73 protein-coding genes and 1 tRNA gene (1 of these 74 running past the window's edge) are annotated in these 115,343 nt (G+C 50.0%); 32 read left to right on the forward strand and 42 right to left on the reverse strand.

The features are described 5' to 3' along the window. The 8 genes from BMW31_RS01455 to BMW31_RS01495 form a co-directional block, all read left to right on the forward strand. Nucleotides 1-220 (forward strand): ATP-binding protein (locus tag BMW31_RS01455; protein ID WP_177166247.1); only part of this gene is annotated, 220 nt, incomplete at its 5' end. 592 nt (nucleotides 221-812) lie between these two features. Beyond that, nucleotides 813-2,291 (forward strand): tyrosine-type recombinase/integrase, encoded by a 1,479-nt coding sequence (locus BMW31_RS01465; RefSeq protein ID WP_091820214.1) that lies wholly within the window; start codon nucleotides 813-815, stop codon nucleotides 2,289-2,291. Nucleotides 2,292-2,414: 123 nt separating this feature from the next. After that, nucleotides 2,415-3,668, forward strand: coding sequence for an ATP-binding protein (locus BMW31_RS01470; RefSeq protein WP_091820218.1), 1,254 nt, complete (start codon nucleotides 2,415-2,417; stop codon nucleotides 3,666-3,668). Between the two features lie 7 nt (nucleotides 3,669-3,675). After that, a complete protein-coding gene (locus tag BMW31_RS01475; protein ID WP_091820698.1) occupies nucleotides 3,676-4,506 on the forward strand; it encodes a DUF6043 family protein in 831 nt (276 codons plus the stop codon). 193 nt (nucleotides 4,507-4,699) lie between these two features. Continuing rightward, entirely contained in the window at nucleotides 4,700-4,996 is a 297-nt protein-coding gene (locus BMW31_RS01480) for a helix-turn-helix domain-containing protein (RefSeq protein WP_091820222.1), read from the forward strand. Nucleotide 4,997: 1 nt separating this feature from the next. Then, nucleotides 4,998-5,978, forward strand: a complete 981-nt coding sequence (locus tag BMW31_RS01485) for an AAA family ATPase (RefSeq protein WP_091820225.1) — start codon at nucleotides 4,998-5,000, stop codon at nucleotides 5,976-5,978. Between the two features lie 27 nt (nucleotides 5,979-6,005). Then, nucleotides 6,006-6,725: a DUF6371 domain-containing protein gene (locus BMW31_RS01490; RefSeq protein ID WP_091820227.1), complete on the forward strand. Its 720-nt coding sequence runs from the start codon at nucleotides 6,006-6,008 to the stop codon at nucleotides 6,723-6,725. Nucleotides 6,726-6,980: 255 nt separating this feature from the next. After that, complete coding sequence (locus BMW31_RS01495; RefSeq protein WP_091820230.1) at nucleotides 6,981-8,402, forward strand: recombinase; 1,422 nt, start codon at nucleotides 6,981-6,983, stop codon at nucleotides 8,400-8,402. A gap of 58 nt (nucleotides 8,403-8,460) precedes the next feature. Here the strand turns inward: BMW31_RS01495 and tatC are convergent, their stop codons facing one another. From tatC to BMW31_RS01560, 13 genes are all read right to left on the reverse strand, one after another. After that, nucleotides 8,461-9,270: a twin-arginine translocase subunit TatC gene (gene tatC, locus BMW31_RS01500; RefSeq protein WP_091820233.1), complete on the reverse strand. Its 810-nt coding sequence runs from the start codon at nucleotides 9,268-9,270 to the stop codon at nucleotides 8,461-8,463. Continuing rightward, nucleotides 9,251-9,463, reverse strand: coding sequence for a Sec-independent protein translocase subunit TatA/TatB (locus tag BMW31_RS01505; RefSeq protein ID WP_091820236.1), 213 nt, complete (start codon nucleotides 9,461-9,463; stop codon nucleotides 9,251-9,253). Before BMW31_RS01505 ends, tatC begins: the two co-directional genes overlap by 20 nt. Nucleotides 9,464-9,514: 51 nt before the next feature. After that, a complete protein-coding gene (locus BMW31_RS01510; protein WP_091820238.1) occupies nucleotides 9,515-10,975 on the reverse strand; it encodes an amidohydrolase in 1,461 nt (486 codons plus the stop codon). A gap of 42 nt (nucleotides 10,976-11,017) precedes the next feature. After that, nucleotides 11,018-12,247 (reverse strand): Gfo/Idh/MocA family protein, encoded by a 1,230-nt coding sequence (locus BMW31_RS01515; protein ID WP_091820240.1) that lies wholly within the window; start codon nucleotides 12,245-12,247, stop codon nucleotides 11,018-11,020. Between the two features lie 66 nt (nucleotides 12,248-12,313). After that, nucleotides 12,314-14,521: an alpha-galactosidase gene (locus tag BMW31_RS01520; RefSeq protein ID WP_091820242.1), complete on the reverse strand. Its 2,208-nt coding sequence runs from the start codon at nucleotides 14,519-14,521 to the stop codon at nucleotides 12,314-12,316. A gap of 10 nt (nucleotides 14,522-14,531) precedes the next feature. Next, a complete protein-coding gene (locus BMW31_RS01525; RefSeq protein ID WP_091820244.1) occupies nucleotides 14,532-16,775 on the reverse strand; it encodes a S9 family peptidase in 2,244 nt (747 codons plus the stop codon). Nucleotides 16,776-16,953: 178 nt separating this feature from the next. Next, a complete protein-coding gene (locus tag BMW31_RS01530) occupies nucleotides 16,954-18,291 on the reverse strand; it encodes a Gfo/Idh/MocA family oxidoreductase (RefSeq protein WP_091820246.1) in 1,338 nt (445 codons plus the stop codon). A 31-nt stretch (nucleotides 18,292-18,322) separates the two neighbouring features. Further along, on the reverse strand, nucleotides 18,323-19,552 hold the full coding sequence (locus BMW31_RS01535; RefSeq protein ID WP_091820247.1) for a T9SS type A sorting domain-containing protein: 1,230 nt from the start codon (nucleotides 19,550-19,552) through the stop codon (nucleotides 18,323-18,325). A 106-nt stretch (nucleotides 19,553-19,658) separates the two neighbouring features. Then, entirely contained in the window at nucleotides 19,659-20,531 is an 873-nt protein-coding gene (locus BMW31_RS01540; protein ID WP_091820248.1) for a hypothetical protein, read from the reverse strand. Between the two features lie 42 nt (nucleotides 20,532-20,573). Then, the gene (locus BMW31_RS01545; RefSeq protein ID WP_091820251.1) at nucleotides 20,574-22,325 is read right to left on the reverse strand and encodes a RagB/SusD family nutrient uptake outer membrane protein; all 1,752 of its coding nucleotides are present in this window, start codon (nucleotides 22,323-22,325) and stop codon (nucleotides 20,574-20,576) included. A 31-nt stretch (nucleotides 22,326-22,356) separates the two neighbouring features. Then, nucleotides 22,357-25,821, reverse strand: coding sequence for a SusC/RagA family TonB-linked outer membrane protein (locus BMW31_RS01550; RefSeq protein ID WP_091820253.1), 3,465 nt, complete (start codon nucleotides 25,819-25,821; stop codon nucleotides 22,357-22,359). Between the two features lie 28 nt (nucleotides 25,822-25,849). Beyond that, on the reverse strand, nucleotides 25,850-26,842 hold the full coding sequence (locus BMW31_RS01555) for a FecR family protein (RefSeq protein ID WP_091820256.1): 993 nt from the start codon (nucleotides 26,840-26,842) through the stop codon (nucleotides 25,850-25,852). 56 nt (nucleotides 26,843-26,898) lie between these two features. After that, complete coding sequence (locus tag BMW31_RS01560; protein WP_091820259.1) at nucleotides 26,899-27,594, reverse strand: RNA polymerase sigma-70 factor; 696 nt, start codon at nucleotides 27,592-27,594, stop codon at nucleotides 26,899-26,901. 620 nt (nucleotides 27,595-28,214) lie between these two features. Between BMW31_RS01560 and BMW31_RS01565 the strand changes: the two genes are divergently transcribed. From BMW31_RS01565 to BMW31_RS01605, 9 genes are all read left to right on the forward strand, one after another. Then, the gene (locus BMW31_RS01565; protein ID WP_091820262.1) at nucleotides 28,215-29,735 is read left to right on the forward strand and encodes a tyrosine-type recombinase/integrase; all 1,521 of its coding nucleotides are present in this window, start codon (nucleotides 28,215-28,217) and stop codon (nucleotides 29,733-29,735) included. A 257-nt stretch (nucleotides 29,736-29,992) separates the two neighbouring features. Next, nucleotides 29,993-31,204 (forward strand): ATP-binding protein, encoded by a 1,212-nt coding sequence (locus tag BMW31_RS01570; protein WP_091820265.1) that lies wholly within the window; start codon nucleotides 29,993-29,995, stop codon nucleotides 31,202-31,204. A gap of 121 nt (nucleotides 31,205-31,325) precedes the next feature. After that, a complete protein-coding gene (locus tag BMW31_RS01575) occupies nucleotides 31,326-32,714 on the forward strand; it encodes a DUF6043 family protein (RefSeq protein WP_091820268.1) in 1,389 nt (462 codons plus the stop codon). A 175-nt stretch (nucleotides 32,715-32,889) separates the two neighbouring features. Beyond that, nucleotides 32,890-33,204, forward strand: a complete 315-nt coding sequence (locus BMW31_RS01580) for a helix-turn-helix domain-containing protein (RefSeq protein ID WP_091820700.1) — start codon at nucleotides 32,890-32,892, stop codon at nucleotides 33,202-33,204. After that, nucleotides 33,197-34,642 carry a DUF3987 domain-containing protein gene (locus tag BMW31_RS01585; protein WP_091820270.1) on the forward strand — a complete coding sequence of 482 codons (1,446 nt, stop codon included), beginning with the start codon at nucleotides 33,197-33,199 and terminating at the stop codon, nucleotides 34,640-34,642. The genes BMW31_RS01580 and BMW31_RS01585 overlap by 8 nt, the downstream gene beginning before the upstream one ends. A 199-nt stretch (nucleotides 34,643-34,841) precedes the next feature. Then, complete coding sequence (locus BMW31_RS01590; protein WP_091820273.1) at nucleotides 34,842-35,726, forward strand: PriCT-2 domain-containing protein; 885 nt, start codon at nucleotides 34,842-34,844, stop codon at nucleotides 35,724-35,726. Further along, nucleotides 35,723-36,652 (forward strand): DUF6371 domain-containing protein, encoded by a 930-nt coding sequence (locus BMW31_RS01595; RefSeq protein WP_091820276.1) that lies wholly within the window; start codon nucleotides 35,723-35,725, stop codon nucleotides 36,650-36,652. Before BMW31_RS01590 ends, BMW31_RS01595 begins: the two co-directional genes overlap by 4 nt. Before the next feature lie 253 nt (nucleotides 36,653-36,905). Further along, a complete protein-coding gene (mobV, locus tag BMW31_RS01600; RefSeq protein ID WP_091820279.1) occupies nucleotides 36,906-37,856 on the forward strand; it encodes a MobV family relaxase in 951 nt (316 codons plus the stop codon). Then, nucleotides 37,808-39,022 (forward strand): hypothetical protein, encoded by a 1,215-nt coding sequence (locus BMW31_RS01605; protein ID WP_143049126.1) that lies wholly within the window; start codon nucleotides 37,808-37,810, stop codon nucleotides 39,020-39,022. The genes mobV and BMW31_RS01605 overlap by 49 nt, the downstream gene beginning before the upstream one ends. Before the next feature lie 265 nt (nucleotides 39,023-39,287). Here the strand turns inward: BMW31_RS01605 and BMW31_RS01610 are convergent, their stop codons facing one another. The 10 genes from BMW31_RS01610 to BMW31_RS01655 form a co-directional block, all read right to left on the reverse strand. Further along, nucleotides 39,288-40,436 (reverse strand): Fic family protein, encoded by a 1,149-nt coding sequence (locus BMW31_RS01610; protein ID WP_091820286.1) that lies wholly within the window; start codon nucleotides 40,434-40,436, stop codon nucleotides 39,288-39,290. A 16-nt stretch (nucleotides 40,437-40,452) separates the two neighbouring features. Beyond that, nucleotides 40,453-41,022 (reverse strand): very short patch repair endonuclease, encoded by a 570-nt coding sequence (locus BMW31_RS01615; protein WP_091820289.1) that lies wholly within the window; start codon nucleotides 41,020-41,022, stop codon nucleotides 40,453-40,455. A 1-nt stretch (nucleotide 41,023) separates the two neighbouring features. Continuing rightward, nucleotides 41,024-42,148, reverse strand: coding sequence for a DNA cytosine methyltransferase (locus BMW31_RS01620; protein WP_091820292.1), 1,125 nt, complete (start codon nucleotides 42,146-42,148; stop codon nucleotides 41,024-41,026). Then, nucleotides 42,138-43,217, reverse strand: a complete 1,080-nt coding sequence (locus BMW31_RS01625; RefSeq protein WP_091820295.1) for a PD-(D/E)XK nuclease family protein — start codon at nucleotides 43,215-43,217, stop codon at nucleotides 42,138-42,140. The genes BMW31_RS01620 and BMW31_RS01625 overlap by 11 nt, the downstream gene beginning before the upstream one ends. A gap of 2 nt (nucleotides 43,218-43,219) precedes the next feature. Further along, on the reverse strand, nucleotides 43,220-49,447 hold the full coding sequence (locus BMW31_RS01630; protein ID WP_091820298.1) for a DEAD/DEAH box helicase: 6,228 nt from the start codon (nucleotides 49,445-49,447) through the stop codon (nucleotides 43,220-43,222). Nucleotides 49,448-49,459: 12 nt separating this feature from the next. After that, the gene (locus BMW31_RS01635) at nucleotides 49,460-52,414 is read right to left on the reverse strand and encodes a hypothetical protein (RefSeq protein ID WP_255404782.1); all 2,955 of its coding nucleotides are present in this window, start codon (nucleotides 52,412-52,414) and stop codon (nucleotides 49,460-49,462) included. 122 nt (nucleotides 52,415-52,536) lie between these two features. Continuing rightward, complete coding sequence (locus BMW31_RS01640) at nucleotides 52,537-53,382, reverse strand: HNH endonuclease (RefSeq protein WP_255404783.1); 846 nt, start codon at nucleotides 53,380-53,382, stop codon at nucleotides 52,537-52,539. A 3-nt stretch (nucleotides 53,383-53,385) separates the two neighbouring features. After that, entirely contained in the window at nucleotides 53,386-53,634 is a 249-nt protein-coding gene (locus BMW31_RS01645; RefSeq protein ID WP_091820301.1) for a helix-turn-helix transcriptional regulator, read from the reverse strand. A 401-nt stretch (nucleotides 53,635-54,035) separates the two neighbouring features. Further along, nucleotides 54,036-54,109 (reverse strand) — tRNA-Ile (locus tag BMW31_RS01650). Between the two features lie 105 nt (nucleotides 54,110-54,214). Beyond that, nucleotides 54,215-55,300, reverse strand: a complete 1,086-nt coding sequence (locus tag BMW31_RS01655) for a glycoside hydrolase family protein (RefSeq protein ID WP_091820304.1) — start codon at nucleotides 55,298-55,300, stop codon at nucleotides 54,215-54,217. Nucleotides 55,301-55,439: 139 nt separating this feature from the next. Here BMW31_RS01655 and BMW31_RS01660 point away from each other — a divergent pair, with 139 nt between their 5' ends. The 5 genes from BMW31_RS01660 to BMW31_RS01680 all read left to right on the forward strand — a co-directional run bounded on the left by BMW31_RS01660 (nucleotide 55,440) and on the right by BMW31_RS01680 (nucleotide 61,294). Further along, nucleotides 55,440-58,073: a cation-translocating P-type ATPase gene (locus BMW31_RS01660; RefSeq protein WP_091820307.1), complete on the forward strand. Its 2,634-nt coding sequence runs from the start codon at nucleotides 55,440-55,442 to the stop codon at nucleotides 58,071-58,073. Nucleotides 58,074-58,206: 133 nt separating this feature from the next. Continuing rightward, nucleotides 58,207-58,671 carry a hypothetical protein gene (locus BMW31_RS01665; protein WP_317039765.1) on the forward strand — a complete coding sequence of 155 codons (465 nt, stop codon included), beginning with the start codon at nucleotides 58,207-58,209 and terminating at the stop codon, nucleotides 58,669-58,671. Between the two features lie 439 nt (nucleotides 58,672-59,110). Next, nucleotides 59,111-60,055, forward strand: coding sequence for a bifunctional riboflavin kinase/FAD synthetase (locus BMW31_RS01670; protein ID WP_091820313.1), 945 nt, complete (start codon nucleotides 59,111-59,113; stop codon nucleotides 60,053-60,055). Next, complete coding sequence (locus tag BMW31_RS01675) at nucleotides 60,052-60,912, forward strand: CPBP family intramembrane glutamic endopeptidase (RefSeq protein WP_091820316.1); 861 nt, start codon at nucleotides 60,052-60,054, stop codon at nucleotides 60,910-60,912. Before BMW31_RS01670 ends, BMW31_RS01675 begins: the two co-directional genes overlap by 4 nt. Before the next feature lie 64 nt (nucleotides 60,913-60,976). Continuing rightward, nucleotides 60,977-61,294, forward strand: a complete 318-nt coding sequence (locus BMW31_RS01680) for a hypothetical protein (protein WP_091820319.1) — start codon at nucleotides 60,977-60,979, stop codon at nucleotides 61,292-61,294. 756 nt (nucleotides 61,295-62,050) lie between these two features. Here BMW31_RS01680 and BMW31_RS13385 read toward each other — a convergent pair. After that, complete coding sequence (locus BMW31_RS13385; protein WP_177166249.1) at nucleotides 62,051-63,742, reverse strand: DUF6377 domain-containing protein; 1,692 nt, start codon at nucleotides 63,740-63,742, stop codon at nucleotides 62,051-62,053. Between the two features lie 285 nt (nucleotides 63,743-64,027). On the opposite strand from BMW31_RS13385, the gene BMW31_RS01690 reads away from it, so the two are divergent. The 5 genes from BMW31_RS01690 to BMW31_RS01710 all read left to right on the forward strand — a co-directional run bounded on the left by BMW31_RS01690 (nucleotide 64,028) and on the right by BMW31_RS01710 (nucleotide 73,927). Continuing rightward, complete coding sequence (locus BMW31_RS01690) at nucleotides 64,028-67,015, forward strand: SusC/RagA family TonB-linked outer membrane protein (RefSeq protein ID WP_091820322.1); 2,988 nt, start codon at nucleotides 64,028-64,030, stop codon at nucleotides 67,013-67,015. Between the two features lie 29 nt (nucleotides 67,016-67,044). Beyond that, complete coding sequence (locus tag BMW31_RS01695) at nucleotides 67,045-68,565, forward strand: RagB/SusD family nutrient uptake outer membrane protein (protein ID WP_091820708.1); 1,521 nt, start codon at nucleotides 67,045-67,047, stop codon at nucleotides 68,563-68,565. Nucleotides 68,566-68,590: 25 nt separating this feature from the next. After that, on the forward strand, nucleotides 68,591-70,120 hold the full coding sequence (locus BMW31_RS01700) for a glycoside hydrolase family 30 protein (protein ID WP_091820324.1): 1,530 nt from the start codon (nucleotides 68,591-68,593) through the stop codon (nucleotides 70,118-70,120). A 27-nt stretch (nucleotides 70,121-70,147) separates the two neighbouring features. Then, nucleotides 70,148-71,497, forward strand: a complete 1,350-nt coding sequence (locus BMW31_RS01705) for a DUF5016 domain-containing protein (RefSeq protein WP_091820326.1) — start codon at nucleotides 70,148-70,150, stop codon at nucleotides 71,495-71,497. Nucleotides 71,498-71,674: 177 nt separating this feature from the next. Beyond that, entirely contained in the window at nucleotides 71,675-73,927 is a 2,253-nt protein-coding gene (locus tag BMW31_RS01710) for a glycoside hydrolase family 3 C-terminal domain-containing protein (RefSeq protein WP_091820328.1), read from the forward strand. 566 nt (nucleotides 73,928-74,493) lie between these two features. On the opposite strand, the gene BMW31_RS01715 is transcribed toward BMW31_RS01710, so the two are convergent. The 8 genes from BMW31_RS01715 to BMW31_RS01750 all read right to left on the reverse strand — a co-directional run bounded on the left by BMW31_RS01715 (nucleotide 74,494) and on the right by BMW31_RS01750 (nucleotide 89,447). Then, nucleotides 74,494-77,367, reverse strand: coding sequence for a M16 family metallopeptidase (locus BMW31_RS01715; RefSeq protein ID WP_091820330.1), 2,874 nt, complete (start codon nucleotides 77,365-77,367; stop codon nucleotides 74,494-74,496). 34 nt (nucleotides 77,368-77,401) lie between these two features. Beyond that, on the reverse strand, nucleotides 77,402-79,024 hold the full coding sequence (locus BMW31_RS01720) for a DUF6850 family outer membrane beta-barrel protein (protein ID WP_091820332.1): 1,623 nt from the start codon (nucleotides 79,022-79,024) through the stop codon (nucleotides 77,402-77,404). Between the two features lie 17 nt (nucleotides 79,025-79,041). After that, complete coding sequence (locus BMW31_RS01725) at nucleotides 79,042-80,160, reverse strand: DUF4876 domain-containing protein (RefSeq protein ID WP_091820334.1); 1,119 nt, start codon at nucleotides 80,158-80,160, stop codon at nucleotides 79,042-79,044. Nucleotides 80,161-80,527: 367 nt separating this feature from the next. Continuing rightward, a complete protein-coding gene (locus tag BMW31_RS01730; protein WP_143049127.1) occupies nucleotides 80,528-81,040 on the reverse strand; it encodes a T9SS type A sorting domain-containing protein in 513 nt (170 codons plus the stop codon). A 54-nt stretch (nucleotides 81,041-81,094) separates the two neighbouring features. Then, nucleotides 81,095-81,484: a hypothetical protein gene (locus BMW31_RS01735; RefSeq protein ID WP_091820339.1), complete on the reverse strand. Its 390-nt coding sequence runs from the start codon at nucleotides 81,482-81,484 to the stop codon at nucleotides 81,095-81,097. 72 nt (nucleotides 81,485-81,556) lie between these two features. After that, on the reverse strand, nucleotides 81,557-84,529 hold the full coding sequence (locus tag BMW31_RS01740; protein ID WP_091820341.1) for a TonB-dependent receptor: 2,973 nt from the start codon (nucleotides 84,527-84,529) through the stop codon (nucleotides 81,557-81,559). Between the two features lie 850 nt (nucleotides 84,530-85,379). Next, the gene (locus tag BMW31_RS01745) at nucleotides 85,380-85,832 is read right to left on the reverse strand and encodes a DIP1984 family protein (RefSeq protein ID WP_091820343.1); all 453 of its coding nucleotides are present in this window, start codon (nucleotides 85,830-85,832) and stop codon (nucleotides 85,380-85,382) included. 42 nt (nucleotides 85,833-85,874) lie between these two features. Beyond that, nucleotides 85,875-89,447, reverse strand: a complete 3,573-nt coding sequence (locus BMW31_RS01750; RefSeq protein WP_091820344.1) for a glycosyl hydrolase 2 galactose-binding domain-containing protein — start codon at nucleotides 89,445-89,447, stop codon at nucleotides 85,875-85,877. A 149-nt stretch (nucleotides 89,448-89,596) separates the two neighbouring features. On the opposite strand from BMW31_RS01750, the gene BMW31_RS01755 reads away from it, so the two are divergent. Further along, on the forward strand, nucleotides 89,597-90,394 hold the full coding sequence (locus tag BMW31_RS01755) for an alpha/beta hydrolase (protein ID WP_091820346.1): 798 nt from the start codon (nucleotides 89,597-89,599) through the stop codon (nucleotides 90,392-90,394). A 498-nt stretch (nucleotides 90,395-90,892) separates the two neighbouring features. Here BMW31_RS01755 and BMW31_RS01760 read toward each other — a convergent pair whose 3' ends face one another. The 7 genes from BMW31_RS01760 to BMW31_RS01790 form a co-directional block, all read right to left on the reverse strand. After that, nucleotides 90,893-93,079: a glycoside hydrolase family 97 protein gene (locus tag BMW31_RS01760; protein ID WP_091820348.1), complete on the reverse strand. Its 2,187-nt coding sequence runs from the start codon at nucleotides 93,077-93,079 to the stop codon at nucleotides 90,893-90,895. 1 nt (nucleotide 93,080) lies between these two features. Beyond that, on the reverse strand, nucleotides 93,081-94,838 hold the full coding sequence (locus BMW31_RS01765; RefSeq protein WP_091820710.1) for an endo-dextranase: 1,758 nt from the start codon (nucleotides 94,836-94,838) through the stop codon (nucleotides 93,081-93,083). 18 nt (nucleotides 94,839-94,856) lie between these two features. Then, complete coding sequence (locus BMW31_RS01770) at nucleotides 94,857-96,353, reverse strand: SusE domain-containing protein (protein ID WP_091820351.1); 1,497 nt, start codon at nucleotides 96,351-96,353, stop codon at nucleotides 94,857-94,859. Nucleotides 96,354-96,412: 59 nt separating this feature from the next. After that, nucleotides 96,413-97,909 carry a RagB/SusD family nutrient uptake outer membrane protein gene (locus tag BMW31_RS01775; protein ID WP_091820354.1) on the reverse strand — a complete coding sequence of 499 codons (1,497 nt, stop codon included), beginning with the start codon at nucleotides 97,907-97,909 and terminating at the stop codon, nucleotides 96,413-96,415. An 11-nt stretch (nucleotides 97,910-97,920) separates the two neighbouring features. Next, nucleotides 97,921-100,920, reverse strand: a complete 3,000-nt coding sequence (locus tag BMW31_RS01780) for a SusC/RagA family TonB-linked outer membrane protein (RefSeq protein ID WP_091820357.1) — start codon at nucleotides 100,918-100,920, stop codon at nucleotides 97,921-97,923. A 913-nt stretch (nucleotides 100,921-101,833) separates the two neighbouring features. Beyond that, on the reverse strand, nucleotides 101,834-103,561 hold the full coding sequence (locus BMW31_RS01785) for a RagB/SusD family nutrient uptake outer membrane protein (RefSeq protein ID WP_091820359.1): 1,728 nt from the start codon (nucleotides 103,559-103,561) through the stop codon (nucleotides 101,834-101,836). A 25-nt stretch (nucleotides 103,562-103,586) separates the two neighbouring features. Continuing rightward, nucleotides 103,587-106,574, reverse strand: coding sequence for a SusC/RagA family TonB-linked outer membrane protein (locus BMW31_RS01790; RefSeq protein ID WP_091820362.1), 2,988 nt, complete (start codon nucleotides 106,572-106,574; stop codon nucleotides 103,587-103,589). A 231-nt stretch (nucleotides 106,575-106,805) separates the two neighbouring features. Between BMW31_RS01790 and BMW31_RS01795 the strand changes: the two genes are divergently transcribed. From BMW31_RS01795 to BMW31_RS01810, 4 genes are all read left to right on the forward strand, one after another. After that, nucleotides 106,806-108,437 carry a DUF6377 domain-containing protein gene (locus tag BMW31_RS01795; protein ID WP_091820365.1) on the forward strand — a complete coding sequence of 544 codons (1,632 nt, stop codon included), beginning with the start codon at nucleotides 106,806-106,808 and terminating at the stop codon, nucleotides 108,435-108,437. Nucleotides 108,438-108,812: 375 nt separating this feature from the next. Further along, nucleotides 108,813-110,963 carry a glycoside hydrolase family 3 C-terminal domain-containing protein gene (locus BMW31_RS01800; RefSeq protein ID WP_091820367.1) on the forward strand — a complete coding sequence of 717 codons (2,151 nt, stop codon included), beginning with the start codon at nucleotides 108,813-108,815 and terminating at the stop codon, nucleotides 110,961-110,963. A 6-nt stretch (nucleotides 110,964-110,969) separates the two neighbouring features. Beyond that, nucleotides 110,970-112,439 (forward strand): D-xylose transporter XylE, encoded by a 1,470-nt coding sequence (gene xylE / locus BMW31_RS01805; protein ID WP_091820371.1) that lies wholly within the window; start codon nucleotides 110,970-110,972, stop codon nucleotides 112,437-112,439. 118 nt (nucleotides 112,440-112,557) lie between these two features. Then, entirely contained in the window at nucleotides 112,558-113,106 is a 549-nt protein-coding gene (locus BMW31_RS01810) for a hypothetical protein (protein WP_091820375.1), read from the forward strand. 468 nt (nucleotides 113,107-113,574) lie between these two features. On the opposite strand, the gene BMW31_RS01815 is transcribed toward BMW31_RS01810, so the two are convergent. From BMW31_RS01815 to BMW31_RS01825, 3 genes are all read right to left on the reverse strand, one after another. Further along, nucleotides 113,575-114,114 (reverse strand): LOG family protein, encoded by a 540-nt coding sequence (locus tag BMW31_RS01815; protein WP_091820377.1) that lies wholly within the window; start codon nucleotides 114,112-114,114, stop codon nucleotides 113,575-113,577. 145 nt (nucleotides 114,115-114,259) lie between these two features. Further along, nucleotides 114,260-115,156, reverse strand: coding sequence for a Ppx/GppA phosphatase family protein (locus tag BMW31_RS01820; RefSeq protein ID WP_091820380.1), 897 nt, complete (start codon nucleotides 115,154-115,156; stop codon nucleotides 114,260-114,262). A gap of 152 nt (nucleotides 115,157-115,308) precedes the next feature. Then, nucleotides 115,309-115,343, reverse strand: partial view of an RNA degradosome polyphosphate kinase gene (locus BMW31_RS01825; RefSeq protein WP_091820382.1) — the end only. The gene runs 2,026 nt beyond the window's last position; only the last 35 of its 2,061 coding nucleotides appear in the window; its start codon lies off the right edge, out of view; the stop codon is at nucleotides 115,309-115,311.

Genomic DNA, 115,343 nt, shown 5'->3' on the forward strand with positions numbered 1-115,343 from the left:
ACCGCTGGACGCCAAGGAGCGCCCCATCCTTTTGGAAATCATCGAAGACCGCCATGACAGGAAGTCAATCGTCATGGCCTCTCAACTCCCTGTGGAAAACTGGTATGATGCCATCGGTGACCAGGCTGTCGCCGATGCCGTGCTTGACAGGATCGTACACTCATCACACCGCATCGAACTCTTCGGCGAAAGCATCCGCAAGATGAAGGCTAAGAAGTAAACAGGGCAAAATAAAAATGACCCCGCCAGTCAGGACTTTAGAGGGGGCAAAATAAAAAAGTTTTCAGGGGGCAACGTCGCTTTGCCCTCGGGGGTCAAACGCGCTCGGCTTTTCCACAGGTCACTGGGTTGTTACAAAAGGATAATTGAGAGTTTCATCAGAAAGCTTACTCGTATTACTGATATTACTGAATAATATGCCGAAAAATGGTTTGCGAACAAAAATAATGAGATTTGCGAACAAAATGTGTGAACCAATTATTGCAGAAAGATTATATTGGGGTTCGCGAAATGCAATTTTGTTCGCAAATTGTTCGCAAAACAAAGAAAAAGGAGTTGCATTTTTGATGTAACTCCTTGATTTCCAGTGTGGACCAGCCAGGGCTTGAACCTGGGACCTCCAGATTATGAGGCTATTTGGTATATATTCCATAAAATTACAAATAATTACAAATGCTTGAAAATAAATGAGTTATATTATTTGTATATTCCAAGAAATATCGTAAATTTGCAGCAGTTTTCAGATTTGAATTTCACGTGAATTTCACGCTTTTCTTTCTGAAATACTAGTAAATAAAGGATTTATTGCATTTATGAAGACAGTGAATTTCACGCAAAAGACGAAAAATGAAAGTAGAGGTTACACGAGTAGAGGTGACACGAGCCTCGATAAGTTTAATTCCTCTAATGGGCAAGTCTATGGTACACTGACTTTGGACACAAGGCGTTCTATAGATGGTGATATGTTCCCTGTTGCCGTTCGTGTTGCCTATGGCGGGAAAAGTATTTATCTGCGTATAGGCAAGAAATTCACAAAAGAAGATTGGATGAATCTTTGTGAATGTGAGAAGCAAGCCCGTAACAAAAGGGCAATAGAGCGTAAAGAGTTGAAGGCGCAGATGGATAAAGTTGCTTTAATCGTGAACCATCTAATTGAAGAAAACACATTCAGTTTACAAAAGGTAAAACAGATACACCAAGGGAGGAGGGAAGATGATAGTTCCATTTACTCAATCTGGGAATCTTTTATTGCGTCAAAGCGTGATGAGGGCAAGGCAGGAACAGCTCGGTGCAGTGAGGATATATTAAAGAGGTTTGTACGAGATATGGGAAAAGATGTGGCTTTAAGTGATATAAGTCATAACTTTATTCTGGATTGGGTAAAAGTAATGAAGAAGAATAGTCTTAGCACAACATCCATTGGAATATCATTGCGTACATTCCGCACCATTGTAAATATCTGCATTGACCGTGGCTTGATTAAAGGAAGTACCAAAGAAATGTTCAAAGACACGGGCTACAATAAGGTGTGTAGTCGCAAGCATGAGTTCATTGATGTTCCTACCATGAAAATGCTTTATGACTTTTGGGAAAGAGACGAAGCCAAAGACGAAACAGGCAAGGAGTTATTCTTTCCAAAAGAGAAACACGCTGTCTTTCGTGATTTAGGGCTGTTCCTATTTATGTATCTTGGTGATGGGCAAAATTTGGCAGACACCTTGCGACTTACTTATGACAGTTGGTATTTTGCCACTCGTGGTAAGCAACTCCGCTTCCTGCGTCATAAGACGAGAGACAGAAACGAGAGTGCCAGTGAGGTAATCTTCCCTATTACCCCAGAACTGCAAAAGATAATAGACAAGTATGGCAACGAGCCTAAACTTGATAAGCGAGTGTTCCCGATTATGAGCGAATGGATAACCCCAGACCAAGAAGTGTGGGTTATCCAACGATATAACCGCTATATTCGTGAGCACATGGCAAAGGTTGCAGAACTTCTTGGCATGGAACAGCGACCATCATCTACTTGGGCTCGACATAGTTTCGCCACCAATCTGAATAATTCTGGTCTAGTACCATACAAATATATTAGTGATAGTATGGGACACAGTGGCAATGGAGATATAACATCCAACTATATTGGTGCCTATCCTTTGGATAAGATGTTGGAATATAATTGGTACCTTTTGAACGAAGAAAGACAAAACAAAGCTACTGATAAGCAAATGGTCTTGGAACTATTGAAGAATATGAGCGAAAAGGATAGAAAAGAATTGCTTGCATCTTTGTAACGAACGAGTTGATTTGAAAAATATGCCACAGGTGGCACTTTTTTCAAATCGTATGTCTTGTTTTAAAATAAATAATGTATCTTTGCCATTAAAAAAGTGCCCCATGGGGCAGAAAATTAAAATATGAGAACAACAATTCCCAGAGATGTCTATTTGAAACAGTTGATTGACGGACGAGAAAATGGTTTTATTAAAGTAATCACAGGTATGCGAAGGTGTGGCAAGTCCACACTTTTACAAGTTCTTTTTCGTGATTATTTGATGAAACAGAACATACCTGCTGATCACATTATCTCTATTGCTTTGGATGACCGCATCAATCAAAAGCTAAGAAACCCTGACGTTTTGTTGGCATATATTCGCCAGCAAGTCAAGGATAACCAGTTGTATTTTATACTTATGGATGAAATACAGATGGTAGATGAGTTTATGGATGTTCTAAACAGCTTGTTGCATATTGAGAATGTGGATGTCTATGTAACAGGCAGCAATTCTCATTTCCTCTCTAATGACATAGTTACAGAGTTTCGGGATAGAAGCGATGAAATACACATGTATCCATTCTCTTTCCATGAGTATTATGCAGCCGTAGGCGGGGATAAGCAAGGGGCATGGAAAGACTATTATACCTACGGTGGATTACCTCACGTATTGACCTTAGTAGGTGATAAGAAGAAAAGCGACTACCTATATAATGTTTATCGCAAAACATACTTGACGGATATAAAAGAACGGCATGAAATTAAGGAACATGAGTTTCAGGAATTGGCAAAGATGCTGTCTTCTTTTATAGGTTCATCCTGCAATCCGAACAAATTGACCAATACCTTTAAAAGTAAAGAGAATGTTGATTTGTCCTATCCCACAGTAGTAAAGTACATTTCCTACCTAAAAGACTCCTTTCTGATAGAAGAAGCAGAACGTTATGATATCAAGGGACGTAAATACATTGGCTCCTTGTCCAAATATTATTTTTGTGATTTGGGGGTAAGAAATTCCATTTTGAATTTCCGTCAACAAGAAGAAAATCATATTATGGAGAATGTTCTCTATAATGAGTTGCGAACGAGAGGTTATAATGTAGATGTCGGCATGGTAGATGTTAAGCGAAAAATTGACGGGAAGAGCATCCGCAAGCAATACGAGGTTGATTTCGTGGTGAATGAGGGAAGCAACAGGTACTATATTCAGTCTGCTTTTGCCATGCCCAACATTGAAAAGGAGCGTCAGGAAAAGACTTCTTTTTCATTTATCAATGACTCCTTCAAGAAAATTATCGTCGTGAAAGATGATATTAAGCCTAAACGGGACGAACAAGGAATCGTAACCATAGGCTTGCTCGATTTTCTGTTGAATAAGGATAGCTTAAAACTATAACTTGATTATGGGAGCAGAACATAAAGGAGATTTGCTGATATGGTACCAAGCCAACAAGGTACCTGCAGACCGCATCATCAATGACCTGAAGAAGCAGTCGCTTGAGGCGGTGATGCACCTCTATGCCTATACTGCCAAATCATTGGAACTGGAACATATTGTGAGCCAGAGGAACTTCCCCTTTCTGTTTTCCAACAATTACACGAGAGTTGGTGATACTATTGTAACAGCGATAGTATTTCTGCTCAGTGAGGGGAACATGAATTTTCTTCGTCCAAACAGGATAAGGAATACATTAAAGTACTGGCTATTTTATGGCAATCTGTACGAAACGACTGTCTCAAAAATCATCGTCAAGACTGATGAAGCCCGTGAACGATTGGAGAAGAACTCCTATTCCGATTTACAGCAGCAATTGGTTGAGACCAGCGTCCAAAATGGAATTAAGACACAGCATGATTGGGACAAATTCTTTGGCATTGAAATTTCGGAAGATGACGAAGATGGCGCAGTAACAGAAAGAAAAGTTAAACAAATCCCAGCCGAACTTCAAACGGAAGCTGCCAGACAGATTCTTGACAAGGCAATTTCGTTGGGGTTATGTGATAATGAATATCACTGGCAAAAGACAAACTCCCTGTTGGCCTATTTCGCTGATTGTGCCTGTGAACATTTGAAGCTATCCAAAGCGGAGCAGGACGGCAAGAAGAAAACATATTGGAAGCCTTTTGAAACCTTGTTCGGTGTTTCCGGGCTGGCCAATTACAAGAACACCTATACCAACAAGACGGGTAAGCTGCCCATTGACCATGAAATTGTGGAATCTATATTCCGCTAAAAGAAGAAACCCATAGCCCGTGTAAGCCAATCTTGCATGGGCTTTTTTATCCATTTTCCTTACTATACAAGCATACCAATCCCATTTGGGAAGGATACACATATACCCATATAGGCATCATGTGATACCTATATGGGCATAATGCCATGTAATTCCATGATACTTTTGCAGCAAACTTTTAAAACCAAGAAACATGCAAGGAAATTTCATCATGCTGCAAAAGGAAGACCTCAAGGAGGCCATTGCAGAAGTATTGGAGACAATGGTGGGCAAGAATCTGCTGAAAGAGCCAACCCCGGTAGAATCCACCGAGTATTACACCCGTGACGAGCTGTGCGCCCGTCTGCACATTACCTATACCACATTGTGGCGCATGGAGAAACGTGGCGTCATCCATGTCCATAAGATTGGAAGGCGCAACCTGTATTCCAAGCAGGAAGTGGACGCACTGATAGCAAATGGACTTTCTTCTGATTCTGTAAGCAGGTAGTATGACCATGGCAGAACTTAGCAAGAACATCTCCAAACCGCCAGAGGTGGATTATATCCTTTCCTCTTTTCAGCAGTTGCAGGAACAGGGAGCTGTTGATGCCGGTGGCTTTCATGTGGCGGCCATGAACGACTGCCTGAAAGCGGCCAAATTGTTGCCGCCTCTTGTAGTCCTCTATCCCAACATTGTCCTCGAAGGTGATCTCTGCATCATCTTCGGACAGTCGGGTATCGGCAAGACCATCTTCGCCATGCAGGTGGCAAGGGATATTGCCGCACAGGGGAAGCGCGTGCTCTATGCCGACTTTGAAATGACGCTGCGTCAGCTGGCCCTGCGGTACGAGGTTCCGAACTTTCCTCCCACCTTCTTCCGTGCGGAGATGGACAGGGACAATCTCGTTGATGATGTATTGAAGGGAATAGAAAAAGCAGCCGTGGCGAATCTTGCGGAAGTGGTGTTCATCGACAACATTACCGCCCTCAGCCAGTCGCTCGACAAAAGCTCTGACGCGGGCTCGCTCATGGCCTCGCTGAACGCCTTGAAACGGAAGTATAACTGGACGCTGGTCGTCCTCAACCATGTGCCCAAGATGTTCTCCGGTTCGGTCCCTCTTTCCCTGTCGGCCATACAGGGCTCCGCAAAACTCAATCAGCTGATAGACGATGCCGTGGGGCTGGGACGGTCAAGCCGTGACAAGTCGCTGGTCTATGTGAAGCAGTGCAAGTGGCGCAACGGCGAAGTTGTGCTCGATGCCGACAATGTGGCTCTGTATGAGCGGGCCAAGAACAAGGACGGCAATCTTTGCTTTACCTTTCGTGGCTATGACACGGAGGCCGCCCATCTGGAAACGACATCTACCAGCGGGCGTGAGGAGCTGAAATCAAGGGTCAGGGATTTGTCCTCGCAGGGCATGAAGCAGCAGGACATAGCCAAGGAATGCGGTATCACCCAGAGCAAGGTGTCAAGGCTTCTGAAAGGCTGATTATTCACTTTATGCAGTTTATGCAATATGCATAAGTGCATAAACTGCATAAAACGCATGGCAGACATGGAAAATCAGGACTTGAAGGGAATGTCGGCGAGCAAGGCCGCGCCCAATGATCGGATGTTGATAGAGATACCCAGACAGGATATAGGATGCCATTATTCCTCCCTTACGGATTATCTGGATAAGATGGCTGGTTATGATTCCAGGCTGTTGTCGGCCATTGATCGCTTTGTGATGGGATTTCATCTTGGTGCCGTCACCAAACTTGTGAACGGACACTATGGCACGGTGCTGCCTCGGATTAACCGAAATAACAAGATTGTAGGAGGAAGTGTGCAGTACATTGATACGGTGAGTGGGGCGGTTCTAAAAAGAGAGCCCTTAGTAAAGCATCTTTATAGCTGGTACTGCTTCGACTATTACACGGATGATGAGGTATTCTTTGGCGAGCATCTGCTTTCAAACAAGCCTGTCGCCATTGTTACAGAAGAAAAGACGGCCTTGCTGGGTACGCTGGCGGAACCGTCCGTTGACTGGCTGGCGGTTGGCGAGGGCTGCAATCTCACCAAAGGAATGATGAGTAAACTGGCTGGCAAGCGAGTGGTTCTTTTCCCTGACGACATGAGTAGTGATTATTGGTCGGAGAAGTTTGGCAAACAATTCAAGGTGGACTGTGGCTTTGTCCATCGGGACATTAACCGATACCTTATCGATACAATAAGAGGTCGTGGCAGTCCTTGAACTCGGGGGGAAGAACAGGGCTCTGCCCTTGTTATAGCCCACTATAACTACCCGCTGCGCTTTCGTAGTTGTGGGCCCAAGGCCAGCCTTGGAGAACCGGCGGGGATGACTCTCCCCCTGCACCCTCCACTCATGGGCATCTGCCCCCAAGGCCCCTGACCAGAGCGTGACCCTCTCTCTGGACTCTCCGCTTAGGGAGTTTCCCTAAGAACCCTATGAAAAGAAAAACCAACAATCATTTAATTCTCTTTTATTATGACACAAATGACATCGGTACACATCAAACCCTGCAATATTGGGCAAAGTGAGGCGCACAATCAACGGACAAAGGCATATCTTGACCACATCAATGCAGAGAAACTTTATATCAGGAAAGACCTGATACCAGAGAATCAATCGTGGACATCGGAACTGCAAGGCGGTATGACCTTACGGCAGTATTATGATGCCATTAGCAGAATGGTAAAGGAAAAGACAGGCAGGGCTATGCAGACCAAGGAACGGGAGCGAATCAACAAGAAGACAGGCAAGGTAACCAAGATTGCCGGCTGTACTCCCTTGCGTGAGGGCGTCGTGGTGTGCAAGGCAGACACCACCATGGAACAGCTGCGTCATTTCGCCGACCTTTGCCGGCAGCGTTTCGGTATCACCGCCATACAGATACATCTCCATCGCGACGAGGGGCATTGTCTTGATCCGAATGACACATCCACATGGAAGTCTAACTATCACGCCCATGTCATCTGGGACTGGATGAACCACGAGACAGGCAAATCCTACAAACTGGACGCTGATGACATCAGTGTACTTCAGGATTTGGCAGCAGAAGCATTGGGCATGGAGCGAGGCGTGTCCAAGTCCGAAACCAACAAGCAGCATCTTGAACGGAATGATTATATCGTGGCCAAACAGAAACGTGAGTTGGAGGAAAGCAAGAAACAAGCGGAGAAGCTGGCAAAGGAACACGAGCAGAAAGCTCTCGCCTGTGAAAAGTTGGATAAGGAAATTCATGAGAAGCAGGCGAAAGCCAATCGGGAGAACGGCAGCGCCATCCTGTCGGGTTTGGCCAATCTTGCAGGCAAAGGCAAGTACGCCCAGTTGGAAGCGGAGAACATGGCCATGAAACAGCAGGTGGCATTGCTGTCCGAGAAGATAGCGCAAGGAGTGGCAGAGCGGACGGCTGAACTTGAAAAGGCCTGTGAAAGGGAAAGGCAGATTGCGGAGTTGCGTTTGGATGAATACAACAAACTCATCCAAAGTTACAACAGGTTGCTGAAGAAGTCGCAAAGCGATAAGAAATCGTATGAGACGGCTCTCTCGCAGAAGAATTGCATCATAGCCAATCTTATATCCGCTTTTCAGAAGGCTATAGAGTTATTGGACTCTGTATGTCGCAAGGCTCTGAAAGCCGTCATCGACTTTGCCAAAAAGCCGATTGCCAGACGGTTCACATACGAGCAAGCCTGTGCCGTCAACGAGTTTCTTGATACGGGTTCTGACAGGCGGGAGGCAGCCGATACGCTGATAACGCTTTCCCGGCCATTCCTCACCGAAAACGAATACACCAAGGGGAGGCAGGAGGTGCAGAATGTTGAAAATGACTTTCCCGCATACCAAAGAATGTTGCAAAGGCAAGAGGAGAGAATAGCAAGTCCACGCCACGGGAGAAGGTTGTAAAATAAATAAAATTATCCCGAACTCGCGCAGTATATCTAAGTTACGATGTTTGCCGGCGCTAACGCACATGTAAGACTGGTTGTTCATAGTTCTCGGGAGCTCTGATAACAAGAATACTCACTTCATATAAAACAAACATAGGAAGTGCAACCAGCAATAATGTAAAAACATCAGAGGTTGGTGTAATAGTGGCAGATATAACCAAAATTACCACGGCTGCCTTTTTCCTGTATTTCTTTAAAATACCAGATGAAACAACTCCTAAACGAGCTAAGAGCAAAGAAAGAATTGGCATTTCAAAAACAAAACCCATTGCAAAGCTTAACAACAAGAGCGTGTCTATATAAGACTTAATAGAAATAAAGCTCTCAACTTTGTTGCTTACTTGGTAGGTTCCTAAAAAACGGAATGTCAGCGGAAATATTAAGAAATAACTAATCAATATCCCGACCATGAACATAATATAACTACAGGATATCATTTTCAACGCATATCGCCGTTCATTTCCATATAAAGCTGGAGAAACAAAAAGGAATATCTGGTAAAGTATATAAGGTAAAGCACATACGATCCCAAACCACACTGCTATCTGAATATGCACCATAAACTGTTCCGTCAAGTTCGTATTAACCAACTTAACCAAGAAGGGAGCTGGGTCCGCTCCTGACACAAATCGGCTTACATGATTAAGTAACTGATAGGTAATAAATCCGTCATCTTTGGGCGCAAGAACAATCACAAATATCTGATCTTTAAGTAAGAAGGCCACGAATCCACATATTGCTGTTGCAACCAAAATCCGAATCAAGACGGATCTCAGGTCGTCAAGATGCTCCCAAAAGGTCAGCTCAATGGGTTTCTGTTCCATCGGCTTCAGTTGTATCAGAATCCTCTAAACCCTTTTCCATATCGTTCAGCCCATCCTTGAAAGAACGAATGCCCTTACCCATGCCTTTCATAAGTTCAGGGATTTTCTTGCCACCGAACAAAAGTAGTACTACGAAAGTTATCAATAGTATTTCCTGTAGTCCAATACCACCAATTAAAAGCAAACTATTCATTGCGTCTATATTTTAAATGTTTTATAAAAATCCTTCAAATCCTTGAAAATGCTATTTCCTGGCAACGCGATAATCCAAAGCTGGAGCTCTGTCGCCTAAGAGAGGAGTATATTTGAAATTCTTGCCGCGTTTCTTTTCAAACTCGTTTCGAATATTCTGTATTAGCTTTGGGTTGGAATAAAGGTCTATTGCCGTGAGCGAAAACACTTTAGCCGCATTGAGAAGTGCCTTTGTACCAATCGTTGTACCGCAGACCGCTACATTTTGCCAACTATGTAACGAGGTTCCAGGAACAAAGACCGATGTGCGGAAAGTAGTCGTGGGGACATTCCAACTCACATCTCCGACATCTGTAGAACCACTCCATGTAGAGAGAGTTTCTTCAACGAGCGGCAACACCTCTTTTACTTGACAGATATTAGTTGGATCTTGTCCAGAAACCTTCGCAATTTCTTCGGCAAAATGTTGTTCACGAGCATCATAGATTACCCCGCCGACAATTTCAAGATTTTTCTGTACTATTTTCGAAAGAGCTCTGTTATCAAGTTTCTCATAAAAGCCACAGATAATTTCCTTTTTCACTTGGGTTTGTGTTCCTTTTGCAGCACCTTCAGCAGCCTGGTCTACCCATTCTGCTATACTTCTTAGGACATCTCGTCTAGGGCTTCGGATATAATAAGAAACCTTGGCAGAGGTAGGAACCACATTAGGTGCTTCCCCACCATCTTGTATCACATAATGAATGCGTGTAGATGGCAGAACATGTTCACGCATCATGTTTACCATAAAGTCCATCGCTTCCACGGCATCCAGAGCAGAACGCCCCTTTTCTGGATTATTGGCTGCATGGGCAGCAATCCCCTTAAAAGTATAATCAACCATTAATACTGCGGTGCCGCTACCTACATTAACAAAATTATTGGTACCAGGATGCCAATCAAGCATTACATCTACATTATTAAATACTCCTTCACGAGCCATATAAACCTTGCCGCCCCCTCCTTCTTCCGCCGGAGTGCCAAAAAGTTTGATTGTTCCTTGACATCTGGTTTGGGCAAGCCAATGCTTGATTGCTATTGCTCCTGCCATAGAGCCGATGCCGAACACATTATGTCCACAACCGTGTCCACCACCACCCTCCACCAATGGTTTACGAAAACTCACCGTATCTTGAGACAAGCCTGGCAAGGCATCGAATTCTGCCAAAATGCCAATAACAGGACCACCAGAACCGTATGTTGCGACAAAGGCAGTAGGAATACCCGCCACCCCAGACTCAATTTTGAAGCCATTCTCTTTCAAATGTTGCTGTAGGAGTTCGGAACTCTTTACTTCCAAGAAACCTAATTCTGCATTTCTCCATATTGTTTTCTGTAACCGATCATATAGCTCGAATGAAAGATCTAAATGTTGTATGGCAACATTTTTTAAGATGGAAGTTCTATTTTGCGAATAAGTTTGCAAAGGGAAGCTGCATAGACATAAGAGGAATAATATATATCGACTTTTCATTTGAATGATATTAAATTTGTTTTGTTTAATTAGCTAATATTTTTAGGGGGCGAACATGAGCCGAGGCAGTACATTCCATGCACCACGAGTAAAGTCGGGGATTTCCACAGGAATATTTCCTCGTTGTATAGAAAGGCTCGTCAATTCCACCAAAGACGACCATTCTACCGCATCATAAACATCCATATCTAAAGGCAGACCCTGTTGTAAGCAATGAATCAGACGATAGTCCATCATAAAATCCATTCCCTCATGAGCTCCAATCCGTTGCGCCAATTCGCCATTAGACCTGTAAAAAGGGTGTTCATACTTAGCAAAAAACTCGTCCTGCACATTTATTTCCCCCCAACAGTCAACAAAATATTCCATCCTCCCCTGTTCACCTTTCTCTACAAAACCTTTCGTTCCGCTCAACAGATATCGCCTGTTATAAGGGCGAGGACTGGAAATATCATGCTGGACGACAATTGTTTTTCCCTTTAGGGTTCTGATGATTGTTGTATTCATGTTGCCTAATTGGCATTCATCGATTATGTTTCGACCCTCAACTTCTGGATAATTAAACTGCTCGTTGGAAACGGAAACCAGCCAAGACAGCCGATCTCCACGGTGGATATTCATGGCTTGACACAGGGGACCTAAGCCGTGAGTGGGGTAAGGATTACCTGTTGTCAACCAGTGGTCTACATAATCAGGGCGCTTCGCAAAATTAATTTTCCGTAAATCATGGATATAACTACCTTCTGCGTGAGTTACTTCACCGATAATTCCTTTTGAACAAAGGTTTAAGGCTGCCATCTCAAATCTTTCATAACAACAATTCTCAAGCATAATACAATGTCGCCTACACTTTTCTGCTGTGTCCACGACCCGCCAACACTCTTCTATTGTGTTTGCAATAGGCACCTCACAAGCAACATGTTTACCATGCTCCATTGCATAAATAGCTATCTCGGCATGCATCTTGATGTTCGTGCAAATATATACCAAATCAATATCGTTACGCAAACATATCTCTTTCCAGTCATCCGCACAACCATATTCATCAGGTATCGCCTTATGGTGAGCCTCTAAGGTCTGCTTTGCTTCGTCTCTATTTTCCTGATGTAAATCGCATATTACTCTAATATCGACCCCGTTAAGATGCATATAATTCTCCAAAGACTGCTTGCCGCGATGCCCAAGTCCTATGAATGCAATTCTGACTATGGGAATCGGAGCACACTGGAGCAACAGGGCATGAGGGGTTCTATGAGAAACCTGATTATCCATTGTAATTTATATAGTTATTTGAGTTATAATTCTTCTCTGCGAAAAGCTCTTTTACAAAATCTTTTGTCAGTTCACAGACTCTAAATATAAAACCATGCTCTGATAAACATTCTGTAGATTTGGATTTAGGCCAGCTTTTACAAGGAACTCACCTGAAATAGTTTCCCCCTCTGCCCAGAACATTGGAGAGGAATTATTCAGTTCTTTAACCGTATAAGACTTTCTTTCATCCAAACCTCTCAATTTCAAATTATTATAAAACATGGGGCCATTGTACTTTAGTGAGAACATATAGAAAACTGCCCGTTTTTTATCCTTGGATACATACATCAATGAATAGATGCCTGATTCGCTATATGGTGAGGATATTCTATACAAGTCGCCAAACTGGATGATATCTCTAATTTGTTTATACTCTCGAATTGACTTTTTCAACATCTCCGTTTCTTCATTAGTAAGATCAGAAAGCTTCATTTCAAACCCCAGGCGTCCTGTCATTGCCATGTCCATACGAAATTTTGCAGGAATAATTCTTTTGGTATGGCGATTAGGAACATGAGAGAAATGCGCTCCTGTAGCTATAGCTGGGTAGATAAAATTTGTGCCATATTGGATAAATGCCCTGCTAAATGCATCGGTATTGTCGCTTGTCCAGAAATCCTGATGATACCTTAAAGCACCATATTCAACCCTGCCGCCACCAGAGGCACATAACTGAATCATCACTTCTGGATATTTCTTACGAATACGATCATAAACACGATAGAGCCCCTTTATATAGTCTATGAAAAAATGAGACTGGCTGTTTGCATCCATATACGAGGAGCCTATAGACTCAAGATGCCTGTTAGCATCCCATTTCACATATGAGATATTTTTTGATTGACTGAGTACAGTATCAAATGTATGAAAGATGAAGTCTTGAACTGCCGGATTCGACACATCAAGAACCCACTGGTTCCTACGAGTAGGAATACTGCGTCCTTGCGCCTTTACAATCCAATCAGGGTGCAGCTTAGCCAACTCACTTTCTGGGTTGACCATCTCCGGCTCTATCCAGATTCCGAATTTCATTCCCTTGGTTGCAGCATATTCTGCCAAATTATCAAGACCATTAGGAAGTTTTTCTTTGTTAACCTGCCAGTCCCCCAACCCCATCTTTGCATTATTGCGGGGATACTTATTACCAAACCATCCATCGTCAAGGACAAAGATTTCTATGCCCAAATTCGAGGCCCCATCAATCATCTCTTTCAATTTAGCTTCCGTAAAGTCAAAATAAACCCCTTCCCAGCTATTCAGGACGATGGGGCGGATTTGGTCTGGCATATACAGGCCATCTCGCCTTGCCCAGTCATGTATATGCCTACTAATATTGCCTGCCCCATTATTACTATAAGTAAATATCATCATTGGCGTTTGAAATCGTTGCCCTTTCTTCAGATGATACTCTGACGCATACGGATTAATTCCTGCAGAGATATTTAGTACATTAAACTCATCCAACTCAAAGTTTAATTTAAAATTTCCACTCCAGGCCAAGGCTCCTCCTATCACTTCTCCATAATCTTCCGATATTGAATGATCTAATGAAATCAGGAATGACGGATTCTCGCCATGTGTCGTCCGGATACCTTTCTTTGTTTCTATGCTTTTTATCCCATGACTCAGCCTTATCTGATTCATAGACATTTCTGCAGTAGGCGTTCCATAAAAATGAGTAAGAAAATATTTATTAGCTTCAACAGGGAGATAAAACGAATAAAAACTATGTAAGACAATGTTGCCTTTTTCATTATTAATTATCTCGGACGACATCGCATAAACATTTTCCTTTTGATAAGCTTGATAAACAAGTCTCACCTCGAGAAGATGTTTTCTATCTCTCATTAAGATAGTCATCTCCTCTATTCCCTGTTCTTTTTTAATAACTCTCTTTGATTTTTCGTAATACAATTCTGTATTTAGATCGCCATCATAATGAGTAACTCTCAACGCAGGCTCTCTAAAGTTCTTGCCTCCCATAGTGGAATAAGCCTCATTTGGAGTTCCATAATCGGGTACTCTATATATTTCTTTTGATAAAAAAAATGAAGATGTAGATATTCGTTGTCCAAAATAACGATGCAGAAGAGTCCCTTCTTTATTAACTTCAAATATTAAAGATAAATCATTCGTATTTAAAATAAGCAAACTATCATCAGATGTTTGGGCGGGAGCAACTACTCCAAAGATGGAACATAGTAGCATTATTAAAAAAATCTTTGATTTCATAGTTTTTTTCTTATTTACTTTGCTTCTGATTCCTTGGATATATTCTTTCAAATGATGTTGTTGTGTCTTCCTTTAACCATTTATTAAACCACTCCAGATTTTTTGTAAGAATCCGCCTATAAAGCACAGGATCAGTAATACTATGTCCCATCCTCGGATATATTTCCAAAACCGTTGGTATCCCGTATGATTTCAAGGCTTTATAGAATAAAACTGCACCGCTGACTGGACAACGAGGATCTTTATCCCCATGCTGGATTAAAGTTGGAGTTGTTACTTTATTTGTATGATATAAAGGTGAATATTGCAAATGCATCGCCCCATTATCCCACGGATAATCTTCAAATGCCTTATGGAGGATTCTTTCTACTGTCCATAAATTGCCATACATGGCTTCTATACTTGGCAGTCCTGCACCAAATTGAGCAGCTTTGAATCTATTTGTCTTTGTGATGATAGATGGTGTCAAGAAGCCACCATAGCTCCAACCGCAAATTCCCATTTTGGTTTCATCTATATAATTTTGACTAATGAGATAATCTACTCCTCTCATAACATCCCTATAATCTTGTCCCCCCAAATCATAATGTGTCGTTTTGATAAAATCTGGGCCATAATTGGCACTACCACGGAAATTTGGGAACAAAAGAACATATCCTGCTGCGGAAAAAGCCTTCAAGGGGTATTGTTCCCAATCTGGTTGCCAGTCATTTAATTTATGCCAGTTGGGACCTCCGTGTACCACAACAATGAGTGGATATTTTTTCTTGGGGTTAAAACCTGGCGGTTTAATCAACAGGGCTTCTATATTCCACCCTTCACAGGAATATGATATAATCTCTCCATGTTCATTTGCATACTGCTCTACCCCTGGATTGATGTCTGTTATCTTACGAGGGTTCCACCGACAAAGTTCCGAAACATAAACATCAGGTTTTAAATTAACATTTTGCCGGATAAAAGAAACTTTTGTGATTTTTTTATCAAAGCTGGCAATATTATTGCAGTCTTTTCCACAGGTAACATGAGAGACCTTCCCATTTCCCACATCTACCCTAAATAAATTATATCCAACACCCTCTCCATTGACAAACCAAATTTGCTTATCATCTTTTGACCATGTAATATTCTCACCTCCCCGAAAAAAGTCCATTCCATCCGCTATGGTTTTTGACTTGCCATCAACGACAGAAATAATATACATATATAATTGCATATACCGATTATACTCTTTCGACACAGCCGTTTCTGGGGAACGGGCAATAAAGACAAGCTGCTTTCCATTATTTGCCCAAATAAGACTGGCAAGTTGCGGAAAAGCTTGTTCTGTGAGTTTTTTGTTTTTTTCTCCTGGAGAATAGAGCCAAATATTTGCCGGTAAGAAAGGAGTACTCTCATGATAATTTACATAAGCAGCTTGCTCTATACCAGAACAAATATAGGCTATCGTATTATTATTCGGAGCCCATGCAAAGAATCTTACACTATCCCCAAGATTGCTAATGATATGCGCACGCGCTTTTTGCTCTATACCCTTTTTATAGAGATGGGGTATTCCATCACTTCCTTCACTGATATAAGCTATTTCCCTACTATCGTGTGACCATTGAGGAGTTCCCATTAGTACTATACTATCTGTCAACTGGCTAACTAAGCCAGTCGACAGATTCTTTACCCAGACAATCTTTTTACGCGTCCATGTTCTTTCTTCTGGGGACAGTACCTCTCCCCATTCTCTCTTATAGTAATACTCTTCCTTAGAAATAGACAAATCTGTTACATATAGAATCTTGGATCCATCAGGAGCCCACGAATAAACAGTTATATTATTGTCAGAATTAGTTATCCTCTTTGGCTTTCCACCCTGTGGTGCTATTAGCCAAAGCTGACATTTCTTTTCCGAATTGGATAGCGGAGCTAAATAAGCTATATATTTAGAATCTGGCGACCATTGGATGAAACGAGCATTAGGATTTGGCGAACTAACAGCAGAGTGCATTTCTAACTCTATCGACTTTCTTTTCTCTATATTAATCGCATAAAAATGCGACGGCTTTACAGGATAATACCCGTCAGCAGTATAGCCAGTCTGATAAAACACATAATTGCCATCGGGAGATATCGTTGCGGAAACTATCCGCTCTGTATGTAAGATATCATCTATCGTCCATTTTTTTTGTGCAGCAGATGGAGAATTGAAAGACAATACTCCCCCAATAAGCATAAACATGCGATATTGATAATATAGTTTCATAAAATGTTAATACAGATAAAAAGATAGATTTATCGTACTACAAAAGTAGTAGACATCCACAAAACTGGACAAAGGAGATTACCAAAGTTGATGCTGCTATTGCTATCTCAACAAGCAGCTGACAACTACTGGTAATCTTTCCCTTCTATCCAATATGTGATTTTTTAAACTTTTTTTATTACAATCCAAACATGGGTTTACGCGTTTTCCATCTTTCTTTTGTAAAATCAGGGAAGAACTCTGGAGTACTTCCTTTGGCTAATGATGCCTCAGAGAGAGGAATTATCGAACTCCATGTAACTGCATCGTAAATATCAATTGGTGGATACGCACTCTCCCTTACGCTTCTAATATATTCTTTAATCGTGAAGTAGTCAATTCCGCCATGACCTGCATTCTGAGCCTTTGCATAAAAATCTTTCCACAAAGGGTGGTCATACTTTTCCATATAGGCATCATACTCCTTCTCTTTTTCCCACTTGTCTTTCGGTGATTTACCTTCGAAATAGATACCTCGCCCTAAATACAGACCACTCCATATGCCATTTGTTCCTTGAAGAGAATAATCTCTTGAGTAGGGGCGTGGAAGATAATTGTCATAGTTGACAACAATAGTTTCATCCTTGATTGTCTTGATCACTGTCGTTACGACATCCCCTTGCTTGAATTTGTAATTAGCATTAGGATTATTATGTTGTCTGGCAAACTCATTGATTGCTTGTGGCTTCGTAGCCGTCGAGGTCAAATATAAGAATCTGTTGCCCCTGTTAATATTGAACCAGTTGGCAACAGGGCCTATTCCATGCGTTGGGTATTGGTCTGCGTTGCGCAGTGCTGAATACTTCACGAAATGTTCGATTTTGGTTGTTGTATTAACCGGTTTTAACCATTTCTCACTTCCCCATGCGGAATGTCGATAACCACAAGTGGCATGCATAGGAATACCAAACATGCCGTCTCTCAACATCTGCAGGATTGCCATGCATTCTCTATCATAACAGCAGTTTTCCAAGAACATCACATTGGTATGGGTCTCTTCATAAACCTCTACCAACTTCCAACAATCCTCCATTGTCATCGCTGCCGGAACCTCTAATCCAACATATTTCTTTGCACGCATTGCGTCTATAGTCATTGGGACATGCCAATCCCAATTCGCAGCGATGATGACTCCGTCTATGTCTTTCCTGTTTAACAGATCTCTATAAGCATAATCGCTCCCCGTATAAGCCACAGCTTTTTTATGTCCTCCTTTCTCTAAGATTCCTTGTGCCAGATCTATTGCCGACTGACTTACATCGCATATAGCTGTTATAACGACATTCTCTTCTCGAGAGGCTAGATTCATCAGATGGCGGCCTCTCATTCCGACACCAATTACACCGATAGACAATCTTTCCTTGCGCGTAGGAGTTGCTATGTTTCTACTGAAAGCAAACTGCGGATTAAATGCCAATGCGGTTCCAGCAAAGGCTGCAGTCTTTAAAAAATCTCTACGATTTAATTTTTTGTTCATAATATAGTGATTTGTACTTGATGTCTGAAAATTATTTTATAATGACCTTCTTGGAGATATTACCGACTTTCACCAAATAGATACCTTTGGGGAGTTGCACCGATAGCTTATTACTATTAGCTCGTGCTTGATATATAATAGTACCTGCTGGCGAATAAACATAGACTGCGTTTCTTACCAAAGAATGTTTAGATACTACCAGATTTCCATTCTCCTGACCAACAAACAGTTCTTCTGCATTCTGGTCAACAATATTTGTGGCCGGTCCTTCATAATCCCTGACACAGCGAAGAGCATAGGCATTGCTTTTGATGTGAGTGTTGCTGATGAGTACACGGGTATCATTAAATGTTATCGTATGAGCCTTGTTTGCATCACTAGCTTCTCCCACCCAATAAAAGGCTTGTGAGTCCATAACAACGAGACGATCGCCAGTTCTCCGGAGACCTGTAGTCGGGAAATACCGAACGACGGCATCACCCCAATCTCCTATCGTCCAAGCCTTTATTTGATCAATAGTTGCACCATTTGATGGTTTTGCACGGATCTCAAAGGTGTTTATCTCTAAGCCTTCGGCATTATGAAAACTATAATAATAGGCCGTTTCATAAGGGGTTCCCTTAAATCGTAGAGCTACAACTGTAAGCTGATCAACAGACCGGTAATCAGACTTGTAGTTTTGTTTCTGCCCATTACCAAGGATGTCAACATCCGTTTCCGTAAAGTCTGATTCATTCACTTCTCCATATGTAATTTTAAAGGCTATCAGGGATTTTGCTTCTGCAAGTGATGGTAAGTGCCACCCTTTTGGTGCTGGCGATCCGCCATTATTACCCACATAACCATCAACCGTGTAATCATACCCCTCGAAAGTTCCAGCAGGAGGGGCACCATTAGCAACGGTTCTTGCTACCACATCTTCCCATTTCTCGGCTGCCAACCCTCCAGTACACCAATTACCTGCACCATTGAAGTTGTTAAGCAAATGAATATGCCACACTCTGTAGTTTTGTGGTGAACCATCCTCATAAGGACCACCTTGATTAGCCCAATAAAGGACCTCACCTTCGCTAGCTAAGGCTACATTACGACCAAACTGATAGTAATTTCCTCGAGTTATATCTTCATCTCCCGTAGTAAAAGTATTCAATTCACCAACATTATATTGAGCCCAACGCTCCAAAGGATTCACATATTGCTGAGCTTGTCCAGGCATTGCAACAAGCAGAACCATAGATAGAAGTAGAGTATTATTTTCCATAATTATAGTTTTTAGATAGATAGTATAAATTGAATTATAGGATTTTTCTCGTGTTAATTTTCTAAATGGCGGGGGGCCGTATCTGGAACCGCACCCCTCTCCATTATCAGTCACCATACACCTTATTCATCTGAATGAAATACTTGTATGTGAACTTATCAAAATCTATAGTTTTCTTATTGAAAGTCAGCCATGAAATTCCCTTTCCCGGATAGGCAGACCCACCTTCTGCACTCGCATAGACGACAAGATCTCCTTTGATACCAATTACGATAGCGATGTGCCCAGGAAAACCAATTAAATCTCCCACCCTGATTAAGTCTACATTTCCTTTGAGAGCTAGTTCCTTCGTGCTCGGGAAAGTCCTATAGTCATTTGCATAAGTCTTTTCTAATAACGCCACATCTGTTACGGCATTGCCATTAAACAAGCACCAGCCTATATAGGACGAGCAATGCAAGCCATTCTCGTATTCATCTCCAAGATTCTTAATATTTTGGCGTGGGTATCTTGGATGTGTCGGAATCATCTCCCCCCATGGCTTATGCGTTGATCCGTTTTCCACGAACTCATTCAAGAAGAGCCCTTTCTTAGTGTATCGACCTACATAGTCATAGTCATGTGTATCTGTTACTTTCCATTCGTGCCCATAAGGAACCCTACATTTCAAAGACACCAGAAAAGTTGCGGCCGTAACCACCTTGCTTCTTTTTCCATTCACCTTTCCCATTTCCTGAGTGAATGCCGTCTGCAGACTATCTTTCTGCTGTTGAGAGAAAGAATTACTTTGCATCAACGGGCGTGAATCTTTGCTATTGACATAGTCAAATGAGAAATTAATATCAATATCGCCACTTATCGGCGTTGTGGGTGCAGATGGAGTTGGGATCACCATGGGGTCATCTCCGTCACCTCCACACGAGGCAAGCACTAAGGTGCATAATGTGATAACACATATAAAATTTTTCTTTGTTTTCATATTTTTTTAATTTAAGTGACACTATTGCGATTTCAAAGTTTTTTAATCATAGCCTGGGTTTTGCACTAAGGCCAGTGTTCCGTCAGGCCTGATGCTTCGGTCTATTTCCACTTGCGGAATGGGGTATAGCTCATTCTTCCCGCGAACAAAATCACCCTGCAAGTAGAGGTTGTTCGGACTGTTTGTTAATCGGGCACCTTCACGCTTCATGAATGTATCCATATACGATTCCAAATCGAAATCATTACCATCATATCTCAACAGGTCGAAATAGCGATGGTGCTCCATTGCCAACTCTAGTCTTCTTTCAAATCTAACCGCCTTGCGGGCATATGATTTGCCATTCGCTGCAAACTGTCCTGTGTAAAGTCCAATCTTATAGTTGGCGGCATAACTGCTTAAGAAAGTTCCATTAGAATATTTTCTTACGAACCCATCTGGATTTGAAGCCCTCTGGCGGATCAAATTCACATATTCCTCTGCCTTCTCCAGACTGCCCACTTCAACCTCACACTCTGCAGCCCATAACAGAACATCGGCAAAACGAATAGCATCATAAGGTACATTCGTATAATTCGTGCCCTGGCGATCAGACGATACTGTAGCCTTTTCCGCAGCATGCTTGATACTGCTATAAGGGCCTCCATTATTTTGATTCCTTATCCAAGACTTCCCGGGGTGATTGCCCCAATCCAGATAGGGGAGACCTCGTCTACCCACACACCAATCCAAGCGCGGATCCAAGGTTCCTGTATATGGTGTGAATCTTGTCGTCGAGGCTATGCCATAATCATTCTTAATTGGAGTCTCATAATAGTTATCCAACAATGGAAGGCCCGTTGTCTCGTCTGTTTGAAATGCGTCTACCAGATCAAAAGTAGGCTGATACCATCCATATCCTTTGTTGGCGAGTCCGTCATAGGTTCCATTCTGGAAACTCATCGGATTTCCATTTACGCCGTTACTCGTGCCGTCGTTTACAGCCATTTGAACTTCAAACACTGCCTCTGAACCATTTTTGGTTGCCGTACGAAAATTATCCCGGTACTTGGGAAGCAGCTGATATTTCAATCCCTTAGAAGTTTTGCCATTAGCGATTACATCGTCCAGAATTGTCTTTGCCTCACTGAACTTCTTTTGAAACATATAAGTCTTAGCCAACATACACTTAGCAGCCCATTTGTTGATACGCCCCACCTCACTCCATGTCTCCGGCAGGTAGTCCGCGGCATAGATTAAATCCTCTTCTATCTTGCCATAGATGTCTGTTGCCATATTTGAAACGAAGTAATTCTTCTCACCATAGCTGATCGTTTCATCAATCCAGGGTACATTTTTCCATATCACGGCCAACCAGAAATATGTATATGCCCGAATAAACCGCGCTTGTGCAGCGGCGACAGCCTTTTCCGTATCACTCATATCTGTCGCCTTTGGTAAAACTTCAAGTACAGAGTTGCAACGATTAATGAATCCATACAGTGTTTTCCACCGTGTAGCAATCTCACCATAGGTCGGATCTATCAAGAATGCGTCAAAAGCACTTACGCCAGCATTCGATCCCATGCGAGCATCGTCAGAAGCCCAGAAGTTATTCCATACATAATTATCCTCCGAGGCTTTCCCGTCAAGGGTTGCATAGCAACCAATTAACAGTTGATCTATACCCTGTCTGTTTGCCAACACATTTCCATCCACAACTCCATAAGGAGCTATGTCCAGCATATCCTCATTGCATGAAGAAACCAGCAGAGCCATGATCATGAGTCCTAACAGCTTTATTATTCTCTTCATTGTTGTTTATTATTAGGTTGTGATTGGTTGTTTAATAAGTAATGGTAAGTCCAAAGTTTATTTTAGGCTCATTGGTAGGATAAGTTGCTACATCCACACCAAAATTGGCCGGAGACCCGCCACTAATGTCAGGGTCTGCCCCCGAATAGTTAGTGATGGTAAACAAATTACTTGCCTGAAAGTAGATACGCAGATTGGAAATCTGCAACCGACGCATCAGCGAGCTTCCAGGATTGAATGTATAACCCAAGGTCAAGGTCTTCAAGCGGAGATAAGAACCGTCTTCCAAAGCGTATGAGTTAAAAACATTGGTGGTACTGAATGTCTGCACATTTTCTATCTTCGGAACCGTCGTTTTCGTATTCTCCGGTGTCCATGCATTTAACAGTTTTCGGCTCTTATTACCTGTTACATTACTTGCGAAAAATTCTGTTGACATTCTTACTTGATTATAAATAGTGTTTCCTTGTACACCATAGAACTGAGCCGACAAATCAAATCCCTTGTATTGTGTCCCCAAGATAAACCCATAGGTAAAATCTGGGTGTGGGCTACCTAAATACTGGCGGTCTTCCGAGTTGATTTTGTCGTCATCGTTCGTATTTACATACCTAAACCGACCTGGAGCAGCTCCGTCTTGAGTCGGTGCATTATCAACCTCTTCCTGACTGTCGAAAATCTTCATAATTTTATAACCATAAAACATTCCGGTAGGATGTCCCTCCTCATTTCTTGCAGATCCCGAGTTAAAATATCCAGGATCGGGAAGATCTACAATCTTATTCTTGTAATGGGAAATATTGAAAGCTACGGAGTTGTTAAACTCGCCTACACGGAAACGATATCTGGCGGAAAGGTCAAAACCTACATTCTGGATATCACCGATATTAACCGTAGGTGAGGTTACCAAAGCACCGATTACAGACGGCAACGGTTCGGTGAGCAGCAAACCATTGATTCTTTTCTTGTAAATGTCCAGTTGAAGGTCAAACGAATTATTGAATGCTACAACATCCAAGCCTATATTCTGCACTATATCTTCTTCCCAACCTGTTGCAGAGTTACCGATGCGCTGCCGATACATGCCCATTACGACGGAATTACTGGTACCCGAAATATCATAGGCAGAAAGATACAGGCTGCTGGCATAAGTAGAATACTGATTTTGAGCCGCAACATTATTCTGGGAGCCGAGTACGCCATAGCTGGCTCTCAATTTCAAATCGTTAAGCCAAGAGATGCCCTGCATGAATTTCTCCTGTGAGATTCGCCACCCAATGGAGAAAGAGGGGAAAGTTCCAAATCGGTTCTCGGAACCGAAGTATGAAGAGCCATCCCTCCGAATGGTTATACCTACTAGATATTTATCATCATAGCTATAATCCGCACGACCAAAATAAGATAATAGAGCCGTATGACCTATACTACTGGAACCCGGCAACCGCTCTGCACCATTCTGCAAAAAGAGGAAATGTTTATTGTCAGAAAAGAAATCATTAGACTGCCCATTAAGGGTCTTTGAATAGGTCTTAATAGTTTCCATACCGACTAACAAGTCCAATTTGTGCTTTTCAAAACTCTTCTTATAGTTTAATGTGTTGCTAAAAGTAAGAGTAGAACCTTGCAAGGCGTTCACCGAGAGAGAATTGGTCTTCGTACTGCGTTCCGCGTTTTCTGCCTGCGCTCCCTCAAAAGTCTGATAAGTTGTATTATAGTTATTAATACCGAAACTTGTCCTAAATTTCAAGTCTTCAAATAAAGTCGCCTCCGCAAAGATATTACCTATCATATTATATGAGTCGTAGTCAGAATTGGCTGCAGTACGCTTCAAAACAGCTACAGGATTTGAAACTGCTCCTAATTGTGGACCTATCCATGTCCCGCCCCAGTTTCCCATAATGTCATGTACTGGAATAATTGGTAGCAATGTGTACAAGTCTGGTATACGACCATAAGCAGAGCCAGTGGTCATCGGCAGATAGCTTTTATAGAAGAAGTTGAAATTTTCACCCACCTTAATATACTTGCCTATATTGAATTCCGTATTTACACGCATGTTATAGCGTTTCAAGTAGGTCTCAGTAAGAGTTCCGTTTTGGTCAAGATAGCCCAGCGAGAAAAAATAGCGAGCCTTATCGCTGCCTCCAGACACCGAAAGATTATGCTCGTGAAAAAATGCTTGTTTAAAAGCCTCATGGAACCAATCCGTACCCTTCTTATTTACCGCCTGAATCAGATAGTTCGAACCTTTATTAGGATCTTCCCTAAAATAGTTACTTGCAGCCACTTGGGCATCCCCTTCAAACCCCACACCACTGCCAAGAGGTGAATTGTAAAGATAGTCAGGCATACCATTGGCAAATAGTTCATTACCAGGCTGCCCGACATTCAGAATCTGCATATATTCCTCAGAATTGGCCAGATTGAAGACATTGCCATGTAAAGGGAAGGTTATGCCAGCCATACCGTTATAAGTAATCTTCACGGCACCAGAGCTTCCCTTCTTTGTTGTAACCAATATAACACCATTCGAACCGCGTACACCATAGATGGCAGCAACCCGGGCATCCTTTAGCACCTGGATGGATTCTATATCTTGCGCACTGATATTGTTCAGATTGCTTTCTATTCCATCAACGATAATGAGCGGAGTCACGCTTCCAAATGAAGTTACACCACGAATAGCCAAGGTGGACGAACTTCCGGGTAATCCGCTGTTTCTTACATTTACACCCGCAACCTGGCCTTGTAAAGCTTCTCCAGCATTGCTTGCCACCGAGCGTTTCATGTCTTCCATGTTTACTGTTGAAACAGAACCTGTTATATCCACTTTACGCTGGGTTCCATAACCAATCACGACGACATCATTGAGCAAATTTTGTCCTTCGCTCAGTACCACATGAATATTTTTACGACCGCTGACCTTCACTTCCTTTGTCTCATGCCCGACATATGACACCAGCAGTACGGCATTGGTCGGGGCAGATAGTGAGAAATTCCCGTCAAGGTCGGTAACAGCCGCAACCGAAGCATTGTTCTTCATGGTGACTGTGGCCCCAATCAATGGTTCGCCCTGTGCATCCCTCACAGTTCCGCTAATTAAAGAGCCTTGGAGGATGCCTTGCTTCTGCGAAATGGATGTGTTTACGCCTTTCTTAGATATGGTGATATTTCTGTCTTTGACAGTATAAGTGAGCGGCAGGTCTTTAAATACTGCATCGAGCACTTTAGAGATTGTCTTTCCCGACGGCGGTGTAACCATGATACCGTCTATATCAGCATCAACATAGAAGAATAGAAAATTACTCTGCTTCTCTATTGTTCTAAACAAATCGCGAAGGGACATCTTTGTATGCTCTATTTTCAATTTCTGAGTCAGTATTGTCTGTTGAGCATTACCGTTGACTGTCCCAGACAAAACAAGCATACATAAAAATACCATGAATTTCCATGATGCCAACCGCATAAAAGTTAGTGTTTGTTGTTTGTTAATCATTTCTGTTTAGGTTTAGGGGGGTCAATTATTAATAGATTATGATTTTTCCCTTCGCTTTTTTCCATTGGAATCCCACACTACTCTGAATCACATTCAGGGTCTGATGCAAACTTTGGTTATTGGAAAGTGCTCCTGATACGCGCATATCTTTATACTTATCGGCAAGCACAATCTCCACATTATAATGTTCTTCTATGCGAAGAATAAGTTCAGATAGTGGGATAGAAGTATAGCGAGACACATGGTCTTTCCATTCTACGCTCAAACAGGCATCCACTTTCGCATTTTTAATGAATCCTTGTTTAGGATAATAGGTCAATTGCTGGTCTGGCTGCATTAACCGTTCTTGGCCACCACCTTTGAAAAGCACTATTCCCTCTATGAGGGTTGTCGTAATACTTTCAGTTGCATTACAGGCATTGACATTGAATTTTGTCCCCCAGACTTCAACCTCAGAGTTACCTACTTCGACAACAAACCTCTTCTTATTATGTTTCCGTATGTCAAAATAAGCTTCGCCTTCCAGCTTCACCTTGCGGTTATTCGCCACAAAGCGGTCGGAATAAGTCAGTCGGCTGTTCTTGTTCAATACCACTACCGAGCTATCTGGCAACACATAGCGAGCGATATTGTCCTGTGTCAACAACACAAAGTTTTGTGAAGGGTTTAACCCGTTTATCAATGTATAAATTCCTAACGAAAGAATTATCAATACCGACGCCGCTATCGAAAGGAAGACAAGTCTCTTGCGACTCCCGTAGCCGGTTTTATCCTTGTGATTGTCGTCATTCTTTCTCCCGAAGATCATATCCTTGTTCCGATCGAATGATATCTCTGTCGACAGAGCCTCCGCATCTGATGCCACATCCCAAAACTCAGAAAGAACTTCTATATCTCGTTTATGATTAGGACTTTCGTTGACCCACTTTCCAAAGATAATTATCTCATCTAGTGTAGCCTCATGCGACAATACCTTTGCTATTATAGCGTTAATATTTTTGTAGTCCATGGTTTCCTTCATGCTTTTATTTATTAGTCGTCGTTTTCCCGTTTTACCCTTAGTGTATCCCTGGAAAATTATTCCGCTTCAATAGCTTCCCTCATTTTCTTTATTGCCAATGCCATGTGTGCCTCAACTGTCTTGATTGATATATTCAGCATAGCAGCCACCTCTTTATACTTCAGGTTCTCTTCTCTTACCAACTTGAAAACCAACCGACATCGCTCAGGAAGCTGATTAATGGCCGCATATAATCTGTCCATCAGTTCCATCGAGAGGTAGAGAGATTCTGGCGTATCGGTCGTTTTCAGAGTACCAGAGCTCATACTCTCTATATCAGACCCTTCATGGCGAGGCTGCCTCCGTAGTGCGCTGACCGAGATATTCCTTACCATCCCATAAACATATGAATCGAAGTTATGTACTTCCTGCAATCCCTTCCTCCGTTCCCACAGACTCATGAATGAATTCTGAACGATTTCTTCAGCCAGTTGCCGCGACCTCACATAGTAATATGCCAAATCAAAGAGTTTGGAATAATAGGCTATATAAATCTCTTTCAATGCATCCTCGGAGGCATTGAAAGACATCTCGTGGATCAGCAGTTTAAGTTTCTCAGCACTGATTAACATTAGATTCAATAGTCTTTCTTTATTATTAATGTCGCAAAAAAGCAAAAACACCCTTAGCTTCCTGTAGGAAAAAATCCGTTCAGTAATAATTGTACTAGCAGTTAAAGAGTCAACCTGCAAGTGCAATACTACGAACAACATTTATAACTTGCTTGTTTTCAAGTATAAAGATATAAATAAATAACGAGATTAGCAACTTTTACAAATACTTTCTGATTCCTAACTCGCGTATCCCAATATAAAAAATATTTTGAGATAGTGCGGATAGAAGGTATAGAATTTAAGAAAGAATCGAATTTTCCAATAAATAGACGATAGTCGTTGAATGGAATGGAACAGGGATAATATCATGCATGACAAAACTGCTTTACTAAATTCTATCATAGTCCTATCTAATGTAATATTATAAAATTTCACGAAACCATTTACCTAATGTTTCTCGTTTTGAATTTCACCTGAATTTCACAGAAGAACAAATAAAAAGGAGTTGCATTGCTGTAACTCCTTGATTTTCAGTAGTGGACCAGCCAGGGCTTGAACCTGGGACCTCCAGATTATGAGTCTTTTCCATGGTTATTTTATGGAATTTCAAAAAATCCTAAATGTCGATAAATAAATGAGTTATAAATTTTGTGGTTTGCAGAAAATGTAGTAAATTTGCAGCAGTTTTCGGGAGAAAGGTCACCTGAAGGTCACCCAAAATACCCCCAGACTATAATCTGAAGGCCCTATAAAATAAGGATATTATAGACATTTGAATTATGAAATCAAAAAAGGAAAAGGTTACAGAAGGTCACCTTTCGGCTTCTAACGACAAGCAAAAAAGCAGCCGAGGCGAGAAATGTTTGGCCAAATTCACATCTTCCAATGGAAGTGTTTTTGGTTCATTGACGCTTGACATCCGTAAGGCTGGCGATTATAGTCAGCCCTTACCAGTTGTTGTAAGAATCGCGCATGAAGGGAAGAAGGCTTTTCTCAGACTTGGCGAGAAATACACGATGGAAGAGTGGATTCAACTCTGCGATTATGAGAAAACAGGTAGAAGAATCCAACTGGCAGAACGGAATGATCTGAAAGCCTTAATGGAGAAAATCAAGGATATGACCAACCAACTTGTAGATGAAGGGCGTTTCTCCATTAAACGACTTCAAGACCTCTATCAGGGAAGGGAGGACGGAGATTCCAGCATCTATAAAATTTGGGAGGAATATCGCCAAAACAAAAAGGATGAAGATAGTGTCGGGTCTGCCCGAGTTGGCCGAGATGTGATGAATCGGTTTATCAAGGATAATGGTGACAAAGTGGCATTCTCTGATATAGACCATGACTTTGTAATGAAATGGAGAAAGAAACTGGAAGACGAAGAGAAGAGTTCTTCTTACATAGGACTGTTGATGCGAACATTCCGAACTATTGTCAACATTGCTATTGACCGTGGACTGATAAAAGGTAACACAAAAGAAATGTTCAAAAATACCGGCTACAATCTAATGGAAAGTCGGAAAGGTTATTTTGTAGGGCCAGCTGTCTGGAAACAGCTATACGAGTTTTGGGAAAAAGGGGAGGCGAAAGACGAAAACGGAAAGGAATTATTCATTCCGAAAGAAAAGGATGCAATATTCCGTGACCTTGGTCTACTTCTGTTCATGTACCTTGGCAATGGTCAGAACCTGGCAGATACTCTCCGTCTGGAATATGACGATTGGTATTTTGCCACTGAAGGCAAGCAAATGAGATTTCATCGTCACAAGACAAAGGGACGCAATAAGAATGGCAGCGAGGTCATTTTCCCCGTTACGCATGAGATTCAAGAAATCCTCGATAGACATGCCAACAAGCCCAAGCTTGGCCAGCGTGTATTCCCCATTATGAGCAAGTTTATTACAGCCGAACAAGAAATGTGGGTAGTACAACGCTACAACAAGTATATCCGTAACCACATGAAAAAAGTCACAAAGCTGTTGGATATAAAAGCTCCGCTGACTCCTACTTGGGCTCGTCATAGCTTCGCCACCAATTTGACCAGCACTGGTAATGTGCCAGATAGATACATACAAGGCGGCATGGGGCATAGTGATAGTGGAGACATAACCTCAAAATACATTGGCCCATACCCTTTAAAGAAAATGTTGGAATATAATTCGTATTTGCTCAAAGTGATAGATGACGAAGAAGAAAACAAAGAAGAGAACGCTGCCGAACAAAAGGACAAACTACTCGAAATGCTGAAGAACATGAGTGAGGAAGAACGTGCAGCACTGATGGAAGAGGCTTCTAAATAGGTTACAACTTGGCGCAATCTGGCAAAAAAGTCGAGATTGCGCCAACTTATGAAGATTATGAATCTTGGAAAAATGTAAATACTTGGCTTATTCCGTCCTGGAAAAGTGTAAGAAGAGGCATGAAAACACTTTGGATTAGCATGGGTTTTAGGGTATATGACACATTTTATACAACACAAAAGTTAAAAATCTGCAGATTTTATCTTTTATAAAAGATAAAATTATTATCTTTGCAGCAAATTTCATCTATAAAAGATATGAAAGCAATCGTTAGACAAAGTTATCTTGACAAGATAGCTAAGCATCTTGGTAAGGACACCATCATTATCATCGTCGGTCAACGTCGTGTTGGAAAGAGCTACACCCTACGCCTCTTTAGGGATCAAGTTGCAGAAGATATTCATGCAAACATTATCTTCATTGACAAAGAGAAACATGAGTTTGCCGACATTCAGACCGACCGGGACTTGAATGCCTATATTGATGAACGGCGAGACAAGACAAAGACCAACTACATCTTGATAGATGAAGTTCAGGATATAGAAGGTTTTGAAAACAGTATTCGCAGTTATTATGAGGAGCCTGATATTGAAATCATCGTTACAGGCTCAAACTCCAACATGCTCAGTGGTGATTTGGCCAACAAAATAGGTGGTCGCTACAAAGAAGTCTATGTCCAGGCACTAAGCTACGAGGAATTCATGGAGTTCCATGAGTTGCCCGATAGCGATGATACGTTGGCAAAGTATATTCAGTTTGGTGGACTGCCTGGCTTGAAAAAGATAGGACTCGACGAACAGGATGCACGGGAATACCAGATGGATGTATATAGCACCGTACTGCTGAAAGATGTGATCAAGCGGAATAATATCCGCAATGTTCCTTTTCTGGAAAACCTTGTGCATTTCCTTGCTGACAACGCGGGGAAAATCATCTCAGCCAACAGCATCGCAAAGTACATGCGGTCGCAAGGAGAGAACATTACCTCCACTGTTATTATCAATTATGCTAAGTATCTGTGCGAATCATACATGATCCACAAGGTGAACAGGTATGACATCCACGGACGGAAGATATTTGAGAGCAACGATAAATTCTATTTTGAAGACAATGGTATTCGTAATGCCCTTGTAGGTGGTTCGCGTGAGAGAGATATTGAAAAGGTGATAGAAAATATCATCTATAATCACCTTGTTCGTCTGGGCTATGAAGTAATGGTCGGACAACTTCAGGCTGGTGAGATTGACTTTGTATGTACCAAGCCAAAAGGCGAAAGAATCTATGTTCAGGCTTCTTATATCATAGCCGACGATAAGACATATGAGCGTGAGTTTGGCAACCTTCGTGCCATCAAGGACAACTATCCCAAATATGTCATCTCTATGACACCATTGGTTACCAAATCTGATGACAATGGCATAACCCATCTTCATCTCAGGAGGTTCTTAACAAATGGGTTGGAGAAGTGACATATATGCAATTTCACTCACAAATCACCGCTTATTCCGCTATGGAGTTCGCCAAATGGGTAGTTTTAGCGGAATAAGCGCGTTTTTATTCCGTATTTAACAATTCAATGTATTCGTCTAAATGAGTGAGGAAGTACTATTAGATTGGAAAGAATCCCACGCAGATGTCTATTTCAAGTTCAAGCAAGACTTGGAAGAGCAACTGCTGAAGCCGTACCATCAGAACATCTTAGACCTTGGTGACGGCAATGCAGAACCGCTGCAATCAGTCATTGTCAATCTTGCTGCCGTGTCGTCGAAGGAAGGCTTTGATATAGACAAGTTGTACGCAAAGGCTGTCGAGTCTGGTGATGCTTCTGTATACTGCTTGTGCTGTTATCTCCTATTTGACAATGGTGAAGGCCGATTGGCTGATGCCATAGCGGATAAAGTCGAGAAGCCAGACGCACAGGAAATCTTCGAAGCCATCCAAGATTACAAGCGGTTCTACAAGCAGAACCGTAAACAGGAGGTAGCCGAGATAACGACAGATGAGCTGAACATCCTTACTCTTCGACGTTGGCACTATGGCCATCCAGAAGAATATAAGGAGTTTACGAATACGTTCCAGAAAGCCTACGATGGCGACATGACTTTCATCCAGACCAACTTCTTCTTCCTGATGGAAATGTTTTCGACCAAAGGTGTGAAAGGTATGATGAAAATCGTGGTATCCTTGTTCCCTGGTAATAAGCACTACCAGCAAAGCCTGATGGAAAGAGATGAAAATCCTTTGAAAGGTCGTTTGTCTGAAATGCTTGATTCTTCTCTCAACAATGAAGCTATCCGTGAGCGACTGCTTCACAAGAACCCTTACCTGTTCAGTCTTTATTATTGGATCATCTTCGACAATGGATTCCTTCATGCAGCCGACCTTATATCCCAGACTTTTCTGAAACCTGAAAGCCCTTATTGGGAGAAGCTTATCGGAAGGCGATGTGTGGAAGCCCTCATCGGTGCAAGTATCGACAAGGCCCGCTATTCAAAGAGCCAATGGAAGGAAGTAACCCAGAAGTTGAAGAAAGGTGGAACCAAGCAGGTCATAGATGCAGCCCTGATAGAAGTACAAGGTCGCAGAGGAAGGAAAAGTACATATGTTCTATTGGAGGAAATGCTGCCTCTAGAGGATGCCACTACTCTTATTGGTGAGATCCAGAAGGTACTTTCTGAGTGGAAACAAGTCGATGATGCAGACATCATCTTACCTTATATCTTCGCGGCATTGGTAAAAGGTGGCCTCACAAACGGTGATTATAATTATCGCACCTTCCATGCAGCTATGAGAGAGAAATTCCCCGACTACCACATTAGTAAAGGCTTTAACTGGGCCGAGGCTGTTTATAACGCCATCGTGTCAGAAGATAACAGTGGTAATCTTGATGTTTCCGATGCTCAGATAAGACGAGGACGAAAGTATGCGACAGGCATAAAACTTCGTCTGCTATCTGCAATCAATCCCAATATCAACTAAACTTACAAGGATGCTCACTTTGGGCATCCTTTTTTCGTTCCTTCAGAGTTGAACTGTTAAATAAAGACCCTTATTTGTTAATTTTGACTTGGTAGAAATCGTGCTGATTTTTACCAAGGCAACACCCTATGGCATTCCTGTACCTTTGCGGCATGAAATTATAAAATGCGAAAACATGACAGGAAATTTTGTAATGTTACAGATGGATGACCTCAGGCAGGTTGTCACTGAGATTGTAGAAGAGGTCTGCGCTAAGCGCGGTCTGAACGAGAAGTCTTCCGAAGAAGAAGGCGAGTGGTTAACCCGTGAAGAGGTGTGCGACATGCTGCGCATCACCTACACGACGCTATGGCGAAAGGAGAACGAGGGTCTCAGCAAGAAACACAAGATGGGCCGACGCAACCTCTATTCCAAGAAAGAGGTGATGGACATTTTCTCTTCTGCTATAGAAGGTGGTGATAACAAATGTAAGGAGGAATGCCATGGATGAACCCATCATGTCTTTTGACGGAAATGGACAGCCGGACGTCCTTTCCCTCATCAACTCCGAGGCTGAGAAGGTGGAGCCTACAAATAAGGTTCCACCTACTCCCCCTGTAGTGCGAGCACCATCTCTTGAACTTCCAGAGTCTTTGCCGACTCCACCTGACCAACCCAAGGAAACATCGCACCTAAAGGCATCGACTTTTACTGAGCCGTTGTTGCCTATTGATTGGATGTCCGAATCGGTTCAGGAGTATATCCGTACTGTTGCTGAGTCCTACGGATGTCCGCTGGAGTATGTGGTGGTCAACAGTCTCTTCACTGCTGGCCTCGCGGCAGGGAAAAAGGCACAGCTCGTCACCAACCCTTATACAAACTATCCCTGCGACTTTTTCTGTATGGTGGGAAAGCCCAGCCGCAACAAGACAGGGCCTCTGAAAGAAGTCACACGTCCATTGCGCGAGCAGGACAAAGCCAACTTTGCCAAGTACCAGGATGAAAAAGCCGCTTATGACCAACGCAAGCGTGAAGATAAGAACTACAGCGGAGAACAGCCTGTATTCCATCAACGGATAGTCGGCGACAGTTCACCAGAATCTCGTAATGCCCTGCTTGCACAAGGTGATATGATTGGGGTTGTAGCCGACGAACTGAAGTCGTTCATTGATTCCTTGGGCCGTTATTCCAAAGGCGGTAATGGGCTTGGCGCTGAGTTATCACAATTGCTTTCCATCTGGTCTAATGTCAGCTTTGCCATTAATAGAAAGTCCGAAGAGACCAAACTGATTGATGATCCTGCCATGTGCATCAACGGCGGTATACAGCCAGAACTGCTCGGCAAAACCTTCGGAACTGATGCTTTGATGGATTCCGGCTTCACGCAGCGATTCCTCTTTGTCTATCCCGACAAAGGCACGTTTATAAAGCGATGTGACCGTAAGTTCATGACACTAGAGATGCGTGAGAGCTGGACTGGCATCATCGGCAGACTGTTCAACATGCAGCCGTTAACCCTCCAGTTGTCTCATGAGGCAAACCGCCTTTACTCCAACTATGCCGATGACAATGACATGAGGGCAGAGGAGGATTGCTATATCAGCGGTATGATACAGAAGATGAACATCCATACACTGCGCCTGGCTATCATGGCGCACCTGCTGTCCGACCATTGGAACGAGCCAGTTATCACGGCTGAAGGAATGGAACATGCCATCCGCATGGCTGACTACTTTACTCGCATCCATATCGAGCGCATATATCCTTTGTTACGAGGCTCGGCAGCCACACAGCGTCCGATGACCAACGGTGACCTGCTACGTGCCGTCAATCGTCAGTTCACAATCAAGTCGCAGAATGCCCTTGCCGAAGCTCTCGGCGTTTCTCAGCAGTATGTCAATAAAATACTAAAGGTTCCGCCTGCGCCTGAGCGACGCGAAGAACAATGATGGTTGTAGTTGTAGGTGTTAGTAATAGCCTGTGGATAAAGGGCATAAGCATACAACCACCCTACAACCAAGGTACACACCTCTCCATCATGGACTCACATCCTCATGGTTGTACCCAAGTTGTAATGTCAATGCCTTATAAGTCAAGGTTTTCGGTTCAATTACAACTACAACCACTAACTTTAAAAATTGAAGAACTATGACAAGTATATTTGATACAAAGATTAGCTTTTACCGAAACGTAGAAGACAATGTCGGCACGGAAATATCCCTGCGCGACTTCCTCTTCTGTGATAGGTACAAGGAACAGATAGAGTATATCCGTTCCATACTGGATGAAGATATGCAAAAGAGCCTGAAGTTGCAACTGCCTGTGGCAACCATCTCAGGTACATTTGCTCCTACATGTAAGGCGGAAAACCTCGTGGCCCACTCGAACCTTCTCTGTATCGACATCGACAAGAAAGATAACTTGGATGTTGACTGGTTTGATGACATGAAGCATGAGTGGCATAACATCCCCCAGATACTCTATGCGGGCCGTAGCATCCGTGGCAAAGGCTGGTTTGCTATCTTCCGCATTGCCTATCCTGATAAGCATGAGGCTCAGTTCGAAGCGCTGAAACGTGACTTCGCAAACAGCAGACTAATCATTGACAAAGCATGCAAGAATGTGAACAGGATGCGCTTCATCTCCTACGACCCAGAGCCGTATGTGAATGAGGAGGCTACATTATATACTAAGGTGTGGTTGGAACCCAAACCGGCATACCACAGTTCCGGTACATATAGTGGTGGTGACATGGAACAGGTTGAGAAGTGTTGTAAACTCATTGCTGACCAAGGCATCGACATCACGGCTACCTACGATGACTGGTTCCATGTAGGTGCAGCTTTGGCCTCACTTGGTGAACGTGGACGTAGCTTGTTCCATCAGGTCAGCTCGCAAAATCCGAAGTACAAGGCATCTGAAACAGACAAGAAGTTCGACAACCTCCTGCGCAATGTCAGCGGTATCAACATCGGAACGTTCTTCCATATCTGTTCGCTGCATGGAATCAACTGGAAGGAGGGTTGCCTATGAAAGCGGAGATAACGAGCTTCAACAGTTCATTCTTTGAATACCTCTGTGGCTTCGTCTGGTTTGACCAAGAACGACTGGAGGCCCTAATGAAGCGATATCCTATCGGGGCAACCGAGCAAGGCGAACCGATATTCTGGCATATCAATTCGGAGCATAAGATTACCAATGGTCGCATCATCACAATGGACAGCGAAACAGGCAAGGTCTATGATGACAGTTGGTATTATCAAGACGGGCGACCGACTTGCTTGTTTGGTGAGCACTTGCTCGATAGCTTCCCCACCCAGACGGTTGCATTGGTGATGGATGAAATGACTGCTGCCGTTATGAGTTGCTTCCCGACACCATACGTTTGGATTGCAACTGGGAAAGGAAAGGCCACTCCCACCGATTTGCTTCCACTTGCAGGAAAACCTGTGGTTGTGTTTCCAGATAAGGGTGACTACAGCAAATGGCAAGAAACGCTGCAAGCGGTTCCCAATCTCCAGTTTTATGTCTCAGACGTGATGGAGAAAGCGCAAGGCGATTGCCACACCATTGCTCAGATGGTTCTCAGCCAGCAACCCTTACGACCGACCGAAGCCGAAGCTGCTCTGATGCGGATGGAGGAGGTCAATCCTAACGTCGCATTGCTCGTCAAGGCACTCGGATTGGAGGTGGTGGGCATTTTACCCACCAGCGACATTTCCCAGGATGAAACGCCAAAAACGGAGCCTGTTTCGAAAGAGCCGAAAGAGGATGCTGTCATGCAATCAATCCTATTGGCTCAGGAAGAACGATGGCATGGAAGGACCCCGGAATGCCACAAGTGTCCCCTCTCGCACAAGGGTATCAACGGCACCTATTGTGGCAAGCTCCATCGATATGTGGAGCATGGGAAGGGCGACTGCGGCTTAGAAGCCGAAGTTCCTCCTGCTCCTGAGTAAATGCTACGCCGAGAGGGATTACCGAATAATCCCATAATATAATATGGACTTTTAGATTCGCGCGCTCCCTTAAAAAGTCCCATTATGCTCTCCGAGGGTTAGACCGCCGCTATACAGCAGTGTTGCCGCATGTGGCACAAGCCAGAAGCAAAATGCATCTGTGAGGGAGTGACTCTCTCCCTCAACCCTCCACTCAGGTTCCACCCGAGACCCGATAAACAATTATACATAAACTTCAAAACTATAGAACAAAATGAGTAAATCCAGAAACAATGTACCCCGTGCCGCCATCCATGTCGGCGCACCGGCAAAGTCCTTTTCTGCAGCGGAAGGCTATGAGCCTGAGCGTCGCGGATGGGACGAGAACACCTATCGCCAGAAGAACCAGGACACAAACAACCATTACGATTTCACGCGCAAGCATCTCAACTTTGAGATTAACAGCCAAGGCGAAATCGTTCCTCTTGGTTCCAATCCCGTGCCACTTCATGAGCGTTTGCAGAAACGCTTAGATGAACTTGGCTTCAAGCCATACATGGACAATAATAATTCCCTGGGAATCTCCGACAATAGTCCGAACTGCACTGTCGGCATCATCATCAGTGGTGACCATGATGTACTGACCCGACTTGCCTTCGGTGACCAAGATGTGGACTTCACCCTTCAAAAGAGCAATGCCCATGTCTTGCTGAAACAAGGTATCAAAGACTGGGCAATGGACACCTACCGTTGGGCATGTGACCGCTGGGGAGCGGAGAACATCATCGGCTTCGACGTTCATCTTGACGAAACCACACCACACATTCAGATTCAGACTATCCCCGTGGCAAAGACGAAATCCAGAGGAAGGGCATCTGCCAAGTATGTACATAAGGATGACAAGTCGAAGGTACTCTCCCATAAGGAATGGAAGAAACTTCCTGAAGAAATCCGCTCGAACTTCGTAAGAACAGAAGCCGAACGGAGGGAAAAGGAAAGTGTATCTTATGCCAGTGTATGGGGCAAGGACAAATATGCCGTGGGAGAAACCTACAAACAGATGCACACAGACTACTATAACGAGGTTGGGCACAAGTACGGTCTTGAGCGTGGCGATGACATCGCCATGCTGCCAGGTGAGGAACGTCGTGAACGTGTTCACAAGAGTAAGCCGTTTTGGAGGCTGAGCGCCAGGCCAAGGATGCTATCGCTCAAAACCAGATAGAGAATGAACGTCTGGAAGGCCAGAAGGAGAAGATGGCGGGTGAGGTACAGGAGATGAAGACGCAAAAGGAACACCTGGAAGAACAGAAGGACAAGTTAGAGGGTGAGATACAAAACAAAGAGCAGCATAAGGAAAGGCTGGAAGGCAACATCTCTCAGCTGGAAGACTATGCTGCGGCATTGGACATCAAGGAAGAAGACCTGATTGTACCAACCTTGAAGACCGACCCACTTGTAAAGAATGCTTGGGATTCCATAAAAACCGAACTTGAAAAGCCAATCCCTGCTTTCGGGCAGAAGGAATGGAGAGAGGAACGGCGGAAAGCGATAAAGGTTATCCTTACAGAAATGCAGACTGCACTCATGCAAGCCAAGGAACTCCAGAAGCAGGATATACTGAAACTGGGGAAGGCACTCTACAATAAAGCCATGCAGAATGTAAGAGCCATCATAGAGCAGAACAAGCAGCTACAAAAGGAGAACAGCCGATTGACTGAAGAGAACGATGTCCTCAGAAAGCGGATAGCCTCGATGGACGAGAATGCCATCACCCGGCTTCGGGACAAGAAGGATGCAGAAATCAAGGAATTACAGGAACGACTTGGCAAAGCCGAGTCCGAGGCTGTCCGTTCAGGCAACAAGGCATATAGTGAGCATCAACGGGCCGAGAATGCAGAGAACAAAGTCCGAGAATTGTTGGGTATACCAGAAATCAAGGAAATCTGGGAGAGCATACTGCAGAACAAGGAAGCCTTCAGGAAACAGATTGACAAATGGATTAAAGATGGTGTTGCTGCCATCAGGGATTATGCAGATAGCAAAGACAACGACTTCCAGCCAAAGCAGGATAACACTGTTGCATGGGGCATCATTGCTGAAGCATTCAAGTATGGCCTTGACCCAACTGACGAAAAACAGCGCAGGATGGCTACTGCCTACCTGTTAGAAAAGGTGTCGTGGACAGGTATGTCCGAGTACAAAGCTGGTCTTACAGCATCTCGCACTCGGCAACTCTGTGATGCCATGACGGTCACCAAAGATTTGATGGCGAATCTACTTCTGGCCGCAGGCGGTAGGAGCGGTATTAGCACAGGTGGTGGCGGTTCCAATGGTGAACTTACCAACTGGGATGGAACGAAGAAGAAAACAGGCTGGGGAATTGGCTAGCTTTTATTCCGATTTGAACCACCGAGAATTCCTCGCCAGTTGCCATACCATCGAGAGGGGGTGTTATTCTGACACTCCCTTTCCGAGATTACCATTTGTACAAATTGTACGTTTGCAAAAACAAGTTGACATTCTTTTAACGATACCCAGACATTGGTGCCAGCCTAAACGAAACACTTTCCGAGTCACATTGGTGAATCGCCAATGTGATTCGATTTTCCTTCAAATGGCATTGTGTCTTTGCCATGCAACTCAATGTCTAACTTTATTTGCTCGCATCCTTTGTCAGTTCGTTATAGAGGGCGGAGCCCTTGACGGTTAGCAGATACTTTTGCCTTGGATGCCGAGGTCTGTCTGGATAGAGCAGGCAGACAAAGCCTTCAGCCATTGCTGGGGTAAGAGAATACTCCATAAAATTCATTCGGTCTTTCAGACCAACGGCAGCAAGCATCTCCTTTACGGAGAGCTGACGATGGCCAATAGCTTTGACCAACCGCAAAATATTCTCATTGTCGGTCGCGAATGGAGCACCAGTACTTGATGGGGTACTTGCGGGGGTACTTGATGGGGCTGCAAGTTCTTCTGGTGGATTAACGAGCATATAACGGTTGTGCAACTCGTTCTTTTCGCCCATCAGCAAGTTTCGGAAGAATAGTTCCAAGAATCGCGTGTCGCGTTGAATCCCCCTCGCTATATTTTGGTAATTGGCCCGTACCAGCGCATTTCGGAAATACCACGAATGCATGGAAAACAGGTGATTAGTAACGTCGAACCCGATGGAACGCAGATACTTAATGGTGAAAACAGCCGTCGTTCGCGTGTTTCCTTCTCGGAAAGGATGTATCTGCCAGATACTAGACACAAACTTTGCGAGATGCTCCACCACCTGGCCCATGTTTAATCCGCTATAATCGAACTGTCGTTCTTGCTCCATGTCATACTCCAGAGCCATTCGCAGATCTTGACTCCGTCCATAGAGTACCGTATCGCCACGCAGCACCCACTCCTTTTTCGTAATGTCGTAATTGCGCAGCTGTCCGGCGTGCTTGAACACTCCCTCGAAAATGTGACGATGGATGGAAATGAGTGTTGGCACGCTAAAGGAGAACGACTGCTCGGCTATGATTTTCGCGATGTTGCCTGAAACCTTATCGGCTTCCTGCTTCTCTTCGTCGTCTGGCTCACGGCTTGTTTTTGTCTGATAATAGGTCTTGATAAGTTCACGAGCTTCATCAATAGTGATTTCACCCTCAATATTCCTTACGGCTGTATCTTTGAGATATTGCGACACAGTCAGCCCATCTACCGCCTGAAGACCGATAGCTGTGCTCCATGCGTAAGCCCTTTCCGCTTTCTGAGGTTCCCCTACTTGTGAGTATTCCTCAAAATTTATATAACCTTCTTTCTGTGACATATCTTATAACGTATTATCAAGTTGCTTTATTTCCATATATTGTTGAAACGTCCTCTGCCGCCATCATGGGTTCTTCCTCTGGTATCTCATAGTGCCTGATGCTATGGTCTTGCAGGTATATTTTGTTGAGTGTGAATGCCAGCGACTCCAACGTCTTCTCCCGTACCTTCGGTTTCAGTTCACATTCCCAAATGGTAATGGAGTGCCAGCCCATCGCAGCCAGCTCATGCTGCACCTTCAAGTCCCGCTCCTGGTTCCTCCGTATCTTGGCTACCCAAAACTCCCTGTTCGTCTTCGGAATCTTGCAGCACTCGGAATTATCAAATTCTTTGCTCCCCTCGCCTTTTGGAGAGGGGTTGGGGGTGAGGCTCACATTGTGTCCGTGCCAGAAGCATCCATTCACAAAGATACAAGTTCTATACTTCCGCATTACAATGTCAGGTTTTCCGGGCAGTCTTGGATGATTCAGTCGATAGCGGAATCCATGTCCCCACAGCCAACGACGCACCACCATCTCCGGCTTCGTGTCCTTGCCGTGGATGGCAGCCATATTAGCGTGGCGTTGTTGTGAGTTGAGCCTGTCCATATTACTTATTAGTTATCAAATTGTACAATTCCTTTGCTACAGCTTCTGCTAGAAGTACAGGAACACCATTACCAATGATTTTGAACTTTGCAGATTGTCGTCCAGGTCCCCATACATACTTGTCATCTACGCTTTGAATTCTCAATGCTTCTCTCACAGTAAGGCGCCTGTTTTTGTAGGGATGAAGAAAAACTTCATTATTACCAAAACAGGTGGTTGGACTATAACGGAAACGATGCAATCTTTTAAAAGAACGTCTTTTGGTATCTCCTTCGTTTATAAGCAATCTTTTATCTGCGTCTTTTACAAAAGCGAAATATTCATTACCATTTGGCAAATCTTCAGCATACTCTAAGCATCTTTGTACACATAACTCAAATGGAATGTCTTCAGGTTTTTCCACGTTTGCAGTTCCAAAAGGGATATCTTCTGGCCATTTAATTGTAGTATGAGCATCTGGATACTTGGGAGTAGGCCACGGAAAATGCATACTTCTAACGTCTTGCATTGTAGGTTCAATGGTATCGGATACATTAAATGCATCCTTTCTTAGCCCTACTATAAATACGCGTTTACGATATTGGGGAACGCCAAAATCTAGGGCATTCAGAGTAGTACGATCAATATAATAATCTTCGCTTAACAGTTTTAATAACAATGTATCTAGAATACGCTTCGGATCTTTTCTCATAAGAAGACCTACAACATTCTCCATCACAAAAAATGTAGGCTCCATTTTCTTAATACGCTCAAAGAATACATGAGTCATTTTGCCACGTGTACCCTTAAACCCATCCCCTTTTCCATTCATAGTAAAATCTTGGCATGGAGGGCCTCCAATAATTCCCCACATACTTGGAACTCCTTTAGGGAAAGCTTTCTTTAAAATAGCATCGGGGGATAAATCAGACAGGGACTCTGTACTTGTAATTGGACAATACTTCTTTTTATGTCCTCTTCCCCATGAAGAGATACCCTCGTCATGTAGTTCTGCAAAAACTTTTTCGTATTCATTTGCATACACGACTTGGAAACCGGCATTCATGAATCCCATATCCATGAATCCGCCACCAGAAAAAAATGAAACGACTGGTATTTTATCTTTTTTTTTCTTATTATAATTCATATATAATTGTATTATTCGAAATCTTATAACTGCTAGATGGTTTAGCCATGTTCGAGTTGAGAATGTTTATAAGCGATAGTTTTTTATCGACATATTGTTCAGGCATGTCTAAATGAAACTCCTCCAATCCCGATAAAGTAATTGTATCACCCGTGGTTGTTGCTAACTCAAACAAATTAGGACTGATGACTTTATTTACTACACCTATAATATCAGTGAAAATGGTGTTTTGGCTCATATCTCTTTGTTCACATATATGGCGAACTGAGCATAACGAACACGATTCACATGGTTTTAATCCATTGTTAAATTCTCGTTTTTCAATTATTTGATTCAACTTTTTTATTGTTTGTTGTACTTGGATAAGATATGATGCATTCAAGCCCTTGTCATACTTAACGAAATGTCTGTTGCCATCAATATCTACAAGAGAAAGTGACTTTATTGATCCTAGTTTAAGATGTTCACACATTATTGCATAAAGGTGCAACTGAGTAACATATTCCTTTTTTATGTTATCTGTTTCATCAATAACAACACCTGACTTGTAATCAATTATGTCAACACCATCAGGATTCAAGCGTAGCTTATCAATAACTCCACGCAAGCCAATATCAGTACAATCAATCCAATATTCTGAATAAGTCTTCGTTTTTTCTGAATTCCCTCCTTTATGCGAACTACTATTGATAATAGAAAGTGCATAACGGAAGCATTTGTTTCTTTTGTCATAGTCATTAATATCTACATTTTGTAATGTTGGATAATATTGGCTCAATTTATCTTCCTGCGCTTTTACTAGCTCTTCCCATTTGGACGATAAATCTTTTATAGAGCAGATCTCCTTTTTAGAAGACAACTCGTAAATCTTATGGATGATGGTTCCTATAAGTGTGCTTTTGGAAGTCGGTAAAAGATAACGTCTGTCATTAAATGAATCTAAAGCCTTTTGAAGTAGCAATTGGTATGAGCAGCCCGTATCTATCCATGAGAAAGAACTTGGAGACAATGTTTTTATCACAACATTGTCCCAAGTGTTCTTAATATCAGGAATTTTAACGAATTTCATATTCACTGATTCTGTAAGTTCTGAATATACTCATAACAATTACTTGTACGCCTTAAAAGATTAAAGGTGTCTATTGTAATTATGTCACTATTATTCCAATTTTCATTGTGAAGAAGAGAAGCTTCAAGGACAGAATCTGCAATAATTCTTGTTGACATCCCTTCCCATAAAGGATGTGATGCGAACACTGGCTTACGTCTTCCACTTGGATCATATAGATATGGTATTCCATCACTAGTCTGTTCTAACTCGAAAACCATTGTCCCAGAAGAAGTACGGAAAAATCCTTCGTTTAACGCTATAAGAAGAGTTTTAGCGAATTCTTTCCATCCCTTTAGCTCCGGATAATCAAAATTTCCATCAGCTCCAGCCCTATAAGAGGAATCTATCATAATTCTAAACAGAGCGATTCCCAATCTCCAGTCCAGAAGTCCATGATATGGCATATTCCTATAAGTTTTTAGACACTTGTAGCACGAGGAGTCACAATCATCAATGTGCTCATCACCGAGCATCTGTCTAAAATATGAGTCTTCACTATTACTGCCTAATATCCTATTAATATAGTCATCAAAGCAGTTATAGAAATCTGCGACAAATCCGGAGCCGTTAATCTTCTCATCTGCAAGACATACCTCTCCTAAATATCCGGGCTTTGATAGGACTTCAACTACGTCAATCTCTGTAGGATCAACATCAAGTTTAGATGCTATGGCTCTTTGTATTAAGAAAGAGAGTGAATAATATGCAGCTCTAACCCCTTGTGTTCTGAAATCTAATTTCCCATTATCATTACAATGGAAGGGTTCTAAGGTTAAACCGTGGATTCTATTTTTAGGAGAAAGCGTTATTACATTCGTGATTTTTTGGGCTGCTAGATGTATTCTCTCCATCTGACCATTGGGAGAAATGAAAGTTCTAACATCTTTATTATCATCTGATCTTAACTCTATACCGGTTTGAAGCGTTTGTGGTTGATCTGTCCCATTATATACTGGGGTGGCAATCCATTGTAGGGCTGATGAAGAAAATCTTGTTCCTCCTAAGATATAATGAACACTGCACACACAACCTTCTATTTCCTTATCACTAATACGCCATGTTTTACCCTCTTTAAGTAAAGAGAGGTCAAAATTCATGTTAGTAGGACATGGTAAAGTTATAGGATTTGCAGAGCTCTCCATTCTAATGCCATTGCGCTTAACCAATATTTCAGCGTCATCTTTCTGATCGAAGCCCTTAGATAAACTGGTTATAAAAGCTGCTGGGGTACATATGGTTGATGGAGTCATGGGCGCACCACATGATTCACAGCTCATTTCATTGTTAGAATCAAGACTATTAGTGACCATTTTGTTGCAACTAGGATTACTGCAAGTCCATAGAGTCAGTCTTAATGGGAAAACTGGTGAAATTGGTGTTCCCTTAGTCTTAATACATTTCCGTCCTTGCATACCTTCTCCATAAATAATTGACGGTTGAGTAAAACCGATGGAAGTTAAAATATGCTTGTCCTTAGTTATTGAAGAACCTGGTGCAAAGGCCGTAATTGCTTGGTCTATTGGACGAGACACGGAAGATATTTCTTCTTTTATCTCATTCCCCCGTGCATATTGCAAACTATGATATAAAACTCTATCTCTTGTTGGCATACCATACATTGGAAGTACGCCAGCTTCTGCAAGACACTCTGCCAGAGTATCCGCAACAACAGACTCATCATCTACAGCATAGCCTATCTTTTTGAAAAGGTTACTATCCTGTTCTGTATCGTGTGCAAACAAGGATAATTTATCAATTAATGTTGTGTCACTAGTCAACAATGATGCTATTTTTCGGAGAAGTGACATATTCGAATTACTCGAAAGCCAAGTATTGATTTCATCCACAATGTTGTTCACATTGTCTTTCCAATCTTGACGAGTTCCAAATTCACCATGTGTATTGCCCTCTAATCTAATATCATGGTTATTGGCAAAGGACTTAAAAGCATAATACAATATCTCTTTTGCGTACAAGCGCTGAAGAATTTCGAACTGATCCATAGATAAAAATGGAGTTGGTGGTTGGTCTCCAGTAATTTGATACGGATTTAAGAAATAATGCTCGTCATGACTGCGACCGCGACAAAGTGTTAATACAATAGAATAAGCTTGTCCTCTACGTCCACCACGTCCAACTCTCTGCTGATAATTGAATCTTTGTGGTGGCATATTTGTCAGCATCACTCCTTGTAATGGACCAATATCAACACCTACCTCCATCGTAGTTGTAACACTGAGAACATCTATTGATTTAGCTTTCTCCAAATACTCTGAGTTCTTATCCTGAGAGTTAACTTTAATGATATCCCTGAATTCCAGTTGACGTTCTCCTTGGTTATCTGTTTGACCAGAAAGCTCTTCACAATGCAATCGACATGCAGGTCGGTGCTTTACAGAGTTAATCATTAGGTCGGTTCTTCTTCTTAGTTCGTCAACAGTTATTGTGTTTTGTTCATCTAAACGGCTAAAGCAGTTAGTACAGATACCTGCAGATTTGTTTAAATGAACCCGACCGCACTTTGGGCAAATGTATCCCTTTTCTTGGCCTGACACACATCGTATTTTTAATGTATGAGGCATTAGGAACATCTGTTTGTTGCCCGTGTCTCGCAGGTAATCAAGAACTGCCTGTCCTAAAGTATTGGGTGTCTTAGTTTTCCTACCATCTTGCTGACTATATGGGATTCCATATTTTTTGCAGCACTCGTATATATACAGCCTAATAGGTGCTTTCGCCTTCAGGTTTTGAAAGTCTGCATCAGAAGCCTTGGGGAACACATCGTCTTCGTATGGATTGTGATAATATCTGTAGGAATTACCAATTAATCTTATCACAGAAGTAACTATCTCCATGAATATATCATGAGAAATAAATGTATTTAGCCCTCTGTTGTTTTCTGTAAGTGCCTTTTCTATTTTTTCTTCATAACGAGAGACGGTTACCCAACCAATGCCTGAACTTTCAGCATTGTAATGTAAGCGCCCAAAAAGAACTCCCATTACATGTTGGATGATAGCCTTTCCTGCTTTCTTTTCTACATTTTCTATTAATTGCTGAGAGGCATTTTCATCCACTTCATACCACATAACAGGGTCTGCATCTCTGGTTTCTTCATAGTGCTGATTTGTAGAATCACAGCCTGCAGGGTTAGAATATAGTTCTCGGAAAGCTTTATATATAGGCGAATCTATACAGTGATCTGTTTTTATCAGGTCTTCAACAGATTTTGTCTTCTCAAGAATACTCTTTACTACTGCTATTTCACCATCAATGCCGGAAAGTATACGCAATGCATTCCTTTTTTCACGTTCAGAAGAATGAGGATTATCACGGGTCGTTAATGCATTCTTTTTATCTTCTATCAGCTCATTTAATTCCAATTCCTTTGCGTCATAGTCAATTGTCGGATCAAGCGTGCACTGTTCTACAATAATATCTCGCATTAAATCTGTATACTGGTTGCGCTCTATGTCGTTAGCAACGACAGCAGCATCTTGTCGACTGTCTGCAAATGTAACTAGTTTGCGGTTATGGAGAGTAGGCAACTGATAGAACAGTTCTCGTGCATATAATTGAGTAACCTTATTGAAACCAGTTCGGAAACCTCTTAAAGGAGATCGGAAGCCTTTGCCATGTTTATCTGTAGCGCAATAAGGACAATGACAAGGAAGTGCAGGCGCAGCACAAGCTGCCTCAATATTTTGCTCACCATCTAGGCCATGGACTGTATAAAGGAATCCTTTGATACCAGATTGTTCGTCACCTTCATCTGCAAGTGTTACAAAACCTGTTTTCTCGTCAAGATATGCAAATTGCCACTCACAATCAAATTCTGTATCGGATTTCCCGAATTCACCCTTATGCAGCATCTTTACGTCTTGCTCATGCATTCTCTTCTCGACCGTGTCAGCCCTTTCTGAAGGAGGTATGGGATAGAATATCGCAAAGTCATGGTAATTACGTTTCTCTACCATTACCTGGCTTTGCCGTTCAGGTAATTCTTCAAGATTTGAACTGGTAGGTAAGATATTGGTTAGCCATTTGTAGCTATTCGGTTCTCTATACGCATGTCTTTTGCCACCATAGAAAAGTGTACCACATTGTTCACAATATAATAGTTCAAGAACGCGTTTGTCTCCATCTATATCGCGAGAGTGAGCATGAAGTCTTCCAACAGGTCTGTTATTGTCTTCGTTGTAATCATCCAATGTAGCCCAAAGTCCATCTATATTCCTATAAAACAAATGAAAGCGGAAACGTTGTAATGTCGAAGCGGAGACGTTAAATATATCATATAATCCTCTTAAAATAACAAAACCTTCAGCAGCCTTTGCTGATTCATTTTCGTCAATGTCTTCACCAAAGAGAAACGAAGTAAAATATCTGCCTAATTGATTATTTGACTCGTCTTCATTTTTTCCTTTGCAGAATGGCAAGGCTCTGTTATGCCCCATTTCCCCCAAATCGAAAGTGTCAAATAATCGTTGTGTAACTGCCAGTTCATCAGTAATGAACACATTCAGCAATTGTTGTAGTCCATCAGATTCTATCAAACCTACATTTGCATATGACGCAAGGACTGAAGCCGCATTATGGCAAACTGAATCAATATGAGATTTAATCAAAGCATCATCCTTATATTGTTCAAAGCATAATGGATTCTCATAGAAAAGATTGTATATGTCAATAAATGGATTAATAGGTAGTTTCGTGTCATAGTGTTGAGTCGTCTGCACATAATGACCTTCAACAATGTTTTCTACTGTAAAATCGCAACCAAAGAAGTCTTTAAGGAATTTCAAACTTTCTTCCTGTTTATCACCATTAACTTCCAATGATGCAGACGAAGATAGTATCCTCAGTTGAGGGCTATCAGGAGTTAATCCCAGACGGTTTAACAATAAGCGAATAAGGTAGGCAGTCTCTGTTCCAGCTGTTCCACGATTCAGATGTAATTCATCGATTATCAAATGGAAAATATGTCGCCTATCTTTTGCTAACCACTGACGTGTTTTCTCTATGATGGGATTGTCCACCTCACGCATCAGCATCATTGCCAACATCGAATAGTTAGTAATGAGTATGTCCGGCGGAGTTTGCTGCATGTCAAAACGACTACGCATTTCCGAAGATGCGATACCATCACGACCCTTAGTCATTGGTGAGATTGTACGCCTCACCTCGTATTTGTGAATATTTTTTAGCTTTTCTCTTTCCTCATCAGTCAGATTTTGTTTATCTTCTTTTTCTTTTTCACGTAATCTGATTTCTTCTTCTCTGTCAATACCTTCAATTAGTGCAAGTGTGTCACTTGTCTGCTCATCAAGTTCTCTCATTGCAGAGAGAAGACGCTTATAGATATTACTATTAGCAGCATTTTCACCACTCTTAGGATAACCTGATGTTGGAGTCGCCCCATTATATCTTCCATAGAAAATCCTATTCCCATGAAGTCTGTCAACCATCCATTGTTGAACTTCGTCATTGTCAAGTGCATCGCGAAGGCGAGTCATTTGGTCTTCTACTAAGGCATTCATAGGATAAATGATGAGCGCTCTTACAGCAGCGTCCCTTTTTTCATTGGCACGTTGGAGTGCATGTGCTGTCATTCGACCAGGTGTTCCTCGAACTGCCCCTTGAGGAAAAACAAATACCTCATTTTTGCTAAGTGGTTCTCCGTTATTAGCCTTCCACCACTCATGTGTGGTATAATTCTCAGAAGTTGACCACTCACTCTCTGCTTCCTTCATGATATCAGCCAACATCGGAAGCAAAAAAGATTCAGTTTTACCTGAACCTGTACCAGAAGTAATAATACAGTTTTTACCTAAAAGTGCCTTCTGAAGCATCTCTGCCTGATGCTGATAAATAGGATAATTACCACTAATGAGACCCTTTAATATGAATTCCTTAAAAAGTGATCTCGCTTCTATGTTCATACCGGGAAGATCAGACTCTTCCAATGATGAAATACGCAGTTTTTCACCATTCCTTTCAATATTATTATAGGAAGGCAACGGTTCTATCCAAGGTTCTCGTGAGGCTATTGAATCAGTATTCAACAACTCTTCTCGCTCTTTCTCGATACTATCATATCTGGTACCAAAAGCTGTTTTTACATAAAGGATAAAATTTTCTTTTATCTCCTTATATGAATATATAGGATTAATCAGGTACTTCGCCATAATTACAAATATTTAATTTTGTCCGAGTTTTCTTAAAATAGTTTCTGGTTTACAGGCCTTTATTAAAGGATTTTGTCCAACCACGTTATAGGCTCTACTTCCAAAGGTGGCACTTGGAGTTTTACCGGTAATAAGTGTCAAGGCTCTAGCATATAATAAAGGCAAGCGTATTTGCTGAGGCAGAATGATTAGTTCCTTGTCTTCATCATATTGCAACACCTGAGCATTTTGCAGACGCATTCCTATAAAATGGCCCCAATATTTATCGATTTCTATCATCCTACCGTTATCTATCAGAACACAAGTTTCATCTCTTGTTCCAGGGAAGAACACTACAACATCATTATTCTTGTCATATTCTTCTTTGTCTATTTCTGCATTGGTTAGGCATCTGCCCTTAGCAACTCTATCAGGATAAAGATCTGACATTTTCTTGTAATCAATACTTCTGAAGTGTTTAACAAGAAATAAATCTTGCTCATAGCCATTAACTTTCTTCATTTCTTTATAGTCATCTACAGAGGGGAGATCTTCAAGCAGAGCATTAGAGTATAAATTATCCTGATAGAGCAAATGGCATCTTTCTGCAAGTTGTTTGAATGAACTTCTTGATTGTGCATAAATATATACCGTCTGCGGCATCAAAATATCTGTACTCTCTACGAATTCTACTGATATTCCTAATGCTTTTTGCTGCTTTTCAATGTCTCTAATCAATGCAATAGTTCGTCCGCCAGTGAGTAAACACTTAAACTGATTATCTGTACACTTAAAGGAATACATTTTTTTGCCGTTTAGTCCAGGCGACACTATTTTTTCGTAATCAGGAGTCAATAGTACCAAAGTTGGTCTATTCGCAACAAGACGGAGCCCCCGTTCCGTATATGCGTAGTTGATATATCCCATTCTGAAATAATCCGCCAATGCATTTTGTAGAGCATACTTATCAGATTTGGGCGCAGATTCACCATCATCAACATCTTGCATCAATCTGTCCCTAATAGACTTTAGCCATTCGGTAGTGATTATCCATTTGTCTGTTTCATACGAAGCAGATGTGATAGCATACAGCAGGAAATCTCTTTCTTGATATATTTTGGGAGAAATAGCCTTTGCTGGTGCATGTTTCATCTGTAATGAAAGAAACGCCCAATTAATAAGGTTATTATTTATGATGTTATTCGGTAATTGAAGACCCACGGAAAACTTTTCCTCACTCATCATCCCCAATTTGTCTAAAGATAGTTCTTTAAATGTATTGGGCAGTATAAAGTCAGAGAATCTATATGTTTTCCCATACGGAATAGGACTCTCATTACAATAAAGTTGGAAATCTTTACCCAATTGAAATAGATTGGTAAAGACTTTTAATACCCATAAGTTTTTCTCATGATCGTATGCAAGTTCGGAAGAATTGCGGTGCAAGGTATTTACTGAAACTGCATATATTTTATCCTGTGATATGTCTATGCCGGTTATTTCAAACTGGGCAGGTAACAACTTAGATAGCAAAACAACTTCGCTGTCTGCTTCTGATTTTATCTCCAGGTTATTAACAGATCGACATTTTATTTCTTTTTTAAACCGTAGGCTATTGCCTTGTTCAGATTCCTCTATGGCATGCTGAATACGAAAAGCACTATAAAAGCCACCGAGAATATTGTTGGAAATAAGTTTAGCATTATTGCTTAATATCCAGGATTGGAACTTGTCGAGTGCTTCATTCCTAATTACAGCAAAATAGAATTCACCTTTAACAAACTCATTAGTTGAGATGTATTTGTTTTTGTATTGTTTGAGCAAATAATAATCAGTCACCACAAAACGACCTTTCATCGTTCTTTCGTTTACTTCATATATTCCATATGTTCCTTCTCTGTTCTTAAAGATAGAAGAGATTTCGTCATCCTTAATGGGAAATGGACGACTTGCATAACCGTCGTTCTTAATATATACAGGAGGCAATGGTGTATTAGTCGATTCCGTCTTGAAATTTAAATCTTCAATATCTTCAATGTCGGAACAATAAAGATGCAATGCAAAATTCATCTCGTCTGTTAAAACATCATACTCCATACTTAATAGTAAGGGATAGCATGTGTTACCGGACTCAATTCTTGTTCTACCGGTTTTACGGTCTCGTTCCTTAATCTTTGTAGTTCCATCCCACCTTTGATATTCTGAGTGTAGAACAGAAGTAAGGTATTCTTTGTTGTCTGTTCCTGTTAGAGTTTTGTATTTTGATAAAGGGATCCCAATCTGAGCATAGTAGTTGGAAAAAGCTGATAACAGTCTGGTATCACCAATGTTTGCTCTTGGCACTAAACCTGCTTTATCAAAAAGAATACCAAACCTTTGAATTTTGGACGGAGACAACAAACTCTCTTTCATTAGTGATAACGCATACTGTGTTGCACCGTTATCAGAAATAACGAGATTAGATTTATAATTAAGGTTGTTGTCTTTTGCCCAATTATCAATACATAACCATATCTTGTCTAGATGTATTGTTCCAAGAAAACTGCGGCTCCATTTGTCGGTGTCTCCTTGCTTTCCTTTCACGAATCCGTTACTAATCAGGAATTTGTACAAATGTCCATAATAATCTCTGCCATGTAGTTCCAATTCATCATTTTCGCATATGGGCATGATTAAAAGAGCAACGATAGACAAGAGAACTACATAATCTTCCTCATTGATGGCAAGATTTGCTATGTGATTAATCTTTTTTTGTAAGTCTTTCAAATCTTTATTACCATCTGTATTATACCAAAACTTCCTAACGAAATCATTGCGAATAAAAATATCATCAAATGATGTCGCTCCTCTTCCATTTGCTATTTCCACATCAAGGTCTTTAGCAAAATCAATAAGATCCTGCATGGAAATGTGAAGAATAACTCTATCACCGAGTTCTCTTTCAAAGTAATATTTGTAAATCAGGTTACTCCAACTCTGTATGTTCATAATACAAATTCTATCGTTTAAGTTTCAGTTAATCCGATTAATATTTTACTTTCATCTTAGAGCCATCCCCGAGGGTATAAGCTTGATTTAAGCTACTCCTACGCTTGACCTTCCTACATCAACTACCTTCCTACAAACACGTGGTCACGATGATAAGCCAGGAAGTCGCGTTTGGGTGCATAGTCCTTGGGAACCTGTATCTTCTGGCCGGCAATACTGCCGAAATGCTTGTCGTAGTACTCCGCGGTTTTGTGCTCCTGTAGGGCAGATGAGAGTATGACGCTATAGTCATCAGGCGAAAAGGTTATCAATCCCTGATCAAAGGCTTTATCGTATAGTGCCGACAGGCAGATACCATTGCAGGGGTTAAGGCGGTCTTGCTTGTGTGCTTTCTCCGCCCAAGGGATTATATGGCTAGCTAGCAACAGCTGCGGAATATCCATACCCGTCAAGGCGCAACGACCACCGTAGTTTGTCAGTATCATTCTGCGGAAGTAGTCTTGTCCTTTCCTGCGTTTCGATTCAGATACGACATCTTCGCCTTCTTTTGTCAGATTGAAATGGTCAATCAGCCTTGTGGAAATGCTTCGAGGGTCGGCCTCCTGAGCCACTATTCTGTCTGCCTCATTGACATCCTGCATATATTGGGCATACTTCTTCAGACTCTTCAGAGCCGCAGAACAAAAACTTTTAAGCGGATAGCTTCGTTGGTTGGGCTTGCCGTAATCGTCGAAGATGTTTTGCTGTTGGAGCTTCATCTTCTTTACCTCATCATTGACCAGATGCAGTATGGCTTCTATGACAGCAGTATCAGAGACTTGATAGAGAGACTGCCTGTGAAGATCTACTACATCTTGGTACGGCAACACCTCATCCAGAACTTGTATGGCACGGGCATAGCTGTCAGCCTTGCCTGAATTCTCTGGCGAAAGTCTGGTGTTAAAATCTATAAATCCCTGTTTATCCATATATCATTCCCCGCTATTTGTTTTCTCCAACTCTTGTGAAAGAAGGTACTGTTTATACTCCCTCACAAATAACTCCCGTATATCAACCTCCAACAAATCTGCTATTTTGAGAATTGTGGCGAGGTCGGGTTGAGAAGAATTGGTACACCACTTACTGACGGTAGAAGGGGTGACACCCATCTCACCTGCCAGCCATCGAGCTGTTTTCTTCTTCTCGAATAAAACCATCTTTATTCGGTTAATATCTTCCATATATAAATAATGTAATATTTACCCTGCAAAGGTAGTGAAATACTTTCAATTTCTGCAGCTCTCTTTTAAATAATCGTGGTTCTGCGCCTCTTTTTTATGCTTTTTTATGTGTTTTTGCTGTTCATATATCCACCAAATATGGTTTTCTTGATGATTAGCGGAGCAACTCAAAACCACATACCTAAATCTGGTATCTGGTTTTCTTCTCCTGCTTGCCGCTTTTAGATAATGCTCCTTGTTTTCGCTGTAATCTTTGCAAAAACATTTCTTGAACTAACAAATAATCTCTCTACGTTTCAGAAGGTAACGCGAGGTCACTTTTGTCTCAAAAAGGTCACTTGAAGGTCACCGACAAAAGAAAAAGCACCTACAAAATCTTTGTAAATGCTTGATTTTCAGTGTGGACCAGCCAGGGCTTGAACCTGGGACCTCCAGATTATGAGTCTGTTGCTCTAACCAACTGAGCTACAAGTCCGTCTTATTCCATATAAGAATAAGTTTGCAGGTGCAAAGATACTTGGTTTATTGCAAATATCCAAATATTTTCGGTAAAAAGTCTTTTTGGAACGGACGAATACAGCTATTTGATAGCTTCATCTAAGGCTTTCCAATGCTCGGCTGTCATGCTGTAGGGCGTGAAGAGGCACACTCCGGCAGCTCCGGCTTGCATGCTTCCTTTTACTGCCTCACCTATTTCAGAAGGCAGCAGACCGGAATTCTCGGGGTCGATGACGCTTGCCTTGTTCTGCCAATCCTTGCAGATAAAGAGGCCGCTGTACACGGGCGTCTGCTTACCGCCCAGGCTCTGTACTTCCTCTGCCGTTACCTGCCCTGCCCACGAGGCCGGCTCCATGTAGAAGTCGTTGTAGTTCATGGGGAACACAGCATCCAGATTCCACTTGTTCCACTCCTGGCGTACCATCCAGATGGCATGGCTGCGGGGGCCAGGGAACACGTCGGCACTCACCTTCTTGCCGTTTTTATGAACGGCTTCCACTATCATGTTGACCAGATCGGTTACGGCATCCTGACGGAATTGCGCCCATTCTTTGATTTTGGAAGGGTCGGTCACCTTACGGATATCGATTCCCGACAGCTCCTTGAAAGCCTTCACGCAGTCGTCACAATAGCAGTAGTCGGCATTGGCATATTCGCCGTTCATCGTCAGGCCGTATTTGCTCCACAGCCCTTTGGCCAGAATAACATCAGCATAGCGGATATAATCGAGCTGAATGTAATCCAGATCGGGAATCTTGGAGAGTTCCGAGAATTTGTCTACGAGCCATTTCCTGACATTCGGATTGCGCGGATCGAGCGTCTTGTAATAGTCTACATAGGCCGGATGGTCATGGGCCGACTGTCCTAACCTGTTCACGGTGTACCAGGACGGGTCGAGCCCTTCCTGCAACATGGTGGGTATCCAGGCGTGGAACTCCAGCCCCTCGCGATGTGCCGCCTTTGCCGCAACGGCTATTTTGGCGGCATCCATGCCGGCATTCACACACACGCCTACCACTCCGTGCTTCTTCCACTGCTTGTATTCCTTGCGCAACGATTGCTCGGTGTTGTTGTTATTCCACGTTTGCCATACGTAAACGGGAACCTTGGCAGTGAGCGACAAAACTGCGGAAAACAGCACACAGAGAGCGAAAAATCTTTTAATCATGCTTCTAAGTTTGAATGTTTGGAACTACAAAGTTAAGGCAATTTCCGTCAATGCTTCCCCGCTTTTAAGTTAAATAATATAGAATAATAACCGATTAGGCCGAATTTGAGTAAATTTGCAGAAATAAACAAAAACAGACATGGTTGCTGACACGACAAAGGATATAGACATTACACAAGGACTTAGCGGACAAGAAGTATTGGAACGCAGACTGAAGTATGGAGAAAATCTGCTCACACCGCCTCCCCGCACCTCGCTCTGGAAACTTTATCTCGACAAGTACCGCGACCCTATTATCCGCATTCTGCTGGTTGCAGCGGCCATTTCGCTGGTGCTGGCGTTCGTAGAAAACGACTTTATTGAAACCATCGGCATCTTCTTAGCCATCTTTTTCGCCACCACGGTAGGCTTCTATTTTGAGCGCGATGCAGCCAAAAAGTTCAACATCCTCAACGCCCTGGGTGAGGAGCAGTTGGTCAAGGTGCGCCGCGAGGGCCGCGTATGCGAAATTCCGCGCAAGGATGTTGTGGTGGGCGACGTGATATTGATAGAGGTGGGCGACGAGATTCCGGCCGACGGAAAGCTCGTGCATGCCGTCGACCTGCAGATCGACGAGTCGTCGCTAACGGGCGAGCCGATATGTGCCAAGTCTGTCGACAACCGCCGCGAGCACGACGAGTCCACCTATCCCCGCGACATGGTGCTGCGCTCCACGATGGTAATGAGCGGCCGGGGCGAGGCTGTAGTGACGGCTGTAGGCGATCATACGGAGATAGGCAAGGTAGCCCGCAAGTCTACCGAGGTAACACCCACCAAGACTCCCCTCAACACCCAGCTCGACAAGCTGGCCAAACTCATTTCCAAGATAGGGTCGGCCGTGGCTATTGCCGCCTTCGTTATCTTCCTGGCTCACGACATCCTGACCAACCACGCCGTGTGGCAGGGTACCGACTACTTCAAGATGGCCGAGGTGGTACTCAACTATTTCATGATGGCCGTTACGCTGATAGTAATGGCCGTACCCGAAGGGTTGCCCATGGCCGTTACCCTTTCGCTGGCACTCAACATGCGGCGCATGCTCAAGTCCAACAACCTGGTGCGTAAGCTCCATGCCTGCGAGACGATGGGAGCCGTAACTGTGATATGCACCGACAAGACGGGAACGCTGACGCAGAACAAGATGCAGGTAGGCGAAATGATGATTGCCCACGGCGACAACAGCCTGATGGCAACGGCCATAGCAGCCAATTCCACCGCAGAACTTGCCGATGGTCATGGCATCGGCAACCCCACCGAGGCCTCTCTGCTGCTCTGGGTGCAGCAGCAAGGCTTCGATTACCGCAGTCTGCGGCGTGAGGCAACCGTGCTGGAGCAGCAGCCTTTCTCTACCGAAAAGAAGATGATGGCCACCCGCTGCCTGTTCCGTGGCCGCGAATACCGGTTTGTGAAAGGTGCGCCGGAGATAGTAATGGATATGTGCAACATGGAGCCCGAAGCCCGCCGGCAGGCCGACGCACAGCTTGCCACCTACCAGCACAAGGCCATGCGTACCCTCGCTTTTGCCTGCAACGGCACCTTCCAGGGCTTTGCAGCCATCAGCGACCCCATTCGAGAGGACGTTCCGCAGGCCGTACAACAGTGCCAGCGTGCCGGCATTGAGGTAAAAATCGTAACCGGCGACACCTCTGCTACTGCCGTAGAGATAGGCCGCCAGGCTCATCTCTTCGACGATATGCCCTCCTCCATCACCCAACACCCAACACCCATCACCCAACACCCAACACCCAACACCCAACGCCCAACACCCAATCCCCATCTCATCACTGGCCCGGAGTGGGCTGCACTTACCGATGAGGAAGCCTATGAGCGGGCTCCGCAGATACGGGTAATGAGCCGCGCGCGCCCAACCGACAAGCAGCGGTTGGTGGAAATGCTGCAAAAGCGGGGCGAGATAGTGGCCGTTACGGGCGACGGCACCAACGATGCCCCTGCCCTGCACTATGCTCACGTGGGCTTGTCGTTAGGCTCCGGAACCAGTGTTGCCAAGGAGGCTTCGGACATGACACTGCTCGACGACTCCTTCGGCAGCATCGCCAACGCCGTGATGTGGGGCCGTTCGCTGTACAAGAACATCCAGCGTTTTCTCTTCTTCCAGCTCGTTGTCAATGTAACGGCACTGTTGCTCGTCCTGGGCGGTTCCGTGATAGGCACCGAGATGCCGCTCACGGTAACCCAGATACTGTGGGTAAACCTCATCATGGATACCTTTGCAGCCCTCGCCCTGGCGTCTCTTCCGCCCTCGCGCGACGTGATGAACGAGAAGCCCCGCAGCCAGGCAGACTTCATCCTTACGCCCGGCATGAGCCGTGGCATCCTCTTCTGCGGCATCTCCTTCTTCCTCATCATGTTCGCATACCTTTATAAATGTCTGCACGACGATGACCCGGGCATGCAGAGCTACGAACTTACGATGTTCTTCACCACCTTTGTCATGCTGCAGTTCTGGAATCTCTTTAACGCCAAGACCCTCGGTTCCGACCGCTCCGCATTCCGCCATTTCGTGCTCGACAAGGGTCTCATGCTCGTACTCGTGCTCATTCTGTGCGGCCAGTGGCTCATCGTTACCTTCGGTGGAAAGATGTTCCGAACGGTTCCTCTTACGGCTGAGTCATGGCTAAAGATAATCGTTGCCACGTCGGCTGTGCTCTGGGCAGGCGAGATTTGGCGCTGGATACGCCGCCTGCTGCGCAAGCGGAAGGAGACGCAAAACTAATTTCATCAAGATAGAACCCATGGAATAATATCACCAAACAAACACCAACATGAACAAAAACCTTTTATTAGCTTTTGCTGTATTTGCTTTGGCGTCTTGCCGAATATCAGGCTTAACGTCCGGTTATTCCCATTTGTCCAAGAGTGAACAAGGGAAGGTAATCCATTACAAAGGGAAGATAGCCGACATACACGACCTCTCGAACGTATATGCCGTTACCGCGGAGCAGGTAAAAGAGTACCTTGCTACGCGCGAGAAGGTAGTTGTTTATGACTATACTCCCTACTGTACCGCCCCTAATTGCGTAACACCCGCCACCTTAGCTAATATCTGCAAGAAGCAGAAAGCCGACTTGCTTATCATCTCGAACGTGTACGATGATGTTTTCAGAGCAGTCGATGGCAAGCTGCCCATCTTAATGATAGAAACCCAGGCCTATAAAACCAAGTGGCGGTCTAAATACATTGACGCTTTCTTCAGTTCCCTTATCGGCCGGAGCCAAAAGGATGTAGATTACGCGGGTTACCATTATTTTAAGAATGGCAACTATGTAAGGAGCTTTAAAGACCCCAACGAAATAGGCAAAACTGCTTTGTAGCGCCTTGACAGGAAACTGTGTTTGCCTGCTTTATACCTGCCGAACTACCGCTTTACCACTATCTGGTAATCATCTTACCACTATCTGGTAATCCTTTTACCACTATCTGGTAAAGGCGTTACCACTATCTGGTAATCGAACGATATTTATCATTTCATCCCCCTGTTATTTTGACTTCAAAGGAACGGAAAAGCCAAAATAACAGGGGATAATGCGTTATATCTGCCGAAATTTTGTACCTTTGCCACACAGGGAACTCTGTGCAGGGGGTGCATCTCATGGTAACCGGGAGCTGACAGCACAGCAAAAGCCGAAACTGCCCCTACCCTGTTAGCCCCACGCTCTCCCGCCTCAACGGGCATTTGGAGAAGGATGCGCAGACTAACCGCCCGGCAGCAGTCGGGGCGAGAGACCTGAAACATAAGTCGGCTTACGAGCAATGGATACTATCAAGATAAACAGCGAAACCCATCTCAGCGTGCCCTGCGTGGCCACCATCGGCTTCTTCGATGGCGTACATCGCGGCCACCAGTATCTCATCAGCCACGTGGTGGCCGAAGCCGAGGCCTCGGGCATGCGGTCGGTGGTCATTACCTTCGACCGCCACCCGCGCCAGGTGCTCCACAGCGACTATGTACCCAAGCTGCTCAGCACGCTCGACGCTAAGCTGCTGCTGCTCTCCAAGACGCGCATTGACGTCTGCACACTGCTGCACTTCGACCTTGAAACGGCCTCGCTCTCGGCCTACGACTTCATGCGCACCGTCCTGCGCGACCGCCTGAACGTGCGTAAGCTCGTCATCGGTTACGACAACCGCTTCGGTCATAATCGCACCGAAGGCTTCGACGACTACGTGCGTTACGGCCGCGAGCTGGGCATCGAGGTGGTTCAGCATCAGGCTTTCGTGCTCAACGGCGTCAAGGTGAGCTCCTCGGTCATCCGCTCCTTCATCAAGGAGGGCGAGATAGAACTGGCCAACCAGTGCCTGGGCTATCCCTATACCATTATAGGGCAGGTGGTTGACGGGTACAAGGAAGGCCGCAAACTGGGCTTTCCCACGGCCAACTTAGACACCTCCGGCTACGGCCAACTGCTGCCCGCGGCGGGCGTTTACGGCGTGAAAGTGCGCCTGCAGCAGCAGGTAGCCGAGCACCGGGGCATGACCAACATCGGCACGCGCCCCACCTTTGGCGGCGACAGCGTTTCGGTAGAGACGCACATCTTTAACTTTACCGGCAATCTCTACGGCCAGCAGCTGCTCGTCTCGTTCGTTCACCACGTGCGACAGGAGTGCAAGTTCGCCGATACTGGCGCCCTCATAGCCCAGCTGAAGGAAGATAAGAAACAGGTAGAACAACAATTTGAAAACGACTTAGGAGAATGAAAAGAACAGGAAAAGGAATACTCGACATCATCTGGTATATCATCGTTTTTGCCCTCTTGCAGTATGTATGCCTCGTGCTCACGGCCGGGGTGAACATGGCCGTGGGCGGCAAGAGTGCCTCACAGATAGCCCACGCCGTGCTGAACGGCTCGCTGGGCCTTGGCAGTACGCTCATCATCGTGGCTACTATATTGAGTAGCCTGCTCACGCTGGTGCTTTTCGTGTGGCGTGGCTGGGCACCCGTTTCGCGTACTTACCTGCATTCCAAGCCCTGGGCTGTGTTTGCATGGGTAACGATACTGGCCATGGGCACCATCATCCCGTCGGAATTTCTGGTCGAACAGGTAGATATCCAGCTGCCGGAGCCTACGCAGCAGCTCTTTGAGGGCATCCTCTCGGAGCCGTTGGGCTACGTTGCAGTGGGCATCTTCGCCCCGCTGGTGGAGGAACTCGTGTTCCGCGGCGCCATCCTGCGCACGCTGCTGCGCTTCTTCAGCAGCCGCATGCACTGGTTGCCCATCATCATCTCCGCGCTCATCTTCGGCGTCCTACACATGAACTGGGCACAGTTCATCCACGCTTTCCTCATCGGGCTGCTCCTCGGCTGGATGTACTACCGCACCAACAGCATCCTGCCGGGCGTGCTCTTCCACTGGGTTAACAACACCATGGCCTTCGTGCTGTACCATCTCACGCCCTCAATGGCCGACGGCAAGCTCATCGACCTCTTCAACGGCAGCCAGCGCACGGTGTGGCTCTCGCTGCTGTTCTCTTTCTGCCTCATCATTCCCGCCATCTATCAACTGGCCCTCAGGATGAAGCGCAACGGCTTTGGACATGAAATTATAAACAATTAAATTCTACCAACAGGGTTGGTTATATAATTTTGATGAAATAGATAAAGAGACAGTATCACCCATTATGCAAAAGAATATACTGTTGGAAAACCGTAAATTCTACAGAGGGACCATCTTCACAATATCCTATTTTTGGGATAAAAAGGAATGTGACTCGTTTCTATTAGCTGAATGTTGGGAAGAAAACTATATCTTCCAAATAGTCTGCATCTCCGGATATAACGCCGGAACAGTATTGGGATACATAAAGAAAGGAACTTTATCGGGGACCCACCGCGCCATTACATACGAAGAACTGATAGATGGAATAAAGGAAAACTTTATGAATCCTGATTTAGAAAGTTTAAAGATTGAGGATGAATACAAACTCAGATTTGAGTAAGGATATGTGGAAAGGGCCCGTGTCTTTGTGCCCCGCAAGAGGCAAGTTGCGTTGATTTCCTGCTCAAAAGTTGAAAAACAGCCGATTTCATCGTTTGTTTATTAGTCTCCCCTTTCGTTTTATTTTGCATTTGCAGCTTAGTTTATCATCCCCTCCTAACCTCCCCTTTCTAAGGGGAGGATACCCTGGCGCCTGTTCGCTGGTTATTAGTGGGTAAGCAGCAATTAAACAGTGGAAAGACAACCAGCATCCTCCACTTGGAAAGGAGAGGACACGTTGGCGCCTATATGGTGGCTAACAATGAGCTTATTGCAATATAATAGTTGAAAAGCAAACTGGTATCCTCCCCTTAGAAAGGGGAGGCGGAGGAGGGGATGACAGGCAGTTAGCAATCCATTAAGCATCTTATACACCATCACCATTTAAAACATTCCTCTGCATTTGTTGCTCACTTCATCATCCCCTCCTAACCTCCCCTTTCCAAGGGGAGGATACCTTGGCGCCCAAACACTAATTGTTAGTGAGCTAACAGCAATAGGGGTGGATTGTATCAAAAAAGGAATGAGTTTCTTGGAGATGCCTTTCAAGGGGCTTGGAGATGCCCTTCAAGCCCCTAAAAGGATATCTCCAAGGGGCTTGAAAGGCACCTTTTACAAAGCTGCTGATAATGAGGTAGTTAGGAGAAGGGCTGAAGGAGGGCGCGAAAAGGGGAGATGGGCGGCCGATCCTGACGAGCGAAAAGACCGTGGGCAGTGGCTACATCTCTATCTCCCGGACCCGCCGCTCGAAGTCGTCGCGGCTGCACAGGGCCTTGTTCTTGATGCGGGCGCGGTAGTTGTAGATGGAGTTGGGAGAGTAGTCGAGGAACTCCGCGATGCGCGAACTCTCGTTGATGCCCAGCCGGATGAGGGCGAAGATGCGCAAATCGGTGGTGAGCTGGCCCTCCTGGGGCACCTTGATGTGGTGCTGGGGCGCCAGAAGAGCGTTGAAATCGTTGACGAAGTTGGGGAACAAACGCAGGAACACGCGGTCGAAGTTGTGGAAGAGTTCGCGCTGCTCGTCGGCCTTCAGCTGGCTTGTTTCGGTCATTTTAAGCAGGTCGGCGTATTGTTTGGCCTTGAGCTTGCGGTTCACCTTGATGCGATAATTGTCCAGTTTGTCGATGTACTCGGAGCAGGTGGAGAGGAACTTGCCGATGTATTCGTCCTTCATGCGGTTGGCATCGGAGAGCTGCTGGTTGGCCCGCTGCATGCGTTCGTTGGCATCGGAGAGCTGCCGGTTGAGCCCCTCGAGCTGGCGGTTGATGTCGTGCAGGTCGTTGCGGGCCCGGGCCAGCTGGCTGCGTTTGCGCTGCACGTAGGCGATAATGCCCAGCAGCACCACCGAGAGCAGGCTAACCAGGGCGATGAGCCACACCAGCCGGCGGTTGGCTTTTTGCAGCGAGTCGCGGTAGTTGGTGTTGATGACATTGAGGATGGGCGTTACCTGCCAGCCGCGCAGGTGGGTTCCGAAGAACGACACGCACGACCAGGAGTAGTCCATGTAGCGGTAGGCGCGGTCGGTATCGCCCTCCTTGCTCAGCAGGTCGGCCAGGGTCCAGAGCGAACTCTGGTCCATGATGGCGTTGCGGATGTCGCACAGGGCCGAGATGGCGAGCCACCGCTTCTGCTCCTCCACGTTGCCCTGGTTGCGGTAGATGAGCGAACGGAAGAAAGCCATGATGGCATAGTCGTGGGTTCCGTACTTAACGGCCTGCTCCCAGCGGCGGCTCGCCTGCATGGCCTCACTGAAGCGGCGGACGTTGTTGAGCTGCTGCGAGCGGCGCCAGAGATAGTTGGCCGAAGCGGGAGGAGCCACGGCGTAGAGCGAATCGCGGTAAGCATCGGAGAGGGAGTAGTTGAGTTGCTTGATTGTTTCGTCCTTGGCAAAGGCGCCCATGTCGCCGTAGACGTGCGTAGCTGTTTGATAGTAATCGGACAGCAGGCGCGGGTCGAGGTCGGCCTTCGACACCTGCCGCAGGAACCGGGTTGCCTCGTCGTAATAGCCCGAGATACCGTACTGGCTGACGAGCGACAGCATGCTGCGGGCTTCCAGGTCCTTGCGCCCCAGCTGCCGGGCCAGGGCAAGGCTGCGTTTTATCCACACCAAGGCCGAATCATTGGAGTAGGAGTAGTATTCCTGGCAGAGGGCAGCGGCCAGTTCGTAGCGCGACTGCAGGTTTGCCGTGGCGCGGTATTGCGACGAGAGCAGGTCGAGCCGCCCCTGCTTGGCCTCGATGTAGGGGTTGAGGAGGCGCCCCCGGGGCGACTGCCGTGTGGCGGAGATAGCCTGATCAAGCCGGCTGTAGAGCGTGTCGAGGCTCAGGCGGTCTTCACGCTGCTGTGCGACGCCACTGCCGACGGCAAACAGCAGGAGGAGCAGAGAGGCTAAACGGGCTTGGTATTTCATGATGACTGTAAAGTTGGTTGCAGGCTACAAAGATAATGTTTTAGGTCGATACGGACAACAGAAACGGCCGGTTTTTCTACATTATCTTATTTGTAAACCGCAAACTTATATCTATATTCCCGCATGGGTGAATAATGTGTTAACTCCATTATAACCAAACAGTTAATCTTTTAAACACTTCTGAAATATCTATATACCGACCTTTGCAACCGTACACATTCCTGCGTTATTGGTTAAATTTGTGGTGAAATCTATCAAAAACGTAACAATTAAAACCTATATTGTATGGAAAACAATCAGTATTCATGGCAACGGGCACTGGTGCTCACCGTGTTTGTCCTGCTGCTTTCCGCCACTGCTTTCGCACAGAGGCTGAAAGTAAACGGCGAGGTGACGGACATCAATCATGAGCCTATTGCCGGTGCCACCATCAAAGAGAAAGGTACCAGCCACGGAACCATCAGCGACGTGGACGGTAAATTTACGCTCGAAGTGGCTGCCAACGCACGCCTCACCATCAGCTTCGTGGGCTTCAAGACCCAGGAAGTAAGGGCCCAGGCCAACGTGAGCATCACCCTGGAGGAGGATGCCAACATGCTCTCCGAGGTTGTAACCATCGGTTACGGCTCGGTAAAGCGCAAGGACGTAACCACGGCCGTATCGAGCGTGAGCACCGAAGACCTGCAGACGCGCCCCATCCTGAACGCCCTGCAGGGCATGCAGGGCAAGGCGGCCGGTCTGCAAATAAGCCAGGCCAACGGCCAGCCGGGCTCCATGCCCACCATCCGCGTGCGTGGAACCACCTCGCTCAACGGCAGCAACGACCCGCTCTACGTGGTAGACGGCGTGCCGGTGAACAGTATTGACTACGTGTCGACCGACGACATCGAGAGCATCCAAATCCTGAAAGACGCCTCGGCGGCAGCCATCTACGGCTCGCGGGCCGCCAACGGCGTGGTGATAATCAACACCAAGCAGGGGCAGAGGGGCGTGGCCAAGGTGAGCTTCAACGCCCACTACGCCTTCAACTCCGTGCGCGACAACCAGGATCCGCTCAATACGGCGGAGTACCTGGACCTCATCAACGACATGAACGAGAAGGGCGTGCTGAACCTCAAGCTACCACAAGAACTGAAAGACCAGACCGACTGGAAGAAGGAAGTGTACCGCGTAGGCAACGTGCAGGACTACCAGCTGGCCGTAACCAACGGTACCGACAAGCTGCGCTACTACCTCTCGGGCGGCTACACGGGCGAAGACGGTGTCATCGTGGGCTCCAGCTACAAGCGTTACAACTTCAGGGGCAACATTGACAACGACATCAACAAGTGGCTCACCATCAATGCAAGTTTCTCGTATTCCGACTACACCTATAAAGGAACGGGCATCATATCGGGTACGGGCAGCGACCGCGGCGGCGTGGTGCCGGCCATCTTGAGCACGCCTACCTACGCCCCGATATGGGATCCGGCCAATCCGGGGCAGTACTACACCGACTTCTACGGCGTGAACGTGGACGGCCCGCTGGAGAACATTGCCCGCACAAAGGACAACAAGAGCCACTACAACAAGCTGCTGGCCACGGGCAAGGCCGTGGTAAGGCTGCTGCCGAGCCTCACCTGGGCGCCCACCATCGCCTTTGACCGCACGGGCGGAACCGTTACAAACTTCCTCGACCCGAAGCTCACACGCGAGGGCCGCAACCAGAACGGCACGGGCTACGACTCGCGGTCTACAAGCAGCATCATTACCTTTGACAATGTGGTGGACTGGAAGCAGGACTTCGGCCTGCACGGAGTGGACGTAATGGCCGGTTCGTCGTGGACAAAGAGCAAGTGGAGCCAGAACTACATCAACGGCTCCGACTATGCCGACGCTCTCTTCCAGACCCTGAACGCCGCCAACAAGATAAGCTGGGACGGCACGGGATCGAACAATTCGGACTGGGCCATCTTGTCTTTCTTCGGGCGCCTGCAGTACAACTGGAACAGCACCTACATGCTTACGGCCAACCTGCGCGCCGACGGAAGCTCGCGTCTGGCACCCGGCCACCGCTGGGGTTACTTCCCCTCGTTCTCTGCCGCATGGCGTATCTCTAACGAGAAGTTCATGAAGAACATCAAGTGGATTGACGACCTGAAGGTTCGCGGCGGCTGGGGACAGACCGGAAACCAGAGCGGACTGGGCGATTTTGCCTATCTGGCTTCCTACAGCTTCGGCCGTATCCAGTGGTGGGAGGCCGGCCAGGAGCATGCCGTTCCTACCCGCACGCAGTCTACGCTCAGCAATCCGGAGCTCACATGGGAAACAACCTCGCAGGCTGACATCGGCTTCGACGCCACTCTCTTCAACAACCGACTGACGCTCTACTTCGATTGGTACTACAAGAAAACAAGCGACATGCTCATCAACATCACCCTGCCCGCCGGCAGCGCGGCTGCACGCAGCCTGGCGTATAACGGCGGCGAGATTGTAAACAAGGGCGTGGAGCTGTCCGTAAGCTCTCGAAACCTGGTGAAAACCTTCAAGTGGAACACCGATTTCAACATCTCCTTTAACCGCAACAAGCTCACAAGACTCGACTTTGTACCCGTGTACTGGGGTGCCACCACCAACGACAACGTGGGCCAGAGCGTAGTACGCAACGCGGCCGGCCATCCGCTCGGCGCCTTCTGGGGCTACATCAGCGACGGCGTTAACCCCGAGACAGGCGACCTGATGTACCGCGACGTGAGCAAGGACAACGTCATCTCGGCCGCCGACCGCACCTATATCGGCGACCCGAACCCCAAGTTCACGTTCGGTCTTACCAACACCTTTTCTTATAAAGGCATCAACCTGAGCGTGCTGCTGCAGGGCAGCGTGGGCAACGACATCTACAACGTGTCGCGCATGGAGAGCGAAGGCATGTTCAACGGGCGTAACCAGAGCAAGGGCGTACTGAACCGTTGGCGCATCCCCGGACAGATAACCGACGTGCCGCGGGTGGGCTTCAACCAGCAGAACTCTACCTACTACCTGGAAGACGGCAGCTATCTGCGCGTGAAAAACGTTACCCTCTCCTACGATGTTCCGCGCAATCTCATCTCGCGCATACATCTTACCAGCCTGATGCCTTACGTTTCCTTCACCAATCTGCTTACCTGGACCGACTACAGCGGGCGTGACCCGGAGGTGAACCAGTACGGCAACAGCGGCGGCGTACAGGGCATAGACTGGGGCACTTATCCGCTGAACCGCTCGTTCGTAGTGGGACTGAAAGTGGAGTTCTGATAACAACAACGACTAACCACAATATGATTATGAAAACGAAATATATCAAAACACTGTTATGGGGAGCCTTAGCCACTACCTTCACGGCCTGTTCCCTGGATATAGAGCCTGCCTCGCAACCCTCGGAGCTCACCGAAGGAACGCAGACGGACACCACCACCGCCGTGCTCAAAGACCGCGAAGCAGCCGTGAGCCAGCGCACAGCCATCTATCAACTCTTCCGCAACAGGCAGGAACACATGCACCTGGACTACGTGCTCTTGGGCGATGCACACTCCGACAATGCCTACGGCGGAACTACCGGACAGGAAACTATACCGACCGAAACCAATGCGCTGGACGCCGCTACGGGAACCCTGAGCCGCGACTGGAGCCGCTATCTGGAAGACATAGCCAAGGCAAACGTGCTGATAAACGGCGTGGAGCAACTGCACCAGAAGGGAGCAGTGAACGACGCGGACTACCGCCAATGGCGTGCCGAAGGACAACTCTTCCGCGCCCTGCTGATGTTCCGCATGGTGCGCATGTGGGGCTCGCTGCCGCTCATCACGCAGGTGGCAAAGACCATTACGTCTGAAAACATCAAGGAGGTTTACCCTGCCTACTTCCCTCCAAAGGCCGATACGCAGGAGTGCTACGCACAGATTATCAGCGACCTGGAATACGCCGAGCAGAATGCTCCGGACCTTTCAGCGTCCGACCGCACACTCCTGACAAAGACTGTTGCACAGGCTTTGCTGTGCAAAGTGTATGCAGAAAAGCCCGTACGCGACTACGACAAGGTGATAGCTTACGCACAGAAAGTACGCAATACGCCCGGAGTAGCGCTGGAAAACGACTTCTCCACGCTCTGGGGATGGAACGCTGCAACGCAGGACTGCATGAAGCGCAACACCTCCGAAGGTATCCTCGAGGTTCACTGGCAGGCAGGTTCGGGCAACTGGGAGTCGTGGATGTACGGCCGTTGTCTGGAGAACTACGACAACAGCTTCACGTGGGCAAAGTGGGTAACGCCGTCGCGCGACCTGATAAAAGCCTTCGAGGACGAGGGCGACACGACACGCCTCAACCAGACGGTGGTGTACTACAGCTGTGGCTGGAGCAACTACTACCCTGCCTCACACTATGCGTTCATGTATAAGCTCCGCTCGGGTTACAACAACGAATATGTCATCCGGCTGGCCGACATCATCCTGATGGAAGCCGAAGCCGAGGCTGCCAAAGGCAATCTGAACGCAGCTGCAGAGCTGGTAAACATGATTAGGAGCAGGGCCAAACTTCCCGCCCTGACTGCCGACAAGACTGCCAACCAGAGCGCCATGCAGGCTGCCGTGCTCCACGAACGCCGTCTGGAACTGGCTCTGGAGGGCGAACGGTGGTACGACCTGTGCCGCAACGACAAGGTAGAAGCTGTGATGAACGGCCTCAACAGCCGCGACTCGGGCCGCCTGCCGCAGGCCAATCCCTATACTGAGAATTCCTATCTGCTGCCCATTCCGCAGTCAGCTATTGACGAGAATGGCAACTTGGAGCAGAACCCAGGCTATTAACCATCATCCTAAAACAACCATTCCTATGAAAAAGAATCAGTTATTCATCATGCCGCTCTTCCTCGGTATCAGTCTGTCAAGCCTCTCGGCATGCAGCGTGGACAGCGGTCTCGACATACAGCCCGGCATAACCCTTACGCCCGAGCAGCCCAACCCGGTTCCCAAGGACGGGCAGGTAACAACCTTTACAACTGCCGCCAACGGCTTCACCCTCCTCAAGCAGGGCAGCCTCCAGCTCCAGCAAGGCGGCTCGATGGCACCCACCACCATCTACATCGACCCCGCCAAGGCCGACCAGAGTATCGACGGCTTCGGCTTCGCCATCACCTACAGCACCTGCTACAACCTGCTGCACATGGATGCCAGGGAGCGAGCAGACTTCCTGAAGCGCACCTACTCCGAGACCGAAGGTTACGGCGTGAGCTATGCCCGCATCTCCATAGGCTGCAACGACTTCTCCAGCACCGAGTACACGCTGTGCGATGAGCCGGGCCTGGAGAACTTCCGGCTCTATCAGGACGAGAAGGATTACGTCATCCCCATACTCAAGGAGATACTTGCCATCAACCCAAGACTGAAGATAGTAGCCGCTCCCTGGACCTGCCCCAGGTGGATGAAGGTAGCTGACATCAGAACCAAAGCGCCCCACAACGCCTGGACCGACGGCCACCTCAATCCCGATTACTATGCCGACTACGCTGCTTACTTCGTCAAGTTCGTGCAGGCCATGCAGGCCGAAGGCATCAACATCTACGCCGTAAGCCCGCAGAACGAGCCGCTCAACAAGGGCAACTGCGCCTCCACCTACATGCCTTGGCAGGAGCAGGCTGCCTTTGTGAAGGAACTGGCCAAAGCTTTCAAACAGCAGAAGCTCACGACCAAGATTTATCTCTACGACCACAACTACGATTACCAGCAAACAGCTGACCAGGAAGACTACCCGGTGAAGATTTACAACGCGCTGGGCAACGACTTCGAAGGAGCCGAGTACGTGGTCGGGGCAGCCTATCACGACTACGGAGGCAGCAACTCCGAACTTACCGATATTTACAGTAAGGCACCCGACAAGGAGCTTATATTCTCCGAAAGTTCCATCGGTACGTGGAACGACGGCCGCAACCTGTCCACCCGCTTGCTCAAAGACATGAACAGCGTAACCCTGGGCACGCTCAACCAACACTGCAAGGCAGTGCTCGTATGGAACCTGATGCTCGACGAGAAGATGGGGCCCAACCTCGACGGAGGTTGCCAAACCTGCTACGGGGCCGTTGACATTGCATCCGATTACCGCACCCTGAACTACAATTCCCACTACTACATCATCACCCACCTGTCGAGTGTCGTCAAGCCGGATGCCGTACATCTGGACACCTCTGCCCGCAGTTCGGCACCCAAGGACATGGTTTACAGCGCCTTCCGCAATGCCGACGGCAGCCTTGCCATTGTCTTTTCCAACAGTTCGAGCAACAATCAGCTCGTCACGGTCTTCGACGGCAGCCGCCACTTCCAGGCCGAGATACCCGGCGAGAGCGTAATGTCATGTATCTGGAAATAACCCTAAACCTTAAACGAAGCATTCATTATGAAAAGTATCAAGTATATCTTCACGCTGCTGATGGCCGCCGCATTGCTCACTGCCTGCAGTGACGACGACAGCCCCTCGGCCGGTTCTCCCGTGGTGACCACCGCCACCGAGCAGCTTGAAGCCCTCATGGGCGACAGCATCAGCTTTACAGCCAACTGCTCCAACCAGGCCGGCGTGGCCCTCTCTACGCTCAAGGCCGAACTCTACTACGACGGCGAAAGGGTGTCGGAGCAGACCATCCGCACCAAGACAGAGGGCGACTACAGCGGCCGCCTCAGCGTTCCCTACTTCCCGGTAATACCCAACGGCACGGCCGAACTGCGCCTTACGCTCCAGGACGTGAGCATGGCAACGGCCGTGAAGTCGATTTCCGTGAACGTGAAACGACCCGAATTTGCCAGCCTCAGCTTTGTTTCTGCCGACGGCAATACCTACACCATGACGCCTGATGCCGACGACCCCTACCAGTTCTCGGCCCACATCAGCACCCCCCTGACGGTTTTCAGAGGCTACTTCAGAGCCGATGCTGCCAGCCCCGGCGGCCAGCCGCTCACCTTCGGGTGGGATGGCACGGCCGTAGCCATCAACAACACAGGCAACATCAGCTTCAATGCAGAAGACGCCAACAATGTTACCGTAACCTTCAACACGCGCTACTTTACCTACGGACCGCAGTATGTACCTTCGATAGCACTGCTGTTGTTCGACACCGACGGCGAAGCCCAGCTGCTCGACATGGTGCAGGGGCGCAGCTATCGCTTTGAAGGCAACGATGCCATGACGACCGACGAATGGTACTACGACCCCGATTACCTGACGCCGAACGCCGACGGCTCCTTCACCTTCAACGCCATCAGCGGCCGCTACTCGTTCACACCCGACTTCGGCAACAAGTATTTCCGCATCCATCCCGTTGCTGCCGACGGGTCGCCTCTTACCGCCCAGCTTGACGGCTCCGGCTGTATATGGATTATCGGCAGTGCCGGCATCAACAAGCCTACATGGCAGGCAGTTAACCACGGATGGTGGACGGGCGTGGAAAACGACCTGGCCTTGGCGCCCATCGGCAACAAGAAGTACCAGGTAACGCTCACCGTGGGCAAGCAGCTCAATGCCGCCGACGTTAACTTCAAGTTCTTCGGACAGCCCAACTGGGGCGTGGAATTCGGCGCGCCGAACAGCAATTTCTACCTTACTACAGACAATCCGTACTTTGCAGTGAACGATGCCGACGGCAACATTAAGCTCGCCGAGGGTGCTGCTCTTGCCGACGGCGAGACCTATGTATTCACTATCGACTGCTCGGCAGGCTTCAAGCCGGCCACGCTCACGGTAGTCAAGAAGTAGACTCGGCACCTATGGCCCTGCCATGTACATTCTTTTTTCCCTGCCCTTCCTCCCTCGAGGGAGGGCAGGATGCTTATAAAATGCAGATATAGGCAGCCTGCGTTTGGCCGTTACAAATAAATCAGCTATATTTGTTGCATCAAACGCAAAATCAAATCCATTACCAAATACTTATTTATGAAGAAAATCTATTTAGCCGTTCTTTGCACCCTGTGTGCCCTCTCTGCGCAGGCACAGAGCCTGCCCGCCTATTTAGACGAGACCAAGACCGTGGAGCAGCGGGTTGAGGACGCCCTGCAACGCATGACGCTGCAGGAGAAAATCAGAGTCATCCACGCCCAGAGCAAGTTCTCCTCGGCAGGAGTGCCGCGGTTGGGGTTCCCCGATTTCTGGACCAGCGACGGCCCCCACGGCGTGCGACCCAACGTACTGTGGGACGAGTGGACGCAGGCCGGGCAGTCGAATGACTCGTGCGTGGCCTTCCCGGCACTCACCTGTCTGGCCGCAACGTGGAATCCGGACATGTCGGCAGCCTATGGCAAGGCCCTGGGTGAGGAAGCCCGCTACCGCGGAAAGGACATGATGCTGGGCCCGGGCGTCAACATCTACCGTACGCCACTTAACGGCCGCAACTTCGAGTACATGGGCGAAGACCCCTACCTGGCCTCGCGCATGGTGGTGCCTTACATCCAGTCGCTGCAGAAACTCGGCGTAGCAGCCTGCGTAAAGCACTTCGCACTCAACAACGACGAACCCAACCGCATGGTGGTTAACAGCGTGGTGAGCGACCGCGCACTGCATGAAATCTACCTGCCCGCCTTCCGCGCCGCCGTTACCGAGGGCAAGGCATGGGGCATCATGGGCTCCTACAACTTCTACAAGGGCCAGCACAACTGCCACAACCAGTACCTGCTTAACGACATCCTGAAGCGTGACTGGCAGTTCGACGGCGTTGTCGTGAGCGACTGGGGCGGCTGCCACAGCACCGACCAGGCCGTGGCAAACGGGCTCGACATGGAGTTCGGTACCGGTACTGACGGCATGAAGTCGCGGTCAAAGAACGCTTACGACAACTACTACCTTGCCCTGCCCTTCCAGGAAGGCATCCTCAAGGGCAAGTACACCATGCAGCAGCTCGACGAGAAGGTACGTCGCGTGCTGCGACTCTTCTTCCGCACCACCCTGAACCCGCAGCGCAAGCCGGGCTTCCTCTGCTCCGACGACCACTACGCCACCGCCCGCAGCATAGCCCAGGAGGGCATCGTGCTGCTCAAGAACCAGCGCCACGTGCTGCCGCTCAACCTGGGCAAGGGCAAGCGCGTGCTCGTTGTGGGCGAGAATGCCATCAAGTCGCTCATCATAGGCGGCGGATCCAGCAACCTCAAGGCACAGCGCGAGGTGTCGCCCCTGGAGGGAATGCGGGCCGCCTGCGCACGCTACGGCGCCACCGTTGAGTACGAGCGCGGCTACGTAGGCGATGTGAATGCCGAGCAGGACGGCGTGTCCTCCTCCATCGACCTCAACGACGAGCGCTCTGCCGACCGCCTGATTGCCGACGCCGTGAGCAAGGCCAAGGGCGCCGACTACGTGGTATTCTTCGGCGGACTCAACAAAGGAGCCTTCCAGGACTGCGAGGGCACCGACCGTAAGGCTTACGACCTGCCCTACGACCAGGCCAAGGTGGTCGATGCGCTGGCGCGTGTAAACAAGAACATCGTTTACGTCAATCTCTCCGGCAACGCCGCCGCGCTGCCTTTCGTGAGCCGTGTGCCGGCCGTGGTGCAGGGCTGGTTCCTCGGTTCCGAGGCCGGTGAGGCCCTCGCCTCCGTACTTACGGGGCAGGTGAACCCATCGGGCAAGCTGCCGTTCACCTGGGGCAACACGCTCGAAGACTACGGATCCCACGCCCTGGACGCCTATCCGGGCGTGTGGCGCACCAACATCGACAAGCAGGATGAGAACACCCCGCAGATTGATGAGGAGTACAAGGAGGGCATCTACGTAGGTTATCGCTGGACCGACCATGCCGGCCGCCGCCCGCTCTTTGCCTTCGGCCACGGCCTCAGCTACACTACATTCAAGCTGTCGGGGCTGAAAGCCGACCGTAGCAGCATGCAGCGCGACGGCAGCATCACCTTTACCGTGAACGTGAAGAACACCGGCAAGCGCGCCGGAGCCGAGGTGGTGCAGCTCTACATACACGATGCCAAGGCGTCGGTCGACCGTCCTTACAAGGAGCTCAAGGGCTTCCGTAAGGTCATGTTGCAGCCCGGAGAGAGCCGCGAGGTAAGCATCAGCATTGATAACAGCGCGCTGAGCTTCTACGACGAGGCCCGGCACGAGTGGAAGTCGGAACCGGGAGAGTTCGAAGCACTCGTTGGCACGGCCTCCGACAACCTGCCCTGCCGCCTCAAGTTCACGTTGCAATAAGTGCATTTTTGCGTCTTTCGCCATTCCGAATGAGGGAGATACCGCCTTTGCCGTATCTCCCTCATTGCATGATATATGCCCTCATTTAACTTTACAATTCAGCTTCGCAGCAGGCGAAAGTTTTCTTTCATCCTGCCATCGGGCAGAAACAGGCCTGTTTTTTGCCTTTTCGTAAACGGCTGATAATCAAAAACATGCCATTTCATCGAATTTTTCAGTTTTCTTGAAGGTATCACTCAAGCGCCTTGAACGATACCTTCAAGCTCCCCGAAGCACTGCACCAAGGCGGCCGGAAGCGGCAAACAGGAAGCCCGGATACGGCAAACGGGGCGAAAGAACGGAGAAATGGGGATTTTTGAAAGGTGTTTTTGGTTGGCCAAAAACAAAAATGCGGTAAAACGGGAGCTTACATCCTGCTCGCTCGCCGGCAGCAAACAAGCTGAAAACAAGCAAGTTTTCTGACAACAAATCTTGTATGCTGCCCTCGCCAAGCATCCACGTAAAAAGCCGAAGGCAGAACTCGCATGTGCTGAACCTTCGGCTCCATCTATCAAATTAGAGACTTGTTATTCTGGCAGCATGGTCACTTCTATGCGGCGGTTGCTGCCAAGTAGGTCTTTGGCCACCTGCTGCACATCGGCCGCAGACAGGCTTTCGAGCTGCTGCAAGTAGTCGGTATCAAAGTCTATGCCGTTGCGCAGGCGGTTGTAGACAACGTAGTCCCAGTAGCTGTTGGTAATAACGTTCTGGCCATAGGCCTTGGCCAGGTACTTCTTTACCTTGCTCATGCTCGACGGCTCGGGGCCGCGGGCGGCAATGTGGGATATCTGCCGGTAGACAACCGGCATGAGTTCGGCGTACTTCGACGGGTCGGTACGGAAACTCACCTTCACCAACGCCGTCGGATTACTGTCCTTGTCGAGCTCTGCCTGCACACTGACGCCGTAGGTGCCTCCCTTCTCCTCGCGAACCGAGTCGGTGTAAGCAATGGTCAGCACACGGCTGAACACGTCGAGAGCCAGGTCGGCCTTGGTGGTGTAAGGTTCGGGAAAGGTGTACAGCAGGGTAACTACAGCCGAGGGCGTGTTCATCTGCTTGCGGAACACATGGGCCGAGGTGCCCCCCACAATATCGGGTGAGGGATAATAGATGGCAGGTGACGGGTGACGGGTGATGGGGGTCGGGCTGCCTGGAGCCGACGAGGGCAGGGCTGCCACGTACTCCTGCAACAGGGTGCGGAGCGAATCGAGGTTGATGTTGCCCGTCAGTATCATGCTGAAACCGTTGGCATCGCCAAACTGGTCACGGTATATTTGCATGATGCGGCTGTGGTTTACGCGGTCAAGCGTGGCTTGCTTCACGGGCTGCATGCGCGGACTGTTGCCGTAGGCGATAGCGGCAAGCGAGTCGTTGTAGGTTACCTGCGGGTTTGCCTCGCGGTTGGTGAGGAAGGAGCGCATGCTGTTAATCTGGCTGTTGAAGGCTACACTGTCCGTGCGGGGGCTGGTGCAGTACAGGTAAGTGAGCTGAAGCAGCGTGCGGAGGTCCTTGGCAGAGGCGCTGCCGCTGATGTACTGCTCGTCGTCTGCTATCGAAGACTGCACGCGTACCGACTTTCCGGCCAGCATCTTGCGCAGTGTAGGCTCGCTGACGGTGCCCACTCCCGAGGCCGTTACCACGCCGCTCACGAACGAGAAGTTGGGAACGTCGGCATCGGGATAAAGCTGCGTGCCCTTGTTTCCGAAGAAGCGCATGGACACCTGGTCCTTGGCAAAGTTGGTGGGCTTTACGTACACCTTCACGCCATTGGGCAGCGAGAGCAGCTTCACGCCCTGTCCGGCGTCGGTGTAGCTGCCTGTTTTGGGCTTCCGGGTGGCCTTGCCGGCCTTCCGGTTACTGGCGAGCGAGGCGGCAACCATGCCCTCCAGGGTTGGCAGGGCGGGCTCTTTGTAGGCCTCGTAGGCGGCCTGCTGCACGGCGGCAACATAACTGCGCAGTTGCTGCTCCGACGGAAGGGTGAAGCCGGGCTTGTCGGGTGCGTAGACCAGCAGTACCTGATTGCTGTCTGAGATCAGGCTGCGCGTGGCTCTGTTCACCTCATCCAGGGTAACTGTTGCGTTGAAATCTCGGTACAGCTTCAGTATTTCAGCATCCGAGAGCAGCGGTTCGGAGGTCAGGAAGTGGTTCACCGCCTTGTTCACAAAATAGTTGTTGCGGCGGTCGTTCTGCTCAGTCGCCCGCCGCTCGGCCGACTTCATGTAGATGGCCTTGGCCCGTTCCAACTCCGAAGCGGTGAATCCGAAGCGTCGGGCACGCTCAGCCTCGCCGATGACGGCACTGAATGAGCCCGCCACATTCTCCTGCCGGCAACCGAAGGAGAGCGAGAAAGCATCCTTGGTGCGTGAAACGAGGAACGTGCCCGCATGCGCCGTAGCACTCAGGAAAGGCGGTTCCGACTGGTGTTTGAGTTCCCTCAGCCGGCCGTTGAGCATGTAGGTAATGAGCCGGTCGACATAATCGGTCCGCACATAGGCCACGTTATTCTTCTCTGCATCGGGCGTAGCAGGGTGCTTCATGTACAGGTTGGCCAGCATGATGGGCTGCTCGGTGTCTTTCTCTACAGCCACTATGAGGTCCTGATTGTCGGAAACGGGGTAGTAAACGCGCTCTGCACGCTCCTTGGGAAGGGGAATGGAGCCGAAGAGCCGGCGTATCTTGCCCTCCACCCGGTCAACATCCACGTCGCCGGTCACTACTACTGCCTGCAAGTCAGGCCTGTACCACTTGTGGTAATAATCGCGAAGGTCGTTGTGGGGGAAGTGCTCCACGATGTCCATTGAGCCTATGGGAAGGCAGTCGGCGTACTTGGTGCCGCTATAGACCGTGGGCAGCGCCTGCTCCATCATGCGTTGTGCAGCCATACGGGAGCGGCGGGTGCGCCACTCCTCGTGTATCACTCCGCGCTCTTTGTCTATCTCCTTGTCGGTCAGGAGCAGGCTGTGGCTCCAGTCGTGGAGGATGAGCAGCACCGAGTCGAGCACCGTCTCGCGCCCCACGGGCACAGCAGAAACATTGTAAACGGTCTGGTCCACGGAGGTGTAAGCATTGAGATTGGTGCCGAACTTCACGCCAATGCTCTCGCACCAGGGCACAATTCCCAGGCTCTTACCATCGCCCCTGAAGTGCTCGGTGCCGTTAAACGCCATGTGTTCAAGGAAGTGCGCGAGGCCTCGTTGCCGCGGTTCTTCGAGAATGGAGCCAACTCGCTGCGCCAGATAGAAGTCGGCTATGCCGGGCTCTTTGGCATTATGGCGGATGTAATAGGTAAGTCCGTTGGCGAGCTTGCCCGTCCGGAAGGTGCTGTCGGGCTGCAAGGATTGTGCCTGCAGGGCTGAAGGCACGAGGAGCCAGAGCAGCAATCGGAATAGAGTTTTTTTCATTTTTCTGTCTTGTTTGGGTAATGTAAATGTCTTGTCAGAATGTACAGCCAAAGGCAATATTGAGCTCCGTACGGGCTCTTCCGATGAGATGGCTGTCGTGGGTGTTGGCCTTGCGCCAGCTGCCCTGCCCCTCTACGTAGACGGAAAGCCGCGTTCCGGGGGCACGGAAGCTGTAACGCACGGCAGCATTAAAGCCGAACTGCGGCGCCGTAAGATAAACCAGCTCGCGCCAGAGCCATGTATCCATGACGGGGGGAGGCGTCTGCTTGTCGGACGGTGCTGCGAAGGTGCCGTCGCGGAAAGCATCGCCCGAACCGTTCCTGTAGGTCATCCCGAGCGAGAGACCCAGCAAACCGGAGCCTGCGGGCATGTTATACTGCCCGCTAACGAAGCCTTCTACGCTGCCTATGCTTTGCCTCCGGTAGTACGGATAGCGGTAGGCAGTCTGGCGGCGGTGCATGAAGTTGGCTCCCGCACGGAGCGTCCAGCGCGCCTGGTCGGCCGTTATGCCGAAGCGCCCGGTGTAAGCAACCCTCCCGTCAATCCACACCTTGTTGGCCGTTTTTATCGGGTCGTAGTACTGGTAGTAGGTTGAGCCGGCCTCGTTCTGCACCTCCCGGTAGGTTTCCGCATTGTTTTCCAGGTTCTCAACGGCCAGCATGAGGTCGAGCCTGTGCAACACATGGGGGCGCGCAAGCATGAGCGCACCTTCGTACCGGCAGATGTCGGAGTGATGGTTGCTGTAGGTGATGGTGTAGGGAGAGCGCCTGCCGTAGTAGCCGGTGCGGTGAGCCAGCAGCATGCTGTTGAAGAACGAGAAGCTGCCCAGCCGCAGTTCGGCCTGCAGGGCGCCGCCGTTGTACTCGTCGTAGAGCGGCATTTCGCGGTTCTGGTCGGTGTATCCGCTGCCTCCGAACTGCTCCGTTAAGCCCATGAAGGCTGCATAGCTGATGAGCGACACGTAGGTTTTGTCCGTCTTGCCATACGTGCTGAAGCGCACGCTCTCCGTGTTGCGGCGGTAGAAATAGTTGCCTCCGAGCGTCAGATGCCTGCCTGCGGGCACGGTGAAGCCTGCCGTGAACTTCATGTCCATAAGCGAGTTCTTGTGCCGCAGGTCCTTGTACTTGGCGTAGTTGGCAGCAGTAAAGTCGGCGCTTGCCCCAAGCGCCACGCCACGCCAGACGTCCACGCCCACGGATCCCGCTATCCGGTAGGTGTCGAGATGCTTCTTGCCGGTGTTGGCGAGCGAATCCTCGACGATGTCGAACGGCTTGCGGGTGGGGTCTATGAATGCGGATCCGGCCATGTCGTGGCTGGTCACGTTGCCGTAACTCATCTTGCCGTAGAGCACGGTGCGGCCGCCCAGCCGGTAGAACGACTCCACCGCCGCGCCGGCCTGCAGTGTCCGGGCCGACTGGTAATAGTCTGCCAGCCCGCCACGGCCGTAATGCAGGCTCATTTGGGCCGTCGAGATGTTGGGCCGGGCGTAGACTACAAGTCCGGCGGCATTGGCCGACGAGAGCCACGGGCTGCGGCTGCGCACGAGCTCGAAGTCGCGGATGGCCACGCCGACCGTGTCCAGCGGCTGGGCTTCAAGGCCGCCGCCACCCGTCAGAAGGATGCCGGCCAGCAGGGTATGTACGATGTTCCTGTTCAAGAGAGTGGGTTTGTTGTTTATTTGTCGCGCAGGGAGAACTGCTTGCGTTCATGGAAGTCGTCGGATGAATTGTCGTTATCCATGTAGACGATGTGGGCACCCTTGCGGATGGAAGCTTCGGCATCGATGCCGCTGGGGTCGCCTGCAGAGACGCCGAGCGTATAGCCTGTAACGAGTTTTCCGGCGTTCTCGGGCAGCGCCTCGGTAGCTTCCTTGTCCACGTTGCGGTAGAGCGAGTGCCCCAACTTGTTGGTCAGCACCACGTACCCGGCATCAACATCGGCAGGGAAACGCTTCTGGCCGGCTTCCAACTTGCCGCTGTTATACACCTCCATGCCGTCTATTATCCACTCTACGGGCACTTTCAGGCATCTGTTGTAGGCCGCCTGTGACTGCCCAGGAGCGTAGACGATGTTGGAAGCATCGGCTGCAAAGGCCTGCGGCGTGGTGCCTTTGGTCTGGAAGATGAAGAAAGCGGGCGAGGTGACGCTCAGCGTCCAGGCGTTGCTCTGCCCGATGTTGATGGCTTTGAGGTAGTGGGAAGTGGGAATGACCTCCGACGGCGTGGGGTAATAGCTGGTGTTGCTGTAGCCCGATTCGGGGTCGTACATGGTGTAATAGTCGGCATTGGCGTAGTTCACCGACTGGCTGTAAGTGGGCGTGTTGTCAATGGCGCCCATGCAGCTTACCACCACCTGCGAGTACGGCTCAATGACGAGCGGCTCCTGGAAATACCAGATGCCGTTGATGGCCGGCACATATCCATCCGCTTCATAGGTCAACGTGCCGTCCTTCAGCCAATGGTTTATGCCCTCGGCATTGTACGGATCGAGTATGCCCACGCACAGATTGCTCAGTACGGCGGTTTCTTTGCTGTTGTTGTAGAGGATGAATCCCTTGTCTCTCTGGAAGTAGCTGGTGCCCTGATCGAGCGGACAGCCGCCGTTGTAGAGTTCCTTGATAATCACCTGGTCGGCGTTCTGGTCTTCGGGAACAAAGGTCACGTTCTTTACTTCCGATGTCTTCAGCGTCTCGGTGCTGCCGTCGGCACGGGTAATTACCATGTTCCATGTCTGTGCACAGACATTGGCAGCCAGGCCGAGCAGGGCTGCCAGCGTTAGTAGAGTTTTCTTCATTGCTTCTGTTATTTATAGTTGTTGATTTCTGTTGTCTTGCTGCGGGCGCGTTTCCGGGCCTCGGGGCGGAGCCTGCGCCATGCGGTTTGCCGGCCGATTGCAGCCCACCCGCGAAGCCACCTGTTTGTGCGGGGTTTGAAAGAGATGTCTTTCAGGCCTCTTGAAGGTATCGGTCAAGCGCCTTGAAGGTGCCGTTCAAGCGCCTTGAAGCATAGCTCCGGCAAGCCGGCCTGAATCTACCTGCAAATCAGGAGGGCATGTTGCCCGCGCCTGATGCGGCAAAAGCGGCTGTCCGGGAGGCTGCAACCGCGGCGGCACGGCCGTGCCCTGCGGGGCTTGCCCGTGAGCGCAGCCCGCACTGCCCGCGCTATTTGTTGTACACCTTGATGCTCTGCCCGCCCGCGCGCAGGATGTAGACGCCCTGCTCCAGGTCGCCCAGTGCCACGCTGGCATTGCCCTCGGCGTCGGCTTTAACGGTCTTCACGGCTCGGCCGTCGATGGTGTAAACGGTTACGGCAGCGCCTGCCCGCAGGCCTCGGAACGACGCCTCGCCGAACGCTATCGTAGGCCGGACCTCGCCCACGGAGGGCTCCGTGGCTACGGACTCAATGCCCGTAGGCACCTGCTCGGTTACAAAGTGATAGTTGCTCACGCCGGCCATGCTCAGTTCCAGCACGTCGCCGTCGCAGGAAACCTGCAGGTTGCCGTCCCTGAAGGCAACAACGGGCGCCTTGGCAATGGCAAACTTGCTCTCGGAGCCGTCGGTCTGAGAGACTACAAGGTACTGTACGTCTTTCGTTCCCTGCGTACCGGCGCCCCATGCGGAGCCCGCGATTATCGGCGAAACGGCAAGAGCCAGTGTCATGATAAATGTTTTCATATTGCTTGATGGTTTGATGGTTGATTTCTTGATGGGGTCGCTATCCGGGCGGCATCAGTGGATGATGCGCTTGCGGGTCATCTTCAGGTTCAGGCGGATGTGGTTGCTGCTGTCGGGAGAGATAACGAGCAGGCTCCTCACCCCGTTGAAAATGTAGCGGTAGTTGGTCGTAAGGCGGACGGAGGAGCTGGTTACAGAGTAGATGCCGGCCGGCACCCGAAAGCGCGCCACGCCGCCGGCATCGGTGGAATCGGCAAAAACCGAGGCCGCAGCATCCTTGAGTTCCACCCGTGCGCCGGCATAGGGGCCGGCCTCGGGGTCAGGATAGGCAAGTGTTACCTCTACGGGGCACACGGCTACCTCTTCGTCGTAGCTGCACGCGGCGGGCACCGCGGCCAGCATCGGCAGCAGCCACACGGCGCACCGGCTCAGCCTGTTTGCCATGTTGATTGGTTTCTTACGGATTGGTGTTTGTTGCATAAGCGTTGATTGAAAGATATCCGGCGGCCTGCGCCCTTAGAGCTTGAGCCGCAGCAACAGGCCGTAGTAGAACTTGGGAACGTAGCCGCTGTCGAAGAGGGAGGTCTGCAGTCCCGTCTGAGAAGAGCACACCTGGCGCATCGTATTCCAGAAGTTGTTGGCATAGAAGGAGACTGAAACGTGGTCGCCTATCTCCTTCGTGACCGAGAAGTTGGCCGAGTAGTAGTGCGACAGCTTGTTGGGGTTCATCGTATAGGCGTAGTTGGAGCGCACTACCAGGCGGCTCAGGTCGTTGTACAGGGTGCGGTCGTTGTCCCTGGCCCAGGCAAATCGCTCGGCGAAGGGTATGAGCACGCCCGGCTCTTCCCATGAGGAATAGTATTCCGGGTAAACGGCAACGAAGCTGTTGCGGGCCGACCCGTCGTAAGGAGTACCGAAGTAGTCGCTCCCATCGGCAAGAACATAGCCGCGCGTGCCGTCGCCGTACTCGCTCAGTGCGCGCGAGTAGCTGTACAGCGAGGCCTCCATGCGCAGCGCGATGATGAGCCTCACGCGCGGAATGTGCGTTGTCAGCGTGGCATTTACGTTGAGTTCGCGCGACAGCGATCCGTTGGCAACCGAGGCGTTGGCCGTGTAGCTGGTCGACGTGGCACTGCCTCCGCGGTAGTAACCCACATAACCGTAGGGCTGCCCGTTGCTCATGGTGGCGTTCAGTCCCAAGGGAATGTCGGCAAAGAGCGTCTCGTCCGTACCTTTATAATAATAGTAGTTGCCGTCTATTCGCAGCGAGGTGTGGAGCGGCTTCAGCTGAGCAAAGTCTATCATCCACTCCAGTCCGTAGCGTTCTACGGGCGAGGCGTTCACGTAACGGGTGTTGGTCACGTAGCTGCGGCGCTCGTTGTAGGCCAGCTGAAGGTCGGCCTGTTGGCCCGTAACATCGTGTACGGTCACGATGCCAGTCTGCCTGTCAACGCTGTAAGAGCGGTTGGCAGACGGTATTCCGGCGTTTTCAAGCGCCTGCTGGCCGGTGAACTTGTAGGCAAAAGGACTGTAGACGGTGGTTGCCATGTAGGGATTGAAGGTCTTGTTGTGGAACCCCGACACCGAGATACGCGTGTCCAGGACGGTCAGCTCCAGGCCAACATCGGTCTGGTGGGCGTACTGCCACTTCAGTTCTGGGTTGTAGACGGCCGTCGTGGGATGCGTGTAGTAGGCGTAGAACGACTGGTTCTGGGCCGTGCTTCCGGGTGCGAAGGCCAGTCGGTCGCTGTAGGAAGGCGACGGATAGAGCACCTGGAACGATGGCGCCTTGACCGACTTGCCCCAGCCGGCGTGCACACTGAGGCTGCTCAACCAATGCTTCCGGCTCTGGAAGAAGATGTAACGCGTGTTTGCCCGTGGCGAGAGCGTGCTTACGGTGCCGTAATCGGAGCCGCCGATGAGCGTGATGTCGTTGCGCACTCCGGCCGTCAGCTCGAACACGGATCGCTCACCCGTGGGCACCGACACCTTGTCTTCGGCATAGAAAGCCAAGATGTTGAGCGCCGGCAGCGTGCTGTAGCGGTAGGGTCTCCACGTGGGCGTGTAGCGTGCCTCGGCGTAGTAGGTGCCCCGCCCCAGGTTACGGCTGCTCTTGAACTCGGCACCCAGCAGCAGCCGGTTGCGTATGCGGCCCAGCCGGCGGTTCCAGTCGGCCTTGAGCTTGAAGGCGAAATTGAGCGGCCGGGAGTCGTTGTAATGCCGCACATACCAGTAACCGGTGGGGCCGAGGATGATGTCGGCCGTGGGGTTTACATCGTAGTCGGAAGCTATAAAGTAGCCTTCCTGCTGCGTATGGATGTAGGGCTGGGCGGAGGCACTGCTGGTGTTGGCGTACTCCTCGGTACGCTTGTCGGCCCAGGACACCGCGGCCTGCAGCGAGAGGCTCGTTATCCAGGGCTTGTTGAGCAGCCAGTTGGCCGAGAGGTTGCCCGTAAACGAGTTGTCGCAAACCTTGTCGTAATCGTCCAGGTCGCGGTCGGGGTCGGCCTCGGAACTATATCCTCCCACGTTTCCCGCTAAGCCCACGTTTAGCGTGAGCGGACTGGCGTTACGGAAGAACACGTTCATGTAGTTGAGCGAAAGCACGTTGCGCTGATAGGCGGTGTGGGGAGAAGCGATGTCGGAGAACGACCGCGCGTGCTCCAATGAGACGTTGAGCAGGCCGCGGTTGCCCCCCAGGTCAAAGCCCTTGTTAACGGCCAGCTGCGCTGTATGCTGGTTCAGCTTGCCCTCAACGATGAAAGGGGACCGGCCGCGGCGCGTGTTTATCTTCACGATACCGTTGCTCAGGTCGCCGTACTCCACCGAGGGAATGCCCGTAACAATCTCCACGCTCTCCACGTTTGATGTGCCGATGGTGCGCGTACTGGCAGCCATGCTCTCGCCGATGGCGGCATTGTTGTCCAGCCGGACGCCGTCTACTTCGACTGCGGTGCCGAAAGAAGCGTTGCCCTTCTCGCCCCCGCTGCTCCGCAGAGCCAGCCGGCTGTCGTTCAGCAGCGAGCTGTTAACGGTCTTGCCACCGGGCAGCAGCGTGCCCACATCACTGATATTGAGTATCTGCTGGTTGTCAAGAGCGAGGCGATCCACGGTGTACGAAGTGGTTGCCTCATCGTTCTTGCGCTTGGCAACCACCTCTACCTCGTCCAGTTTCAGGTTCTCCGCCTTGAGCCGGAACAACTGGGGAGCAAGCCCCTGCGCCACCCGCAGCGAGACCGACAGCCGCACATAGCCCAGGCTCTGCACCACAACGGTGGTGCGACCGGGTTGCACGCCCTTGATGGCAAACCTGCCTTCGGCGTCGGAAAGAGCCCCGAGGCCGCTCTCCTTGAGCAGCACGTAGGCAAACTCCACTGGCTTGCCGTCGTCGGCATCAACAACTCTGCCCTGCACGCTCACGCCCTGAGCCAAAGCCGCCTCTGCCACCGAGATAGCGAGAAAGAATATGATGATAAGTCTGTTGGTCATACTGAGTCCGTCTGAAAGTCAGCAGACAGCTGTCGGCAGCCGTCTGTTTCAACTTTGCAAAAATATTGTTTTAATCAAAAAACGACAATACCTAAATATAATGATTTTGAAAACGGGACACCTCTCAGAGGCTATCGGCACAGCGCCTTTTAAACGGCAAAGGGATGGCTGCACACGGTCAACACGAAAATAATTGCCGCTATTTAACTTTACAATTCAGCTTCGCAACAGGCGAAAGTTTTCTTTCATCCTGCCATCGGGCAGAAACAGGCCTGTTTTTTGCCTTTTTGTAATCGGCTGATAATCAAAAACATGCCATTTCATCGAATTTTTCAGTTTTCTTGAAGGTATCACTCAAGCGCCTTGAACGATACCTTCAAGCTCCCCGAAGCACTGCACCAAGGCGGCCGGAAGCGGCAAACAGGAAGCCCGGATACGGCAAACGGGGCGAAAGAACGGAGAAATGGGGATTTTTGAAAGGTGTTTTTGGTTGGCCAAAAACAAAAATGCGGTAAAACGGGAGCTTACATCCTGCTCGCTCGCCGGCAGCAAACAAGCTAAAAACAAGCAGGTTTTCTGACAACTGTCCGGCTGCTTGCAGGATGCAGCTGGACACGGACAAGGGGCACGGAACGCTGCCTGGGCTGCGTTCCGTGCCGTTTCCCACTACCCTCCCTGGCCAAGATTACCGTCAACCGATGGTCGTGCAAAGTGCCTGCTGCATTGTGCCTGCGCATGCAAGCGTGCTGAACGTGCGCCGTGAGGCTAACCTATAGCCATATCGCAGTTCCGTACGATGATGCTCAAAAGCTGCCGGTTCGCCCGGTAATGATGGCTACACCTATGGCCGTCAGGCGAGCTCAACGGTGAAGTTGAGCGCCTGTATTTCGATGTCGAGCTTGCGTAACTGCCCCGACAGGTCGTCTATCTGCTTGTGCAAGGCCTTTACGTCGACGGTTTTCACCATCTTGATTTCCGACCGCGAATAACGTTCCTGACTGTCGGAGGCGCCGTCGAAAATCTCTCGCAGTGCCTGTATGCGCAGCGTGAGCACATCGCGCAGGGCGAGCTTGGCGGTGAGCGTGGAGCCGTCGGGCAGCGGTTTCATGTTCGTAACGTTGATACGGAAGATGAGTTCCTGCAACTGCTGCAGGCATGCTTCCATCTCCCGCATCAGTTCCGCGGGCTGCTCGGCGGGCTCGTCGCCCTCCTGCACCTTCACGTTACTCAGTATCCGGGCCTTTAGCTGGGCGATTTTCTTCTGGCAGTCTTTGCGCAGACTGAGCGCTTCTGCTAACTTCATGTCTCTTAGTATTTGGTTTGTTTACTTGTTGCGGGACGTTTCTCACTCCGTTACGTTGAAGCCCGAGAGGGCCACGTGGGGCTGGGTGCCGCGGCTGTCCTCGTGGTGCCACGACACGGTTACGGTGCGGCTTTCGCCCGGCATGAGGTGGAAATAGTTGTCGCTGTACACAACCGGCAGTATCTGTTCACCGTCGTTGCCCAGCAGGTTGAGGCGTATCATGAGCGCGGGCGTGGCCGAGGGGTTGCTTATGCGCACCGTTCCCGTCCACTCGTCGCCCTTTTTCCCGAACTCTTCCTGCTGTTGCAGCTGCACTTTGGGCAGCGTGTTGAGCGCCTGCCAGTTGTCGGGTTCGCGGCTCTCCACGTACATGTTCTCCGACAGCAGGCTGCTGCCGTCGTACAGCCGCAGGCGGATGTAGTACACGCTCTCATCGGGCAGGGTTACTGCCTGTGCCTCCACCGTTTGGTCCTCGCCAATATCGACCGTGGCGGAGGTCTGCTGCAACAGCCGTCCGCGCATGTCGAGCGTCTCTGCCACGGCCTTCAGGCCCCGGTGGTTGCCGGCTCCCATGTCCACGACCTCCACATGGCGCTTTACCGGATTGTACTGTATGTGCAGCGGTTCGCAGGCTTTCTTTACGCCGAAGTAGGCAGCCGTGGGCTCCAAGTAGTAGTCGTAAGTGCACCAAACCATGCTGGGCCAGCACGAATGGCTCATCCAGATGAGCAGTCCCAGGCGCTCTTGCTGGGCGCTCTCGTACATGGCACGGTAGCCGTCGTAGTTGAGCCACTGTGCCAGAGCTGTGAAGTGGGCCGCGTCTTGTGGCTTGCCGAAGCGCCGTTCGATAATGGCATTGAAGGATTCGCCGCCCTGCGCGCCCTTCATCGTGTAGTCGTGCTGCGCCCAGGCGATGTTCTGAGGCCAGATGCTGTCGGGTTCCAGCATGCGCCGAAGGCTCTCTACATTGGGCACATTGGGCATACCGCGCTCGGAATGGAGCTTGTGCGACTGGTTTGCAAAGTAGTACTCGACCGGCATCATGCGGTAAGGGCCGTGGCCGCTCACGCCTTCGTCGGCCGAACTGGGTATGTAGCCAAGCTGCGGGTGCAGCCCTGCCACCTGGCTGCGCAGTGCCTTGTCGATGGCCGGAGGCGGGAAGCCCTCGTTGCGACCCACGTAGATGCCGATGCTGGCATGGTTGCGGATGCGGAGTATATAGTCGCGTGAGTTGGCCAGGAACATGGCTTCGTCGTCGGGATTGGGCCCGTCCCAGGGGTTTGCAAGCCAAAAGTCCTGCCACACAAGGATGCCATAACGGTCGCAGGCGGCATAAAACGCCTCGTCGCCTGTCTGCCCCACCCAGTTGCGAATCATGTTGTAGTTCATCTCACGGTGGTATCTAACGGCGGCATCGTACTCGCGCGAGCGGTAGTTCAGGTTGGTTTCGGCAAATCCCCAGTTGCCTCCAAGGGGCGTGATGCGCTTTCCGTTGACGTAAATCTTGGCCTGGCTGTCCAGGTCCTTGTAGCTTACTTCGCGGATGCCGGCCTTGTACGTCAGCTCCGAACAGGGTGCCGAGCCGGCTTCCACGGTATCTTCCGTGATGCTGAAGCCGGCATCGTAGAGGTACGCTTCACCGTAGCCGTTGGGCCACCAGAGGCGCATGCGGCGGTTCTTGAGCTGGCTGAACTCGGCCGGAGAGAAGCTCACCTCGCGCTCCTCCTGTGGTTGCAGGGTCACGGTCTTGGCAAACCGGATGTCGCCTACATACCCGTTAACCGTTACGGTGCGGCTTACGGGCAGCCAGTTCTTCACTCTCACGGCCGGCGTAAGGCTTGCCAGCGTGTCCGGATGGTTGAGTGTGGTGGTGAGGAGGGCGTCGGAGAGGGTGATGCCCGTATCGGCCGTGAGGTACACATCGTTCCAGATGCCGGCTTCGCGGCCCGGAGTGCTCGTTATCCAGTCCCATCCTATCGAGGCGTGGAAGGTGGGATTGTCGGCTCCCAGCGCACCTCCGTTCAGGTCGGTGCTCTCCATGTTCTTCTCTTTTACGGCTCCCGGATGGGCGTTGCGGATAACTTTCACCTCCAGAGTGTTGGCTCCCTCGCGGATGATACCTGTCACATCGTAGCGTGCGCGGACAAAGGCGCCGCTGATGTTCTGCAGCTTCGTGCCGTTTAACCATACCTCCGCTTTCCAGTTAATGCCGTCGAAATTGAGGTAGGTGCGGTCCTTGGGATGGCAACGGAAGGTGGTCCGGTAGCGGAAGTCGGCATTGAAGAAGCTCTCGGATATCTGCCGCATGTTGTTTGCATAGCGGTTATCGGGCACTGCACCGGCGTTCATGTAGCTGGTGAGCACCGTTCCCGGCACCGTGGCAGCTATCCAGCGGGCGTCGTCCTCGCGCCGCAGCTGCCAGTTAACGGCCTGCGAACCGAGGCTCATACGGCTCCATCCGGCGGCCGGGGCGGGAGCAGGAGGAAGCGGCCGGGCCACGAGTCCGCCTCTTCCCCATACCTCTATCTCGCTCAGCATGGCGGTTCCCGGCGCGTTGGATGCCGTCATCAGCAGCCTTACATAGCGGCCGCGGCCCTGGCAGTTGATGGTTTCGGTGTTGCCGGACGTGGCCGGCAACGGGGCCAGGTCACGCCAGGAACGGCCGTCATCGGATGTTTGCAGGCGGCCGCCACCGGGCTTCAACACCCAGTGAAGCTTCACTTTGTCGAACTCGGCAGCAGCTCCAAGGTCCACGCAGAGCCATTCCGGCTTCTTGGCAGCATTCTTGACGGACGTTGCAAAGGCGCTCCGGAAGCTCGCAGCGGGCAGCCACGCCGTGTTGGAGATGCCCCACTGCACGTCGTTCATGCTGAATGGCTTGCCCGCATCGCCCACCCGGCCGTTGTCTATCTCGTAAATACGCCAGTGGGCGCAGCCCTTCATGATGAACTCTACGCGCAGATGACTAATGCGACCGACATCGCGGAGCGGAATGGAGGTCTTGATGAGCCGCATGGGCAGGCGCACCGTGGCCTCCTGCTTGTTAGGGTCGGAGCTCACGGTCTGGCGTGTTGCGAAGCCCGGGAGGCCCTTGCCGCGCTGCTCGCCGATAACTTTCCAGCGCCGATGGCTGTCGCGTGCCAGCACTCGGATGGTGTATCCGCCCCGTGCCTGGGCCTCATCATAGGCCACTTCGCCCAGCAGTCGCAGCTCCGAGAGACTGATATCCATGCCCTGCCACTCGTATTGTATAAAGCTGTTGGCCCCCATCAGGTACGTACCCGAGTGCACATTGCCGTCTATGGTCTTCTCTTTGTCGCGCAGACCGAGCGGTCCGGCGCCCGTGAAGACGGTGAGCTGCGGCGGCGTAGCAGTGGAGATGATACCGTCGGTGGCCAGTTGGGCGGTGAGATTGAAGTCTGCCGACGACGATGCGTAGGCCATGCGGTTGAGCGCCAGGTTACGATACCCGCTGCCGGTAACCAGCTGCGGCCCCGCGAACTCGCTCGGCCGGCCCGGATACTGACCTATGCCGCGCGTGTAGTCGCCATAGGCACCGAAAGAGGGCAATGCCATGAGCAGGCACGCCGATAAGGAAGTCAAGAGTTGATACATAGTCCGGTTGGTTTGATATTCATGCTTCGTACAGCCACAAAGTTACGATTAATTCTTCAAAAAACGCACTCCGAAAACAAGATTTGCAGCATTCCATACGTTATTATCAATAAAGTACCAACATTAAGAACCATTTTCAACACACTGACATGAAACGATTTTTTACCCTGCTCATGCTGACCGTGGCCTGCCTGGGCCTCAACGCGCAAGACAGCTACACGCTGAAAGAGAACATACCCTACGTGAGCAGCGCCGACACTTCGGCCTATCGGCGCGAGCGCTGCAAGCTCGACGTGTACTACCCCACGCAGGCCAAGGGCTTCAAGACCATTGTCTGGTTCCACGGAGGTGCACTCGAAGGGGGCAACAAGGAGATACGCGAGGAGCTGAAGCGCCAAGGATTTGCCGTGGTGGCGCCCAACTACCGCCTGTTTCCGCGCTGCCGCTGCCCGCAGTACATAGAAGATGCGGCCGCGGCCGTGGCCTGGACGTTCGCCCACATCAAGGACTTAGGCGGCGACCCCGCCCAAATTTACGTGGGCGGGCACTCGGCCGGCGGCTACCTTACGCTCATGCTGTGCCTCGACAAGAGCTATTTAGAGGCCTGCGGGGTAGATGCCGACGCGGTGAAAGCCTACTACCCGGTGAGCGGACAGTGTGCCACGCACTACACCATCCGCAAGGAACGCAAGATTAGCTACACCCTGCCGATAGTCGATAAGTATGCTCCGCTGAACAACGCCCGCAAACTCGGCACCCGCCTCCTGCTCTTTACGGGCGACCGCAGGTTAGAACAAATGTCGCGATACGAGGAGAATCTCTACCTCAAGTCGGTGCTCGAGGGCATCGGCAACGCCCCGGTGCCGCTCTACGAGATGCCGGGGTTCGACCACGGCACGGTGCTGCTGCCGGCCTGCAAGCTCATAGCCGACGACATGAAGAAGTAGCCCGCGGCTGCGCCTGCAAGCAGGAAAGAACCTTACAAACACCCTTCACAGTTTCGCGTATTTGCAACCAGCCGCACTGCCGGTTGCAAATACGCGATTTTAGCACCACCATCTAAGCCCCTGATTATCAGATTTTTGCAGCATGAAGGCAAAAATCAGCCCGCTGAAAGGGCGCCATCAAGCCCCACGGAAGCATCCTTCAAGCCTCCTGAATGCGCCTTTCCATCTGCCCGAAGCTATCCTTCAGCCTCCTTGAAGCTATCCTTCAACATTCTTGAAGCATAGCTCCGGCACCGCCGGAGCCATCCTCCGGGCGTACAAAGGCACGTTTCCGGCCTCGGCGTTCGCTATCCGGCCCGAAAACGGTGCACCTTTTTCAGGCATCAATTCTTGACAAAACTGCACTCCGCAGGCCATAAAAAAACGGGCTGCACCATCAACGGGTGCAGCCCATGCTTAGTGTCTGCGGGCCTCAACGCATGAGGTTGGGCGCGCGGGTTATTTCTTCTCCATGATGCTGATGGCGTAGCCACCGCCCGGGGCGGCCTTGAGCTTGAGCACGGAGGAGGCCGTCACCTTGCGCCGGGTGATGGTGTAGGCCTGCGGATTGGTGCGGTAATCGGCGTCCTTGGCATCGGCATAGATGGTTGCTTCGTACTGCTTGCCCTTGTCGAGGAAGCTGAGCTTGAGCTCCGATTGGTGCCCCTGCTCGCCTGCCGTGCAGCCCACGAACCAGTTGCCGGTGCCTTTGGCCTTGCGGGCGGCGGTGATATAGCGGCCCGGTTCGGCCTCCAGGTAGCGGGAGTCGTCCCAGTCGCAGGCCACGTCCTTGATGAACTGGAAGGCATCCATGAAACGAGCATAGTTCTCGGGCAGGTCGGCAGCCATCTGCAGCGGGCTGTACATGGTTACGTAGAGGGCCAGCTGGCGGGCGATGGTAGACTTAACCTTGCAGTTGCTCTTGGGGTTCAGCTTGCTCAAATCCATCTCGAAGATGCCCGGGGTGTAGTCCATCGGGCCGCCCTGCAGCCGCGTGAAAGGCAGTATGGTGGTGTGGTTGACGTTGTTGCCTGCACCGGCCTCGTACTCTGTTCCACGTGCCGCCTCGTTTCCAATGAGGTTAGGATAGGTACGGCAGAGGCCTGTGGGGCGCACTGCCTCGTGTGCGTTGACCATGATGTGGTGCTTGGCAGCCTCCTTGACGGCGTAGAGATAGTGGTTAACCATCCACTGGCCGTAGTGGTGCTCGCCGCGCGGCAGGATGTTGCCCACGTAGCCGCTCTTCACCGCATCGTAGCCGTAGTGGTTCATGAGGTTGTAGGCAGCCTCCATGTGGCGCTCGTAGTTGCGCACGGACGAGCTGGTTTCGTGGTGCATGAGCAGCTTTACGCCGCGCTTGTGGGCGTAGTCGTTGAGGGCTCGGATATCGAAGTCAGGATACGGGGTGGCAAAGTCGAAGACGTAATCTTTCTCCTTTCCGAACCAGTCTTCCCATCCTATGTTCCATCCCTCGACAAGAACTTGGTCGAAACCGTTGTCGGCCGCAAAGTCAATATACTTGCGTACGTTCCGGTTGTTGGCGCCATGAAGGCCGTGGGGCTTGGTGAGCGTGTAGTCGAGACGGTCGAGCTGGACGGACGGGAGGTCGAAGGTGTACGACCACTGGTGCATGCCCGTAATCATTTCCCACCACACCCCGACGTACTTGGTGGGGTGAATCCAGCTGGTGTCGGTGAGCTTGCAGGGCTCGTTGAGGTTGAGGATGAGGTTGGAGGAGAGCATGTCGCGGGCGTCGTCGCTCACGATGGCGGTGCGCCAGGGGCTGGTGCAGGGTGCCTGCAGGTAGCCTTTGTCGCCGCGGGCGTCGGGGGTGAGGAAGCTCTCAAAGACCAAGTTCTTGTCGTCGAGGTTCAGGTGCATGCAGCTGTAGTCAACCAGTGCGGCCTCGTGCAGGTTCAGGTAGATGCCGTCGGGGGTCTTCATCTGGAGCGAGGTCTGCACGCAGGTGGGGCCTGCGAGGGTCTGCGAGGCGTTGCCGTCGAAGGCATGAGGAAGGCGCTCGCGTATCTGCGAGAGCTTGGATTCGGTGTAGTTGTACTCCTGGGTGTCGTAATCGCCGGGTATCCACCAGGCCGTGTTGTCGCCCGACATGGCAAACTGGGTGTGCTCCTCCTTGATGACAAAGTAGTTGAGCGTCTGCGAGAGGGGGAACTCATAGCGGAAGCCGAGGCCGTCGTCGTACAGGCGGAAGCGGATGTTGAGCCCGCGCTGCAGCTTGTCCTGCCTGAGGCAGACCAGCAGTTCGTTGTAGTGGTTGCGTATGTTGCGCGTCTCGCCCCACACGGGTTGCCAGGTTTCGTCGAACGTGGAGCGGTTGCTGGAGGCCAGAGTGAAGCCCGTCTGCAGGTTCGTCATTTCGTGTGCGCTTACCTGTTCCTTGTAAGTACCGCCGTCGGCCGCCAAGTAAACGGCCTCGTGCTGGTCCTTGAGCTCCAGTCCGAGCTTGGAAGGACGGATAACGGTCTTGCCCTTGTAGAGCAACTGATACGTGGGTTCGCCTCCAGGAGTGAGGCTGAAGGTGAGGTTCAGGCGCCCGTTTGGCGAGCTGAGTGTCAGCGGTTCGGCCGCCGACACGCCTGTAACGGTGAGGCACAGGCAAAGGAGGAATAACAGTTTCTTGGTCATCTTATTTTTCAATTACAATCATAGTCCAGTATTTGAGCATAGGCAGGGTGATGTCGATGTAGCCGTCGTGCTCGGTAAAGCGCAGCTCCTGCGGGGCTCCGCCCAGGGCATCGGGGGTGGCGGTCCACACCTTCTTCACGCCCTGGGCCTTGATGCGCATGGGCAGGTTGGCCACGGCCTGGGGCTCGGGCATGGTTCCGTCGAGGTCGCGCCAGCTCAGGGAGTTGGCCTGGCGAAAGTTAAGCAGGCTGACGACCTGCCGGTTCTCGAAGCTGCGGGCATAGGTGGCGACCGACTGCAGGCGCGGCGGCCAGGCGTTGATGAGCACTTCGGGGTTGCCGGAGTACACCTGGGCCGCTGCCGGCTGCCCGCCGTCGCGCAGCAGGTTCTGGTAAGCGGTGAGGAAATCGTAGTAAGTCACGAGCGCCTGTTGCAGCCCGGCTGTCATCTTGAGGTTGTCGTTGGGGAAGTATTCGTGGCACAGCATGTGGTCGCCAAGCTCCAGGTGGGCACCGCCGAGGGCAAACATCACGGCGTCGGTGAGCAGCACGCCGGGCGTGTTGAAGTTGCCTCCGGCCGACGAGCGGTTGTAGTTCATGTAGGCGGCGAACACGGTGTTCAGCTTTCCTGCACTGAAGGCGCTGTTCTCACGGAGCACTTTCTCCAGGTCGGAGAACTTGTCCTCGCTCCCCCACATCTCGTTATAAAGGAAGTCCATGTTACCGGTGCCGGCTATCTGTTCCTGCCCGAAGCGCGAAACGGCATTCATCACGAGGTGCTTGTCGGGGTTGTGCTCCTTCATGGCGTTGATGAACGAGGCGAAGCCAAGGGGCAGGTTGAGCTGGCTGCCGTAGTAATCGTAGACGGTGCCGCGGCTGCCCACCTGGTCGATGTGGAAGCCGTCGAAGTCGTAGTTGGCGTAAACGGCGTCGTTCTTGCCCTCGAGGTAGCTCTGCCAATCTTTGTTTCCGGGGTCCAGGAGGAAGATGTCGCTCTTCCAGCTGTCGGACAGCGGCAGGTTGTCAATGGTGGCATGGGCGGCGTCCTTGTACATGAACCACTTGTCGCTGACGCCATCCTGCTGCGCATCTTCGAGTGCGCCGTAGCACAGGTTGTAGAACATGGACTTCATGCCGTACGCATGCTGGGCGGAGATATAGTTGCGCACAACGCCCGAGAGCACCTGACGGTTGGCAATGTCCTTGTACTCCTCGCCGCCGTAAGGCTGGTGGTGCTTGTCATGCCAGTCGTAAAACTGGATGCCGTTGATGTGGCAACGGTTCAGAAAAGCCATCTCGGAGGCTATCTTATCCGCGGTCTTGTCGGCATTGTAGGTTGCCACGAAGCCGTAACGGGGGAACCGGGACCACGAGCTGGAGACGTCTACGGCTATGGTACCGTAGATGGTCTCGGCCGTGCCGGAGGTGGTGTAGACGTCTACCAGATAGCCGGTGAAGTCGGCGGCGGGTGCCTTCCAGGTCCAGTCGGCACCGCTCAAAGGCTCTTCGGCCACCACTTCGCTGCCCTGACGGTAGCGAACCTTGGCTCCGGCAGGCAGGGTTCCGTCGGCATGGAAGCTCACGGTTTCGCCCGGACTGTACAGAGCCTTGTCGGTAGAAAGCGCTACCGAGAGCTCTGCCGTGGTGGTTATGGCGGGTGCCACGACCTCGGTGGGGATGCCGGTGCCGGGGTTCTGTATCTCGTCATTGTCGCTGCAAGAGAGCGCGAACAATGGAAGAAGCATTAATATGGAATTCATTTTCATTATGCGTAAGGTTTATTGTTTGACGATAGAGATGGTTTCTTCGAGCTGGTTGAGCGTGATGGTGTAGGTGCCTGATGACACTATCTTCCACTTGTTGTCAACATCGCCGATGTTGATGTCGGCATACTGGTCCTTGAGATAGTTGTCGCTCTTGTCTATGAAGAGTGCATGCTCCTGCTGACCCGTTGGTTCAATGTCGTTGCCGATGCTGCACATGAACCACGCTCCGTTCCAGTCGCTCTGCTTGTCGCACGAGAACTTGAGCTCGCCGGCACCAAGCTGGCCCGTCCAGGTGAACACGTAAGGGCTGGAGGTGGCCGTCATGGGAGTGGCATTGCCGAGGTCCCAGCCGCTGGGTGTGGCGTCGCCGACGAGGTAAATCATCTCGTAGGGCGTGAACTCGCGCATCATCATGCGCTCTTTTCCGGTGCGTATGTCGACGCAAATCTTGTAGGCTTTGCCCGTTTCGCTGTCCTGCAGGAACCACTTGTTATCGGGATCGAAGCCTGAAACGAACTCTACGCTCTGGTTGGTGTAGGCCGCGTTGGCTGTTGGAGCCTTGAACATGTTTTCCCAACTGCCGTTGGCAGTTCCGAACTTGAACTCACCACCCTGGCCATTCTCAAAGACTCGGCCGTAGCGGAAGAGGAAACCGTCGAGCGCATCCTTAGCCATCGGCTCGAAATTCCAGCCTGTGGGGTTGCCTACAAAGAAGAGTTCGTCGAAGCGAGGCTTCACTCCTTCGGCCTGAACTACCGTGAGTTCGCCCGTTAACAGGTTGGCCGTAACCTTGTAGAAGTGGTCTTCGGTTATCTTGAACTGCTCGTCGGGCTGGCTGTCGCTGCTGCGGTAAACCAGCTTCCCGGTACCATCGTTGTTGTACGAAGGCAGGAACTGGCCCTGGGTAGTGATGAATTTGAAGCTTCCTGCTTTCAAATCGCCCTCCCAAGTGAAGAGTCCGTTGTCCGTGCGGGCCATCTCCGTGGCCTTGTCGGCACTCCATCCGTTGGGCGTTGCGTCGCCGATGAGGAACAGCCGCGTAGTTACGGCCTCGTAAGGAGTGGCGGAGAAGGTGACGGTTGACGTCTGGCTCTCGTCTCCATCCACGATGGCAGTAATGCGGGCGTCAACGGACGTGGCCTTTCCTACGGCTCCCCCGAACTTGTCGAGCAGCAGACTGTTGAGGTTCTCCTGGTTGATACTCCACGTGTAAACCTGTGTCTCATGGTCTACGGCGGTGTAAGGAGAGGCGAAATTGGTACCCGACGCGGCCAGCTCCAGCTTGTAGTAGATGCGGCTGCCGGTACCGAAGTTGTTGCCGGTGGTCCAGTTCAACGTGAGCGCCTCGGCTGCATGCGACTGCTCGTCGAGCACATCAGCCGCCTGGTTGGCAGTGAGTTTCAGCTCATCTCGGCCTTTGTCCAGCTCTGCATAGTCGTTGTCGGAGCATGACAGCAGTGCCAGTCCGCACACGAATGCTGCAAATATACTAAAAATATGTCGTTTCATCGTGATTGTCTTTAATTGTTTTACCATATTCTATATGATTGGTTGCGTTGCCGGCAGCATCAATATCCCGTGTTCTGGGTCATGAGTTTGTTGGCATCCATTTCCGTTTGGGGAATCGGGAAGAGCAAACGGTCCTTGTTGGCACGCGTCTTTCCGATGGAATGGAGGAACTTTACAGCATATTCACCGTTACCAATCCGAATGATGTCGAACCAGCGATGGCCCTCAAAAGCCAACTCGATGCGGCGCTCGTGGATAATTTTCTCACGCATCTGCTCCTGGGTCAGGCCGGCTACATGCGCCAACCCGGCACGGTCGCGCACAATGTTGAGCGGCTGGGCAGCCTCTGCCGGCCGGCCCATCTCGTTGAGGGCTTCGGCTTTCATGAGCAGAACGTCGGCATAACGATACACCACGAAGTTGGCCGGATTGGTGTTGTATTCCGGCGAAACCGACTTGGAAACAAGGAACTTACGGACGTTGTAGCCCGTAATGGAGTAGCTTTTCTTGTACGACTTGCCCTCATATTCGGGGCAGCCTTCGTAGAACACGGTGATGTCCTTGCGCTTGTCGCCCTCTTCATATTGGTTCATGAACTCCTGGGTAGGCTGGTTCCAGCCGTAGCCACCGGCTACGAAATCGGAGTTACGAGGCCCCATGAAGGTCGAAAGCCAGCTTGACTGCGGGTTGTTGCCCCAGAAATCGTACTCCGTATTGCCCGAGTACTGCACTTCAAAGATAGACTCAGGCCCGTTGTTAATGGTTGCATCAAAGTTTGCAGCATAGTCGCACTTGCTCAGGTCGTAGCCTAGAGCCGTCACGGAGTCGCATAGATTGACCACATGCTGATAGTAGTCGGGATGGCGGGGAGCCAGCGTAAGATAGATGTCGGCCATCTGCGTAAGGGCTGCATCCAGGCAGGCGCGGCCCACATTGTCGTCGTCGAGCCGGCTCTTGGCCGGCAACAGCCCGATAGCCTGCCGGCAGTCGGAGAGTATCTGCTTGTAGGTATCGTCGAGCGAAGCGCGGGCTATGTCGGTAGACTGTCCCGGATTGAAGGGCTTGAGGCGCAAAGGCACGCCGCCGTAGAGGCGAGCCAGCACGAAATAATAGTGCGAACGCAGGAAGTAAGCCTCGCCCAGGCTGCGTGCCTGGATGCTGCCGGGCTCCAAGTCCTGCCCCTCCAGGGCATCTATCAGGATGTTGCACTGCCCTATACCCACCCAAGGCGACCGCCACATGTACAGCGCCATGCCGTTGTCACTCATGGTTGTGAAGTTCGAGGCCTGCACGGTTTCGAGCCCGTCGGTACCGCCTCCGGCTCCCACAATACTGTTGCCGGCCACGATGTCGAGCGTCCAGAGGCGCTGGTTGTACATGTTCGACGACTGTAACGTGCGGTAGCAGGCGTTTGCCATGGCAACTGCAACGTCGTTGTCTATGCTCACCGAGGGGTCTACCGTGTTCTTGGGCGACTTGTCGAGGAAGTCGTCACCGCAAGAACCGAACGTCAATACAGCGAGTAACTGCATCAATACAATATATATCTTTTTCATGATGTTGCTGCTTAAAAGTTGAAGTTTAAACCGATGTTGAATGTCCTCGAGATGGGATAGCTGGACAAGTCGATGCCGTTAATGCCTACTTCGGGGTCAAAACCGGAGTAACCCGTGATGGTGGCTACGTTCTCGCACGAAATCATCAGCCGCGCATGCTGCACCGTAAGGGCGCTGAGCCACTTCTTGGGAAAGTTGTAGGCCAGCGAGACAGTCTTGAGGCGGAGGTACGAGCCGCTCTCAACAAAGCGGTCGGATACGCGGTTGTTCTGGTTAGGGTCGCCGAAGACGGCACGCGGCATGCCGTTGCTCGTGCCCTCGCCGCGCCATCTGTCCAGCACGTCGGTGGTCTGGTTGTAGGCTGCCGACATGCCGGTAAGGTCTATCCTGTTGGCATTGAAAATCTTGTTGCCGGCCACTCCCTGCAGGTAAATGCCCAGTTCAAAGCCTTTCCAGGTAAGGGTATTGTTCATGGAGAACAGGTGCGTGGGGTTCGGGTTGCCGATAATGGTGCGGTCGTTGTCGTTGATAACGCCGTTGTTGTCCAAGTCCTTGAAGCGGATGTCGCCCGCCTCGGCGCCGCTCTGAATGGCGTGAGCCTTCACCTCCCGGTCGTTCTGGAAGATGCCATCGGTCACAAAGCCGTAGAAAACGTTGATGGGATAGTTCCTGTCAAGCATCGTCACGTACGAATTGTTTATCTGGTTGATGTAGAAAGGCACGTCACTGTTCAGGTCCTTTATCTTGTTGCGGTTGTACGTGTAGGCCACGTTGGTCTCCCACTCCAGCGGACCGCGCAGGTTCACGGTGTTGAGCGAAATCTCGAAACCCGTGTTGCGCACCTTTCCGGCGTTGGCATAAGTAGTGCTGGTGTCCTCAAATCCGGAGGTTATAGGTATGGAGGCCTTGACCAACATGTCGGAAGTATTCTTGATGTAGGCATCGAAAGTGAGCATGACTCGTGAGTCGAAGAGCACGGCATCGAAGCCGATGTTGCTCTGCGCCACCTCCTCCCAGTGGATGTTGGGGTTGGCCAGGGTCGACGAAACCAGTGCCGACTGCTCCGTGCCGCTATAACCCAGCGGATAGACGCTGGTGTTGTAAGAGGCCAGATAGCCGTAGTTGCCCACGCTGGCCTGACTGCCCGTGACGCCGTAACCGGCCCTCAGCTTCAGGTCACTCAGCAGGTTGTTCTTCTTGAACCAAGGCTCTTCGGAGATGCGCCAGGCCACCGATACCGACGGGAAGGTGCCCCAGCGGTTGTTGCGGCCGAACCGGCTGGAGCCGTCACGCCGTATGGTAGCCGTAAGCAGGTAGCGGTTGTCGTAGTCGTAGTTGGCACGCGCCATGTACGAGAAGAGCGACCACTCGCTCTCGTTGCCGCCGATGGCGTGCATCTTCTGCCCGTTGTCCATCTCGTGAACGTTCTCAAAGGCAAACACGTTCTTCTGTGCATTGAGGTAGTCGTTGTTGTTCCACTGTGCCGATGTTCCCGCCATGAGGCTCACGTGGTGCCTGCGGGCGAAGGTGTGGTCAAAGAGGAAGTAGTTGTCCCACAAGTAGGTAAAGGCCTTGTTGTCGCTCTTGTAGCGGCTGCTCTCCTCGGTTGCTATCGGCTTCCAGCTGTACTTGGGCGTATAGTTGTCTATAAACCAGAACTTGGCATCCACGCCGAAGGTGCTCTTGAACTTGAGCCACTTGGTCAGAGTGAGCTCGGCCGTGATGTTGCCCAGCAGGTTGTAGCCGTTGGTTTTCTGCTTGTCGGTCTGCGTGGGGCCAATGGGGTTGCGCGTGCTGCCGTACCAGTTGGAGTTTCCTTCGGGCCCCGTCCACTCTCCGTTCTCGTCTTTCACGCCGAAAACGGGCAGCGCCTTGTACGTGCCTCCCATGTCGTAGCTGCCTTGCTTCTTGGTATCGGCGCTCACGGTGATGTTGTTCGAGAACTTGAGCCAGTCGAGCACCTGCGCGTCACTGTTCTCCTGGAACGTGAAGCGGCGGTAGTTCACGCTCCTCACGATGCCGCTCTGGTTCAGGAAACCGCCCGAGACGTAGTAGTGGGCCTTGTCGCTGCCGCCGCTGTAGCTCAGCGTGTAGTTCTGCATGTAGCCCGTGCGCAGCAGCTCGTCCACCCAGTCGGTGCCGCTGCCCAGAGCTGCCGGGTTGACCCACTCGGGGTTCTGGTCGTAGCCGGCGCCCGCCATCATGTCGTTGCTCAGCTCGGCGTACTGGCTTGCGTTGAGCAGTTTGGGCGTCTTGGTGGCGTTCTGGACGGACAGGTTGGCGGCAAAGGCGAGCGTGCCCTTGCCCTCCCGGCCTTTCTTGGTGGTAATCATCACCACGCCGTTGGCGCCGCGCGAGCCGTAGATGGCCGTGGCCGAGGCGTCCTTGAGCACGTCGAGGCGCTCTACGTCGGCCATGTTCAGCGCGTTGAGCCCCAGGTCCGTGGGCACGCCATCTATGACCACCAGCGGGTCGCAGTTGTTAATGGAGCCCAGTCCGCGTACCTTTATGGACACGTTGTCGCCCGGTTTGCCGGCGTCTACCACCTGCAGGCCGGCAATCTTGCCCTGCATGGCCTGCCCGATGTTGGTTACCGGCGCGTTCTCCATGTCCTTGGCAGCCAGCGAGCCCACGGCTCCGGTGAGGTCGCTCTTGCGCATCGTGCCGTAGCCAACTACCACCACCTCGTTCAGGGTCTGGTTGTCTTCCTTGAGAACGATGCTCAGTGCCGATTGTCCTTGTACGGGAACTTCCACCGTCTTAAATCCTATATAAGATACGGTAAGGGTACTCTGCGCCGGCACCTTGAGCGTGAAGTTGCCGTCCAGGTCGGTAACGGTAGCGTTGGTGGTTCCTTTCTGGGCTACGGTTGCACCGATAACGGTCTCGCCCTTGTCGTCCTTTACCACTCCGCTCACCTCGATGTCCTGCGCCAGCAAGCCCAGAGGCAGCATAAAGGCAAAAAGACACAAGGCCAACCGTTGGGTTAATAGTCTTTTCAACTTCTTCATAGATTTAATTATTAGTTATAGATTGATGTTTGCAAAATTATGAGCTTTGGCTCCGCAGGCCAAGCAGAAGTAGCCAACAAGTAGATTTCAAGCAGGAATATGGAAAGGATATACACTTGATAATCAACTATGTATGGGCTTGTAATCAATTGGTCAAAGTAGATACAAATAGTTTCTTACAAAGACGCTCCTGCCTACTTAATGGCCATGTGGAACCCACTTGCGTCCGTCCCCGGCACCTGCGGGCAACCCGTGGGGCCGCAGCGGCACATGCCCCTTGCCGTTTCGCTCCGCCTGCTGGTGGCAAATCAAGGCCGGAAGCGGAACGGAGTTGTTACGAATTATGACATATTTTAACACTTCACGCGGCAAACGGAAAAATGGGAAAATGGCAATTGCGAAGCCGGAAAACCTCTCCCGCGAGGCGGTTTTTACCTTCCGGCAAAGGCGCAGTCGGCCTCCGGCGGGCTTGAAGGTATCATTCAAGCCCGCCGAACGGCATCTTCGGCAAGACCAAAGCATAGCTTCAAGGATGCTGAAGCATAGCTATTGGAGCCTAAAAGCATAAATTCGAGGAAACGGAAACAGGGTAGCAAAGATACAGGAGGCTGATTTCCAGCACGTTACAGAAGCAAAGGAAAATGCCGTCTTTTGGCCTGCATCTGCCTGCAACGGCAACGGTTGCAGGAACGGAGCTGCACATGTACGGTTTTATCTTATTTTTTTAACAATCCGGAAAGCCCGACCGGCAGGCCCAGACACAAAAAAACCGCCCGGCAATAACCGGGCGGCAACCTGCTGCTTTTTTAACCTATTGAAGTTTGAAGACGGCCGCCGAAGCAGCTCCGGGCCGTATTACACGGCTTGCGGAGCCTGCAACGGCCGCACTGAAGCAGGGTAAGAAGTTACTTTGTCATTTCGAATAGCCGGGGTTTTGTTTCAGACTTTCATTCAGGTTCAGCACTGCGTAAGGAATGGGATATACGCAGGTGTAGCCTTGCTTGTCGTCGTTGTAGTTGCCGGCAGAGGCATTATGGGTTACGCCTACATAGCGGTCGGCCGTGGGTTGGGTGAAGGTGCAGAAGCGAATCTGGTCTTGGCGGCGCGTACCTTCCCATGCCAGCTCTATCATTCGCTCGTCCAGAATGTCGTTCAGCGTAAGAGCAGTGCGGTCCTTTGCACCGGAACGCTGCCTTACCTCGTTGACAGTGGCCAGTGCCGAGGCTGCATCGCCAAGGCGGTACTCGGCTTCGGCCTTCAGCAGCAGTGCGTCGGCAAAGCGCCAGATAACGAGGTCATTGTTGAAACAGTACTGCCCCGTGGTTCCTTTGTCAAACTCATACTTCTTCATCCGGGCACCGGCACACTTCACGGCATGCGGGTCGGAACCTGCGGGAAAGTCGACCCGCACAGCCAGCGGCATGTATTCCAGGTCCTTGTCCGTTGCTCCGTCGTTAACTGCCTGGCCCGTTCCGGCCATATAGTCCTTGTCGGTATAGAAGTTCAGGGCCAGGCGCGGGTCAACGTCGGGCGTGCCATAGCCGTGCACCCTCATCTCCCTGACGCTGGCGCAAGCGCCGTTCCACCCCTGGTAACCAATGGCTCCGGCATGGTTGTAGTGCAGGGTGCGGACGATGTTGTAGTCGTCTATCTTGTAGATTTTATCGTCGTTGGGGCGCGTCCAGATGTTTTCAACCGAAGCATCGTTGTTCACCGCAAAGTTTGCTGCATACTCCGGCTGCAGGCTGTAGCCCAGAGCCTTTATCTTGTCGGCACAGTATATCACGGTCTGCCAGGCGTTGCGCGACTCTCCGTCGAGGTTTATCATGATGCTCTTTCCCTTTGCCGAGACCGTTGCACCTTGTGCCTCGCTGGCCTTGCAGGCGCCGGAGAGGTCGGTGCCTACGAAAGCCTGGTAGCTCGTTGGCGATGTGTCGTCGATTGTAAACACGGGAGCATTGATGGCACACTTGGCCATGCACATGTAGGCAACGGCCTGGGTAACGCGGCCGTAGTACTCTCCCTTGTTCTGGCATTTGCCGTCGGAGAGGTGCGGAATGCACTCTGCCAGCTCTTTGGTCACAAAATCAAAGATGGCGGAACGGTTCGACTGCGATACGGAAGAGGCGCTCACCTCCGACGAAGTGACCAGGGGCACCTGCCCGAAGAGGTCCATGGCGTTGTAATAGAACAAGGCCCGCAGCGCGCGAAGCTCATAAACATAGTCGGCATATTCGGGGTTCACCGTGACAAACTGGTTGAGCTTGTCGATGGAAGTGTTGCAAAGGCCGATGATGCGGTAGATGTTATTCCATACATTATTATATGTATCGACCGATGACTCGAAGTTATGCAGGAAGATGTTCTGCCACTTTCCGCCATCTACCCAGTCGCCTTGACGGCCTGGAAGCATCGTGGCATCGGAGGAAAACTCCTGCAACGTGTGGATGGCAGAGCCGTCGCTGCCATACCAGCAGTTACCTATGGCCGAATAAACGTTAGCCACCGTGTTCACATAAGTCAGTGTCGGGCTCTTGAAAGCCTCTTCTTCACTGAACTTGCTCTTTGGAGTCTCATCGAGAGAACAGCCTGTCAAGAGTGCCGTCGAGAGCAACAGCGAGCCTAATATATACTTTTTCATAATGGATTTTCAGATTGGTTTGAAATTAGAAATTAACGGATAACGACAGAGTGTAGGTGCGGCAGAGCGGATAGATGTTCTTGTCATCCAGGCCGATGTTGTCCGAATCGCCGTTGGGTTTCATCAAGTTGGCCGAGTTAATCATGGGCGTAAGGCCGTTGTAGCTTGTCAGCGTGCAGACGTTATTCACCGAGAAAGCCAGCCGGATATTGTTAATCCACTTGCATTTCAGGGCTTCCTTGGTGAATGTATAGCCGAGAGAAGCATACTCGAAGTTCATGTAATCGCCTTTCTCAAGCCAGTAATCAGATATCTGAATGTCGTGAATGCCCTTGCCGTTGTTCAGGTTTTCGGCGCCGCTGAGCAGGTTGTAGGTCGGGAAGTTGCTCATGTTGCTGTACGTCATGGCCGTTGCATTGTAAATCTTATGGCCAAACGCGCCGTTAAACTGCATGGTCAAATCCCAGTTCTTGTACTTGAAATTGAGGTCCCAGCCAAGGTAGAACTTTGGAATTGACTGTCCGCAAACCTGGCGGTCGCCACTGTCGCCGGTGTCAACGGTACCGCTTTCGTCGAGATCAGCAAGCTGATACTGCCCGTTCTCACCTATACCCGTGCAGTGAGGCAGGTAAAACACGCCGATGGGTTGCCCTTCTATCAGGTACGAAACGCCCGTATTCTGGGTCAGACCGGCTGCTCCCACATTGGAAACGGCAATGTGCTTGCTCGTTGTTAGCTCCTGTCCCTTGTACGTTCCGCTCAGGTTTTTAAGCTTGTTCTTCTGGTACGAGAAGTTCACTCCGGAGTTGAAGGTGAAGTTCTGGTTGCGAACGATGTCGCCCCTTATGGCCAATTCAAATCCTGTATTGCTCATTTCGCCCATGTTAGCCAGCAAGCGGTCGTAAGTAAACGGTGGAACAGGAACCGTGTAGGTGTAGAGCATATCGCTGGTTGTTGAGGTGTACCAGTCGAAAGTGACATTCAGACGCTGGTCGAACATCGACAGGTCGAAGCCTGCATCAAAGGTTTTCTTCACCTCCCACTTCAAGTCGGGGTTGCTGTTCGAGGTCACGGCAAACGTCGTTGTATTCTTTCCGTTGACATTTGTCACACCGTTAGGCTCCATCAAAGCCAGCGACGTGTAGGGGTTAATGGCGTCCTGATTACCCGTAACGCCATATCCGGCCCTGATCTTGAAGTTGTCTATCTGCTTGATTCGCTTCATCCAAGGTTCATTACTCATAATCCAAGCCACCGAAGCCGATGGGAACCAGCCCCATTTCTGGCCGCTGCCGAGCTTTGAACTGCCGTCGGTACGCACGTTGACCGTTGCAATGTACCTGTCGGCATACATGTAATTAACGCGGCCCATGTATGAACTCAGCGTGTATTCCGTGTACTCCGATTGGTTATCTCCCCATGCTACGTTGGCTCCGGCCTTGAGGTTATGGTATTTAAAATAGTTGGTCTCAAACCCGTGAACCTGTGTAGAGTGCCAGTCCTTGGTATATTTCTGGCCTTCAATCAGTGCCAAGGCATCGATGTGATGCTTGCCGAAATCCTTGGAATAGTTCAGCTGCACGTTGCCCATATAGTCCTTGCGGTTGGTTCCGGCAATATAAGCCCAGCCGTTGCCGTTCACCTCTCCCATGCGGATATCATTGGGAATGTAGAACTTGTTGTCGCGGTTCCAATAGGAATAAGAGCCGAACGCACTCAGCGACAGGCCGTCGATGATGGTCCATGTGGCCTTACCATGCACGTTAATCATGGCATCCTTGTAGTAATCATCAATGTCCAGCAGGCCCAGAGGATTGTAGATTTCGTTTGCCAGCAGGTCTTCGTCCCAGATGCCTTTATCGTTTCTCACGTTGGGATAGGTGGGATTATAGGCTGCGGCCGAATAAAACATGCGGTGCATGTCGTACTGTATGTTGCCGTCACGCTCTGAACCGAAGACGCCGAGCTCCAGTTTCAGATGCTTGTCGAAGGCGAACTGCGTGGCGTCCAGCTTCACCGTGTAGTTCTTCATGTCAGAGTTCTTGAGCGCACCTTGCCGGAGTATGAAGCCCAAAGAGGCGCGCAGGGTGGAGTTCTCGGAACCTGACGAGAAGGCGATGTTATGGTTCTGCGTCAGTCCAGTATTGCGTTCCACCTCCTTGAGGAAGTTGGTATTGCCGCCCATGTCGGTAAACGTGAGTCCTAAGTTCTTGGCCGCAGAGCGGTATTCGCCAGCTCCCATCATGTCCAAGTTCTTGAACACCGTGTTCACACCGAACTGTCCGCTGTAGCTCAGGCTTGTATAGCCGTTCTTGCCTTTGGCAGTTGTCACCACGATAACGCCCGATGCACCGCGCGAACCGTACTGAGCCGTCTCGGAAGCATCCTTGAGTATGGTCATGCTCTCAATGTCGTCAGGGGCCAGAGAGTTAAACATGGTCATGTCGGCGAATACACCGTCGATGATAATCAGCGGGTCGTTACCGCCCGAGAGCGAAGAAGTTCCCCTCACACGAACATGCGTCGTGGCCATCGGGTCTCCGCCCGACTGGCTGATAACCACGCCGGCAACCTTGCCTTTCAGGGCATCCGACGGGCTGGTCACAACGCCCTTGTTCATGTCTTCTTTCTTTACGCGGTCTATGGCACCTGAAACAGTATGCTTGCTGCCCACGGCATAGCCCACTACGATAACCTCGTCGAGCGACTGCCTGTCTTCACGCAGCCTGATGTCTATCTGTGTGCGGCCTTCTACAGCAACATCCTGGGTCAGATAACCCACATAAGAGACTTCCAGTGTAGCCTGCGGGTCGCAGCTCACAGTGAAGTTTCCGTCCATGTCGGTAACACCACCAACCTTGCCACCTTTAATCTTAACGGTGGCGCCAATTACAGGTTCTCCTGTTTCATCGGTTACAGTACCTTTGACCGTAGACTGCGCAAACGAGGCCGTTGCAAACAGGAAACCCGCCAAAAGGAACAGTAATCTCCTTGTGAAAATGTTTTTCATCATCTTTTTATTAAGTTAATAATAGAATTGGTTTTTACTTTTGGCGATAAATTTAGCCTTTAATTCGTCTCCTTATTCATATAAGTATATGTCAGGTAGATTATTTATAAACGAAAATACCGATAAATGCAGCAGGAATGGGCCTGTCAGGCTACTTTCGCAAAAAACAAAAGTAGATAACTATTATTTGGTCTTTTTTATTTATCTTTGCGGCAAGCAAAGATGAGAAAGGTTATGAACAAGTTTTTTCTTTTCTGCATATGCTTCGCTCTGACGGTTCCCCTGCATGCCGACAACATTGGTATGCTGGACCGATTAGACAGCGTTCTGCAGATGCAGCAGCACATAGATTCGGTGAAAAGGGAACGAATAGAGTACCGTAAACAGCACATCGGCCAGGAAACCAACCCCCGTCTCAAGCTGCAGATATACCATGAAATATACAAGCAGTACAGCGTTTTCCAGTTCGACTCTGCCATGGCCTACGTCGACAAGGGCCTGCAGCTGGCCTCGGAAGTGAACGACAACTACTACACCGACCTGAACATCATCCTCAAAGCCGACCTGCTTTCGAGCGGAGGACTGTACAGCGAGGCCGTAAAAACGGTGGAGCGCATCCGCGAGAGCTCCATAGACAGCCGCCTGCTGTTCGACTATTACTTCACCTGTTTCCGCCTTTACAACTTCTGGGCAGAGTACTGCAACGACAACTTCTACAGTCCGCAGTACCGTGATGCCGCCAAATACTACCTGGTTAAGGGCATTCGCTACCTCTCACCCCAAAGAGAAGGCTACGAATACTACATGGGCGAGTACTGCAACTACGTGAAGAGCGACCCCGCTGCATCCATTTCCTACTACCAAAAGGCACTGGCAAAGATGAAACCCGACTCCCATTTCTATGCCATGACATGCTTTGCGCTCTCCGACCTCTACCGGATACAGGAAAACGAGCAGGACTTCGAGAAGTATCTCATCATGGCCTGCATCAGCGATGCGGAACATTCAACCAAGCAGTACCTGGCCTTGCAGAACCTTGCCGTGTACCTCTTTGAGCAGGATCCCGACAATGTGGAGCGGGCGGAGCGTTACATCAGCATCTCGATGAACGATGCCAAGTTCTACAACAGCCGCCTGCGCATCCTCGAGATATCGCAGAAACTGCCCGTCATCGTGTCCACTTACCAGGCCAAGGTGAAGCAACAGAACGACCGCATGCGCTACTCCCTCATCTTCATCTCCGTCCTGGCACTGGCCATGGTGGCTGCTTTATACTGGATATTCAGGCAGAACAGCCTCCTCACCTTCAGCCGCAAGGCCCTCGCCATGACCAATGAGCAGCTGGTGGGCCTCAACGGCAGGCTCAAGGAACTCAACCGCCAGCTCATCGAAACCAACGAGAAGCGCGAGGGACTGGCCAAACTCTACATCGACCTCTGCGCCAAGTACATCGACCGACTGAGCCGTTACCAGACCTTGGTGAAGCGCAAAATCAAGGCCAACCAGGTGAACGAGCTGCTCAGCCAGATATCTTCGTCGCGCCTCTCGGAAGAAGATGCGGCCACGTTCCTCAACCGTTTCGACAAGGCTTTCCTCGATCTGTACCCTACTTTCATAACAGAATTCAACCAACTGCTGCGCCCCGAGGCCCGCATTGAGGTTGACCGCCACCACGCCATGACTACAGAACTGCGCATTTTCGCCCTCATCCGCCTCGGCGTCAGGGAGAGTTCGGAGATTGCGGGGCTGCTTTTCTACTCGCCGCAGACCATCTACAACTACCGTTCGGCCATGAAGAACAAGGCCATTAACCGCGACTCGTTCGAGCACGACGTGCTCAAGCTCTGCACCGTCATCAAGAGTTGAGCCGCCTGCAACTCGCGTCCGGAGCCCTCCCTGCATGCCGCGGGCGAGGGTGAACCTACCCAGCGCAATTGCAACATGCCCCTTTCAAGGCGCCCGAACCTATCCTTCAAGGCGCTTGAAGAGGGCATTCAGGCGCCTTGAAGGACACCTCCGGCAACGCTGCCCGTAAGTTGTTGCAGTGCAGGTAGTTACAAGCACCGCCGCCAGAGGCGCTGTGCCGGGTGCGCGGAAACCGGCCGCAAGAGGGCTCCCCCGCCCCTGCAGGCGCTCAATTTATGAACGGAAGAAGCCTCGTTGTTAAATAAAATATGTATATTTGCATCGGCTTTACATGGCCGCACATATTCTACCAACCTGAATTCAACACGCTACGACATGAAAAAACTGCAGATTCTGCTTTCCGCATTGCTGCTCTCGGCCTCCGTACAGGCCCAGCAGTACCCGTTCCAAGACCCCAACCTGCCGGCCTCGCAGCGAGCCGAAGACCTCTGCAAGCGCCTTACCCTGGAGGAGAAGGCAAGCCTCATGCAGAACAACTCGCCCGCCATCGGGCGCCTGGGCATTCCCCGCTTCGAGTGGTGGAACGAGGCCCTGCACGGCGTGGGGCGCAATGGCACGGCCACGGTGTTCCCCATCACCATGGGCATGGCAGCCTCGTGGGACGATGACCTGCTGCTGCGCGTCTTCACGGCCGTAAGCGACGAGGCCCGCGCCAAGAACACCCTGGCCCGCCGCAACGGCCGGCTGGAGCAGTACCGCGGCCTCTCCTTCTGGACGCCTAACATCAACATCTTCCGCGATCCGCGATGGGGGCGCGGACAGGAAACCTACGGCGAGGACCCCTATCTTACCGCCGTAATGGGCCGGGCCGTAGTCAACGGCCTGCAGGGGCAGGACTCCCGCGGCCGCGCCCTGCCCGGTTCGCGCTACCGCAAGCTGCTGGCATGCGCCAAACACTTTGCCGTACACAGCGGCCCCGAGTGGAGCCGCCACCAGATGGACATAGAGTCGCTCTCGCCGCGCGACCTTTACGAAACCTATCTGCCGGCCTTCAAGTCGCTTGTTGAGGACGCCCACGTGGCCGAGGTGATGTGTGCATACCAGCGTTTCGAGGGCCAGCCCTGCTGCGGAAGCAACAAGCTGCTGCAGCAGATACTGCGAGAGGAGTGGCACTTCGGCGGACTCGTGACGAGCGACTGCGGCGCCATAAGCGACTTCTGGGAGCCGGGACGCCACGAATACGTGAAAACGCCCGAGCAGGCATCGGCCAAGGCAGTGGCCGTAGGCACCGATGTAGAGTGCGGCAACGTATATGCCAAGCTGCCCGATGCCGTGAGGGCGGGGCTCGTAAGCGAGAAGCAGATGGACACGAGCTTAAAACGACTGCTGCAGGCACGCTTCGAACTGGGCGACTTTGACCCCGACTCGCTCGTCTCCTGGACGCGTATTCCGGCCAGCTGCATAGCCAGCGACGAGCACCGCGGACTGGCCTTGCAGATGGCAAGGGAGTCTGTTACGCTGCTGCAGAACCGTGGCGGCATCCTGCCTCTGCCCAAGAACGCCGGCCTGCGCATAGCCGTGGTGGGCGACAACGCAGTGGATTCCACCATGCAGTGGGGCAACTACAACGGCTTTCCGCGGCACACGGTAACCATACTCGACGGCATCCGGAGCCAGAGCAACAACGTCAGGTTCGTTGCCTGCCCCCTCACGGGGCCGCAGGAGCCTGCTGCCATCACGGCGCAGGTGCAGGATGCCGACGTGGTTATCTTCGTTGGCGGCATCTCTCCGCGGCTTGAGGGCGAGGAAATGCCCGTAAGCGTGGATGGCTTCCGGGGCGGCGACCGCACCGACATCGAGCTTCCGGCCACCCAGCGGGCCGTCATCAAGGCGCTGCACGAGGCCGGCAAGAAGGTTGTTTACGTGAACTGCTCGGGCTCGGCCATAGGTCTGGTGCCCGAGAGCGAGCATGCCGACGCCATCCTGCAGGCCTGGTACCCGGGCGAAAAGGGCGGGCAGGCCGTGGCCGAGGTGCTCTTTGGCGACTGTAACCCCAGCGGCAAGCTACCCGTAACGTTCTACCGCGACGCCAGCCAGCTGCCCGACTTCAGCGATTACAGCATGCGCGGGCGCACGTACCGCTACTTCAGCGGGCGGCCCTTGTATCCTTTCGGCTTCGGACTCAGCTACACCACCTTCGCCTACGGCCAGCCCCGGTACGCCCAAGGCACCGTAACGGTTGCCGTAACCAATACCGGCCGGCGCGCCGGCGACGAGATTGTGCAGGTTTACATCCGCCGACCGGCCGACCGGCAGGGCCCCATCAAGAGCCTGCGCGGCTTCGCCCGGGTGAGCCTCAAGGCCGGAGAAACCAAGACGGTAACCATCGCCATGCCGCGTGAACGCTTCGAGACATGGGACGAAACGACCAACACCATGCGCGTGGTGAGCGGCAAATACACCGTCATGGTAGGCTCCTCGAGCGCCGAGAGCAACCTGCAAAGCATCAACGTAACTATCAAATAACACCTCATGAACCAAAATCAAACGGGTAGCAGAGCCTACCTTTTCTCTATCGTGCTGGTCGCCGTGCTCGGCGGCTTGCTCTTCGGCTACGACACGGCCGTAATTTCAGGGGCCGAAAAGGGCCTGCAGGCGTTCTTCATGGGCGCCAAGGACTTTACCTACACCAATGGTTGGCACGGCTTTACCTGCGCCTCCGCCCTCGTGGGATGCGTCATCGGCTCGGCCGTTTCGGGCTTTCTGGCCACCAACTTAGGCCGCAAGCGGTCGCTTATCCTGGCCGGATTGCTCTTCTTCATCTCCGCCTGGGGCTCCATGATGCCCGAGAGTTTCGGCCTCTTTCCCAAGGGTCAGCCCACTTACTCGCTGCTCATCGCCTTCAACATCTACCGCGTCATCGGCGGTATCGGCGTGGGTCTGGCCTCTGCCATCTGCCCCATGTACATTGGCGAGGTGGCACCCAGCAACATCCGCGGCATGCTCGTAAGCTGGAACCAGTTTGCCATTATCGGCGGCCAGCTGGTGGTTTACTTCGTCAACTTCCTCATCCTGGGCAGCCATGCCAATCCTGTTATCGACATGGTGAACGGCGCCAACCAGATACTGAACCCCGACGCAGCCGCCTGGACCACCGCTACGGGCTGGCGCTACATGTTCGGCAGCGAGATGGTACCGGCCGGACTGTTCGCCATTCTTATCTGCTTTGTGCCCGAAACGCCGCGTTACCTCGTCATGGTGGGCCAGGACGACAAGGCCCTGCACGTGCTCACGCGCATCAACGGCAGCAGTGCGGCGGCCGCAATCATCAGCGACATACGCAACACCGTTACCGAGAAGACGGAGAAACTCTTCTCCTACGGCTTCCTGTGCATCTTCATCGGCATCATGCTGAGCGTGTTCCAGCAGGCCATCGGCATCAATGCTGTGCTCTACTATGCGCCCCGCATCTTCGGCGACATGGGCATGGATAACCCTATGGTGCAAACAGTAATCATGGGCGTAATCAACCTTTCGTTCACCCTTATTGCCATTTTCACGGTCGAGAAGTGGGGTCGCAAGCCCCTGCTCATTACCGGCAGCATCGGCATGGCAGTGGGTGCGTTCCTCGTGGCGCTGACTTTCGGCAGCCCGGAGTTCCAACTCGTAACCATGGTAGCTATCATGTTGTACTCTGCCAGCTTCATGATGTCGTGGGGACCGATATGCTGGGTGCTCATTTCCGAAATCTTTCCGAACACCATCCGGGGCAAGGCAGTGGCCGTGGCGGTGGCTTTCCAGTGGATATTCAACTGGATTGTGAGCTCTTCCTTCGTACCGATGTTCAACATGCACCTTACCCAGGGCGACCACTTCGGCCACTGGTTCACCTACGGCCTCTACGGAACAATCTGCGTGCTGGCCGCCCTCTTCGTGTGGAAACTGGTGCCCGAGACCAAGGGAAAGACGCTGGAAGACATGAACAAACTGTGGAGAAAGTAAACCGCTGCTTACCAGGCAGGCGAAGCGGAAGCAGCATCAGCCGCCCTCCCGCTTCGCTTGCGCTGCCCGTTTGCCGGCCTGCGGCCCCGCTTACCGACACCTTTTATTCCCTTGTAGCATGAAAAACCAACTCTACATAGGCCAAAGCTACACAACACTTTACATCGGTTCTGCGGCCATCCTGCTGTTGGCAGCCTTCACGCTGTGCTGCCGCAACACCGCCAACGGCTGGATTACGTGCGCGTTGATAGCCGCGGGAATAGCCTTCTTCACCATTCTGCCGTATCTGACGGGCAGCAAGGACTATCTTGTTCTGGACAACGAAGGCATCGAAGTGGCTGAATGGAAACGAAAAGTAAGGTGGAACGAGATTGCCTCCTGCACCTACCGGCGGGAGCTCTCGGCATCAGGCGTCCGCACATCGGCGCACAAAAAGCTGACCGTTACTTTGAAGAAGCACGGCTGCTTGCAAACGGACATGGGACTGTACCGCTGCTCCGACCGCCGCCTGATGGACGAGATAGACAGCTGGAGCGGCACTCCGCTCTTTGACAGGCAGGCTGACAAGGCCGACCGCAACACCCTTTACCTCTCGCTGTTGCTGGGGGCAGCGGCCATCATCGCCCTGCTCGTCCTTCTCTCCTATTTATTATACGGCCGCGTGTAAGCCCCTCTTGCCTGCCACGGGCCATGCACCCATGCTTTTGCTCCCTTACCCGAAGGCCGCCTGCCGGTTGCCTTCGGGCTTCTGTTCCTTGCAAAATCATCCCCTCACAACCTCCCCTTTCCAAGGGGAGGATACCCTGGCGCCTTCACGCTCCATATATAAATAATGTGTGGTAAGCCATAGCAGCAAGTCAAAACGGTACCCTCCCCTTTCCAAGGGGAGGCGGAGGAGGGGATGATATGTGGGCAGCGGGCTGATTAAATCAGCCAATCAACCATCCTAAAAATCAAAAAAGAAAGGGCTGAATGCCAACTCCGGGAACTTTCGACACTTGTCGCACGGTCTTTCGACACCTGTCACACAATCGTGCGACACCTGTCGAAAGTTGCAAAAGCATAGCTGCAAGGATGCGTCAGGCACCTTGCAGGACGGCGGGAAAAGGTTTAGAAGACGATGGGGACGGAGTGATTAAATCATTCCTCCGATGATGCCGGCAATGTCGTCGAGGCTGTCGGCAAACTCGATATGCTGCTTGTAGTCGCCGCGAATCATGTTGCGCGCCTGCAGGTCGTCCATGAGAGAGCGCAGGGAGTTCCAGAATCCCTTCATGTTATACATGATGACGCGCTCGTTGTGGTAGCCGATGGTGGCCGAGGAGGCGGTAGAGAACACCTCGTCGAGCGTGCCGATGCCGCCCGGCAGGGCGATGGCCACGTCGCTCTGGGCCGTCATCAGCTCCTTTCGGTCGCTCAGGTTGTCGCACGGAATGTCAACATCCAGGTCGCCGAAGGTGCGTCCGCCCTTCTCTATTATCTGCGGAACCACGCCTATGGTGCGCCCTCCGGCTTCCTTAACGGCCTTGCCGATGCAATCCATCAGCCCGGTGTTGGTGCCTCCGAAAACCAGATCGTAGCCGTTGCGGGCTATCCAGTGCCCCAGTGCTTGCGTCTCTTTGAAGAAGTCGGGGTCAATGTTGTTGTTGGCCGAACAATATACTGCTATTTTCATTTGGGCAAAGTTAGCACAAAAAATGCTGACCGCAAAGCGAAAAGGGCATCTTTTTACAGATTCAGGATGATGGCTCCGCGGGTATCTGGGCATTGACTGGCCGGCGCCCGTCAGCAGCTACGGGCTTGTTAAGTGGGGTGAACGGTCAGCCGCTGTCACGCAGTTGGCGGTAGAGACCATCGACGATAGAGTCGGCCAAGGAGATGTTTGGCACGAGTATCTCGCTGCAATTGAGTTGTTTGGCCACATCGAGGAATATCTTGCCTGCGGGCACGATGACGTCAGCTCGGTCGTCTTTGAGACCATAAGCCTCCATGCGTTCGTTGATGGTCATGGGCTTCAGCTCTGCATAAAGGCGCTGCAGCTCGGCCACTGATATCCGTTTTTTGGCGTCTTGCTCCTTGGCAAGGTTGTAGTACTTGTTGATGTTGCCGCCTGAACCAATGATGCGGATGTCGGAATAGCTGCCGGCATAGCCCTGCAGGTCGGCTTCCATCTCTTTCCATGCCTCGGGTTTCACTTTCTCTGACAGCAGGCGAAGCGTTCCGATGTTGTAGGAATGGCTGTCGACCAGATATCCGTCATGGATAAGTGATACCTCCGTAGAGCCGCCACCCACATCAACATAGGCGAAGTTGCCCTCGTTCGAGTCGGTTTTTTCTACCAGATTGTTCACCAAAAGGAGCGCTTCGTCGGCCCCTTTGATAATCTCGAGCTCTATGCCGGTGCGCTTCTGAATCTTTTGAAGGATGTCCATTCCGTTGTCGGCATCGCGCATGGCGGCCGTGGCGCAGGCCCTGTAGGCGTCTACCTGGTAGAGTTTCATAAACTGCTTGTAGCCTTTCATCATGCGCATCATCATCTCTTCGCGCTCTTTTGACACTTTTCCCAAAGAGAAAACGTCTTTACCAAGGCGCAGGGGGATGCGGATGAACATGAGTTTCTTTACACGTTGGAGGCCTACAGCCTCATCATCAAACTTCTTGATCAGCAATCGGGCTCCGTTAGAGCCGATGTCAATGGATGCCAGTGTCTTCTTCATCTTACTGAAACCCTATCCTTCCGGCTTTCAGTTCCATCCTTTCGGAGAGGCGGCCGGGGGTTCGGGCGATTATTGTTTCTTAGAATTTGGAACGAATGGAGTGGTCTTTCTCCCGGCTGGCCCACTGAAGGAGGGGCCTGCCAAGACGGCCGCTACTCCGTTGGAGCCGTTGCAGGATACTGATTGG

The sequence above is a fragment of the Prevotella sp. kh1p2 genome (genome assembly GCF_900111525.1).
GTDB lineage: Bacteria > Bacteroidota > Bacteroidia > Bacteroidales > Bacteroidaceae > Prevotella.

Coding starts and splice junctions, on each gene's coding strand:
- BMW31_RS01730 (WP_143049127.1), bottom strand. CDS start 81,040: ATGAAAACATTTATCATGACACTGGCTCTTGCCGTTTCGCCGATAATC.
- BMW31_RS01785 (WP_091820359.1), bottom strand. CDS start 103,561: ATGAAAAAGTATATATTAGGCTCGCTGTTGCTCTCGACGGCACTCTTG.
- BMW31_RS01660 (WP_091820307.1), top strand. CDS start 55,440: ATGGTTGCTGACACGACAAAGGATATAGACATTACACAAGGACTTAGC.
- BMW31_RS01705 (WP_091820326.1), top strand. CDS start 70,148: ATGAAAAGTATCAAGTATATCTTCACGCTGCTGATGGCCGCCGCATTG.
- xylE (WP_091820371.1), top strand. CDS start 110,970: ATGAACCAAAATCAAACGGGTAGCAGAGCCTACCTTTTCTCTATCGTG.
- BMW31_RS01745 (WP_091820343.1), bottom strand. CDS start 85,832: ATGAAGTTAGCAGAAGCGCTCAGTCTGCGCAAAGACTGCCAGAAGAAA.
- BMW31_RS01610 (WP_091820286.1), bottom strand. CDS start 40,436: ATGTCACAGAAAGAAGGTTATATAAATTTTGAGGAATACTCACAAGTA.
- BMW31_RS01680 (WP_091820319.1), top strand. CDS start 60,977: ATGCAAAAGAATATACTGTTGGAAAACCGTAAATTCTACAGAGGGACC.
- BMW31_RS01465 (WP_091820214.1), top strand. CDS start 813: ATGAAGACAGTGAATTTCACGCAAAAGACGAAAAATGAAAGTAGAGGT.
- BMW31_RS01560 (WP_091820259.1), bottom strand. CDS start 27,594: ATGTTGTTCGTAGTATTGCACTTGCAGGTTGACTCTTTAACTGCTAGT.
- BMW31_RS01535 (WP_091820247.1), bottom strand. CDS start 19,552: ATGGAAAATAATACTCTACTTCTATCTATGGTTCTGCTTGTTGCAATG.
- BMW31_RS01780 (WP_091820357.1), bottom strand. CDS start 100,920: ATGAAGAAGTTGAAAAGACTATTAACCCAACGGTTGGCCTTGTGTCTT.
- BMW31_RS13385 (WP_177166249.1), bottom strand. CDS start 63,742: ATGAAATACCAAGCCCGTTTAGCCTCTCTGCTCCTCCTGCTGTTTGCC.
- BMW31_RS01695 (WP_091820708.1), top strand. CDS start 67,045: ATGAAAACGAAATATATCAAAACACTGTTATGGGGAGCCTTAGCCACT.
- mobV (WP_091820279.1), top strand. CDS start 36,906: ATGAGTAAATCCAGAAACAATGTACCCCGTGCCGCCATCCATGTCGGC.
- BMW31_RS01820 (WP_091820380.1), bottom strand. CDS start 115,156: ATGAAGAAGACACTGGCATCCATTGACATCGGCTCTAACGGAGCCCGA.
- BMW31_RS01635 (WP_255404782.1), bottom strand. CDS start 52,414: ATGAACATACAGAGTTGGAGTAACCTGATTTACAAATATTACTTTGAA.
- BMW31_RS01485 (WP_091820225.1), top strand. CDS start 4,998: ATGACCATGGCAGAACTTAGCAAGAACATCTCCAAACCGCCAGAGGTG.
- BMW31_RS01530 (WP_091820246.1), bottom strand. CDS start 18,291: ATGAACAAAAAATTAAATCGTAGAGATTTTTTAAAGACTGCAGCCTTT.
- BMW31_RS01580 (WP_091820700.1), top strand. CDS start 32,890: ATGACAGGAAATTTTGTAATGTTACAGATGGATGACCTCAGGCAGGTT.
- BMW31_RS01615 (WP_091820289.1), bottom strand. CDS start 41,022: ATGGACAGGCTCAACTCACAACAACGCCACGCTAATATGGCTGCCATC.
- BMW31_RS01710 (WP_091820328.1), top strand. CDS start 71,675: ATGAAGAAAATCTATTTAGCCGTTCTTTGCACCCTGTGTGCCCTCTCT.
- BMW31_RS01775 (WP_091820354.1), bottom strand. CDS start 97,909: ATGAAAAAGATATATATTGTATTGATGCAGTTACTCGCTGTATTGACG.
- BMW31_RS01470 (WP_091820218.1), top strand. CDS start 2,415: ATGAGAACAACAATTCCCAGAGATGTCTATTTGAAACAGTTGATTGAC.
- BMW31_RS01565 (WP_091820262.1), top strand. CDS start 28,215: ATGAAATCAAAAAAGGAAAAGGTTACAGAAGGTCACCTTTCGGCTTCT.
- BMW31_RS01550 (WP_091820253.1), bottom strand. CDS start 25,821: ATGATTAACAAACAACAAACACTAACTTTTATGCGGTTGGCATCATGG.
- BMW31_RS01690 (WP_091820322.1), top strand. CDS start 64,028: ATGGAAAACAATCAGTATTCATGGCAACGGGCACTGGTGCTCACCGTG.
- BMW31_RS01670 (WP_091820313.1), top strand. CDS start 59,111: ATGGATACTATCAAGATAAACAGCGAAACCCATCTCAGCGTGCCCTGC.
- BMW31_RS01630 (WP_091820298.1), bottom strand. CDS start 49,447: ATGGCGAAGTACCTGATTAATCCTATATATTCATATAAGGAGATAAAA.
- BMW31_RS01735 (WP_091820339.1), bottom strand. CDS start 81,484: ATGGCAAACAGGCTGAGCCGGTGCGCCGTGTGGCTGCTGCCGATGCTG.
- BMW31_RS01495 (WP_091820230.1), top strand. CDS start 6,981: ATGACACAAATGACATCGGTACACATCAAACCCTGCAATATTGGGCAA.
- BMW31_RS01595 (WP_091820276.1), top strand. CDS start 35,723: ATGAAAGCGGAGATAACGAGCTTCAACAGTTCATTCTTTGAATACCTC.
- BMW31_RS01525 (WP_091820244.1), bottom strand. CDS start 16,775: ATGAAACTATATTATCAATATCGCATGTTTATGCTTATTGGGGGAGTA.
- BMW31_RS01750 (WP_091820344.1), bottom strand. CDS start 89,447: ATGTATCAACTCTTGACTTCCTTATCGGCGTGCCTGCTCATGGCATTG.
- BMW31_RS01755 (WP_091820346.1), top strand. CDS start 89,597: ATGAAACGATTTTTTACCCTGCTCATGCTGACCGTGGCCTGCCTGGGC.
- BMW31_RS01770 (WP_091820351.1), bottom strand. CDS start 96,353: ATGAAACGACATATTTTTAGTATATTTGCAGCATTCGTGTGCGGACTG.
- BMW31_RS01540 (WP_091820248.1), bottom strand. CDS start 20,531: ATGAAAACAAAGAAAAATTTTATATGTGTTATCACATTATGCACCTTA.
- BMW31_RS01810 (WP_091820375.1), top strand. CDS start 112,558: ATGAAAAACCAACTCTACATAGGCCAAAGCTACACAACACTTTACATC.
- BMW31_RS01815 (WP_091820377.1), bottom strand. CDS start 114,114: ATGAAAATAGCAGTATATTGTTCGGCCAACAACAACATTGACCCCGAC.
- BMW31_RS01510 (WP_091820238.1), bottom strand. CDS start 10,975: ATGAAAAGTCGATATATATTATTCCTCTTATGTCTATGCAGCTTCCCT.
- BMW31_RS01715 (WP_091820330.1), bottom strand. CDS start 77,367: ATGAAAAAAACTCTATTCCGATTGCTGCTCTGGCTCCTCGTGCCTTCA.
- BMW31_RS01515 (WP_091820240.1), bottom strand. CDS start 12,247: ATGGATAATCAGGTTTCTCATAGAACCCCTCATGCCCTGTTGCTCCAG.
- BMW31_RS01545 (WP_091820251.1), bottom strand. CDS start 22,325: ATGAAGAGAATAATAAAGCTGTTAGGACTCATGATCATGGCTCTGCTG.
- BMW31_RS01645 (WP_091820301.1), bottom strand. CDS start 53,634: ATGGAAGATATTAACCGAATAAAGATGGTTTTATTCGAGAAGAAGAAA.
- BMW31_RS01505 (WP_091820236.1), bottom strand. CDS start 9,463: ATGAATAGTTTGCTTTTAATTGGTGGTATTGGACTACAGGAAATACTA.
- BMW31_RS01640 (WP_255404783.1), bottom strand. CDS start 53,382: ATGGATAAACAGGGATTTATAGATTTTAACACCAGACTTTCGCCAGAG.
- BMW31_RS01590 (WP_091820273.1), top strand. CDS start 34,842: ATGACAAGTATATTTGATACAAAGATTAGCTTTTACCGAAACGTAGAA.
- BMW31_RS01655 (WP_091820304.1), bottom strand. CDS start 55,300: ATGATTAAAAGATTTTTCGCTCTCTGTGTGCTGTTTTCCGCAGTTTTG.
- BMW31_RS01585 (WP_091820270.1), top strand. CDS start 33,197: ATGGATGAACCCATCATGTCTTTTGACGGAAATGGACAGCCGGACGTC.
- BMW31_RS01765 (WP_091820710.1), bottom strand. CDS start 94,838: ATGAATTCCATATTAATGCTTCTTCCATTGTTCGCGCTCTCTTGCAGC.
- BMW31_RS01555 (WP_091820256.1), bottom strand. CDS start 26,842: ATGAAGGAAACCATGGACTACAAAAATATTAACGCTATAATAGCAAAG.
- tatC (WP_091820233.1), bottom strand. CDS start 9,270: ATGGAACAGAAACCCATTGAGCTGACCTTTTGGGAGCATCTTGACGAC.
- BMW31_RS01800 (WP_091820367.1), top strand. CDS start 108,813: ATGAAAAAACTGCAGATTCTGCTTTCCGCATTGCTGCTCTCGGCCTCC.
- BMW31_RS01790 (WP_091820362.1), bottom strand. CDS start 106,574: ATGATGAAAAACATTTTCACAAGGAGATTACTGTTCCTTTTGGCGGGT.
- BMW31_RS01700 (WP_091820324.1), top strand. CDS start 68,591: ATGAAAAAGAATCAGTTATTCATCATGCCGCTCTTCCTCGGTATCAGT.
- BMW31_RS01490 (WP_091820227.1), top strand. CDS start 6,006: ATGCATAAGTGCATAAACTGCATAAAACGCATGGCAGACATGGAAAAT.
- BMW31_RS01795 (WP_091820365.1), top strand. CDS start 106,806: ATGAACAAGTTTTTTCTTTTCTGCATATGCTTCGCTCTGACGGTTCCC.
- BMW31_RS01570 (WP_091820265.1), top strand. CDS start 29,993: ATGAAAGCAATCGTTAGACAAAGTTATCTTGACAAGATAGCTAAGCAT.
- BMW31_RS01480 (WP_091820222.1), top strand. CDS start 4,700: ATGCAAGGAAATTTCATCATGCTGCAAAAGGAAGACCTCAAGGAGGCC.
- BMW31_RS01475 (WP_091820698.1), top strand. CDS start 3,676: ATGGGAGCAGAACATAAAGGAGATTTGCTGATATGGTACCAAGCCAAC.
- BMW31_RS01620 (WP_091820292.1), bottom strand. CDS start 42,148: ATGAATTATAATAAGAAAAAAAAAGATAAAATACCAGTCGTTTCATTT.
- BMW31_RS01760 (WP_091820348.1), bottom strand. CDS start 93,079: ATGACCAAGAAACTGTTATTCCTCCTTTGCCTGTGCCTCACCGTTACA.
- BMW31_RS01675 (WP_091820316.1), top strand. CDS start 60,052: ATGAAAAGAACAGGAAAAGGAATACTCGACATCATCTGGTATATCATC.
- BMW31_RS01725 (WP_091820334.1), bottom strand. CDS start 80,160: ATGAAGAAAACTCTACTAACGCTGGCAGCCCTGCTCGGCCTGGCTGCC.
- BMW31_RS01520 (WP_091820242.1), bottom strand. CDS start 14,521: ATGAAATCAAAGATTTTTTTAATAATGCTACTATGTTCCATCTTTGGA.
- BMW31_RS01740 (WP_091820341.1), bottom strand. CDS start 84,529: ATGACCAACAGACTTATCATCATATTCTTTCTCGCTATCTCGGTGGCA.
- BMW31_RS01575 (WP_091820268.1), top strand. CDS start 31,326: ATGAGTGAGGAAGTACTATTAGATTGGAAAGAATCCCACGCAGATGTC.
- BMW31_RS01625 (WP_091820295.1), bottom strand. CDS start 43,217: ATGAAATTCGTTAAAATTCCTGATATTAAGAACACTTGGGACAATGTT.